Here is a 111292-nt window from a genome sequence, read left to right as displayed (position 1 = left end):
CGGCGACTCCACCCTCCTGGTGCAGGGCACGGCGGGCACCCCGGAGGAGGCCATCCGCTACGGCTGGAACTACGCGCAGCTTCTCGCCCACGGCCCCAGCCGGGACGCCCTGGTGCCCAGCCCGGTCATGCGGGCCATGGCCGAGGGCATGACGGCCCGCGTCGAGGAACTGACCCGTATCCCGGCCGACGTGCAGGACACCCTGATCACGATCCTGTCGGAGAAGACGCTGCCGATACCGGAGCTGGGGCAGGAGGTGCAGGCGGTGCGCGGGTTCAACCTCATCGCCACCGCCAACGACCGCGACCGCGGGGTCAACGACCTGTCCAGCGCCCTGCGCCGCCGATTCAACACCGTGGTGCTGCCGTTGCCGGAGAGCGCCGAAGCCGAGGTCGACATCGTCTCGCGCCGTGTCGACCAGATCGGCCGCTCCCTGGACCTGCCGGCCGTGCCCGACGGCATCGACGAGATCCACCGTGTCGTGACCGTCTTCCGTGAACTGCGCGACGGCATCACCGCCGACGGCCGTACGAAGCTGAAGTCGCCAAGCGGCACGCTGTCCACGGCCGAGGCCATCTCGGTCGTCACCAACGGTCTCGCACTGGCCGCGCACTTCGGGGACGGCGTGCTGCGGCCGGCCGACGTGGCCGCGGGCATCCTCGGCGCCGTCGTCCGCGACCCGGCGGCCGACCGTGTCATCTGGCAGGAGTACCTGGAGACGGTCGTCCGTGAGCGGGACGGCTGGAAGGACTTCTACCGGGCCTGCCGGGAGGTGAGCGCGTGAACGACACCCGATGGCCGAAGGCATCGGCCGCCGGACCGCTGCTGCTCGGTGTGCGGCACCACGGACCGGGCTCGGCGCGGGCGGTGCGGGCCGCGCTGGCTGCCGCCCGGCCGGGGGTCGTGCTGATCGAGGGGCCGCCCGAGGCCGACGCGTTGATCCCGCTGGCCGCCGACGACCGTATGCGGCCACCGGTCGCGCTCCTAGCCCACGCCGTGGACGAGCCCGGCCGCTCGGCCTTCTGGCCGCTGGCCGAGTTCTCCCCGGAGTGGGTGGCGATCCGCTGGGCGCTGGAACACGGGGTTCCGGCCCGCTTCGTCGACCTGCCCGCCGCGCACACGCTGGCGTGGGGGAGAGAAGAAGGAGAGGCGAAGGCGCCCGGGCAGGACGGCGAGGCTGGCGACGTCCGCCTCGACCCCCTCGCCGTGCTCGCAGGGGCCGGTGGTTACGACGATCCCGAGCGCTGGTGGGAGGACGTCGTCGAACACCGGGGCGTGGGCGACCGTGACCCGTTCGCGCCGTTCACCGCCCTGGAGGAGGCCATGGGCGCGCTGCGGGAGCGGTACGGCACCGGCGGGCACACCCGGGACCCCGTGCGGGAGGCGTACATGAGGCTGCAGATCCGGGCGGCCCAGCGGGAGTTCGCGGACGGGGTGGCCGTGGTGTGCGGGGCGTGGCATGTGCCCGCGCTGCGGGAGAAGACCGCCGTCGCCGCGGACCGGGCGCTGCTGAAGGGGCTGCCCAAGGTCAAGGTGGACATGACCTGGGTGCCATGGACGAACCGCAGACTGGCCCGGGCCGGTGGGTACGGCGCGGGCATCGACTCGCCGGGTTGGTACGGACACCTGTTCACCGCGCCGGACCGGCCCGTGGAGCGGTGGCTGACCAAGGTCGCGAGGCTGTTGCGCGAGGAGGACCGGATCGTCTCCTCGGCCCATGTCATCGAGGCGGTACGGCTGGCCGAGACGCTCGCCGCGATGCGCGGCCGACCGCTGGCCGGCCTGAGCGAGACCACCGACGCGGTGCGCGCGGTGATGTGCGAGGGCTCGGACGTGCCCCTCGCGCTGGTGCACGACCGGCTGGTGGTCGGGGACGTCCTGGGCGAAGTCCCCGAGGGTGCGCCCGCGGTGCCGCTGCAGCGCGACCTGGACCGGCAGCAGCGCGGGCTGCGGCTCAGACCGGAGGCGCTGGAGCGGGAGCTGGAGCTCGACCTGCGCAAGGAGACCGACGCCGGGCGCAGCCGGCTGCTGCACCGGCTGCGGCTGCTCGGCGTCGACTGGGGCGAGCCGGTGGCCTCCCGGGGCAGTACGGGCACGTTCCGGGAGACGTGGCGGCTGCGCTGGGAGCCGGAGCTGTCCGTGCGGGTGGCCGAAGCCGGGGTGTGGGGCACGACCGTCGTCGCCGCCGCGACCGGCAAGGCCGAGGCGGACGCCCTGGCCGCCCGGTCCCTCGCCGAGGTCACCGCCCTCGCGGAGCACTGCCTGCTCGCGGAACTGACGGACGCCCTGTCGGTGGTGATGCGCGCGCTCGCCGACCGCGCGGCGCTGGACACCGACGTGGGCCATCTGGCGCAGGCCTTGCCCGCCCTGGTCCGCTCCCTGCGTTACGGCGACGTGCGCGGCACCGGCACCCAGGCCCTCGCCGAGGTCGCCGCGGGCATCGCCGAGCGGGTCTTCGTCGGCCTGCCCCCGGCCTGCGTCGCGCTGGACGCGGACGCGGCCGACGAGATGCGCGGCCATGTGGACGCCATGCACGGGGCGGTCGGAATGCTCGCGGAGGCGGCCGTCCCCGGTCACGGCGATCTGCGTCCGCGGTGGCGCGCGGTGTTGCGGACCCTGTCCGCGCGGGAAGCCGTGCCCGGGGTCATACGGGGGCGTGCCGTGCGGCTCCTGCTGGACGACGGGGAGCTGGGACAGGACGCGGCGGCCCGGCTGATGGGGCTGGCGCTGTCGCCGGGGACGCCGCCCGCCGACGCCGCGGCGTGGATCGAGGGCTTCGTCGGCGGTGGGGGCGGGATGCTGCTCGTGCACGACGAGCGGCTGCTCGGACTGGTCGACGCCTGGCTGACCGCGGTGCCGGCGGAGGCCTTCACGGATGTACTGCCGCTGCTGCGGCGCACGTTCTCGGCGTACGAGGCGGGGGTGCGCAGAACCCTCGGGGAGCTGGTGCGGCGCGGGCCGGGGGAGCGGGGGAGCGCGGCGAGCACCGGTTCCGGCACACCCGGCTTCGCGGCCGGCCTCGACCCGGCGCGCGCGGACGCCGTGCTGCCGGTGCTGCGGCTGCTGCTGGGCCTGGACTCAGAGGGTGCGCTCGCCGACGACAACGACCTGGTGGGGGTGGGCACATGACGGCCGAGGCGGTGTACCCGCGTACGGATGACGACGCGGGCCGGGAGCGGCTGCGGCGCTGGCGGCTGGTCCTCGGGGGAGACGCGGCCGACGGCACCGGATGCTCCCTGTCCGGGCGGGACGCGGCGATGGACGGCGCGCTGACCGCGCTCTACGGCAAGGGAGACCGGCCGCAGACGGGCCGGGACCGGGCTGCCGGGCTCGGGGCTTCCGCGCCGTCCGTGGCGCGCTGGCTCGGGGACATCCGCACGTACTTCCCGTCCTCCGTCGTCCAGGTCATGCAACGGGACGCCATCGACCGGCTCGGACTGGCCACCCTGCTGCTGGAGCCGGAGATGCTGGAGGCGGTCGAGGCCGACGTGCACCTCGTCGGCACGCTGCTGTCGCTGAACAAGGCGATGCCGGAGACGACGAAGGAGACGGCACGGGCGGTCGTGCGCAAGGTCGTCGAGGACCTGGAGAAACGGCTGGCCACCCGCACCCGGGCCACCCTCACCGGCGCTCTCGACCGCAGCGCGCGCGTCACCCGCCCGCGCCACCACGACATCGACTGGAACCGCACGATCGCGGCCAACCTCAAGCACTACCTGCCGGAGTACCGGACGGTCGTGCCGGAACGGCTCATCGGCTACGGGCGGGCGTCGCAGTCGGTGAAGAAGGAGGTCGTCCTCTGCATCGACCAGTCCGGTTCGATGGCCGCGTCCGTCGTCTACGCGTCCGTGTTCGGGGCGGTGCTCGCCTCCATGCGGTCGATCAGCACGCGGCTCGTCGTCTTCGACACGGCCGTCGTCGACCTCACCGACCAGCTCGACGACCCGGTCGACGTCCTCTTCGGCACCCAGCTGGGTGGCGGCACGGACATCAACCGCGCGCTCGCCTACTGCCAGTCGCAGATCACCCGGCCCGCGGAGACGGTGGTCGTGCTGATCAGCGACCTCTACGAGGGCGGTATACGCGACGAGATGCTCAAGCGGGTCGCGGCGATGAAGGCGTCGGGAGTGCAGTTCGTGACGCTGCTCGCGCTGTCGGACGAAGGGGCGCCCGCCTACGACCGGGAGCACGCGGCCGCGCTCGCCGCGCTGGGCGCACCGGCGTTCGCCTGCACACCCGACCTGTTCCCGGAGGTGATGGCGGCGGCGATCGAGAAGCGTCCACTTCCCGTACCGGACACAGACCAACCGGACATGAGTACCCATCGGTAAGGGGGGCTTGCGCAAGCTCGGGCGGGGCGTGCGAGGATCGACCGCACATCCGTCGGCCCGTCAGCCGTTCCCCCGTACGACAGGACCCTCCGCCCTTGACCTGGCCAGCCGCCCTGCTGCCCGGTGCCGCTGTACGCGTGTTGCGTACGGCGGCCGGACGGCGTGCGCTGCAACTGGCCCTGCTGGTGGGTGGCTTGGTCGTGCTCGGTTTGTTCTGCGGCGAACAGGCGCAGGCGGCCGAGGGGGCAACGCCGGTGGTTTCAGCGCCACCGGTGACCCCTGTGCCGTCGGTGGGCTCGGCGACTTCGGTGACTTCGGTGACCGCCGGGCAGGTCGTACGAGTCGTACGATCCGTCGGCGCCGAGGTGCCGCGCCCGGTCGGTGACCTCGCCGGCACGGTGACCCGGGACCTGGACGAGGCCCGGGCGAAGGCCCCGTCGTTGCCGGCGCTGCCCACCGTGCCCGCCCCGCCGAAGCCGCCGGCGCAGCCCTCGCTGCCTTCGCTGCCCTCGCCGGTCGTCGACCCGCCGGTGCCGCAGCAGCCGGGCGGCCTGGAGGTGTCGTCGCCGGGAACCGCGTCCGGCGGCCACGAGGGTGCGAAGACCCGTGCGGTTCCCCGTGTCGGAGTCCGGACCGGACACCGTGCGACGGTGACCGCGTCCTTCGGTCCGCGGATCACGACCGGCGTCGGCGTGCCGTTCACGCGGGTGCCCGTCGACGGCCACCGCGCCGTGGACCGGGCCGGAACTCCCTCGCGTCCCGCGCCCGGCGGGGACCCGGGCGGGGTGCTCGCCAACCGGGCGGCGGTCGACAGCGGCACGCCACGCCATGCCGACGCGCACGCCGTCACCCCGGACCACCTGGCACCACCGCGACTGACACCCGGCGTCACGTCGCGCGTCGACGCGTCCGGGACCCGGGACAGGTACCGGGACGTTCCCGTCTTCCCCGGCTAGGGCTCTCCTCCCCGAGGCAGAAACGGCCATTTCTCCGGCCGTGGACCTGCCGCGCGGGGGCGGAACAGGTCTGCCCGCCCGTCCGGACATCCCTGCGTTCTCCGGACGGCAAGCCGCTCAAGACGTCCCGGAATTCTGAAGGAACTGACGCACGCATGAACAAGAACATCCGCCGCTCCATCGTCATAGCCGCCGGTGTCACCGGCGCATGGGCACTCGGCTCTGCTGTCGCCAGCGCCGACGAACTGCCCGCCTCGCCCCTCTCGGCACCCGACACAGCGCCCGACACTGCGGGCACCGCGGCCGGGGCGCAGACGAAGCTCACCACGACCGCCGAAGTCCCGGCAGCGACGGCCGCGAAGGTCAGGGGCGCCCAGGCCGTCCAGGGCGCCCGCGCGGCCCGCGCGGCGAAGGCGGCCACCACCACCGCCCGCATCACGGACCGGACGGCCGAGAAGGCCGCCGCGAACACCTCTCCGCAGGGAGAGATCGACTACCTCTTCGGCCCCCTCTCCACCTTCGCCCCCGAGCTGGAGAACGCGCTGACCGCCTCCCGGGCCACGCTCACCCCGGTCGTCGACGAGACGGCCACCGCCGTCGCGCCGCCGGTGGCCGGTACGGCCCTGGACGGGGCGTTGCCGGTCGCCGGGCACGCCGTGACGGGGGCGGGGCCCGTCGCCGGGCACGCGGTCGCCGGGGCCGTGCCGACCGCAACGGGCACGGTGGACGGCGTCAGGCCGCTGGCCGGCGGTGCGGTGGCCGGGGTGACGCCCCTCGCCGACCACGCCGTGGCCGCCGCGACAGGGGCGGCGTACGGCGTCGTGGCGGACGTCCAGCCGGTCGCGGGCGGCGTCGCCGGGGGTGTCCGGCCCGTCGCCGCAGACACCGTCACCAGGGTGCGGGGGGTCGCCTCCGACGCCGCTGTGGACGTGCCGTCGTACGCCACCGGGGTCGTCGCCGACGTACCGCCGTACGCGACCGGGCTCGTCGGGCGGACCGCCCACGGGACCACGGACGCGGTGCTGCCGCCCGTCGCGAACACCGCCGTGCGCGGGGTCGTGCCGGTCGCCGGGCAGGCCGTCGCGGACGCGGGGGCTCTCGCGTACGGGGTCACGGGTGACGTCCAGCCCTTCGCGGGCGGGGTCGCCGGGGCCGTGCCGCCGCTCGCGCAGGGCGTCGTGGATGAGGTGCCGCCGTTCGCCGACGGGGTGACCGGGGCGGTCCGGCCGGTCGTCGACACCGTCGCGCGGACCGTCCGGCCGGTCACCGGCAGCACCGCGACGCTGGCGTACGGAGTGACGGGCGAGGCCGGCTCCTTCGGCCGGCAGGTCGCCGGGCAGGTGCCGCCGTTCGCGCAGGACCTCACCGGCACCGCCCGCACCGCCGCCGGCCCGCTCGCCTGGCACGCGGTCCATGGCGTGACGGGTGTGGCCGAGTCGGCCACACCTGCGTATGTCCATGACACGGGGTACACGCACAACGTGCAGAACCCGCACACCGTTCACGACGGGCACACGTACGGCGTCTGAGCCGGCCCGTCCCGACCGACTCCGTGAGGCTGAACGGCCTGGACGGCCGAATGCCGTCGGCCCGTCCGACCGACAGTTCACGGACCCGGGGCGGTTGGTCCCCATTGGGGTGGGGATCAGCCGCCCGCGGCCCTCGAGGGCCATTTCAGAGGCCTCACCGGGTCAACCCCAGCCCGGTGAGGCCCCGCCCCGCGGCACGCCGTGCCGCACAACCCGGCATCATGTGACAGGTATCACCGCTCAGGTGTGACCGCCGATTTAGAGGCCCCCCGCAAGCAGAGATAACCTGCGAGACGGACATGCCGCGCGCTCGGACACCGTGTGCGCTTCCCTTGTGACTCAGGCGGACGTCACGTTGCCCTTCGCGGCACGCCCACGCATCCAACGAACCGCGAGATCACTGATAGGGACGGAAGCGCGTGGACCTGTTCGAGTACCAGGCGAGGGACCTCTTCGCCAAGCACGATGTACCGGTGCTGGCCGGTGAAGTCATCGACACGCCTGAGGCGGCGCGCGCGATCACCGAGCGTCTGGGCGGCAAGTCCGTCGTCAAGGCGCAGGTGAAGGTCGGTGGCCGCGGCAAGGCCGGTGGCGTCAAGCTGGCCGCCTCCGCGGACGAGGCCGTCGCCCGCGCGACGGACATCCTCGGCATGGACATCAAGGGCCACACGGTCCACAAGGTCATGATCGCCGAGACCGCCCCGGAGATCGTCGAGGAGTACTACGTCTCCTTCCTCCTCGACCGTGCCAACCGCACCTTCCTCTCCATCGCCTCCGTCGAGGGCGGCATGGAGATCGAGGAGGTGGCGGCCACCCGTCCGGAGGCCGTCGCGAAGATCGCGATCGACGCCATCGACGGTGTGGACGAGGCCAAGGCCCGCGAGATCGTCGAGGCCGCCAAGTTCCCGGCCGAGGTCGCGGACAAGGTCGTCAACGTCCTGATCAAGCTGTGGGACACCTTCATCAAGTCGGACGCCCTCCTCGTCGAGGTCAACCCGCTGGCGAAGGTCGCCTCCGGCGAGGTCATCGCCCTCGACGGCAAGGTGTCGCTGGACGAGAACGCCGAGTTCCGTCACCCCGAGTACGAGGAGCTCCACGACAAGGACGCGGCCAACCCACTCGAGGCCGCCGCCAAGGAGAAGAACCTCAACTACGTCAAGCTCGACGGCGAGGTCGGCATCATCGGCAACGGCGCGGGACTCGTGATGAGCACCCTGGACGTCGTCGCGTACGCCGGTGAGAAGCACGGCAACGTCAAGCCGGCCAACTTCCTGGACATCGGCGGTGGCGCCTCCGCCCAGGTCATGGCCAACGGCCTGGAGATCATCCTCGGCGACCCGGACGTCAAGTCCGTCTTCGTCAACGTCTTCGGCGGCATCACCGCCTGCGACGAGGTCGCCAACGGCATCGTCCAGGCCCTGAAGCTCCTCGAGGACCGCGGCGAGAACGTCTCCAAGCCGCTCGTCGTCCGCCTCGACGGCAACAACGCCGAGCTGGGCCGGCAGATCCTCACGGACGCCAACCACCCGCTGGTGCAGCGCGTCGACACCATGGACGGCGCGGCGGACAAGGCCGCCGAGCTGGCCCACGCCGCCAAGTAAGCACTCAGGACGAGGACACCAACACACCATGGCTATCTGGCTCAACAAGGACAGCAAGGTCATCGTCCAGGGCATGACCGGCGCCACGGGCATGAAGCACACCAAGCTCATGCTCGGTGACGGCACCCAGGTCGTGGGCGGCGTGAACCCGCGCAAGGCGGGGCAGACCGTGGACTTCGACGGCACCGAGGTACCCGTCTTCGGCACCGTCAAGGAGGCCATCGACAAGACCGGCGCCAACGTCTCCGTCATCTTCGTGCCGGAGAAGTTCACCAAGGACGCGGTCGTCGAGGCCATCGACGCCGAGATCCCGCTGGCCGTCGTGATCACCGAGGGCATCGCCGTGCACGACACGGCGTCCTTCTGGGCGTACGCCGGCAAGAAGGGCAACAAGACCCGGATCATCGGCCCGAACTGCCCCGGCATCATCACCCCGGGCCAGTCGAACGTCGGCATCATCCCGGGCGACATCACCAAGCCGGGCCGCATCGGTCTGGTCTCGAAGTCCGGCACGCTGACGTACCAGATGATGTACGAGCTGCGGGACATCGGCTTCTCGACGGCCGTCGGCATCGGTGGTGACCCGATCATCGGCACCACGCACATCGACGCCCTCGCCGCGTTCCAGGCCGACCCCGACACCGACCTGATCGTGATGATCGGTGAGATCGGTGGCGACGCCGAGGAGCGTGCCGCGGCCTTCATCAAGGAGAACGTGACCAAGCCGGTCGTCGGCTACGTCGCGGGCTTCACCGCGCCCGAGGGCAAGACCATGGGCCACGCCGGCGCCATCGTCTCCGGTTCGTCCGGCACCGCCCAGGCGAAGAAGGAGGCCCTGGAGGCCGCGGGCGTCAAGGTCGGCAAGACCCCGACCGAGACGGCGAAGCTGGCCCGGGAGATCCTGGCCGGCTGAGGTATGTGAGCTGAGCGTCGGTGGGCCCGTTCCCCGGGTGGGGCGGGCCCACCGGCATTTCGCTCACCGGCGCCGGCCGGGTGCCTCCCCCACTCTCGGCTTCGCTCGACCGGGGGGACCCCCACCGCCCACCCGTGCCGCCCCGGGGGTTCCCCCAGGTCCTTAAGACACTGGGGGAGGCACGACCGCCCGCAGCGAGGTCGCTCACCGCGGCAACGGGACCACCCGTTCCGGGCCCCTCGCCGCCTCCTGGTGGAGCTTGGTCCGTAGGGCCAGTTCCTGGTCGGACAGCGGGCCGAGGGCCGCCCGTGGTGGTACGCCCCGTACCGCCTGGGCGGGGCCCGGGGGTTTCTCGTAGTGGGTCGGGGCCGTCCGCAGGGTGAGGGTCGTGGCGCCGACGACCGAGGCCGTGAGGGCGATCGCGGCCCGGGTCCAGCGGCGGGCCCGGAGCTCGCCGACCGACCGCACCGCCTTCGGTCCGGCCGCCTCCAGCCGGTCGGTCGAGGCGAGTTCGGCCAGGCGCCGGTGCAGCAGATCGCAGTCCGCCAGCTCGGGGACCCGCGCGGCCACCGCGGCCCGTGCGTGCATCAGCCGGCGGGCCGCCGCCGGTGTGCTGGCCTCCGTCTCCGCCGCGGTCTCCGGCAGGTCGAGGCCCACACCGTCGTACAGCAGGAGTGTGCGGCGGTAGGCCGGAGGAAGCGTCAGCAGGGCGTGCAGCAGGGCCTGGTCGGCGGAGTCGGCCGGGGGCGGATCGGGACGGCGGAGCAGCCGGAAGCGGTGCCAGGGGGAGAGCGCGCACTCGTACGCGACGGCCCGCACCCAGCCCGCCGGGTCCCGGTCCCGGGCCACCTCCGGCCAGCGCTGCCAGGCGAGCTCGAAGGCACGCTCCACAGCGGCACGGGCCGACTCGCGCCGCCCGGTGAGCAGGTAGGTCTGCCGTACGAGGGCCGGGGCGCAGAACTCGTACAGCGCGTCGAAAGCCTGAGCGGGCGTCAGGGAGGCCTCGGCCTGACGGGGCGTCACCGGGCAGTCCTCCGGTAGAAAAAACACATAAACATATATTGAGCGACACTTCGGTGGTTCGCCTGTTACGCCGGGAAAGCGCGTGTCGTTGGGAGCATGGCGATGTGACGCAGATGACCGCTCGCCGACCGTCGTTGTCGCTTTTGTTCACCCGCTTGCTCACCGGCCTGCTCACCCGGCTGCGTGACCGCTCGCCAGGACTGGCCGGGAGCCTTCTGGGCGGCGCGGTCGCGGCCGGGCTCGGTCTCGGCTGCTTCGCCGTGCTGGTCATGGTGCTGTGGGTCAGCTCCCCCTACCCCGACAGCGGGCCGGGCGGAGCTCTGCACGTCGCCGCCGCGCTCTGGCTGCTGGCGCACGGCGTCCAACTGGTCCGCACCGAGACGCTCACCGGCGTTCCCGCGCCCGTCGGCGTCACCCCGTTGCTGCTCCTGGCGCTGCCGCTCTGGCTGCTGTACCGGGCGGCACGGGACGCCACCGACGCGCCGGACGACCCCGACGGCCCGCCGCCGGTCGACGCGTGCACGGCGTGGACGGGCGTCGTCATCGGCTACCTCGGTGTCGGCGCCGGCGCGGCGCTGTACGCCTCCGGCGGTGCGCTGCGGCCCGAGTGGGGGCGGGTGGCGGTGTGTCTGCCGCTCGTTGCGCTGGTCGGGGCCGGGGTGGGGGTGTGGACGGCGTACGGCCGTCCGCGCGAGCCGGTGCTGGGTGTGCTGGCGCTGCTGCCGGGGTTCCTGCGCCGCCGGGCCCTGGCGCCGGGCGGGCGGGCCGCGCTCGGGGCGGCCGTGCGGGCGGCGCTGGCCGGGACGGCGGCGCTCCTCGGCGGCGGGGCGCTGCTGCTCGGGGTGTCACTGGTGGAGCACGGGGCGGCGGCCCGCGCCTCCTTCCTGCAGTTGACGGAGGGCTGGACGGGACGGTTCGCCGTGCTGCTGCTGTGCGCCGCGCTGATCCCGAACGCGGCGGTGTGGACGGTGGCGTACGCCCTCGGCACCGGATTCGCGCTCGGCGCCGGGCACCAGGTCGATCCGTTCGCCGCCGATCCGGCACCGCTGCTGCCGCCGTTCCCGCTGCTGGCGGCGGTGCCGCACGCGGCCCTCGCGACGCCGTGGCGGTGGGCCGCCCTGGTGGTCCCGGTCACGGCCGGGGTGACGGTCGCCTGCTGCGCGGCGCGGCCCGGACGGCGAGGGGCGCGCTGGTCGCCCTGGCGGGCGGCCGGGACGGCACTGCTGGCGGCCCTGCTGTGCGGGGGGGCCTTCGCCCTGCTGGCGGAGCTCGCGGGCGGCCCGCTCGGGGTGGCGGCGCTGTCCCGGTTCGGGCCGGTGTGGTGGCAGGTCGGCAGTGTGGTGCCCGCCTGGGTCGGGGCGGTGGCGGTGCCGGTCTCGGTGGTGGTGCGGTGGTGGGGCGGGCGGTCCTCGCGGGCCAGGACGGAACGAGCCACCGAGCCCCGGGAGCAGGCACCGCGGAAGCGGGACGAGGCACCGCGGCTCAGGGAGCGGGCATCGGCGCCGACGCCCGGGACGTCCGTGTACGACAGCGCCCTGGACGCCTACGACGTACTGCCGGCCGTGCCGGGCGAGGCACCGGCCGCGACCGCCCTGCCGGCATCCTCCGCCCCGCCGACCGAGCCGGCGGCTCCCCCGGAAGAGCTCATGCGACCGGACGAGGAGTGACCTTGGGAGATCCGGCCCTCAGCCGCTTTCCCCCAGCAGCCCCCGCAGCTCCTGCGGCAGCAACTGCTTGCACGACTGCTGGGCCTCGCTGGTGAGGGAGTCGTTCACACACGTGTAGTAGTCGCTGTAGACGAGCTGGGCGGTGAAGGTGGCCGCCACGAGCGCCAGGGCCAGCGAGCCGGTGACCAGGCCGCTGACCGCCGCGGTGGTCTGGGGACGGCCGGTGGGCTCCGGCGCCGGGGTGTTCGGGTCGGGCCTGCGGGGCTTGGCCCGCAGTGCGCTGATGCCCCAGTGGAGCGCGAGGGCGCCGAGCAGCAGGGCCACGTACGGCCAGCTGAAGAGGGCGAAGAAGAAGGCCCACATGCCGCACAGCAGCGCGTAGCGCGCATGGCGCTGGGCCGGGTCGGTGGGGTCCCAGCGGAGATTGGGGGGCGGGCCGCCGCCCGGGCCCTCGGGGCCGCCGCCCGGCCGCTCACCGAAACCGCCGGAGGAGCGGCCGGGCTGGCGGTCGCTCCACTGACTGCCCCACGGGGAGTGGCCCTCGCCGCCGGAGTCCTGGCCGCCCTGAGAGCCCCCGGAACCCGAGGGGCGGCGGGGCTGCCACGGCCGGTCCGGTGTGCCCTCCGGCGGTGGGGCGAAGGGGTTGTCGTCGGCCGGCGTGCCCTCCTGGCCGTCGCCGTCCGGCCGGCCCGAGGGCGCGTCGGGCGGTGAGGCGGGCCGCTCCCGCAGCACGGCACCCCGCTCCCTGCCCTGCTCCGGCTGCGGGGGGAACGTGAGGAGTCGCAGACTGCGGTCCGGCATCAAATGAGCGTCTTCCCCTAGGTGAGATACGGCTGTCCGAATGGGCTGTCATGGGCTGTCTGTGAAGGCAACGCGTCGCGCGACGGCCGCGTTCCCGACCAGTTCCCCCCAGACGCTACCTTCCGGCCACGCCCCCGTCCCGTGGGGGCCGTCCCAGGTGCCGGTATCGTTGCTGGCGGTCGGCTGCTTCGTAGACTTCCCCGTATCGGGGGGCGTGAAGCATTCGTAGGAATACACAGGCCGCCCGCACGAACCCGCTTCCCCGAGAAAGGGCCCCACCGTGGCCGCCAAGCCCGTGGCCAAGCGCCTCGTCGTGCTGGTCTCCGGATCCGGCACCAATCTCCAGGCGCTCCTTGACGAGATCGACCGCGTCGGCCCCGAGGCCTACGGCGCCGAGGTCGTGGCCGTCGGTGCGGACCGGGAGGGCGTCGAAGGGCTCGCCCGCGCCGAACGCGCCGGGCTCCCCACCTTCGTCTGCAAGGTCAAGGACCACGCGGACCGGGCGCAGTGGGACCTGGCCCTCACCGAGGCCGTCGCCGCGCACCGGCCCGACCTCGTCGTCTCCGCAGGGTTCATGAAGATCGTGGGGAAGGAGTTCCTCGCGCGGTACGGCGGGCGGTTCGTGAACACCCATCCCGCCCTGCTGCCCAGCTTTCCGGGAGCCCACGGCGTGCGCGACGCGCTCGCGTACGGCGCCAAGGTCACCGGCTGCACCGTCCACTTCGTCGACGACGGCGTCGACACCGGACCGATCATCGCGCAGGGCGTGGTGGAGGTCCGCGACGAGGACGACGAGAGCGCTCTGCACGAGCGCATCAAAGAAGTCGAGCGAAGACTGCTCGTCGAGGTCGTGGGGCGGATCGCCCGCAACGGCTATCGGATCGAGGGACGAAAGGTAGTTATCCAGTGACCGCCGAGAGCAACAAGCGGCCCCTGCGCAGGGCGCTCGTCAGCGTCTACGACAAGACCGGTCTGGAGGAGCTCGCCCGCGGGCTGCACGAGGCCGGTGTCGAGCTGGTCTCGACCGGTTCCACCGCCGCCCGCATCGCCGGCGCCGGCGTCCCCGTCACCAAGGTCGAGGAGCTCACCGGCTTCCCCGAGTGCCTGGACGGCCGGGTCAAGACGCTGCACCCCAGGGTGCACGCGGGCATCCTCGCCGACCTGCGCCTCGACAGCCACCGCGAGCAGCTCGCCGAGCTGGGGGTGGAGCCGTTCGACCTCGTCGTCGTCAACCTCTACCCGTTCCGCGAGACCGTCGCCTCGGGCGCCGCGCCCGACGAGTGCGTGGAGCAGATCGACATCGGCGGCCCCTCCATGGTCCGTGCCGCCGCGAAGAACCACCCGTCGGTCGCCGTGGTCACCAGCCCCGCCCGGTACGGGGACGTCCTCGCCGCGGCCACGGACGGCGGCTTCGACCTGGCCACCCGCAAGCGGCTGGCCGCCGAGGCCTTCCAGCACACGGCCGCCTACGACGTGGCGGTGGCGAGTTGGTTCGCCTCCTCGTACGCCCCGGTGGACGCCGCGGCCGACAGCGGCTCCGCCGCGGGGCAGTTCCCGGACTTCCTCGGTGCCACCTGGGAGCGCGCGCACACCCTGCGCTACGGCGAGAACCCGCACCAGCCCGCCGCCCTGTACGTCGACGCCGGCGGCACCGGCCTCGCGGTCGCCGAGCAGCTGCACGGCAAGGAGATGTCGTACAACAACTACACGGACACGGACGCCGCCCGCCGTGCCGCGTACGACCACGACGAGCCCTGCGTGGCCATCATCAAGCACGCCAACCCCTGCGGCATCGCGATCGGTGCCGACGTCGCCGAGGCGCACCGCAAGGCGCACGCCTGCGACCCGCTGTCCGCGTTCGGCGGCGTCATCGCCGTCAACCGGCCGGTCAGCAAGGAGATGGCCGAGCAGGTCGCGGAGATCTTCACCGAGGTCATCGTCGCCCCCGACTACGAGGAGGGCGCCCTGGAGGCGCTCACCAAGAAGAAGAACATCCGGGTGCTCAAGGCCCCCGGCGCACCGGCCAACCCCGTCGAGGTCAAGGCCATCGACGGCGGCGTGCTGCTCCAGGAGACGGACCGTCTCCAGGCCGACGGCGACGACCCGGCCAACTGGACGCTGGCGACGGGCGAGGCGCTCGACGCCGAGGAGCTGAGGGAGCTCGCCTTCGCCTGGAAGGCGTGCCGGGCCGTGAAGTCCAACGCCATCCTGCTCGCCAAGGACGGCGCCTCGGTCGGCGTCGGCATGGGACAGGTCAACCGGGTCGACTCCGCGAAGCTGGCCGTCGAGCGGGCCGGCGCCGAGCGCGCCCAGGGCTCGTACGCCGCCTCCGACGCGTTCTTCCCCTTCCCGGACGGCCTGGAGATCCTGACGGCGGCCGGCGTCAAGGCTGTGGTCCAGCCCGGCGGTTCGGTCCGCGACGAGCTGGTCGTGGAGGCCGCGCGGAAGGCGGGCGTGACGATGTACTTCACGGGCACGCGCCACTTCTTCCACTGACCTGCCCCTGACGCACCAGGGCCGTGTCCCCCCTCACCGGGTGGGACACGGCCCTTGGTGTGTGCCGGCGGGTTGCCGCGCTCAGAACTTCGGGCGGTTGAACCACGCCGAGGCCGCGCTGTTCACCATCGAGGCGAGGATGACGGCGCCGAACGCGAGGGAGACGACCCCGCCGAAGGTGCCCGAACCACCCGCGCCCTTCACGATGTTGACCAGGCTGCCGAGCAGCATCAGCGACGCGTACACGATCGTCGTGATGCGGATCCCGCTGCCGCCCTTCTTGAACTTCACGCCCAGGAAGATCGACAGAGTGCCCAGTGCCAGCATCAGCAGGGCGAACACGATGAGCAGACCGGTCGCCGTGCCGGTGTCGTCGCCCGTGCCGATGCCGTTGGAGCCGTCCTGGACGGCACCGGCCAGGATGCCGATGACGAGGCCGGCCAGGAACTGCAGGCCGGCCATGATGAACAGCAGCACCCGGGCGGTCTTGATCAGGCCCGGCATCTCCATCGGCGCGCCGTAGCCGTAGCCCTGGGGGACCGGCGGGGCGGTGGGGTAGCCGTAGCCGGGCTGGACGGGGGGAGCGGTCGGGTAGCCGTAGCCGGGCTGGCCCTGCGGCTGCTGCGGCGGGTAACCGGGCTGCTGACCCTGCGGCGGCGGGCCGTAGGGGTTGTTCGGGTCGCCGAAACTCATGGCGCTGTTTCCTCCGTTGCTCAAGTGCGGGGACGACGCGCGGCACGGTTCGGAGGAGAGTTTCTACAGATGCGGTCCGTCCCCCCGGTACTGCCCGCGGCACTGTGTACTCATCGTTCTTTAGCGGACTCTTACTTGTCCAGCCGCATTCGCGATGTGTTGTGCAAGTGCAACATCGTCGATCAAGGTCGGACATGGGCGGAGGTGACCGGAGCCGTACCCGGGGCCCCCGGATTGGAACAGGGTGGCGGTCATCCGCGAGGATGGGGTCATGACCGCCCAGATTCTCGATGGCAAGGCCACCGCAGCCGAGATCAAGTCCGAGCTGACCGCCCGCGTGGCGGCGCTGAAGGAGAAGGGCGTCACGCCCGGCCTCGGCACGATCCTGGTCGGGGACGACCCCGGCAGCCAGAAGTACGTCGCCGGCAAGCACCGGGACTGCGCCCAGGTCGGCATCGCCTCGATCCAGCGCGAACTGCCGGGCACGGCAACGCAGTCGGAGATCGAGGCGGTCGTCCGGGAGCTGAACGAGGACCCGGCGTGCACCGGCTACATCGTCCAGCTGCCGCTGCCCAAGGGCATCGACGAGAACCGCATCCTGGAGCTGATGGACCCGGGCAAGGACGCGGACGGACTGCACCCGATGAACCTCGGGCGTCTCGTACTCAACGAGCCGGCCCCGCTGCCCTGCACCCCCAACGGCATCCTCACCCTGCTGCGCCGCCACGGCGTGGAGATCAAGGGCGCCGAGGTCGTGGTCGTCGGCCGCGGTGTGACCATCGGCCGCCCGATGCCGCTGCTGCTCACCCGGCGCAGCGAGAACGCCACGGTGACCCAGTGCCACACGGGCACCCGTGACCTGTCGGCGCACCTGAGGCGGGCGGACATCGTCATCGCGGCCGCCGGAGTGGGCCATCTGATCCGGCCGGAGGACGTCAAGCCGGGCGCGGCCGTCCTCGACGTCGGCGTCTCCCGCAACGCCGAGGGGAAGATCGTCGGCGATGTGCACCCCGGGGTCGCCGAGGTGGCCGCCTGGATCTCCCCGAACCCGGGCGGCGTCGGCCCGATGACCCGTGCCCAGCTGCTCGTCAACGTGGTCGAGGCGGCGGAGCGCAGTGCCGGCTGAGGACACCCACGACACGCAGGACACGCAGGACACCCAGGACACGCAGGACACCCACGGCGCACCCGACAGCGTCGATGGCGCGGAGCCGACCGTCCGGGACGCGATCAGCGCGCCCGACGCCGAGGGGCACCCCAAACGGGTCACGCGCCGATTCCCCCTGTTCACCCGGGACACCGCGCGACCCGAGGGCGGCGGCCGGGCCGCCCCCCGGGACGCCCCGGCGCCCGCCCGGCAGTGGCCGATGCTCCTCGTGCTCTCGGTGGTCGCCGTCGGACTGCTGGTGACCGCGTTCGACGCGTTCCGGCTCGGCATGCTGCTGGCCGGCTCGGCCCTGCTCGTGGGCGCCGTACTGCGCTGGGTCCTGCCCGGCGTCGGCATGCTGGCGGTCCGCTCCCGCTTCACCGACATAGTCACCTACGGCGTGCTCGGCCTGGCGATCGTCCTCCTGGCGCTGATGGCCCAGCCCAAGCCGTTGCTGGAGATCCCCTTCCTGAAGGACACGCTGCACTTCACCCTCACCAACTAGGACGCCGACCAGGACACCGACCAGGGTGCAGCCCGGGCGTACGACGGTGCGCCGTGACGGACCGATGCATCCGTGCGCCCCCGGCCCGGGGACCGGGTTCCGGGGGCTTCGCATTCCCGTGGGTAGCCAGAACGGGGACTGGAGGGGGCCCGCGTCCGTGGGGCGACGCGGGACGAACGGCACCGACCGGGGAAGAGGGGGAACCGCGATGCCTCGTTGGAAAGCCTTGCCGGACGAGCTCGATCCGCAGGTGAAGGAGTTCGCCGGGCAGTTGCGGCGGCTCGTGGACCGCAGCGGACTGAGCATCGCGGCGCTGGCCGACCGCACGGGCTACAGCAAGACGTCCTGGGAGCGTTACCTGGGCGGCCGGCTCCTCGCGCCGAAGGGCGCGATCGTCGCCCTCGCCGAGGTCACCGGCGCCGATCCCGATCATCTGACCACCATGTGGGAGCTGGCCGAGCGCGCCTGGAGCCGTGCGGAGATGCGCCACGACATGACCATGGAGACGGCCCTGATCTCCCGGGCGCGAGCCGCGCTCGGCGACCTGGGCACGACCGTGGCGCATACGAGCGCGGGCGGCGACGGCACCGCGGCCCGTGTCCGTGGCGCGACCGTGCTCCCGGGCATCGCGGGCCCCGCGGGAGTGTCGCCCACGATCCCGCCGCAGCCGACGGCGCCGGACGCGGACGCGAGGGAAGCGGCCGGGAGCGGGCGCCCCTCCACCGGCAGGGCGGCACCGGGCCCGTACGGGGTGGACAACGGTGACCGTCCACGGCGACCCGACGGCCACGGCCCCGCGGAGGCCAGGCGGCGGCTGACGACGTTCCTCGCGGGCGCCGGCACCGTACTCGTCGTCATCGCGGCCGTCGTCCTCCTCGCCGGCACCGGCGCCCACGTGGAGGCCGGGGACGCGGCCGGCCCTTCCGCCCCGTCCGCCCCGTCGGTCACCGCCGAACGCCACCAGCCGGCGGATGTGCGGTGCGCCGGCGCCGACTGCGCCGGCAAGGACGCGGAGAGCATGGGCTGCAGCGGCGAGCACGTCACCACCGTCAGGACCGCCACCGTCGGCGGCACCGTCGTCGAGGTCCGCTACAGCGGGACCTGCCGGACGGCGTGGGGGCGGATCACCGGGGCCGCGCAGGGGGACGCGGTGCGGGTGAGCGCCGGGGCGCGGAAGGAGACCGGGGCCGTCACACGGGACGGGGACACGATCGCCTACACGCCGATGCTGGCCGTGCGGGACGCGGCCGGGGTGAAGGCCTGCGTGACGCTCGCCTCGGGGCGGCGAGCGTGCACGAAGTAGGGGGCGTCGGCAGCGGCGCGAAATCATTCGGGGCCGGCACGCATGGACGCCGGAATCCTGGGCAGGCGGACGGTACCCCCACGGGAGTTCGGACACGGTCCCCCGATCGGCGGCCGTCTCTGTTCCTCCTCTCCCGGACAGGCGGCCGCCTTTTCGGTTGCACCCGACGGCGGCCCGAACGCGGCACGGTGACCTGTGGGGTGGGCCACACGAGCCCCGGACGTTCGCCGTCCCGGATGCGCGATAGCCTGACCGCTGATCTCTCTTGATACCAAGAGATCGATCATTTGCACGTCCCACCCGGGGCAGGGACGCCCCACCGCCAGCTGTCATACGGAGAACGCCATGACCCGCACTCCCGTGAACGTCACCGTCACCGGCGCGGCCGGCCAGATCGGTTACGCCCTGCTCTTCCGCATCGCCTCCGGCCAGCTGCTCGGCGCGGACGTGCCGGTCCGCCTGCGTCTGCTGGAGATCACCCCGGCGCTGAAGGCCGCCGAGGGCACGGCGATGGAGCTGGACGACTGCGCGTTCCCGCTCCTGCAGGGCATCGACATCACGGACGACCCGAACGTGGCCTTCGACGGCACCAACGTGGCTCTGCTCGTCGGCGCCCGGCCCCGCACCAAGGGCATGGAGCGCGGTGACCTCCTCGAGGCCAACGGCGGCATCTTCAAGCCGCAGGGCAAGGCCATCAACGACCACGCCGCCGACGACATCAAGGTCCTGGTCGTCGGCAACCCCGCCAACACCAACGCGCTGATCGCGCAGGCCGCCGCCCCGGACGTACCGGCGGAGCGTTTCACCGCGATGACCCGCCTCGACCACAACCGCGCGCTGACCCAGCTCGCGAAGAAGACGGGCACCACGGTCGCCGACATCAGGCGCCTGACCATCTGGGGCAACCACTCCGCCACCCAGTACCCGGACATCTTCCACGCCACGGTCGCCGGCAAGAACGCCGCCGAGGTCGTGAACGACGAGAAGTGGCTGGCCGAGGACTTCATCCCGACCGTCGCCAAGCGCGGTGCCGCGATCATCGAGGCCCGTGGCGCCTCGTCGGCCGCCTCCGCCGCCAACGCCGCCATCGACCACGTCCACACCTGGGTCAACGGCACCGCGGAGGGCGACTGGACCTCCATGGGCATCCCGTCGGACGGCTCCTACGGCGTCCCCGAGGGCCTGATCTCCTCCTTCCCCGTCACCACCAAGGACGGCAAGTACGAGATCGTCCAGGGCCTGGACATCAACGAGTTCTCCCGCGCCCGTATCGACGCCTCCGTCAAGGAGCTCGAGGAGGAGCGCGAGGCGGTCCGCGGCCTCGGCCTCATCTGAGCCACGCGCCTTCCCGTACGGGCCCTCTTCCGGTTCCTCCGGAAGAGGGCCCGCGCCCGTTCCAGCCTGCATCCGGGAGAGCCGGAAAAAAATCTTGGACGGCGATGTCGAGAACCCGTGACCGGCTCCGTCCCCGGGGTGAACGCGACCACAATGGGTCGTACCGGCACCGAGGAGAACCACATGGCCAAGTACCTCCTGCTCAAGCACTACCGCGGCGCTCCGGCAGCGGTCAACGACGTGCCCATGGACCAGTGGACGCCGGAGGAGATCTCGGCGCACGTGCAGTACATGAACGACTTCGCGGCCCGGCTGGAGAAGACCGGCGAGTTCGTCGGCGGTCAGGCGCTCGCGCCCGAGGGGGCGTGGGTCAGGTACGACGGTGAGGGGCGCCCGCCGGTCACCGACGGCCCGTTCGCCGAGACCAAGGACCTCATCGCCGGCTGGATGGTGATCGACGTCGACAGCTACGAGCGCGCCGTAGAGCTGGCCGGGGAACTGTCGGCCGCCCCCGGGGCGGGGGGGAAGCCGATCCACGAGTGGCTGGAGGTGCGCCCGTTCCTGACCGCGACGCCCGCCGTCACGGAGTGCCCTCATTGATGAACGAGGCCCTGCTGCGCAGCCTCACCCCGAGCGTGCTCGCCGTTCTCGTCCGCCGCGGAGCCGACTTCGCGGCGGCCGAGGACGCCGTGCAGGACGCGCTGGCCGAGGCGGTCCGCGTCTGGCCCGCCGACCCGCCGCGGGACGCGAAGGGCTGGCTGGTCACCGTGGCCTGGCGCAGGTTCCTCGACCAGGCCCGGGCGGACGCCGCCCGCCGCCGGCGCGAGGACCTCGTCTACCGGGAACCGGCGCCCGGGCCCGGGACCGCGGTGGACGACACGCTCCAGCTCTACTTCCTGTGCGCCCACCCGTCGCTGACGCCGTCGTCCGCGGTCGCGCTCACCCTGCGCGCCGTCGGCGGGCTCACCACCCGCCAGATCGCCCAGGCCTACCTGGTGCCCGAGGCGACCATGGCGCAGCGGATCAGCCGGGCCAAGCGCACGGTCTCCGGTGTGCGGTTCGACCGGCCCGGCGACGTCGCCACCGCTCTCCGTGTCCTCTACCTGGTCTTCAACGAGGGCTACTCCGGCGACGTCGACCTCGCCGCCGAGGCCATCCGGCTCACCCGGCAGCTCGCGGCCGCCATCGACCACCCCGAGGTGGCGGGGCTGCTCGCCCTCATGCTGCTCCACCATGCCCGGCGTGCCACCCGGACCGCGCCCGACGGCAGCCTGGTACCGCTCGCCGAGCAGGACCGCGGCCGGTGGGACACCGACGCCATCTCCGAGGGCGTCGCGATCCTGCAGGCGGCCCTCGCCCGCGACCGGCTGGGCGAGTTCCAGGCCCAGGCCGCCATCGCGGCCCTCCACGCCGACGCGCCCACCGCCGAGGAGACCGACTGGGTGCAGATCGTCGAGTGGTACGACGAGCTCTCGCGGCTGACCGACAACCCCGTCGTCCGGCTCAACCGCGCGGTGGCCGTCGGCGAGGCCGACGGGCCGCGGGCCGGGCTGGCGGCACTCGCGGCGCTGGACGAGTCACTGCCCCGCCACGCAGCGGTGGCGGCCTACCTCCACGAGCGCGACGGTGACCTGGTGACGGCGGCACGGCTGTACGCCGAGGCGGCCCACAAGGCGTCCAACCTCGCCGAGCGCCGGCACCTGACGCGCCAGGCCGCCCGGCTCAACGCCCGCCGACGTCGCTGACGGACCATGCCCGGACCTCCCCACGGCCCCGGGGCCCCTGTGACGGCTCCGGCAGGTCACCCGCCCCGGTTCCCCGCGGCGTCGAGCAGCCGCTGCCCGAACTCGCGGGCCGCTTCCCGCAGTTCCCGCGATCCGATGACACGGAACGGTGCCCGCAGTGCGGTCAACTGCCGGACGTACCAGTCGGGTTCGTCGGTCGTGGCCAGCAGCCGGGTGGTGTGCGCGTCGAGCGGCTCCAGACGGCCGAGGCTGCGCGGCAGCCAGCGGGAGACCTGGTCGGCGGGGGCCTCGACGACCACCTCCACCTCGTGCTTCCAGCCCTGGGACAGGTGCTCCTCCAGTGCCCGCAGCGGGTCCAGACCGTCCGGCGGGGTGAAGAGGGCGTCCAGGGGGGTGACTTCGGTGATCCGGTCCACTCGCAGGACCCGCCGGGCGTCCAATGCGTGGAGCCGGCACAGCAGGTACCAGCGGCCGTGGTGGACCACCACCGCCCACGGGTCCACCTCCATCTCCCGCACCCCGTCCGTGCCCCGGCGGTACCCGAGCCGCAGACGGCGCCGGTCCGCGCAGGACTGGACGAGGGCGGCCGTGGTGGCGGGGTCGGGGGCCGTGGTGTGGGGGGCGCCGCCCCGGGTGGCCACCGTGCGGACCGCAGCGACGGGCCGGGCGACCGGTTCCGGGAGCACCCGCAGGATCTTGCCCAGTGCGGCGCCCGCCGGCGCGGCCGGGTCCGCCGCGTCGTGGTGCCCGTCGAGCACCGCCATGACCAGGCCGAGCGCCTCGTCCGCGGTGAACATCAGTGGCGGCAGTCTGAGCCCCCGGCCCACCCGGTAGCCGCCGTGCGGGCCCCGCACCGACTCCACCGGGATCCCGGCCTCCCGCAAGATGCCGACGTACCGGCGGGCGGCCCGCTCGGAGACCCGGAGGCGTTCGGCGAGACGGATGGCGGTGATGCCGGGGCTGCTCTGGAGGAGCTCCAGGGCGAGGAGCGCGCGGGCGGTGGGGCTCTCGTCGTGCGCCATCGAAGACCCCTCGTACCCGGGCCGTATTCCGGCAGCCGATCGTCCGGAACCGACCGTAGCGTGACCGCCATGGACAACGCATCGGTTCCGCACGAGCCCAACGCATCGGTTCCGCACGAGCCCCCGGTCGCGGGCAACGAGATCGACACCCTGACCGGCGCACTGGAGCGCCAGCGCAGGACGTTCGCCTGGAAGTGCGAAGGCCTGGACGCGGCCGGCCTCGCCACGAGACTCCCGCCCTCCTCGATGACCCTCGGGGGGCTGCTCAAGCACCTGGCCCTGGTCGAGGACGAGTACCTCACCCGGCGGCTGCTGGGGCGGGAGCTGCCGGCGCCGTGGGACACGGTGGACTGGGACGCCGACCCGGACTGGGAGTGGCGCTCCGCCGCCTCCGACACCCCCGAGCAGTTGTACGGGCTCTGGCGGGACGCGGTGGGGCGGTCCCGGGCGCACGTCCGGGAGGCGGTCGCCGAGGGCGGCGCCGGTCATGTGGCCGCGTACACCACCCGTAGCGGTGAGTCGCCCCTGCTGCGCCGTCTGCTGACCGACATGATCGAGGAGTACGCCCGCCACCTCGGTCACGCCGACCTGATCCGCGAGTCGGTCGACGGACGGGTGGGGGAGGACCCGCCGGCCGGCTTCTGACACCCGCCAACACTCTTCCTGACACCTCCCAACACCCTTCCCGATCTTCCTTTTTTCCCGTTTTGCCCACAACTCAAGTGACGCGGCGCACTTTCGGCCACCGATTGCGCATGCAATCCGGAGGTCCGGGCAGGCGGACACGGTCCCCGAGAGTGACACCTGTGTGACACACGGGAGCTGAACAGGAACGGAAGGCAACAGCGAACATGGCGAAGAGAGCCGTACAACAGGCGCGGGCGACCATCCACGCCGGCGGCGAATGGCTGGAAGCGGTCTCCGGCGCGACCCGCGAGATCCTCGACCCCGCGGACGCGCAGCCCTTCGCCGTGGTCGCGGAGGGTGACGAGAAGGACGCGGAAGCGGCGGTGGCCGCGGCCCGCCGCGCCTTCGACGAGGGGGAGTGGCCGCGTACACCGGTCACCGAACGCGCGGCCCTGCTGCGCCGGGTGGCCGACCTGCTCGTGCGCGACCGCGAGGAACTCGGCCTGCTGGAGAGCCGGGACGCGGGCAAGACCGTCGAGGAGGGCCGCGTCGACATCGACTGCGTCGCCGACGCCTTCCGCTACTTCGCCGACCTGGTGGCCGGCGAGGCCCCCGGCCGGGTCGTCGACGCCGGCTCGCCCGACATCCACAGCGTCGTCGTGCACGAGCCCGTCGGGGTCTGCGCGCTGATCACCCCCTGGAACTACCCCCTCCTGCAGGCGAGCTGGAAGGTCGCCCCGGCGCTCGCGGCCGGCAACACCTTCGTGATCAAGCCCAGCGAGATAACCCCGCTGACCACCATCGCCCTGATCGAACTGCTGGTGGAGGCCGGGCTCCCGGCCGGTGTGGCCAACATCGTCACCGGCCCCGGCCACACCGTCGGCGCCCGCCTCGCCGAGCACCCCGACGTCGACCTGGTCTCCTTCACCGGCGGTCTGGTCAGCGGCACCAAGGTCGCCCAGGCCGCCGCCCCCACCGTCAAGAAGGTCGCCCTCGAACTCGGCGGCAAGAACCCCAACGTCGTCTTCGCCGACGCCTGCGCCACCGACGAGGGCTTCGACACGGCCGTCGACCAGGCCCTCAACGCCGCCTTCATCCACAGCGGCCAGGTCTGCTCGGCGGGCGGCCGGCTCATCGTCGAGGAGTCCGTCCGCGACCGCTTCGTCGCCGAACTCGCCCGCCGCGCCGAGAAGATCCGCCTCGGCCGGGGCACCGAGGACGGCGTGGAGTGCGGCCCCCTTGTCTCCGAGCAGCAGCGCGCCAAGGTCGAGGCGTACGTCGAATCCGCCCTCTCCGAGGGCGCGGTGCTGCGCTCCGGCGGCAAGCGGCCCCGGCCCGACGACATCCGGCCCGAGTCCGGGTACTTCTACGAGCCGACCGTCCTCGACCGCTGTCACCGCGAGATGAAGGTCGTCCGGGAGGAGGTCTTCGGCCCGGTCCTCACCGTCGAGACCTTCCGCACCGAGGACGAGGCCGTCTACCTCGCCAACGACACCGAGTACGGCCTCGCGGGCGCCGTCTGGACCGCCGACGCGGGCCGCGCCCGGCGCGTCGCCGGACGGCTGCGGCACGGCACCGTCTGGATCAACGACTTCCACCCCTATCTGCCGCAGGCGGAGTGGGGCGGCTTCGGCAAGAGCGGCGTGGGACGCGAACTGGGCCCCGCCGGACTCGCCGAGTACCGCGAGACCAAGCACATCTACCAGAACCTGGCACCCCGGCCGGTGCGCTGGTTCGCGGGCTGACCTCCCGCTTTCCCCCCGCCGGGCCCCCGCGACCCCGACCGCACGCAGACCCACGGCACCCGCGCACCCCCAGATCCCCCCGTCCCCGACTCCCCCCGAGCGTCCCACCAGGAGTGAGCACCCCCATGTCCGACAGTCCCCACGTCTACGACTACGTCGTGATCGGCGGCGGCACGGCAGGCTCCGTCATAGCCTCACGCCTCACCGAGAACCCGGACGTCACCGTCGCCGTCATCGAGGGCGGCCCCAGCGACGTAGGCCGCGACGACGTCCTCACCCTGCGCCGCTGGATGGGCCTGCTCGGCGGCGAACTCGACTACGACTACCCCACCACCGAGCAGCCACGCGGCAATTCCCACATCCGGCACAGCCGCGCCCGCGTCCTCGGCGGCTGCTCCTCCCACAACACCCTCATCGCCTTCAAGCCCCTGCCCTCCGACTGGGACGAGTGGGAGGCCGCCGGCGCCAAGGGCTGGGGCGCCGTCCCCATGGAGGCCTACTACGCACGTCTCCTCAACAACATCGTCCCGGTCGACGAGAAGGACCGGAACGCCATCGCCCGCGACTTCGTCGACGCCGCCCAGTCCGCACTCGGAGTACCCAGGGTCGAAGGGTTCAACCGCAGGCCTTTCACCGAGGGCGTCGGATTCTTCGACCTCGCCTACCACCCCGAGGACAACAAGCGTTCCAGCGCCTCGGTGGCCTACCTGCACCCGGTGATGGACGAGCGCCCCAACCTGACGATCCTGCTGGAGACCTGGGCGTACAAGCTGGAGCTGAACGGCACCCGCGCCGAGGGCGTGCACGTGCGCACCAAGGACGGCGAGGAGATCCTCGTACGCGCCCGCACCGAGGTCCTGCTGTGCGCCGGCGCGGTCGACTCGCCCCGTCTGCTGCTGCACTCCGGCATCGGCCCCAAGGCCGACCTGGAGCGGCTCGGCATACCGGTCGTCCACGACCTGCCGGGCGTCGGCGAGAACCTGCTCGACCACCCCGAGTCGGTGATCGTCTGGGAGACGAACGGACCCATCCCCGAGAACTCCGCGATGGACTCCGACGCGGGCCTGTTCGTGCGCCGCGATCCCGAACACGCGGGCCCGGACCTGATGTTCCACTTCTACCAGGTCCCCTTCACGGACAATCCGGAACGGCTGGGCTACGAACGTCCGCAGTACGGCGTCTCGATGACCCCGAACATCCCCAAGCCGAAGAGCCGCGGCCGGCTCTACCTGACCAGCGCCGACCCGTCGGTCAAACCCGCCCTGGACTTCCGCTACTTCACCGACGAGGACGACTACGACGCCCGCACCCTCGTCGACGGCATCCGCATCGCCCGTGAGATCGCGAAGACCGAACCGCTCGCGGGCTGGCTGAAGCGCGAGGTGTGCCCGGGCCCGGACGTCACCGGTGACGCCGAGATCAGCGAGTACGCGCGCAAGGTCGCGCACACCGTCTACCACCCGGCGGGCACCTGCCGGATGGGTGCCGTCGACGACGAACACGCAGTCGTCGACCCCGAGTTGAAGATTCGCGGCCTCGACGGCATCCGTGTCGCCGACGCGTCCGTGTTCCCGACCATGACCGCCGTCAACCCCATGATCGGGGTGCTGATGGTCGGTGAGAAAGCCGTCGACCTGATCGGAGGTGGTCTGCGATGACCATCACGCCCGCCACCCGCAAGCCGCCCACCGCCGACACCGAGGACACCGCCCCCGTCTTCGCCGTGGACGGCCTGTGGAAGGTGTTCGGCCCGAAGGCCGACCGCGTCCCCGCCGACCCCGAACTGACCGATCTCCAGCCCGCCGAACTGCGCTCCCGCACCGGCTGCACCGCGGCCGTCCGCGACGTCTCCTTCGACGTCCGCAAGGGCGAGGTCTTCGTCGTCATGGGCCTGTCCGGCTCCGGCAAGTCCACGCTGGTGCGCTGTCTGACCCGGCTGATCGAACCCACCGCGGGCACCATCGCCATCGACGGCGAGGACGTCCGCGCCATGGACCGCGGCCGGCTGCGCGAACTGCGCCGCCACCGCGCCGCCATGGTCTTCCAGCACTTCGGTCTGCTCCCGCACCGCACCGTCCTCGACAACGTCGCCTACGGCCTGGAGATCCAGGGCGTAGGCCGCTCCGAGCGCCGCGCACGGGCCAAGGAGGTCGTCGACAAGGTCGGCCTGAAGGGCATGGAGAAGCGCCGCCCCGCCGAGCTCTCCGGCGGTCAGCGCCAGCGCGTCGGACTCGCCCGCGCGCTCGCCGTGGACCCCGAGGTGCTGCTCTTCGACGAGCCGTTCAGCGCCCTCGACCCGCTGATCCGCCGCGACATGCAGGAAGAGGTGATCCGGCTGCACCACGAGGAGGGCCGCACGATGGTCTTCATCACCCACGACCTCAGCGAGGCTCTCAAGCTCGGCGACCGCATCGCCCTCATGCGCGACGGCCGCGTGGTGCAGCTCGGCACCCCGGAGGAGATCGTCGGCTCCCCGGCCGACGACTACGTCCGCGAGTTCGTCCGGGACGTCCCGCGCGAACAGGTCCTGACCGTCCGCAAGGCCATGCGCCCCGGCGACTGCGGCGGCCCGGACCACCCGGGCGCGCTCCGGCCGGACACGGTCGTCGCCGACGCGATCAAGGTCGTCGCGGCGGACGGCAGGCCCGTGTGCGTGGTGGACAAGGGCCGGTGCATCGGCGTGGTGGACTCGGACGCACTGCTCGGGATCGTGGCCGGCAACGGCACGGCCCCGGACAGCAGCGCCGCCGCGCAGGCGGCGACCGTCCGGCGGGCCCTGCCCCAGCGCCGCCGGGAAGCGCCCCCGGCCGGCGCCGGCGCGGAGGTCGTGTGATGGCAACCGTCACCGCGAGCGCCCCCCGACTCGCGCTCCCCGGCATCCTCAAGCACCGCGCCACCCGCAAACTCCTCCTGCTCGCCCTGGCCGCGGTGGTCCTCGTGCCCCTCGCCGCCGCCCGCTGGCCGCACGCCGCATGGCCGCACGCGCTGACCGTCGACGTGTCCAAGCCGCTCGCCGACGCCAGCGACTGGGTCATCAACAACCGGGACAGCCACCCGCTGTTCCTGTACTTCTTCGGCTACATCAGCAACGCGGTCGTGATCTCCGTACGCGCCGTGTACCTCACCCTGCTCGCCGCGGGCTGGGCCGGAGTCACGGCGTTCGGCGCGCTCGTCGCCTGGCGGGTCGCGGGCGTCCGGCTCGCACTCGGCACGGCCGTCGCGTTCCTCGCCTGCGGTGTGCTGGGCATGTGGGAGCCGACCATGCAGACCCTCGCGCTGATGGTGGTCGCCGTCCTGGTCTCCGTGGCCGTCGGCTTCCTGCTGGGCCTCGGCGCCGGGCTCTCCGACCGGCTGGACCGCGCCCTGCGCCCGGTCCTGGACACCATGCAGGTGCTGCCGGCCTTCGCCTACCTGCTCCCCGTCGTCCTGGTCTTCGGCATCGGCGTCCCGGCGGCCGTCCTCGCCACCGTCGTCTACGCGGCCCCGCCCATGGCCCGGCTCACCTCCCTCGGCCTGCGCGGCGCCGACCCCGAGGTGCTGGAGGCGGTGGAGTCACTCGGCGCCACGTCCCGCCAGCGGCTGATGACCGCCCGTATCCCGCTGGCCCGCAAGGAACTCCTCCTCGGCCTCAACCAGACGATCATGATGGCGCTGTCCATGGCGGTCATCGCCTCCGTCATCGGCGCCGGCGGCCTCGGTGACCGCGTCTACCAGGCGCTCGCCTCCGTCGACGTGGGCGCGGCCCTGGCGGCCGGCATCCCGATCGTGCTGCTGGCCGTCATCCTGGACCGGGTCACCTGCGCTGCCGGTGACGGCACCACCCGCTCGCGCTCGATCGCATGGCTCTACGCGCTGGCCGCCACCGTGGCCGTCGCGCTGGCCGCCCGGTTCCTGGGCCGCCTCGACTGGCCCGACGCCTGGACCTTCGACATCGCCGCACCGGTCAACCGCGCCGTCGACTGGATGACCGCCCACCTCTACTCCGGCGTGCCCTACGTCGGCGGCACCGCCGACTGGGCCGGACACTTCACCACCTGGGTCCTCGACCCCCTCCGCAGCGGCCTGCAGTGGCTGCCCTGGTGGTCGGTGCTGCTGATCGTGGCCGCGCTGGCCTGGGTGATCGGCACCTGGCGCACCGCGCTGACCGCCGTCCTCGCGATGGCCGCGATCGGCGTGCTCGGCGTGTGGGAGCCGTCCCTGGACACCCTCTCGCAGGTCCTCGCGGCCGTCGCCGTCACCCTCGTGCTCGGTTTCGCCACCGGTATCGCCGCCGCCCGCAGCGACCGCTTCGAGCAGGCCCTGCGCCCCGTCCTGGACGTGTTCCAGACGATGCCGCAGTTCGTGTACCTGATCCCGGTCGTCGCCCTGTTCGGCGTCGGCCGCGCCCCGGCCGTCGCCGCGGCCGTCGTCTACGCCCTGCCGGCCGTCGTCCGGATCACCACGCAGGGCCTGCGCCAGGTCGACCCGGCCGCGCTGGAGTCGGCCCGCTCGCTCGGCGCCACCGGCCGCCAGCAGCTCTGGCAGGTGCAGCTCCCGCTCGCCCGCCGGTCACTGCTGCTCGCCGTCAACCAGGGCGTGGTCCTGGTCCTCGCCGTCGTCATCATCGGCGGCCTGGTCGGCGGCGGCGCCCTCGGCTACAACGTGGCCTTCGGCCTCGCCCAGGGCGACCTGGCGACCGGTCTGGTGGCCGGCGCGGCGATCGTCTGCCTCGGCCTGGTCCTGGACCGGGTGACCCAGCCCACCGAACGCCGCACGAAGGGAGCGTGACATGAGGATCCACCGCAGAACGGCCCTGGTCGCCTCCTCGGCCGCGGCCCTGTCCCTGCTGACCGGCTGCGGCGCCGCCGACATGACCAAGCAGGCCTCGCCGTTCGCCAACGCGCAGGGGTCGAAGACGGTCACGCTCTCCGTGCAGTCCTGGGTCGGCGCCCAGTCCAACGTGGCCGTCGCCCAGTACCTGCTGGAGCACAAGCTCGGCTACCGCGTCGACACCGTCCAGGTCGACGAGGTGCCCGCCTGGGACGCGCTCAGCCAGGGCCGGGTCGACGCCATCCTGGAGGACTGGGGCCACCCCGACCAGGAGAAGCGGTACGTCGACGACAAGAAGACGATCGCCCGCGGCGGCGGCCTCGGGGTGACCGGGCACATCGGCTGGTTCGTGCCGACCTACCTGGCCAAGCAGCACCCGGACATCACCAACTGGAAGAACCTGAACAAGTACGCCTCCCTCTTCCGCACCCCGGAGAGCGGCGGCAAGGGCCAGCTCATGGACGGCTCACCGTCCTACGTCACCAACGACAAGGCGCTGGTGCAGAACCTGAAGCTGGACTACCAGGTGGTCTTCGCCGGTTCCGAGGCCGCCCAGATCACCCAGATGCGGCAGTTCGCCAAGGAGAAGAAGCCCTTCCTCACCTACTGGTACTCACCCCAGTGGCTGTTCAAGAAGGTCCCGATGACCGAGGTGAAGCTGCCGCCGTACAAGGAGGGCTGCGACGCGGTCCCGGCGAAGGTCGCCTGCGCCTACCCGCACACCCCGCTGCAGAAGTACCTCAACGCGGACTTCGCGAAGTCCGGCGGCAAGGCGGCCGCCTTCCTGAAGAAGTTCAAGTGGACCACGGAGGACCAGAACGAGGTCTCCCTGATGATCGCCGACCAGAAGCTGACCCCTGAGGACGCGGCGAAGAAGTGGGTGGACAGCCACCCGTCCACCTGGAAGGCGTGGCTGTCCTGAGCCCTACCGCAACTCGTCCGCGATCTCCCGCAGCGCCTGCATGGACCGCCGCTGGAGTCCGGGCCCGAACGTGACGCGGGTGGCCCCGAGTTCGCCGAGTTCGGCGGGCGAGGGGCCCTCGCCGTCCAGCCGGGCCATCATGTTGATCGGCCCCTGGATCCCGGACCGCAGCAGCGGCAGCACGGACGCCGGGGCGAAGATCGGGTACACGCATTCGGCGCCCGCGGCGACGTAGAGCGCGGCCCGCTGGATTGCCTGGGCGGGGTCCGTGACCCCGCGCGCGAACGTGTCGACACGGGCGTTGACGAAGAGCTGGTCGGCCGCGGCCGAACGCACCTCGGCGAGCCGGTCGGCGTGCTCGTGGGGGGCCTTGAGGACGCCCGCGTGGGAGTCCTCGAGGTTGCACCCGGCGGCGCCCGCCTCCAGCAGCCGCTCCACCAGCTCCTTCGGCGGCAGCCCGTACCCGTCCTCGACGTCCGCCGACACCGGCACGTCCACCGCCCGCGTGATGCGCGCCACCGCAGCGAACATCTCGTCGGCCGGGACGGCCCCGTCCGCGTACCCGAGGGAGGCGGCGATCCCGGCGCTCGGTGTGGCCAGCGCAGGGAACCCGGCCTCGGCGAAGACCCGCGCCCCGGCCGCGTCCCAGGGGCCAGGAAGCACGAGCGGGTCGCCGTGGGCGCGCCGCCGGTGCAGGGACCGTAAGACGTCCACTTTCCTCATGGCCGGTAACCCCCCGGCGGGACGCGGCGGCTCACCATGAGCCGGTTCCAGCCGTTGATGGCGGTGATCAGGGCGATGAGGTGAGCCAGTTCGGCCTCGTCGAAGTGCTTGGCCGCCCCCTCGTACACCTCGTCCGGTACGAAACCCTCTGTCAGCACGGTCACCGCCTCCGTCAGCGCCAGCGCCGCCCGCTCCCGCTCGCTGTAGAGGTCCTCGGCCTCCTCCCAGGCGTTCAGCAACTGGATGCGGTCCTCCGACTCCCCGTTCTTCCGGGCCACTTGGAGGTGCATGTCGAGGCAGAACGCGCAGTGGTTGAGCTGCGAGGCGCGGATCATGACCAGTTCGGCGAGGACCGGGTCGCCGAGCCCCTGCTTCGCGGCCGCGCTCAGCGCCGACATGGCCGCCCCGACCCCGCGGTCCAGTAGCTGCGTACGGCTCACTCGAACTGTCCCGGCTCGTAGTGGCCCGGGGGCATGCGGGTGGTGACCCCGAACCGGTTCCACGCGTTGATCACTGTGATCGCGGCGATGAGCTGCGCCAGCTCGGCCTCCTCGAACTGTTTGGCTGCCCGCTCGTACACCTCGTCCGGCACGAACCCTTCCGTCAGGACCGTGACCGCCTCGGTCAGCTCGATCGCCGCCAGCTCCTTCTCCGTGTAGAAGTGCCGCGACTCCTGCCAGGCGCTGAGCTGCACGATCCGCTGGACGCTCTCGCCGGCCGCGAGGGCGTCCTTGGTGTGCATGTCGAGGCAGAACGCGCAGTGGTTGAGCTGCGAGGCCCGGATCTTGACCAGCTCGTACAGCTTCGGGTCCAGACCCTTCCGGGCGGCGGTCTCCAGCCGGACCATCGCCTTGTAGACCTCGGGGGCGTGCTGGGCCCAGCGCAGGCGGGGCGGGTGTTCGGGGGCGTACCCGACGGTTTCCTCTGTGGTCATGTCCTCGACCCTAGGAGTGAGGCAGCCCAGGAGTATGGTCCATTTCCATGGCGAAAACATGGGCCACTCTGGGCGTCGACCTGCACCTGGAACCGGCCCGCTCACGCGGTCTGCGCCGGGGCCTCACCGACGCCCTGCGGGACGCCGTCCGCACCGGCCGCCTCGCCCCCGGCACCCGGCTGCCCTCCTCGCGCACCCTCGCCGCCGACCTGGGCATCGCCCGCAACACCGTCGCCGACGCCTACGGCGATCTGGTCGCCGAGGGCTGGCTCACCGCCCGGCAGGGTTCGGGCACGCGGGTCGCCGACCGTGCGGTGGTCCCGTCGGCCGGGGGCACGGCACCCCGCCGCCGGGAACGCGCCCGGCCGGCCTACAGCCTCGTCCCCGGCACCCCCGACGTCGCCGCCTTCCCCCGCGCCGAGTGGCTCAGGGCCGCCCGCCGCGCCGTGACCGCGGCACCCAGCGACGCCCTCGACTACGGCGACCCGCGGGGCCGCCCCGAACTGCGCACCGCCCTCGCCGGCTACCTCGCCCGCTCCCGGGGCGTACGCGCCGACCCGGACGCCGTCCTGGTCTGCGCCGGCTTCTCGCACGGGCTGCGGATCCTCGGCACGGTACTGCGGGCCCGCGGCGTACGGACCGTGGCGGTCGAGTCGTACGGCCTCGACGCCCACTGGAAGCTGCTGACCGACGCGGGACTGGTCACACGGCCGCAGCCGTACGACGAACTGGGCACCGACACCCGCGGACTGGAGTCCGCCGAGGCCGTACTGCTGACCCCCGCCCACCAGTTCCCGATGGGCGGGGCCCTGCACCCCGAACGGCGGGCGGCCGTCGTGGAGTGGGCGCGGCGCACCGGCGGGCTGGTCCTGGAGGACGACTACGACGGGGAGTTCCGCTACGACCGCCAGCCGGTCGGCGCCCTGCAGGGGCTCGACCCCGACCACGTCGTCTACGTGGGCACCGCCAGCAAGTCCCTGGCCCCCGGCCTCCGGCTGGCCTGGATGGTGCTGCCGCCGGCGCTGGCGGACCGGGCCGCGGCGGCCAAGGGCCGTATCGACACCTGCGGCGTGCTGGACCAGCTGACCCTCGCCGAGTTCCTCGACTCCGGCGCCTACGACCGCCATGTCCGCGCCTCCCGGCTGCGCTACCGGCGGCGCCGCGACGCCCTGGTGGCCGAACTAGCCCGGCGGGCCCCCGCGGTCCGCGCCACCGGCATCGCGGCGGGCCTGCATGTGGTGCTGCGGCTCCCGCCCGGCACCGAACAGGCGGCACTGCGGGCGGCGGCCTGGCACTCGCTCGCGGTGCACGGCCTGCGCCGCTACCGGCACCCGGAGGCGACCGCCGAGCAGCCGGACGCGCTCGTCGTGGGCTACGGGACACCTCCGGACCACGCGTGGTCCGGGGCGCTGGACGCGTTGTGCGCGGCGCTGCCCGAATAATCGGGCGCGTTTTCCGGTCCGGAATTCATTTCGGTGCGCGGAAGTATTAGAGTCACCCCATGAGCACTAGCGATTCCGTATCCCGCGTGGCCCTGAAGAAAATCACCCCCGACGTGTCCGCGGCCATGGGTGCGCTGCACGGCGCCGCCGTTTCCGCCGCCCAGGACGCCAAGGTCGAACCGGAAATCCTGGAACTGGTCCGGATCCGCGCCTCCCAGATCAACGGCTGCGCCTTCTGCCTCGACATGCACACCAAGGACGCCCGCGCCAAGGGCGAGACCGAGCAGCGGATCTACGCCCTGAACGCGTGGCGGGAGACGCCCTTCTTCAACGCGCGTGAGCGCGCCGCACTGGCGTTGACCGAGGCCGTGACCCTGGTGCACGACGGGCACGTGCCCGACGCGGTCTACGCCGAGGCGGCCGAGGTCTTCGACGAGAACCAGATCGCGGCACTGATCTGGGCGGCCACCGTCATCAACGCCTACAACCGGATCGCGATCGCGACGCGGATGGTTCCGGGGGCTTATCAGCCCGTTCCGCAGAAGCACTGAACAGAACGACTGAACAATAACTGAATTCGGGCAGTGAAAAACGCGCCGGGTCGAATCAGTTTCGATCCGGCGCCGTTTTTCCGGTGTGCGGGACAAAGTAAAGTCAGTCGCCCGGCAGTGGCTCCATGATGCCGTCCAGCCATTCCCGCCATTCCGGCGCGCGCACCGGCTCGGCCGCCCGCATCGGCACCTCGTTCCCGTCGGTCCCGCCCGTCCACCCGGTCACGGGCCGGATGCCGTGCAGCGCGTTGACCAGCCACACCTCACGGCCGTCCAGTTCCGCCACGGTCCGCTCGCGGTGGGCGACGCGGATACCGGAGCGCAGGGCCCGTTCCTGGATGAGGCCGACGGTCACGCCGGGCAGGACGGGCAGCCGCGGCGCGGGCAGGCACAGGGTGTCGTCCTCCCACCACAGCACGCTGGCGGTGGCCGACTCCAGGACCACACCGGACGGCGTGACCAGCACCGCCTCCTCGGCGCCCGCGGTGGTCGCCCGCCGCCGGACGCGGGCCAGGACGTCCAGGTCCGGGCCCTTGCGGCGGGGGAGCGTCCGCGGGTCGCACTGCCCCGCCGCCCACACCCGTATCTCCGTGCCGAGCGGCGGGGCGTGCCGCAGCAGCAGCCGCGACTCTCCTGATTCCGCGGCGAGTTCCACCCTGGGGAACCACTCGCCCGTGCGTGGCAGCGCGGCCGTCATGTCCTGCCAGAACTCCAGCAGCCGGCGCAGTGGCGGCCCGTCGCACTCGCCGCAGGCCCGCAGGAAGCGCTCCCGGTGCCGGCCGAGACCGCGTACCCGGCCGTCACGCACCAGCCAGGAGTCCGCGACGAGCAGCCGCCCGCCGTCCACCGGGCCGGGCGTCAGCCCACGACGCGGCGTCCACGTCAACAGCCCTTCCAGAGTCGCCGGTCGTATCACAGACGCTCGCCTCCTCAGTACTTGCCGCCGGCGACCGCCGGTGCTCCGTGCCGCGGCCCGTACGGCGCGTGCTCCAGCCACGATCCGCACCAGGGCAGCACCGGCGCGAGGGCCGCCGCCGCCCGCTGCTTGACCCGGACGATCCGCCGGTGCGGCCGCAGGTGCTCCAGTGCCGCACCGGCGGCGGCGCTGTTGAACAGGCCCGCCGCCCGCCGGACCTCGGCGAAACCGGCCACCGCCGCCGCGCCTGCCGCGACGGCATCCGCCGCCGCTGCCGCGACGGCATCCGCCGCCGCTGCCGCGTCGGCGATCCCGCTGTTCATGCCCCGTGCCCCGAACGGCGGGAAGAGGTGCGCCGCCTCGCCGACGAGCAGCACGCGCCCGTGCGGATCGGTGAAGGACGCCGCGACCTTGCGCAGGAAGCGGTACGTGGACACCCACAGGATCCGCTCGGAGTACCCGTCCCCGATGACCGCGGGCAACCACCGCCGCACCGCCTCCTCGGTGCCGTACTCCTCCCACTCGTCGTCGTCCCGGCACTGCAGGTCGACCTGGAAGCCGCCGGTGAACGGCACCCGCATCACGCTGCGCCCGCCGAGCCCCGGATGCTCGTAGTGGAAGACCCGCTCCAGCGGCAGTTCGGCGCCCGGCTCGTCGGCCACGTCCACGACGACGTGGAAACCGTCCCCGTGCGTGCCCTCCATGCGGATGCCCAGCGCCGCCCGGACCGCCGAGCGGGCGCCGTCCGCCGCGATGACGTGACGGGCGCTGAAGACCCGCCCGTCCTGCGTGGTCAGCACGGCCTCCTCGGGACCGGTCCGTACGCCCGTCACCTCCGTGTCCCAGACGAACTCCACCCCGGCCGCCCGGCAGGCCTCCAGCAGGAAGCGTTCGGTGTCCACCTGGCGCAGGCTGGTGAAGGGCGGCAGACCGGACGGCGGCGGGAAGGTGCGGGAGTACACCTCACGGCCGCGGTACAGGGTCCGCCGGGTGTGCCAGGTGCGCCCGTACCCGGTGATCTCGGCGGCCAGCCCCGGCCGCATCCCGTCGAGCAGCCGCAGCGTCTCCCGGTGCACGAACAGCGCGCGGCTCCCGGGGCGCCGGCGGCCCTCCGGGTCGGCTTCCAGCAGGACTACCGGCAGATCGTGGGCGCGCAGGGCGAGTGCCGCCGACAGGCCCACGGGACCGGCGCCCACCACGACGGCCGGGATCACGCCGCGGCTCTCTCGGCCAGCATGCGGCTGATCTCCACCCGTTTCACCTTCCACGTGGCGGTCATCGGCAGCTCCTCGAACCGCCACTGCCGGGGCTCGGCCATCGCCGGCAGGTCGGCCGTGGCCTCCCGCCATCGCTCCGGGTCCAGCGGCCGCTCGCCCCGGACGCACACCACCGGTACCGGCTCCCGGTCCGCGCCCGGCACGATGACCACCTCACGCAGCTCCTCCAGCCGGTCCATCAGCGTGTCCTCGACCTCCAGATTGCTGTGCACGGAGTCGATCTGGTCCACCTCACGGTCCATCAGGTGCAGGGCGCCCAGCCGGGTCCGGTAGCCCATGTCGCCCATCTGCCACCACTCGCCGTCCAGTTGGCGCTCGTACTGCTCCCGGGCGCCGAGGTAGGTGAGGATGCGGCCCCGGGTGCGGGCCTCGATCCGGCCGGGCGTCCCGGGTCTGGCCCGGCTGCCGTCGGGGGCGGTGACGCGGACCCGGGTGAAGCCGGGTATCCCGGTGCCGACCCGGCGGCCGTCCGCGCGGGCCGCGCTGCGCCGGGTGAACCACTGGAAGGCGACGGGTCCCGTCTCGCTCTGCCCGTAGAGCTGGATCATCCAGGGCGTACGGCGTCTGGAGGCGTCCAGCAGCCGCCGTACGGTCCGCGGATGGATGGCGTCGAACGTCGAGCCGTACGACAGGACCCTGGACAGCGGTGCCCCGGGGGCGTCGGCCAGCTCCTCCCACAGCACGAACGTGTTGGGGTGGGTCTCGACGATCCCGGGCCGGTGCCGGGCCAGCAGCGGTCCCACCGCGGCCGGGTCCGGGTCGGTGATCAGTACCAGCGGGCTGCCGAAGTGCAGCAGCACGCCGAGCAGGTGGTAGAAGCGCGAGTGCACGAACGACATGTGCAGCGCGGCGGTCTCACCGCGCGTGGGCCAGCCCATCGCCTTCTGCGGGACCAGCCGGTTCCACATCGTGTTCGCGCAGTGCACGGCGAGCTTGGGGACGCCGGTGGTGCCGGAGCTGTGGGTGATGAGGGAGGCCTCGCGGGGGTGCAGCCGCACCGGCGCGGGCGGCCGGGCACCGGCGTACTTCCGCAGCGGTTCGGCGCCGGGCGCGTCGTCCACGGACAGCGTCCGCCGCACCAGCGGGGCGAGGTCGACCTCCCGCAGCGGGCCCTGAAGCTTCGCCCGGTCGGTGACCAGCCAGGGCCGGTTCAGCCGCTGGAGGAGCTGTCCGGCGACCGGGCCGGCCAGCCCCGGCGACAGCAGCACGGGAACGGCGCCGATGCGAGAGACCGCGCAGGTCAGCAGCACGATGTCGACGTTGTCCGTCTTGTGGAGGGCCACCTGCTCCGAGGGCCGTACCCCGGCCTCCCACAACCGGGCGGACAGCTCCTCGACGACGTCGGCCAGCACCCGGTAGGTGAGGTCGACGCCGAGTTCGGGGCTGACGTCCAGCGGCCGGTCCAGGGTGACGAAGACGGCGCCGTGGCGGTCGGCGGCGTCCCGGAAGACGGGGCCCAGATAGAACGCGCGGTCGGCGAGGAGGGGCTGTCGGGCCATCGGGCCGTTCCTTTCTGCCATGGTCACCACTGCCACGGTCACCACGCGCCCCGGCGGACCAGGTGGCGGCGGAGCTTTCCGGAGGACGTGCGCGGGAGCGACGGGACGAAGCTGACGCTTCTGGGGACCTTGAAGGCGGCCAGGTGCTCCCGGGCCAGCCGGATCAGGTCCTCCTGCAGGCGCGGCTGCGGTGGCGTCGCGGACACCACGAAGGCCCGCAGCCGGCTGGCGCCGGATCCGTCGCTCACGGCCACCACCGCGACCTCCCGCACCGCCGGGTGGGTGCGCAGCACGGCCTCCACCTCCAGCGGGGAGACGGTGATGCCGCCGACCATCTCCATGTCGTCGGTGCGGCCGAGGTGCCGGTAGGTGCCGTCCGGTTCGCGCCGCGCCCGGTCGTGGGTGGCCAGCCAGCCGCCGGTCAGGGTGCGCGCCGTCTCCTCGGGCCGGTTCAGGTAGCCGGGCGTGACCGTCGGCCCGCGCACCCACAGTTCGCCCTCCGCGCCGTCCGGCACCGGCCGCCCGGCGCCGTCGCGCAGCTCCACCTCGAAGCCGGGCACCGGACGGCCCACGGTGCCCGGGTGGTTGTGGTCGAAGCCGTTGGCGCAGAACGCGTGCCCGGCCTCGGTGGAGCCGATCTGCTCCAGCACCGGGGCGCCGAGCAGCTCGGTCACCTGCCGGCCGAGGCCCTCGGGCATGCCCTCACCGGCCGAGACCGCGGCCCGTACCGAGGCGAAGCAGGCCTCGTGCCCGTTGCCCCGGTCGGCGACCAGCGCGGCGAACGCGGACGGCACGGAGTACAGCAGGGTCACCCGGTGCCGGGCCACGAGCCCGTCCACGGCGGCCGGGGTCGGACGTCCGTCCACCAGCACGGCGGACGAGCCGGAGAACAGCGGGAAGACGAAGGCGTTGCCGAACCCGTAGGCGAAGTACAGCTTGGACACCGACAGGGTGACGTCGTCCTCGGTGATCCGCAGCAGCCGCCGGCCGATGAGGTCGTGGTACGTCTTCGGGTCGGCGTGCACGTGCACCACCCCCTTGGGGCGGCCCGTCGTGCCGGAGGTGTACTGCACGTACAGCGGGGTGTGCGCGTCGACCGGGTGGGCGGTGGCGGGCTCCGCGGTGGGGGCGAGCGCCAGGAGCTGGTCGGCGCCGAGCCGGGCCCGGTCGCCGAACCGGTCCTCGAGGCCGGGCCCGGTCACGGACAGCACGGCTGCCGTGTCCTCGGCCATGAACGCGTGCTCGGCCGCCGGGAGTTCGGGGTTGACCAGTACGGCCACGGCCCCCAGGCGCGCGACGGCCAGGAACGCCGTCACCCAGGCGATGCCGTCGGGCAGCGCCAGCAGCACCCGGTCGCCGGTCCGCACCCCCTCACCGGCGAGGACGCTCGCCGCACCGGCCGCGAGGGCGTGCACCTCGCCGTGGGTCCAGATCCGGTGCCCCTGGTGGAAGGCGGTCCGTCCGTTCCACCCGCGCCGCTCGGCCAGCGCGGCGAGATGCGTCGCGAGGTTGCCGGGCGCGTCGGCGTCGGGCGCGCCGGGGACGGTGGCGGGGACGGGGCCGGGCCGCAGGGTGGGGGCGGTCATCGGGCGGGCTCCTCTACGACGGCCGGGAGGGCGGCGGGCTCACGGCGGGGGCGCACGCGCGGGGCTGCGTCCCGGCGGCCGTCCGCCGGTGCGGTGGCCGCTCCCATGTCCTGGAGGGTCGTCACCCGTACCGGCTCCCGGGGCGCCCCCGCCGCCGGCTGCTCGCGCAGGGCCTGCAGGGCCCGCATCTGGGCCGCCGTCTTCAGCAGCATCTCGTCGTACTCGGCGACCGGGTCGGAGTCGAGGACGATCGCCCCGCCGGCGCCCAGGTGCAGCAGACCGTCCGCGAGGACGGCGGTACGGATCACGATGCTGAGGTCCGCGCCGCCGCTGCACCCGAGGTAGCCGAGGGCGCCGGAGTAGACGCCGCGGGCCTCGGTCTCCAGGGAGTCGATGATCTCCATCGTCCGCAGCTTCGGCGCACCGGTCATCGACCCGCCGGGGAAGCAGGCGCGGACGCAGTCCACGGCGTGCGTGCCCGCGCGCAGCCGCCCCTCGACGGTGGAGACGAGCTGGTGGACGGTCGCGTACGTCTCGGTGGCCATGAGCCGGGAGACCCGGACCGTCCCGGTGCGGCAGACCTGGCCCAGGTCGTTGCGGAGCAGGTCGACGATCATCAGGTTCTCGGCGCGGGTCTTGGCGTCGGCCGCGAGCGCGTCCCGCAGCCGGGCGTCCTCCGCCGGGTTACCGCCGCGGGGCGCGGTGCCCTTGATGGGCTTGGCCTCGGCGGTGCCGTCCCGCGTGATGCGCAGGAACCGCTCAGGCGAGGAGCCGGCCACGTCGAGGTCGCCGAACTTGAGGAAGGCCGCGTACGGCGCCGGGTTGACGCGGCGCAGCACCCGGTAGAAGTCGTAGGCGTCGGACGGGGCGGGCAGCCGGGCGGCATTGGTCAGGCAGACCTCGTAACTGGTGCCCTTGCGCAGTTCGTCCTGGCAGACCTCGATGTCCGCGAGGTACGTCGCCCGGTCGCGGACCAGCCAGGGTTCGGCGGCGGCGAGGTCGGGGGCGGTGGGCGCGGGCAGCGTCTGCGGGTCGGAGCCCGGGGCGACGAAGGTGAGCTGGGCGACCGCGCTCTGAAGCCAGTCGGCGGCCTCCAGGGTGGCCTGCGGGGTGTCCTCCGCCAGGCAGACCGCGTAGGTGAACCCCTCCTCGTGGTCGACCACGACCAGCCGGTCGGCGAACAGCCAGCAGGCGTCCGGCGTCGCCGCCCGGTGCCGGTTCGGCGAGCCGCAGTCGGCCTTCGTCTCGTAGCCGAAGTAGCCGACGTAGCCGCAGGTGAAGTCGAAGGGCAGACCGGTGGCGTCCACCTTCCGGTTCGTCAGCTGGCGCTTGAGGTAGTCGAAGACGCTCGCCGTGACCTTGCGCGGCGGCCGTCCGGCCCGCTCGATCTCGCAGCGGCCGGACGCGACGTCGTACCGCACGAACTCGGAGAGCGGGCCGCTGTCGTCGCCGAAGAACGAGAAGCGGGACAGCCCCGGCTCGACCCGCGAACTGTCCAGCCAGAACGCCCGCGGGGAGTCGGCGTACATCCGGGTGAAGGCGGCCTCGGCGTCCACGGCGGTGGCGATGCGCCGGGTGTGCAGACGGTAGACGGTGCGGCCGACGCGCCGGGGCTGCGGGATGGTCGCGGTCGGCGCGGCCGACGAGGTGCGGGAGATCGGGGTGACCGCGGTGTTCTTCGTACGGGGCTTGCGGGCGAGCTCGGCGGTGAGGTTGCGGAAGTTCACCAGTATGCGGTGGCCGTAGTCGGTGAGGACGGACTCCGGGTGGAACTGCACCCCCCACAGGGGCCGGCTGCGGTGCCGCAGCCCCATCAGCACGCCGTCCTCCGCCCAGGCCGTGGCCTCGAGGGTCTCGGGCAGCGGCTCGTGCACGGACAGCGAGTGGTAGCGGACCGCGGTGAAGTTCTGCGGCAGACCCCGGAACAGGTCCTGGCCGTCGTGCCGGACCGCGGTCAGATGCCCGTGCCGGGGCTCCGGGGCGGGCAGCACCCGGCCGCTCTCCCCGAGGGCTATGCCCTGGTGGCCCAGGCAGACGCCGAGCACGGGAAGTGACGACTCCGCGATCACCCGTGAGCTGATGCCGAAGTCGCGGGGCTCGGCCGGGTGTCCCGGACCCGGTGACACCACCACGTTGTCGAACCCCGCGAGGTCCGGTACCGAGTCGGCCGGGGCGTCGTTGCGGACCACCACCGGCTCCTCGCCGTTCACCTCGGCGATCAGCTGGAACAGGTTGTACGTGTACGAGTCGTAATTGTCGATGAGCAGGGTCTTCACCCGCCCACCTCCCTTGGGTCGTTCCCGGGTCTACGCGGTCCGTCGTTTGTGCCGCCCACGGAGCGCCTGCAGCGGTGGATACAGCCACTTCTTGAAGAAACGCTGAAGGCGCGGCATGAGAATCCAGGTGACGAGTGCCGTCACGCACAAGCACAACAGCAGCGTACGAACGATCGGATTGAGGCCGCCGAGATAGGGGATCACGATGAGATTGAACAAAAGCACCGGTGGAAACACCGCGCTCATGTTTATGAACCAGAGCTTCCATTTCGCCGGTGGGGCCGGGGCCGTCGGTGCGGCGGGCGTGGTGGGCCGGGCGGCCTGGGCGTCGAACCACGCCCTGGCGCCCCGCACGCTCTGTCGGCCCGTTTCCTGCCCGAACCCCGCCACCCGGGTGTCCCACTGCCACCGGTCCGGCGAGTTCTCCCAGGCCCGGGCCGTGCTCTCGCTGGCGAAGCGGTATACGACATGCCACTCCGATCCCTCGTCGACAAGAACACCACCCCCCAGAAAGCCCGGCTGGCGCGCGCCGGCGCCCAGCAAGGCCCACCCCCAGGAATGGAAGTCGGCCTCGTGGCCCGGCACCACGTGATACGCCACGGTGATGGTGACGGGATTACTGGTCACGTCATCGAGTACGCACAGGAACGCAGGAGCGTTCAAGATTCAACCGGCTTTTTCTGGTGTCCGGATCGTAACCTTATGCAAGCGCTTGCCTGAAAAGCTGGGAAAAAGATCGGAATAAAAATCATCCGGAAACAAATTGAAAAGGAACTGTAAAGGGTGGAGGTGGGCGGCCGTCAGGCCGCCTCGGCCGGTGTCCCGGCGGGTGCCTCGGCCGGTGCCTCCCCGAACCGGGCCAGCGCCAGCGCGCCCGCCACCGCGACGAGGAAACCGAGCACGGCCAGCCACGCCAGCCCCTCCCGGGTCCGGTCGCCGAGCCACACCACGCCCACGGCCGCCGGGCCGAGCGTCTCCCCGACGACCATCCCGGCGGTGGCCACCGTCACCGAGCCCCGCTGCAGCGCCGAGGTCAGCAACAGGAACGCGGCGCCCCCGCCCAGCAGCAGGGCGTACGCCGCCGGATCGGTGAGCAGGCCGGCCGGCCGCAGGGAGCCGACCAGTCGCACCGCCACCTCCACCACCCCGAACCCGAACCCGGCCCCCAGTCCGAGCAGCAGCGCCCGCCCCCGCTCCGGCAGCCGCCCGCCGGCCAGACCCAGCAGCAGCACCCCCATGGCGGTCCCGAGCAGCACCCACTTCAGCGCAGCCGGCCCGTCCCGGTCGCCCTCCGTCCCCGAGGCCAGCCCCAGCATCGCCAGCCCCGCGCACACCACCGCGACCGCCGCCCACTCGACCCCGCTCAGCCGTACCCGCAGCAGCCGCGCCGCGACCACCGCGGTCACCGCCAGGCTGGCGGCGAGCGCCGCGCCCACCGCGTAGATCGGCACCGACCGCAGCGCCACGACCTGCAGCACGAACCCGAGCCCGTCCAGCGCCAGCCCGGCCGCGTACCGCCACTGCCGCAGCGCCCGCAGCAGCAGCGCCGCGTCCCCGCCACGTCCACCGGTGGCCGCCGCCCGCGCGGCCGCCGTCCGCGTGGCCATCGCCTGCCACACCGTCGCCGTACCGAAGCAGACCGCCGCGCCGAGCGCGCACACCATTCCGAAGAGCACAGAGTGACTGTAGGGGAGTGGCGAAAACCGGCCCCCCGGCTCGAACGAGCTCTCACCGCTCTCTAGGCTGGCTGCCGTATCGGACATCGACGGGGGGAAGTACGAAACATGACGAACGCGCGAAGCCAACTCCGCTCCACCACGGTCGTGCTCGGCGGCGTGGGCGTCCTGGCCGCGGCCCTCACCGCCTGCTCCTCCGACCCCGACAAGCGCTGCGTGGACCGCGACAGCTACAACGCGGCCAGGGGCTACAAGGTCGTGTCCGACAAGAACTGCAAGTCCAGCAGTCCCAAGACCTCCGTCCACGGCGGCTGGTACTACGGCGGCAAGAAGAAGAGCGGCTGGGTCGACGGCGGCTCCTTCACCAAGGGCGGCGGCAAGGGCTCGGACGACGACAACCACCGCTCCGGAGTGCACCGCGGCGGCTTCGGCGGCGGCAAGGGCGGCTCCGGCGGCTGAGGCCGAGCCGGACCCGGACCCCGCATGGAACGCCACACCACCACCCCCCGCCCCGGCTGGCAGCGGACCGTCGAGGAGCAGGGCCTGATCTACCCCCTCACCCGGTACCCCGACGGCTCCTTGCGCCCGTACTGGGACGAGAGCGCCTACTACGCCTTCACGCTGGAGGAGGTCGAGGCCCTGGAGGAGGTCGTCGAGGAACTGCACGGCATGTGCCTGGCGGCGGCCGCCCACATCGTCACGGCAGACCGCTTCGCCGACCTCGGCATCACCGACCCCCGGGTGGCGCAAGCGGTCGCCGAGGCCTGGCACCGCCGCGCCGAACTGCCCTCCGTCTACGGCCGCTTCGACCTGCGCTACGACGGCACCGGCCCCGCGAAACTCCTGGAGTACAACGCCGACACCCCCACGTCCCTGGTGGAGGCCGCCTCGGCGCAGTGGTTCTGGATGGAGGACCGCTTCCCCGGCGCCGACCAGTGGAACTCCCTCCACGAACGCCTCGTCGCCGCCTGGAAGAAGCAGGCCGGGCTCCTCCCGCCCGGCAGCCCCCTGTACTTCGCGCACTCCTCGGCCGACGAGCTGGGCGAGGACCTGATGACGGTCGCCTACCTCAAGGAGACCGCGGAACAGGCCGGCCTGGACACCGACTGGATCTCCATGGAGGAGATCGGCTGGGACACCCTCTCCGGCCGCTTCGTCGACAACGACCTCCGGTTCATCCGCGGCGTCTTCAAGCTGTACCCCTGGGAGTGGCTCACCACCGACGCCTTCGCCGGCCACGTCCTGGACACCCTCGACAACGGCGGCGGCACCGGCAGCACCCTGTGGATCGAGCCCGCCTGGAAGATGCTGCTGAGCAACAAGGCCCTCCTGGCGATCCTCTGGGAGCTCTACCCCGGCCACCCGAACCTCCTCCCCGCCTACCTGGACGGCCCGCGCGACCTGGCGGTCACCACCGGCTACGTCGCCAAGCCGCTCCTCGGCCGCGAGGGCGAGGGGGTGACGGTCCACGGACCGGGCGCCGAGGCCGCGGTGCGCGAGGAGGCCTGCTGCTACCAGCAGCTGGCGCCCCTGCCGGACTTCGACGGCAACCGCGTCGTCCTCGGCGCCTGGGTGGTCGAGAACGAGTCGGCGGGGCTGGGCATCCGGGAGTCCTCCGGCCTGATCACGGACGAGTACGCACGCTTCGTGCCCCATGTGATCCTGTAGGGGCGCCCGTGGTCCGGATGCGCTGGCCCAGGAAGAGGGCCGCCCGGTCCAAGGCCTCGTCCGCCTCCTCGAGAACGCCGGCGAACGCCTGGAACACGTGGGGCACGTCGGCGGTGACGTCGAGGACGGCGTCCACGCCGGCGGCCCTCGCCCGCGCGGCCGTACGAGTGGAGTCGTCCAGGAGCACTTCGTTGGTGCCCGCCTGCAGGAGCATCGGCGGGAGGCCGGTCAGGTCGGCGAGGACGGCGGGGCTCAGCATCGGATGGTGCGGGTCCTGCCCCGCGAGGTACATGGCCCCGGTGCGTCCCAGGCTCTCGCGCGTGAAGTACGGGTCGAGGCCTGCCTTGGTGTCCATGCTCTCCCCGGTCCGGGTGGCGTCGAGCCCGGGGGAGAACGCCACGATCGCCGCGGGCATCGGCAGGCCCGCGTCCCGGGCGGCGAGGCAGGTGGTGACGGTGAGACCACCTCCGGCGGAGTCGCCGGCGAACGCGATGGCCGAAGGGTCCTCGCCGCTGTCGAGCAGTGCGCGGTAGGCGCTCAGCGCGTCCTCGATCGCGGCCGGGTACGGGTGCTCGGGGGCGAGCCGGTAGTCCAGCGACAAGGCCCTGAACCCGGTCCTGGCCACCAGATTGCCCGTCAGCGACAGCGCCGTGTGGGGCGAGCCGAAGACGTAGGCGCCGCCGTGGAAGTACAGGATCGTTCCCGCGCGGGGGTCGCCGACCGGCTCGACGAGCAGCGCGGGGCGGGGGCCCAGCGTCGTCGCCGTGGTGCGTATCCCTTCGGGCACGATCATCTCGGACATCATCGCCCTGAACCAGGCCCGCATCTCCTCGACCGACCGGGGCTCGTCGGACCGGGACTCCTCGGACCGGGGCTGCCGCAGCATCGCGTCGATCGCCGCGCGCTGTTCCCTGCTCATCCCATGCTCCCATCGTAAGTAGCTGCCGCTACACTATATGCCGTGGCATATAAATCAACCGGCGGCAGCACCGACCTCCCCGACTTCTTCTCCGACCTCGTCCGCTGCGAGACACGGCTCTACAACGCCCTCAACGACAGCCTTCGCGAGCGGCACTGCATCGTCACGTCGCAGTTCGAGTTCCTGCGTCACCTCCGAGACCACCCCGGGTCCCGGGTGGCGGACCTCGCCGCCGCGTTCGCCGTCGGCATCGGGGCGACCAGCAAGGGTGTCGACCGTCTGGAGAAGCACGGATGGGTCGCGCGGCACCCCAATCCGTCGGACCGCCGGTCATCGCTGCTGGCGCTGACCGACGACGGCCGGGAACTCGTCGACGCGGCGGAGGGCACCTTCACCGAGCGGCTGGCCGAACTGCTCACGGACACCCTCGACGACCCCTCGATGCCGGTCGTGGCCCGGACCCTGGCGAAGCTCCGCTCCGCACTGGAACGCGCCCAGATCGGCATGCCCACCGGCTGACGCCACGCTCGCATGGTGGACGCCGGACCGGCACCGCCGGACCCGCCCGGTACGCTGATCGTCGGGCCGTGACTGGCGCGCTGGGATGGGACGGACCATCGGGGAGCGGCCCGAGCCGACAAATCAGTGCCGTGCGCCTGGGCCGAACCGTGAACGCGAACGCCGTACGAAAACGCCGTCCGGAGGCCGACATGCCAGAGCAGCAGCCCCTCTCCACCGAGTCCACCGCCTTCCGCGCCGCCCTCGACGTGGTCCGCGCCGTCGAGCCGCGGGTCGCCGACGCCATCGGCCAGGAGGTCGCCGACCAGCGCGAGATGCTCAAGCTGATCGCCTCCGAGAACTACGCCTCCCCGGCCACGCTGCTGGCCATGGGCAACTGGTTCAGCGACAAGTACGCCGAGGGCACCGTCGGCCGCCGCTTCTACGCCGGCTGCCGCAACGTCGACACGGTGGAGTCGCTGGCCGCCGAGCACGCCCGTGAGCTCTTCGGCGCCCGCCACGCCTACGTCCAGCCGCACTCCGGCATCGACGCCAACCTCGTCGCCTTCTGGGCCGTCCTCGCCGACCGCGTCGAGGTGCCCTTCCTGGAGAAGACCGGCGCCCGCCAGGTCAACGACCTCACCGAGGCCGACTGGGCCGAGCTGCGCCAGGCCTTCGGCAACCAGCGCATGCTCGGCATGTCCCTGGACGCCGGCGGCCATCTCACCCACGGCTTCCGCCCGAACATCTCCGGCAAGATGTTCGACCAGCGCTCCTACGGCACGGACCCGGCGACCGGCCTGATCGACTACGACGCCCTGCGCACCCAGGCCCGCGAGTTCAAGCCCCTGATCATCGTCGCGGGCTACTCGGCCTACCCCCGCCTGGTGAACTTCCGGATCATGCGTGAGATCGCCGACGAGGTCGGCGCCACGCTCATGGTCGACATGGCCCACTTCGCGGGCCTGGTCGCGGGCAAGGTCCTCACCGGCGACTTCGACCCGGTGCCGCACGCCCAGATCGTCACCACGACCACCCACAAGTCCCTGCGCGGCCCGCGCGGCGGCATGGTCCTGTGCGACGACTCCCTCAAGGACCAGGTCGACCGAGGCTGCCCGATGGTGCTGGGCGGCCCGCTCCCGCACGTCATGGCCGCGAAGGCCGTCGCCCTCGCCGAGGCCCGGCAGCCCGCCTTCCAGGACTACGCCCAGCGCATCGTCGACAACTCCCGCGCGCTCGCCGAGGGCCTGATCCGCCGCGGCGCCACCCTCGTCACCGGCGGCACCGACAACCACCTCAACCTGATCGACGTCGCCGGCTCCTACGGGCTCACCGGCCGTCAGGCCGAGGCGGCCCTCCTCGACTCGGGCATCGTCACCAACCGCAACGCCATCCCCGCCGACCCCAACGGCGCCTGGTACACCTCCGGCATCCGCATCGGCACCCCCGCGCTCACCACCCGCGGACTGGGCACCGCCGAGATGGACGAGGTCGCGGGCCTCATCGACCGAGTCCTGACCACCACCGAGCCGGGCACCACCAAGTCCGGCGCCCCCTCCAAGGCCTCCCACGTCCTGGACCCGAAGGTGGCGGACGAGATCTCCCAGCGGGCGACGGACCTGGTGGCGGGCTTCCCGCTGTACCCGGAGATCGACCTGGGCTGACACCCCCTCGCGGAGCTCAGAGATCGATCAGCTCCTGCCGTGGCTCCTCCCGCGGCGGTCCGGCCTCCCGCCGGGCCGCCGCGCGGCGGGTCAGGAAGCCGCCCGCGAACCCGGCTGCGAGCCCTCCGGCCGCCCACCACAGCGGATCACCGGACCGGCGCCCGCCACCGCCGGACGCCTCGCGGCTCTCGTCCATGAGCCCCTCCCGGGCCAGCCGGTCGTAGAGCACCCGTGACGCCCGGTGCCACCGGACGTCGTCGTCCTGCACCTGGGGTGCCGGATCCGTCCGCACCCAGGGCGTGCCGTCCTGCGCCAGGAACAGCTGGTCCTGCCGCTCGACGGCCACGTCCCCGCCCGGCGCCCGGTGGGTCTGCGGCCATCCGCCCACTCCCGTCAGCCCCCACACCACGGTGAGCCGCACGGCCGGATACCGCCCCTGTGACCAGGCCGTGGGCACCGGCTCGGTCCCCGTGTAGGCGGGCCGCAGCAACTGCCAGAGCCGGGCGAAGCCGGGATCCCCGGAGCGCAGGGTCGTCGTCGTGCTGCCCGTACCGTCCGGGACGATCATCGCCACGTCGGGGCGGTCCGCCGCCCGCGCCCCGGGCGCCCCGGCCAGGGCGAGGGCGCACGCCGTCGCCGCCACCCATGCCGCCCGCGCCCGCCGGCGCCCACCGCGCCCGTGCCCGTGTCCGTGCCCTGCCATCGTCCCCCCGGTGCGTCGTCCATGTCCCCGCGTGCCTCGCCCCTTGTTACACCGCCGAACACAGGTCGAGTCCCTTCTGTTTCGGACCAGTTCCGGATCGCGTCCCGGGACCTGAGAGAATGGTGAGCATGGCCACTGACCGCCCGCCCGTCGCCCACCCCCACCCTCAGGGGAATGGCTCCGCCGTGCAGCATCGTCTGCGCGTGCTCTCCGGAATCCAGCCCACCGCAGGCTCGTTCCACCTCGGCAACTACCTCGGCGCCGTGCGCCAGTGGGTGTCCCTGCAGGAGAGCCACGACGCGTTCTACATGGTCGTCGACCTGCACGCGATCACGGTCCCGCAGGACCCCGCGGACCTGCGTGCGAACACCCGGCTGGCCGCCGCCCAGCTGCTGGCGGCCGGGCTCGACCCGGACCGCTGCACCCTGTTCGTGCAGAGCCATGTCCCCGAGCACGCCCAGCTCGCCTGGGTCATGAACTGCCTCACCGGCTTCGGCGAGGCGTCCCGCATGACCCAGTTCAAGGACAAGGCCGCCCGGCAGGGCGCCGACCGCGCCTCCGTCGGCCTGTTCACGTACCCGGTCCTGCAGGTCGCCGACATCCTGCTGTACCAGGCCAACGAGGTCCCCGTCGGCGAGGACCAGCGCCAGCACGTCGAGCTCACCCGCGACCTCGCCGAGCGCTTCAACGGCCGGTTCGGCGAGACCTTCGTCGTTCCGAGGCCGTACATCCTCAAGGAGACGGCGAAGATCTACGACCTCCAGGACCCGACCGTCAAGATGAGCAAGTCGGCGGCCACGCCGAAGGGCGTCGTCAACCTCCTGGACGAGCCGAAGGCCAGCGCGAAGAAGGTCAAGAGCGCCGTCACCGACACGGACACGGTGATCCGGTACGACGTGGAGAACAAGCCGGGGGTGTCGAACCTCCTCACCATCTACTCCACGCTCACCGGCAGGTCGATCGCCGAGCTGGAGCGGGACTACGAGGGCAAGATGTACGGCGCGCTGAAGACGGACCTCGCCGACGTGATGGTCGAGTTCGTGACGCCGTTCCGGGAGCGCACCCAGCAGTACCTGGACGATCCGGAGACCCTCGACTCGATCCTGGCCAAGGGCGCGGAGAAGGCGCGTGTCGTGGCCGCGGAGACGCTGGCGCAGGCGTACGACCGGGTGGGTTTCCTGCCCGCGAAGCACTGAGGCGCACGACCGCACACACGTACCGTGGGCGGAGCGCTGCACATCACTTCCACCGCGCCTGCCCACGGGACACTCGTGGCCGTACAGTCGATAGCCGGACGGCTGTGCACGTACCGGACGAGAACGAAACAAAGAGCGACGACAGGAGACGACGTGGGGACCGTAACGATCGGCGTGTCGATCGCGGTCCCGGAGCCTCACGGCAGCCTGCTCCAGGAGCGGCGCGCGGGCTTCGGCGACGCCGCTGCGCACGGCATCCCCACGCATGTCACGCTGCTGCCGCCGACGGAGGTCGAGGACACCGACCTGCCGGCCGTCGAGGCGCATCTGACCGAGGTGGCCGCGGCCGTCCGGCCGTTCGCGATGCGGCTGTCCGGCACCGACACCTTCCGGCCGCTGTCCCCGGTGGTCTACGTGCGGGTCGTGGAGGGCGTCGAGGCCTGCGCCCGGCTGCAGCAGCGGATCCGCGACGCCTCCGGGCCGGTCGCCCGTGAGCTGCAGTTCCCGTACCACCCGCATGTCACGGTCGCCCACGGCATCGACGAGGCGGCGATGGACCGGGCCTTCGAGGAGCTCGCCGACTACGAGGCCGCCTGGCACTGCACCGGCTTCGGGCTCCACGAGCAGGGCGCCGACGGGGTGTGGCGCAAGCTGCGGGACTTCACCTTCGGCGGCGGCACCGTGGTGCCCCAGCAGGCGGCCCCCGTGGACCGGGGTACGATCCGCAGCCGCCGGTAGGCACGCCGCGGGGGCACTAGGGTCTGTCCGGCGGATCATGCCGCAGACGCGGGGCTTGGCACGCCCATCTGCGGCGTTGTCGTCGGTTGCCGACGCTCCGCGTCGACGCCCTCCTCCGCCTTGCAGCTGGACGCGCCAAGCCCCGCTCACCAGCGCCGATGAGGCACCGCCGGTTTCCTGCGACCTGATCCGCCGGACAGACCCTAGACCGGCAGCCGCCGGAACACCGCCCGCGGCACGTGCCGCAGCGCCGACATCACCACTCTGAGCGCCCCCGGCACCCACACGGTCTCCGAGCGGCGTCTGAGGCCCAGCTCGATGGCCGTGGCGACCGCCTCCGGCGTGGTGGCGAGAGGGGCCTCGTCGAGGCCGGCCGTCATCCGTGTCCGTACGAAGCCGGGGCGTACGACCATGACGTGCACGCCGGTGCCGTGCAGCGCGTCGCCGAGACCCTGGGCGAAGGCGTCCAGGCCGGCCTTGCTGGAGCCGTAGATGAAGTTCGAGCGGCGGGCCCGCTCGCCGGCGACCGAGGAGAGCACCACCAGGGAGCCGTGCCCCTGGGTCTGCAGGGCCCGCGCGGCGACCAGGCCCGCCGAGACCGCGCCCGTGTAGTTGGTCTGCGCGACCCGCACCGCGCCCGCCGGGTCCCGCTCGTCCACCGCCTGGTCACCGAGGATGCCGAAGGCGACCAGCACCATGTCGATGTCGCCCTCGGCGAACACCTTCCCGAGCACGTCCTCGTGGGAGTCGGGGTCGAGGGCGTCGAAGGCGACGGTGCGCGCGTCGGCCCCCAGGGCGCGCAACTCCCCGGCCGCCTGCTCCAGGGCGGGTGAGGGGCGGCCGGCCAGCCACACGGTGCGGGTGCGGCGGGAGACCAGCCGGCGTGCGGTGGCCAGCGCGATCTCGGACGTACCGCCGAGGACGAGCAGCGACTGGGGGGTTCCGAAAGCGTCCTTCACGGCAACTCCTAGAGGTTGAGCCGACGGGAGAGGTCCGACGTGAAGACCCCGGCCGGGTCCAGTTCCGCGCGCAGCGCCCGGAACTCGTCGAGCCGGGGGTACATCGCGGTGAGCAGCTCCGGACGCAGCCGGGAGTCCTTGGCCAGGTAGACGCGCCCGCCGGCGGCGGCCACCTCCTCGTCCAGCTCGTCGAGGAGGGCCCCGAGGCCCGGCAGCCCGGACGGGACGTCGAGTGCGAGGGTCCAGCCGGGTCTGGGGAAGGACAGCCAGCCCGGGTCGGCTTCGCCGAAGCGCTTGAGGACGGCGAGGAAGGACGGGCACCGGTGGGCGGACACGCGGTGCACGATGCGGCGCAGGGGTTCCTCCTGGCCGTGTCCGACGACGAACTGGTACTGGAGGAAGCCGGCGCGGCCGTAGACCCGGTTCCAGTGGGGGACGCCGTCCAGGGGATGGAAGAAGGCCGGGATGCGCTGGAGTTCGCCGGTCCGCGCGCGCGGTGCCTTGCGGTACCAGAGCTCGTTGAAGAGCCCGACCGCGGTGCGGCCGATGAGGCCCTCGGGGAGGAGGGAAGGGGCTGCGGGCAGCCGCCGGGGGCGGAAGGACAGCGGGCGCCGCCGCGCGCGCGTGCCCTCGAGCGCCTCCAGGGGTGCGTGGTCGCCTCGGGTGAGCACCGCGCGGCCGGTCGCGGCGCCGCGGGCGAGGAGGTCGATCCAGGCGACCGAGTAGCCGTAGCGGTGGTCGCCGGTGCTCAGCCGGGCCATCAGGTCGTCGAGGTCGGCGGCGCGTTCGGTGTCGACGGACATGTACGCCGTCTCGACCGGCAGCAGCCGCAGGGTGGCCGTCAGGATCACCCCGGTCAGGCCCATGCCGCCGGCGGTCGCGTCGAACAGGGGGGTGCCCGGGCGCACGGTGCGCACCTCGCCGTCGGCGGTGAGCAGCTCCAGCGACAGCACGTGGCGGGAGAAGGAGCCGGCGACGTGGTGGTTCTTGCCGTGGATGTCGGCGCCGATCGCCCCGCCGACGGTCACCTGGCGGGTGCCGGGGGTCACCGGCACGAACCAGCCGAGCGGCAGCAGCACCTCCATCAGCCGGTGCAGGGAGGTGCCCGCGCCGCACAGGACGGTCCCGTCGTCGGCGTCGATCGCGTGCACGTGGTCGAGACCGGTCATGTCGAGCACGGTCCCGCCGGCGTTCTGCGCCGCGTCCCCGTACGCCCGTCCGAGACCTCGGGCGATGCCGCCGCGGTTCCCGCAGCCGCGGACCGCCGCCGCGGCCTCCGCGTAGGTCCGGGGTCGGACCAGCCGGGCGGCGGTGGGTGCGGTGCGGCCCCAACCGGTGACGGAAACGGTGTCTCCAGGCATGCCGGTGACCGTATCGCCCATGTGTGAGCGATCAGTTGTGGAACATGACTGCGCTCCCCGAAATGGGTGATTAATGGGATGTCGTCCAATATTGCCGTAATTCAAGCGGTTCGGACGTGGACAGTGGATCCACATGGACGACCTGGATCACGACCTGGACCACCGGATCCTTTCCGCACTCCACGCGCGCGGCGCCGATCCATGGGTGGCGTCCGCCGCCCGCGGACTCTCCCTGACCGGAGAGCACGGCGCGCTGTGGCTCACGACGGGCCTCGTCGGAGCCGCCGTGGACGGCGCGCGGCGCAGCGCCTGGTTGCGCGGCACGGCGCTCGTCGCGGGCGCGCATCTCGCCAGCATGGCCGTGAAGCGCCTCGTACGCCGCGCGCGCCCCGCGCATGTCGAACCCCGGGTGCGTACCGCCGGTCGGCACTCCTTCCCCAGCTCCCACGCCGCCTCCGCCGCGGCCGCCGCCGTCGCCTTCGGGGCGCTCGGCGCCCACCCGGTGCCGCCGCTCGCCACCGCCATGTGCCTGTCCCGGCTGGTCCTCGGCGTCCACCACCCCTCGGACGTGGCGGCGGGCGCGGCCCTGGGCGTACTGACGGCACGCGCGGGAACCCGCTGGATGAGGGGGAGCACCGATGGCTGACCTCGCGCTCCTCCAGCGCCGGCCGCCCGGCGAGCCCCCGCCCCCACCCCGGCGCCGGGGCACCCTCCTGGGCGGTCTGCTGAGGGCCACCCGCCCGAAGCAGTGGGTCAAGAACATCCTGGTCCTCGCCGCCCCGGCCGCCGCCGGCCGGCTCTTCTCGCGGCACGCGCTCACCCAGGTCGCCCTGGTCTTCGTCCTGTTCACCGCCTGCGCCGCCGCCGTCTACCTGATCAACGACGCCCGGGACGCCGAGGCCGACCGCGCCCACCCCGCCAAGTGCCGCCGCCCGGTCGCCGCCGGGCAGGTCCCCGTGCCCGTCGCCTACGCCGCCGGCGGCGCGCTGGCCGTGCTCGGGCCGGCCACCGCCCTCTGGCTGGCCTCCCCGGCCGTCGCCGCCCTGCTGACGGCCTACCTCGGCCTGCAACTGGCCTACTGCGTCACCCTCAAACACCTGCTGGTCGTCGACCTCGCCGTCGTGACCACGGGATTCCTGATGCGGGCGGTGATCGGCGGGGTCGCGCTCGGCATCCCGCTGTCCCGCTGGTTCCTGATCACCACCGGCTTCGGGGCGCTGTTCATGGTGTCGGCGAAGCGCTACTCCGAGGCCGTCCAGATGGCCGGACAGGCGGGCGCGACACGCGCGCTGCTCACCGAGTACACCGCCGGCTACCTGCGCTTCGTCTGGCAGCTCGCGGCCGGCGTCGCCGTCCTCGCCTACTGCATGTGGGCCCTGGAGGCGGGCGGTGTGCCGCACGCCAGCGTGCTGCCCTGGCGGCAGCTCTCCATGGTCGCCTTCATCCTCGCGGTCCTCAGGTACGCCGTCTTCGCCGACCGCGGCACCGCCGGAGAGCCCGAGGACGTCGTCCTGCGCGACCGCGCCCTGGCCCTGATCGGCGCCGCCTGGCTGGCCATGTACGCCCTGGCGGTGGCCAATTGGTGACACCGCGGCGGGGCGAACTGCTCGGCTTCGCCACCGCGGGCCTCCTCGCCTACGCCACCGACCTGGCGCTCTTCAGCTACCTGCGCGGCCCCGCCGCCTGTGACCCGATCACCGCCAAGTCCCTGTCGTTCGCGGCCGGCTGCACGGTCGCGTACGCCGGCAACGCCCTCGGCCCCTACCGCCACACCCGGCCCAGAGGCCTGCGTCCGTACACCGTCTTCGTCGCCGTGAACCTCGCCGGAGCCCTCGTCCAGCTGTTCTGCCTCACCGTCAGCCACTACGGTCTGGGCCTGACTTCGCAGCGGGCCGACACGGTCTCCGGCGCGGGAATCGGCATGGCACTGGCCACAGTCCTGCGGTTCTGGGGTATCCGGACATTGGTCTTCCGAGACGAGGGCAGAGTCGGATCATGGACTGGCTGAAAACACTCCCCGGCGTCGGACCGCTGTTCGCGCGCCTGATGACCACGCACGCGTGGCGCTCGTACGAGCGTCTGGACCGGGTGAAGTGGACACGGCTGGCCGCCGCCATGACGTTCGTCAGCTTCATCGCGCTGTTCCCGCTGCTGACCGTGTCCGCCGCGATCGGCGCCGCCACGCTCAGCCCGGCCGGACAGCGGCACGTGGAGAAGCAGATCGCCGAGCAGTTCCCCGGCATCTCCGACCAGCTCGACATCACGTCCCTGGTCCAGAACGCGGGCACCGTCGGCTCCATCGCGGGCGCCCTGCTGCTGCTCACCGGCATCGGCTGGGTCGGGCAGATACGCGACTGCCTGCGCGCGGTGTGGGAGCTGCCCGACACCGACGAGAACCCCATACTGCACAAGGCCAAGGACGCCGGGATCCTGATCGGGCTCGGCGGCGCGCTGCTCGTCACGCTCCTCACCTCCGCCGTCGCCTCCGCGGCGGTCGGCTGGGCGGCCGGCGGTCTGGGGCTCGCCGAGCACGGCTGGGGCACCGTGCTGCTCAGCGTCGTCGCGTTCGCCGTCGCCGTCCTCGCCGACTTGCTGGTCCTGCTGTACGTGCTGACCCTGCTGCCCGGCGTCGAACCGCACCGCCACCGCCTGTTCGTCGCGGCGCTGACCGGCGCGGTCGGCTTCGAACTGCTGAAACTGCTGATCAGCGGCTATATCCAGGGCGTCGCCTCGAAGAGCATGTACGGCGCGTTCGGCGTCCCCGTCGCCCTGCTGCTGTGGATCAACTTCACCGCGAAACTGGTCCTCTTCTGCGCCGCCTGGACGGCGACGCCGAGCAAGGAGGCCGAGCTCAGGAACGAGTCCGGCGACGTACGAGATCGGGCAGCGGCCACCGGCGGTTGACCAGGAACGCCCCGCCGCCCAGCAGCACCAGCAGCCCCCCGGCGACCGCCAGGGCGATGCCGGCGCCGCGCGCGCGGTCCCCGGAAGGCTCGGCGGCCACCGGCTTCGACGACGGCCCGCCGCTCCCCGTACCGCCCGCCTGCCCGGCCGGCGACGTCGCGCCGGGCCGCGCGCCGGCCCGGACGGCGCTCTTCGGCGGCACCAGCTCGCCCACCGGCTTGACCTTGCCGACCGCCCCGAAGCCCCAGTCGAAGAGCCGGGCGGCCTCCTTGTAGACCTCGTTGTGCTCGTGCTTCTCGGGGTTCATGACGGTGACCAGCAGAACGTGCCCGCCCCGTTCGGCGACCCCGGTGAACGTGGCGCCCGCCTGGCTGGTGTTGCCGTTCTTCACACCGGCGATGCCCTGGTAGACGGGGACGTCCGTGTCGCCGCTCAGCAGCCGGTTGGTGTTGCGGATCTCGTCGGAGCCGAACTTCGCCGTCACGGTCGAGCAGTACTCGCGGAAGTCCTTCTTCTGCAGTCCCGAGCGGGCGACCAGCGTCAGGTCGTACGCCGACGACACCTGTCCCGGCCGGTCGTAGCCGTCGGGGCTGAGCACGCGGGTGTCCAGGGCCTGCAGCTCGTCGGCGTGCGCCTGCATGTCCTCGACGGTCTGCTTGATGCCGCCGTTCATCTGCGACAGCACGTGCACGGCGTCGTTGCCGGACTTGAGGAACACGCCGAGCCACAGGTCGTGGACGGTGTAGGTGTGGTTCTCCTTGACCCCGACCAGGCTGGAGCCGGCGCCCATGCCCGCCAGGTCGGACGCCGCCACCTTGTGCTCGTTGGTCCTCGGGAAGCGGGGCAGGACCGTGTCGGCGAACAGCATCTTCAGCGTGCTCGCCGGGGGCAGCCGCCAGTGCGCGTTGTGCGCGGCCAGCACCTCGCCGGACTCGGCGTCGGCGATGATCCAGGAGCGCGCGGTGACGTCCTTGGGCAGCACGGGTACACCGCTGCCGAGGTCGGCCTGGGTGCCCGGCTCGCCCAGCCGGGCACCGCCGACCGTCGACATGTGCGCCGGGGGAGTGGCCGTCGGGCTCGTCGAGGGGGACGGCGCGGCGACGGCGGCGGGCGCGGCAGCGGCGGCGGGCGCCGCGAGGGACGCGGACAGCAGGGCGGCGGACATGACCAGCAGAGATCGCCTGGCGGGCGTGGGTGGTGTGAGCACGAGCGGAAACGTACCTTGCCGGCTGCCGCGACCCCGGGCGCGGACCCGGACGGCCCTTGGCGATACTGAAGGCATGAAGCTCAGCCGCCCGGTGTCCTGGTTCCTGCTCGCCTTCGGGGTGTGGAGCTGGGTCATCTGGGTCACTTTCGTCAAGAATCTCGTCAAGGACAGCAGCGGTCTCGCCTTCGACGACGGTCACCCGACGGCGTACTTCTGGGTGCACCTGACGCTGGCGGTCGTTTCCTTCGTATTGGGGACGGTCATCGGGGTCATCGGGTTGCGCGGACTTCGCGCACTGCGCCGGACGTCATAACGGCACTACCGGAACAACGGGGGACACGGCAGCGTGGTCATCCTTCTCGCCATCGCCGGTCTGGCGGTCCTCGCCGTGGTGGCGGCCCTGCACTGGTACGTCTGGCGCCGCCTGGTCCGCGACACCACGGCGGGGCCCGGCCCGGCACGACGCGCGGGCACGGCCGTCTTCGTCGCCGGGCCCGTGCTGATGATCGCCGCCCTGGTCACCGAACGCGCCGGCGCCCCCTTCTGGCTCCAGCGCGCGCTGGCCTGGCCCGGTTTCCTGTGGATGCCGCTGGCCCTCTACCTGCTGCTGGCGGTGCTGGCGGGAGAGGCCGTACGGCCCGTGCTGCGCCGGCTGACGGCGGGGAGGACGCGGCCCGCCCCGTCCCCGGCGGCCGTACCGGCGCGTGCGGCGGCCCCGGCGGCCGTACCGGCATCGGAGCGGGCGGCCCCGGCGGAGCCGACCGGCCCCAAGGAGCCGGAGGAGCCCACCGAACCCGGGATGCCCGCCGAGCCCGAGGCGCCCGCCGAGCCCGCCCAGGCATCACCGCCCGCGCCCTCCCGCCGCCTCTTCGTCTCCCGGGTCGTCGGCGGCGCCGCCGCCACCGCGGCCGTGGCGACCGTCGGCTACGGCACCTACGGCGTCCTGCGCGGCCCGAAGGTGAAGCGGGTCACCGTCCCCCTGGCCAAACTCCCGCGCGCCGCCAGCGGATTCCGGATCGCCGTGGTCAGCGACATCCACCTGGGTCCGGTCCTCGGCCGGGACTTCGCGCGGAAGGTGGTCGACACCGTCAACGGCACGCAGCCCGACCTGATCGCGGTCGTCGGGGACCTGGTGGACGGCAGCGTCAAGGACCTGGGGCCGGCGGCGGCACCGCTGGCGGGACTGCGCGCCCGGCACGGCGCGTACTTCGTCACCGGCAACCACGAGTACTTCTCCGGTGCTGAGCAGTGGGTCGAGGAGGTACGGGGGCTGGGCATCCATCCGCTGGAGAACGCCCGGACCGAACTGCCGTACTTCGACCTCGCCGGGGTCAACGACCTGCAGGGGGAGAGCGAAGGGCAGGGGCCCGACTTCGCCAGGGCACTCGGCGACCGGGACAAGGCCCGCACCTGCGTGCTGCTCGCCCATCAGCCGGTGCAGATCCACGAGGCCGTCCGGCACGGCGTCGACCTGCAGCTCTCCGGTCACACCCACGGCGGGCAGCTCTGGCCAGGCAACCTCGTCGCGGCGGCCGCCAATCCCACCGTGGCGGGACTGGAACGCTACGGCGACACCCAGCTGTACGTCAGCAGGGGCGCGGGCGCCTGGGGCCCGCCCACGCGCGTGGGCGCCCCCTCGGACGTCACCGTGATCGAGCTGGCGACGCTGTGACGCTTCCTCAGCGAGCTCTGAACACCCGTAAACAACCCCCGGGTAAGTTCTTTCTCATCTAGCCGGATTGCTCTTCCCCCACCTTAAACACGTGTGATTAGGTGAGCCGCGCCACTAGGGGGTGGCGTTTGTGTGCAGGGCCTGGGTAGGGCTCGGGTAGGGCCTGGGGAGGGCACCACCATGCGATCGGTTCGCATGCGGATTCTCGCGATATTTCTGGTCGTCGCAGCCGTGGGAGTCGGCGGCTGGGAGCTGTTGCCGTCACAGGGGGACGAGAACAGGACCATCACGGTCGGCACGACGGACGCCGTCACGTCACTGGACCCGGCCGGCGCCTACGACGCCGGCTCCTGGGCGCTGTTCAGCAACGTCTTCCAGTCACTGCTGTCCTACGAGCCGGGCGGCGCCACGCCGGTGCCGGACGCGGCCAAGAGCTGCGCCTTCGTGGGCAGCGGGCTGAGGACCTACACGTGCGAGCTCCGGGCCGGGATCACCTTCCCGAGCGGGCGGGCGATGACCGCGCAGGACGTGAAGTACTCCTTCGACCGGGTCAAGAAGATCAACTCGGACGTCGGCCCGGCGTCCCTATTCTCCACCCTGGCCTCGGTGACCGCCGACGGCGACACCGTCACCTTCCACCTGTCGTCCCCGGACGCCACCTTCCCGTTCAAGGTGGCGTCAGGGGCGGGTTCGATCGTCGACCGGGAGAAGTACCCCGCGGGCAGCCTGCGCTCCGGCAACGATGTCGACGGCACCGGCCCGTACCGGCTGACCGCGTACACCAAGGACAAGCAGGCCACCCTGGAGCCGAACTCCTCCTACAAGGGCGAACTGGACGGCACCGGCCGCCCCGTGAAGCTGCGTTACTACGGTGACTCCGCGAAGCTGGACGCCGCCTGGAAGGACAAGCGGATCGACGTCGCCACCCGCAACCTGCCGCCGAAGGTGCTGTCCCGCCTGTCCGCGAGCGACCCGGACCAGCGCGTCACGGAGTCCGACAGCTCGGACACCCGCAACCTGTACCTGAACACCCGCCAGAGCTCCCCGCTGCACGACGTACGCGTCCGGCGGGCCCTGGCCTGGCTGGTCGACCGCGAGCAGCTGGCCGCGACCGTGTACGACGGCACCGTCGACCCGCTGTACTCGCTGGTCCCGGCCGGCCTCAACGGCCACACCACGTCGTTCGCCGACGCCTACCCCGATCCGAGCGTCAAGAAGGCGAGGCAGCTGCTCACCGAAGCCGGTGTCTCCCTTCCGGTGCACTTCACCTTCGGCTACGGCGACCGTGACGCGGGCGCCCAGGAGGCCGCGGAGCTGAAGCACCAGCTGGAGGCGGGCGGCCTGTTCAAGGTCGACGTCAAGGGCTACGAATGGACCGACTTCCAGAAGCACTGGGCCACCGGCAAGCTGGACGCGTGGGCGGTCGGCTGGGCCGCCGACTACCCCGACCCGGACACCTTCGGCGCCCAGCTCGTCGGCACCGACTCGACGATGAACACCGGCTACAGCAACAAGCTCGTCGACAACCTGATCATCGACAGCCAGCAGTACGCCGACCGCAGCCGGGTCACGCAGGACTTCCGTTCCCTGCAGGACGACGTGGCGCGCGACGTGCCGCTGATCCCGCTGTGGCAGCGCAAGGAGTACGTCGTCAGCAGCGAGGCCGTCGGCGGCGGCCAGTACCTCGACGACGGCACCGGTGTGTACCGGCTGTGGCGTCTGGAGTGGATCTGACGGACCCGCCGGACAGGCCCTACTCCGTGGGGCAGTCCACGACCGCACGGGCGCGTTCCGGCAGGGTCACCGTCACCGCCAGACCCTCGCCGGGCGCCGTCCGCACGGTGACCTCGCCCCCGTGCGCGTGCACCACGCCCTGCACGATGGCCAGGCCCAGCCCGCTGCCCGCGCCGCCGCCCGCCCGGAAGAACCGGTCGAAGACCCGGGCCGCGTCCTCCTCGGCCAGCCCGGGACCCTCGTCGGCGACGCACAGCCGCACCACCTGGTCCCCGCCGGCCACCCCGTCCACGCGCTCCGCGTCCACGCGCTCCGCGTCCACGCGCTCCGCGTCCACGCGCTCCGCGTCCACGCGTTCCGCGCCGAGCCGCACCGGCACGTCGGCCGGCGTGTGCGTGCGGACGTTGGCCAGCAGGTTGCCCAGCACCTGCCGCAGGCCCGACTCGTCGGCGCGCACCAGCAGTGCGCCGTCGGCGGCCACCGTGACCGGCCGGTCCGGCTGCTGCACCCTGAGATCCTCGGCAGCCTCCCGCACCAGCCGGCTCACGTCCACGTTCCTCAGCCGCAGTTCGGGCCGCTGGTCCAGACGGGCCAGAGTGAGCAGTTCGTCGACGAGCCGGCCCATCCGGTCGGCCTCGGCGTTCATCCGGTCCCAGGCCCGTTTCCGCTCGCCCGGCTCGTTCAGCATGCCCTTGTCGTACAGCTGGAGGTAACCGCGTATCGCCGCGAGCGGGGTGCGCAGCTCGTGCGAGGCGTCGGCGACGAAACGGCGCAGCTGCGCCGCGCTGCGCTCCCGGGTGCGGTACGCCGACTCCACCTGGTGCAGCATGGAGTTGAGGGCCAGCCGCAACTGCTCGACCTCCTGGGTCGGATGGCAGTTGGAGGGCACGCGCCGGGCGAGGTCGCCCTCGGCGATGGCGGTGGAGGTCTCCACCATGTCCTCCAGCGGCCGCAGCCGGCGCCGTACGGAGAACATGGTCAGACAGCACAGCAGGGCGAGCAGCAGCGTGCCGACGGTGAGATCGAGCTTGAGGGCTTTCGCTATGCCCTCGTGCAGGGCCTCGGTGGACTCGGCGAGCAGGATGTAGGAGCCGTCGGCCAGGCGGGTGGCGGTGACGTGGTAGGCGGCGCCGTGCACGGTGACCTCGTGCGGGGCGGCATCCGCCACGAGGCCGCGGGGAGCGTCCACGGCGGCGGCGAGGGAGCGCTGGGCGTCGGTGGGCTCGACGCCGAAGAGCGCGAGAGCCTTCCCCCGGCCGTCGACCGCGGCGAAGATCGAGTCAGGCGTGGGCTGTTCCTGCACGTACCTGGGAGTCATGCGGTCGCGCACCACGCTCAGCACGCCGAGCGAGTCGACCTGGTGCAGGGTGAGTTGCGAACTGCCCAGCGAGTCCCGCATCTTCGTCAGCTCGGTGTCGACCTGGCCGAGCAGGTAGTGCCGCATCCCCATCAGGCTGACCGTGGTGGCCACCACGATGCCGACGGCGAGCAGCCCGACGTTGGCCAGGGTCAGCTTTCCGCGCAGGGAGTGCACCCCGTGCCTGCGGTGGTGCCTCACGCCAGCCCGTATCCGACACCGCGGCGTGTGGTGATGACGGGCGGCCCCAGGGGTTCGAGCTTGCGCCGCAGATAACTTATGTAGGTCTCCACGACGGTGGATTCGGACGGGGCGTGCTCGTACTGCCAGACGTGGCGCAGCAGTTGCTCCTTCGGCACGATCCGGCCGCCGTTGCGCACCAGGAACCGCAGCAGCGCGTACTCGGTCGGGGTCAGCTCGACCGTGCGGCCCGCGCGGCGCACGCAGTACGTCGTCTCGTCCAGCTCCAGGTCGCCGTATCTGAGCGGCGGCCGCTCGGGGATCACGTCGGAAGGGCGGGTGCGGCGCAGCACCGCCCCGATCCGGGCGACGACCACGTCGATGTCGAACGGCTTGGTGATGTAGTCGTCGCCGAAGCCGAGGGCGCCGACGATCTCGGCGGGCGCGTCGCGCGCGGTGAGGAACACCAGCGCCAGGTCCGGCTGCCGAACGCGCAGTTCACGGCCGAGGGCACGGCCGTCCCCGTCCGGCAGCATGACGTCGAGCAGGGCGGCGTCCGGCCGGGTGCGCTCGGTGAGCGCGAGGGCCTCGCGGACGGTACCCGCCGTCATCACCTCGAAGCGGTGGTAGCGCAGGGCGATGGCGAGGACGTCCGCGATGCTCTCCTCGTCCTCCACGACCAGCACGGTGCCTGGAGCCGTCATGCCCTCAGTATCGGGCGGGGGCGTCGATCACGGGGCCGGATCGCGCTTTGGAGTTCCTTGAGAGTCGACCGCGCCGCGTGTCCCGCGCGTGCGGGGTTGCCGATGCTGGTTGCCAGGACCTGGGGGACCGACCGGTGAAGTACGGACGAATCAAGGAGCGTTGAGCGTGACGGCATGGGCACGATGGTGCTACCGGCATCGGCTGGTGGTCCTGTTGTTGTGGGTGGGGGCGCTGGTCGGCCTGGGCTTCGCGGCCTCGACGGCGGGCACGGACTACGCGAACGTCTTCTCCCTCCCGAACACGGACTCCAAGCGCGCGTACGACCTGATGGAGAAGGCCTTCCCGGACAGTGCGGGCGACACCGACACGGTGGTGTGGAAGACCGACGGCGGATCGGTGCGCGACGCGTCCGTGAAGTCCCGGATCCAGCCGGCGCTGGAAAGAATCGCGAAGATGAAGGGCGTCGGCGAGGTCGCCGGCCCCTACGGCGGCGACCGGGGGGCGGCGCAGATCAGCCGGGACGGGCGGATCGCCTACGCCCGGATCACGTTCACCGAGCAGGCGAACGCGGTACCGAAAGACCTCGTCCAGGACGTCGTCGACACGGCGCAGGCCGCCGAACGGGGCGGTCTCGAGGTCGAGTTGGGCGGTCAGGCCATCCAGCGGGTGCAGGAGCCGCCGCAGGGCCTCGCGGAGTCGGTGGGGCTCCTCGCCGCGGCCGTCGTGCTGTTCCTGGCCTTCGGCTCGTTCCTCGCCATGCTGCTGCCGATCGGCATCGCGATCTTCGGCGTCGGCATGGGCCTGTTCGGCGTCCAGTTGCTCAGCCACACCACCGACATCCCCGATCTGGCGCCGCTGCTGTCCTCCCTGATCGGCCTCGGCGTCGGCATCGACTACGCCCTGTTCATCGTCACCCGGCACCGGCGGGGCATCCTGCGGGGCGTGGACCCGGAGGAGTCGGCGGTCACCGCCCTCAACACCTCCGGCCGCGCGGTGCTGTTCGCGGGCGGCACGGTGTGCATCGCCCTCGCCGGCATGCTGGTGACGAACCTGCGCTTCCTGGACGGCGTGGTCATCGGCACCTCGCTGACGGTCGTGCTGAGCGTCCTCGCCGCCACCACCCTGCTCCCCGCCCTGCTGGGCTTCCTCGGCCCGCGCGTGCTCAGCCGCCGCCAGCGGCGTCGACTGGCCGAGCAGGGCCCGGAGCGGGAGCGGGCGAGCAGCCTCTCGGCCCGCTGGTCGGCGGGCGTCCAGAAGCGCCCCCGCAGGATCGCCGCGCTCGCCCTCGTCGTCATGGCCGTCCTCGCCCTGCCGGTGCTGTCGCTGCGTCTCGGGGCGACGGACCAGGGCAACGACGACGCGTCCACCACGACCCGCAAGGCCTACGACCTGCTCGCCGAGGGCTTCGGCCCCGGCTTCAACGGCCCGCTGCAGGTGGTCGTCTCCAGCGGTGACACAGCCGCCCTGGTCAAGGACATCCAGGCGACCAAGGGGGTCGCCCAGGCCGGCGCGGTGCCCGCCCGCGGCGGCGTGACGGTCGTCCAGGTGGTCCCGACGACGTCACCGCAGTCGAAGGAGACCGACGACCTCATCGATCACCTGCGGGACGAGGTGATCCCCCAGGCGAAGGTGCAGGCCCACGTCGGCGGGGTCACCGCGGTCTCCAAGGACTTCGCGTCCGTCACCGGCGACCGGCTGCCCTGGTTCATCGCCACGATCATCGGCCTCGGCTTCCTGCTTCTGCTGGTCGCCTTCCGCTCCCTGGTGGTGCCGCTGACGGCCGCGGTGATGAACCTGATCGCGGCGGCGGCCTCCTTCGGCGTCCTCGTCGCGATCTTCCAGTGGGGTTGGGGCCTGGACCTGCTCGGCCTCGGCAAGGAGGGCCCGATCAACGCCTTCCTGCCGGTGATCATGCTGTCCTTGCTGTTCGGCCTGTCCATGGACTACCAGGTGTTCCTGGTCAGCCGGATGCACGAGGAATGGGTGCACACCAAGGACAACGCGCGCGCGGTCCGGGTCGGCCTGGCGGAGACCAGCCGTGTGATCAACTCCGCGGCACTGATCATGGTCTGCGTCTTCATGGCCTTCGTCCTCAGCGGCGACTCCGGCGCGGCGATGGCGGGCGTGGGCCTGGCGGCGGCGGTCGCGCTGGACGCGTTCATCCTGCGTACGGCACTGGTGCCGGCCGCGATGCATCTGCTGGGCAAGTCCAACTGGTGGCTGCCCCCGTGGCTGGAGCGGCGGCTGCCGCATCTGGCGGTGGAGCCGCAGGAGGAGCCGGAGCCGGCTCCGGACGCGGGGGAGGGTCCCGCCTCGGTGGTCCACGGGTACGTCCGCACGGCCGACGGCGAGCCGGTGGGGGATGCTTCCGTGACACTGCTGACGAAGGGCGGGCGCCGGCTGGACGGGGTGACGTCGCTGGCGGACGGCTCGTACATCGTGTCGGTGCCGGAGCCGGGTGCCTATCTGCTGGCGGTGACGGCGGGCTCGTACGGCTCGAAGGCGCGGCAGGTGGTCGTGGGGGACGGGCCGCTGGTGTACGACGTTGAGGTGGCTGAGGGGGAGGTGGACGCGGTCAATTAGCCTTCGGGGATCCGGCTTCGAGGATCTCGCTCACGTCGAGGCTGACCTTGGCGCCGATGGAGTCCGGCAGGGTGGCGATCTCGCCGGGGGCGTACGGGCGGTGGTGCTCGTACTTGTCCCCGGTGGGGCTGGTGAGGACGTGAAGGCGTTGGTGCTTGCGGTCGACGATCACATAGACCGGGATGTGGGCGCGGGCGTAGGCCCTTACCTTGGCGCGCAGATCGGCCTGCCAGTTGCTGGACGTCACTTCCAGGACCAGGCGGAACGCAGCCGGGTCGAAGCAGTTGTTCTCGATGAGGTGTTCGTCGATGTCGGCGTCGACGAGGCAGAGATCAGGAATCGCATAGTCCTCGGGGCCATCCGGCAGCCAGACACCGACGCCTTGATGCACCTCGGTCCCGTCCTCATCGAGACCGGCGGCTTCGAAGGGGCGAATCAGCTTCTTCAGCGCCCGCGAATGAGCGATGTCCGGGGGTGGCGTCACGCAGATCTGCCCTTCGATGATCTCGACGCGGTGGCCGGGGAGGCGCTCCATGACGCGATTCGCCTGCGCGATCAGCGCTCGATCGCCGTGCGGCGGCTCGACAGGTGCTGCGGACATCACGTGCCTCCCATGGGCTGGTGTCGAGAGCATCATCGTAGGCAGGCGGGACGCCAGACGTCCCGTTCGAACCGCTTCACCCGAAAGCGATCACTCCCCCTGCCGCCCCCGCCCCGCCGGATGCGGCAGCGCCTTCGTCATCCCCGGCAGGAAGTCCGTGAACAGCTCGTGCACCTCGCGCACGAGCGGTCGCAGCACCCGGAACCGCGCCAGGTACACGCCCCGGGCGGTGAGCCGCGCCCCCCGTTCGGCCAGCCGGTAGCTCCGCTCGCGCCCCTCGGTCCGGTCGAAGACCCAGTACAGGACGAGCCCCATCTGGGAGAGCCACATCAGCTCGGGCAGGATGTCCCGCAGCTCCTGAGGGACCTTGGTCTTCGTGCCCGCCAGCACCTCCCGGTGGACGCTGATGGCCTCAAGCCGGGCGTGCTCGGACTCGGGGGAGAAGGGGCTGAGCGGGCTGTCGGGGTCGGCGGCGTTCTTGAAGAACTGCACGGCGAACTCGTGGTACGGCGTGGCGATGTCCAGCCAGGCCCGCAGCACCCCCGCGAGCCGCGCCTCCAGGTCGGTCTCCCGCTCCAGGACCTCCCGGACCGCCACCCGGTGCTCGGCGGCGATCCGGTCGTAGAAGCCCTGGATCAGGTGCTCCTTGCCCTCGAAGTAGTAGTACGCGTTGCCGACGGAGACCCCGGCCTCCTTGGCGATGGCCCGCATGGTCGTCTTGTCGTAGCCGCGCTCCTGGAACAGCCGCATCGCCGTCTCCAGGATCAGCGCGCGGGTCTGCTCGGACTTGCTGACTTCGTTCTTCGCGGACACGGACAAGAGCCTAACGACTGCCGCAGGCGCCCCCCGCCCGCGGATCAGGCCCGCCGGCCGAGCTCCGGACGCTTGGTGTAGTCCGTGAACCCGAGGACGTTCCCCCAGGGGTCGGCGATCTCGACCGTCCACCCCGTGGCCACGGAGAAGGGCTCGTCGAGCGGCTTGATCCCGGCGTCGGCGAGCTTCCGCACCGCCGTACGCGTGTCCGGCACCTCCAGCCACAGCCGGGGCGAGGGCCAGGACGGCGGCCGGTGCCCCAGCCCGTGCTCCACCCGCAACAGGATCCCGGGCGTCTCGCCCCCCACCTTGAGCAGGGCGATCCCGGCCTCGTCGAACCGGAACCCCACGACGAACCCGGCCCGCTCGTAGAACTCCACGGCCTCGCCGAGGTCCCCGACGGGCAACAGCACGTTGTCGAACCCGAGCAGCTCGTACGACTGTTCATCTGACATGCCATCAGATTAAGTTGGCGCAGCCGTGGACCGGGGAGGCCGGACCGCCCGGGTCACCCACCCGGACCAGGCGATGTCACAGCGGGGCGAGTTCCGTGCGCCCGTCGAACCGCCCCCCGACCCGCTCGGCGAGCCAGTGGACGCGGTCCAGGTCGTGTTCCCCGCGCACATGCACGTGAACGGTGTGGTCCGCGGAGGGCTCGTACTGGTAGAGGTCCCGCGAGTGCACGGACAGCGTGAGGTACGCGTACTTCTGGGAGATCGACTCGAGCCCCGCCTCCGGAACCTCGGGCCATTCGTCCAGGTCCCAGCGCACGGCGGCGGCGTCCTGGGGGCGCAGCGCGCGGATGAACGGCTCGGCGAGTTCCAGTGGGTGGCACCAGTCGTGCACGGAGACGGGCAGACACTCCGACGGGTCGTCACCGTTCTCCGCCGACCGCGCCTCCGTCCCCTCCCGCGCCCACCAGTGCAGGCCGGGCAGCACCCGCAACACCTCCGCGAGTCCCTCGCGGGACCGGATCCTCGCCTCGAAGTCCACCTCGGCGCGGGTGAGGTCCGTGACCCCCAGCAGCGTGCGCACCACGCGCAGGGCCTCGTCCAGGTCGGGGGTGGTGAGGACGGCGGCGGCGGTGGAGTTGCTCATGGGGTGACCCTAGACGCCACCGACTGGTGCGCGGGTGGGATGACGGGACTCTACGCGTGCGGGATGTTCAGGGCCTGCGCCCGTGGAAGGTGCGGCGCAGGTCGCTCACCCAGGCGTCGGGGTTCTCCCAGGGGATGAAGTGGCCGCCCCGGTCATGGGCGTTGACGTTGACGTGGTTGAACCAAGCGGCCTGCGGACCGGTCTCGAACGCCCGGACGCGCTCCTCGGCGGTGTGGATGCCGGGCGGGTTCTCGTACGCGACGAAGGTGAGGCCGACCGGGGCCTGCACGACCGGGGTGCGGTCGTGGGCGGGGGCCCACGGATAGCGGTTGGCGTTGGCGTAGTAACGCATCGACGTGGCGATGGAGTTGTTCACCCAGAAGATCGTGGCGTGGGTGAGCAGATCGTCCTTGGTGAAGACCGACTCGACGTCGCCGCCGTTGTCGCTCCAGGCGTTCCAGCGCTTCACCAGCCAGGCGAGCAGTCCGGCGGGCGAGTCGCTCAGCCCGTGGGCCAGGGTGGCGCCGTCGAGCATGTGCACGGCGAGGTGGGGCGCCCAGCGGTGGTCCAGCTCGGTGATCCGGGCGCGTACGTCGGCCGGCTGGTCGTCGGTGAGAGGACGGTTCCGGGCGAAGTCCCAGGCGCGGGGGCCGTTGAAGAAGTCGAGCGGCAGCCCGGAGCCGATGTGGATGCCGTACAGCTCGTCGGCGTACTTGTGGCCGAGCTGGCTGGAGACGATCCCACCGATGTCGCAGCCCCCGGCGGCGTACTTCTCGTATCCCAGAGTCTCGGTCATCAGGGTGTGCCAGAGGTCGGCGACCTTCCAGAAGTTGACGTCCGGAAAGCCGGTGAGCGGGCCGGGGAAACCGAAGCCGGGCAGGGACGGCACGATGACGTCGAACGCGTCGGCGGGGTCACCGCCGAACGCCGCCGGGTCGGCGAGCGGGTCGATCACCTTCGACCAGTGCCAGAACGTCCACGGCCAGCCGTGCGTGAGGATCAACGGGACCGGGCGGGACCCGCGCCCGGCCTTGCGCATGAAGTGCACCGGCACGCCGGCGACGCTCACCTCGTAGTGCTCGTAGGCGTTGATGGCGGCCTCGGCCTTGCGCCAGTCGAAGTCGTCCCGCCAGTAGGCGACCAGCTCACGCAGATAGCTCTCCGGGACGCCGTAGGACCCGTCCTCGTTCCCCTCGTCCAGCGGCGGCCGGGTCAACGCGAGCCGCGCACGCAGGTCGTCGAGGGCCTCGTCGGGCACGTGGAGGGGGGTGGGCTCCAGGGGGAAGGGGGGCGGGGTGGTCATGGCGTGGTTCCTTCCCTTAATACGAGCGGTCCGAGTGCAGGGCGGCTATCAGGGCGGCGAGTTGGCGAGGGCCGGTGGTGAGGATGGTTTCCGGGGAGTCGCTTTCGCGGAGGAGGATCGATCCGGTGGGGGTGGTGGCGAGGTAGACGCAGGAGGAAGCCTCCTCGCTGTACGTGGACTTCTGCCAGTTGAGTTCGGTCACGGCTCGGCCTTCAGGTGTCTTGGGCGATGCGGTGGATGAGGTCACGCGAGGCGTCGGGTCCCAGGGCGGCCTCCTCCATGCGGTCCAGGACGAGACGGTACTTGGTCAACTGTGCGACCGAGTCGATGAGTTCGCTGCCGTGCGCGGCATCGAGCTGTGCCGTGTCGAGTGCGGGGACCGGTCCGTAGGCGTAGTCGAGGCCGTGTCCGACGGTGGGGAAGACGGTGCCGTCGAAGGGAATCACCCGGAGGGTTACGTGGGGCTGCCCGCTCATCTTGATGAGGTGGTCCAACTGGGCGCGGGCGACCTCCCGGCCGCCGAACCGCATACGGAAAGCTGCCTCGTGGACGATCGCTGTGTACTGGGGCGGTCGTTCCCGGTGCAGGACAGCCTGGCGCTTGATGCGGTGGGAGATGCGGTACTCGATCTCGTGCGGGCGTAGCTCCGGGACCACCTGGCGGAAAAGGGTGCGGGCGTGCTCCGGGGTCTGCAGCAGGCCGGGGATGTTGATGACCTGGGCCACGCGCAGGGCGACCGCGTGGTGTTCCATCTCCGCGACGTCCAGGAAGCGGGGCGGCAGCGTCTCTCGATATTCCTCCCACCAGCCCCTTTCGCGGTGCGCCGCCATGGCCACGAGTGCGTCGATCAGGCACGTGTCGGTGCAGTCGTAGTTGTGGGCCAGCGTACGGATGCGCTGCTCACTGAGGCCGAATCGCCCGGTCTCGATGTTGCTGATGCGTGCCTGGTTGGCGCCGATCATCTCACCGGCCTCACGAGCGGTGAGTCCCGCACTCTCGCGAAGCTTGCGCAGTTCCGCCCCCAGGCGGACCTGGCGTGCCGTGGGCGTCTGCCGTGGCGGCATGTGCGTCCGCTCCTTTGTCGTACACAGTCACCCACAGGGGTGGATCGTCGGATGCATCTGCAGACTTAGTAGGAACCATTCTACTGGCGCCGCTACGGTGAGACCCAAGCTGCTCCAAGTACCCCCACCGCAGGAGGCGTCCAGCCATGGCCACCGTATCCCCGCCCGAGTGCGAAGCACCCCCAACTTGGGCGTACGCCCTCCAACTGCCCCACGACGCCCGCGCCGCCCGTATCGCCCGGGTCACCCTCCGGGCCGTACTCGCCGGGCACGGCATGGCGCAACTCCAGGAGCCCGCAGAGCTCTTGGCTTCGGAGCTGGTCACCAACGCCTACCGGCATTCCACCGGCCCCGCGACCCTGCGCCTGCGTGGGTTCGGCGGCAGCCGTCTGCGAGTGAGCGTCTGGGACACGAACCCCCACATCCCTCCCCCCTTCGACAGGCGCCCGGACCGCCGGGTCCACCCCGTTCCGGCGGACGCCACCGGCGGGCGCGGGCTGCTTCTTGTGCGTCACTACGCGGACACGTGGGGCGGATATCCCCTCGGAGACGATCTCTTCGGGCGGGGCGGGAAGCTGCTGTGGTGCGAGGTCGCGTAACGCCGTCGTCGGGAATGCAGGAGCCTGTCCGGTCGTGGCAGCGGTGATGAGTGGTTTGGGAACGGCTTTGGCGAAGGCATCGCCCCGTGGTCGGCCTGTTCGATGTTCACGAGAACCGGCTGCACCTCGGGTCGGGCATGAGTTCCGCCGCCCGCAGACTCATGCCCGACCCGGGCCTAGTCGCCGGCGCGCTCGGCGAGGGTGTGGGCGATAAGGGCGTTGGCGTGCCCGTGACCGAGGCCGTGCTCGGCCTTGAGCCATGCGACGAGTTCCATGTGTTTGGTCAGGGGTGAGGTGCGGATCAACTCCTTCCACTCCTCGATCGGGCGGCCGTACTTCTTCTCGATCGACGGGAAGTAGCTGGCGGGGCCTTTCGCCGGTGCGGTCATGACGAACCATCCTGTTTGTCTGAGTGCGGCGATCTCGGGTTGGTGCCGTGCGAGCGGGAGCTGGAGCCGCTACCGCTGTGAGGTGGGCGCGGGGCTGGCCAGCCGGGTGATGGCTGCGGTGAGCGCGAGCAGGCCGAGGTCGGCTGCGGCGGTGAAGGCCGCCACGGTGGTGGCGGAGGCGGCAAACCCGACGATGACCGCTAGCGGCAGCAGGCGGTAGGCCAGGGCCCAGCCGCGCCGGCCGTGGGCAGCGAAGTGTCGGGCCAGCACGAGGAACGCGGCGCACAGGGCGAGGTAGCCCACCGTGCCGCTGAGCATGTGGACCGTTCCGTGCCCGCTCAGCGCGGCCGGACCGTCGGGCGTGCCGGCCGGGAAGCCCGCACCGGGGTCCGCCTTGAAGACTCCGGCGAGCAGGAAGGACGCACCGAAGACGCCGACCAGGCGCGGCCCCCAGGTGTCGCCGGTGGTGGGGCCGATCGTCCGCCGCAATCCCACCGCGCCGGCAGTGACCAGCGTGCCGGTGACCAGGAAGCTGGCGACCTGGATCCAGCCCAGCGAACCGAGGCTGAGTTGACTGATGGCGTTTCGGCTGAAGTCGAAGCCGGTACGCGTCAGGCCCTCGATCACCCCCGCCGACAGGAACAGCGGTCCTGCCGCCGCCCCGCAGGCGAGCAGCGCACGGGTGGTGAACAGAACCGAGGTGCCACGGCTGGTAGCCGGTGTGCGAATTGCCTGAGCCATACAAAATCCCCCTAAACCGAGGTCGCGGCCAGTACTGGACTGTCCAGTACTGGCGAACTGGACGGTACAGTACTGGCGGAAGAACTGGACTGTCCAGTACTCTCGCTCCGAGGAGGTGACATGCAAGCGAACGAACCCGGCGGACGCTCGGCGCACAAGCACCAGGCGATCATGGAGGCTGCGACAGCGGTGTTCATGGAGAAGGGCTACGCCGGCACGAGCATGGACGACATCGCCAAGCTGGCCGCCGTGTCCAAGCAGACGGTCTACAAGCACTTCTCTGACAAGGAGAAGCTGTTCGCCGAGATCGTCCTGGCCACCACCGACCGGATCGAGGCCGTGATCGACCTGGTGGCCGGCATCCCCGTCGACGCGGACGCACTGGAGGAGAACCTACTTAGGCTGGCCCGCCAGTTCCTGACCACCCTCACCCAGCCCCAGGTGATCCAACTGCGGCGTCTCATCATCGCCAACGCCGACGCCTTCCCCGACCTGGGCGCCACCTGGTACGAGCAGGGCTTCGAGAGGGTACTGGCCACCCTGGCCGACACCTTCCACCGCCTGGCCGACCGCGGCCTACTGCGGATCGACGACCCTCTCCTGGCCGCCAACCACTTCTCCGGCCTGCTGCTGTGGATCCCGGTGAACAAGGCCATGTTCCACGGCAGCCCACAACACACCCAGCCCGAACTCGACCACTACGCCGACGCGGGCGTCCAGATCTTCCTCGCCGCATACCGCTGAACCGGACTCCCCCCGGCGACGTGCACGCCCCAGACCACCAGGCCCGATCGCCGGTGCTGTCCAGCCCGTGGACATTTCGATTCTCAGCGAAAGCCAGCTGACTCCCAAACCCGCGAAGAAATGCTGCCCGTTATCGGGCTCTGGTCCACTTCTTGTGGTGGCGTACGCAGCGTGACTATTGATCTCTGGGCGATACGGGTCGAGGTCGCCCGAAAATCGCCCAGCCGACAGGCGGCAGGGTCGACAGTGCTACGCCGTGAACAAGGTACGGCCGCAGCTGGATGAGCTGCTGTTCTCCTCGATGGAGGGCGTGTTCGTGGAATCCGTCGAGGTGTCCGACACGGTCGTCCGTGTCGCGGCCCGCACGACTGCCAGCCGGGCGGCATGCCCGCGGTGCGGGTGCTGGTCGGACCGAATACACGGCTCCTACCTGCGGTTCCCTCGTGATCTGCCAGCGGTCGGCAAGTTCGTTGTGGTGTCGTTACGGGTGCGTCGCTTCGTCTGCGTGGAGGAGTCTTGCTCGCGGAGGACATTTGCCGAGCAGGTGCCCGGGCCGACCCGCCGGTTCGGTCGTCGGACCGAGCGGCTGCGATCAATGTTGCTCTCGGTCGGCCTTGCCCTTGCCGGCAGGGCCGGCGCCCGTATGACGGACGTCTTGGGGGCACCGGTCAGCCGGAACACTCTGCTGCGGCTGATCGTCTCGCTGCCCGATCCTCCGGTCACGGTGCCCCGCGTGGTCGGCGTGGATGAATACGCCCAGCGCAAGGGCCGTATCTACGGGACTGTGCTCGTCGACGTCGAGACACGTCGCCCGATCGGTCTCCTGCCGGACCGGGAGGCGGACACGCTTGCTGCCTGGTTGGCCAAACGGCCCGGCATCGAGATCGTCTGCCGCGACCGTGCCCCTTTCTTCGCCGAGGCGGCGACCCGTGGCGCCCCACAGGCCATTCAAATTGCGGACCGGTGGCACCTCTGGCACAACCTGGGCGAAGCCGCCGAGAAGTGCGTCTACCGGCACCGCGGTTGCCTGCGCCCCGCGCCAGAACTGCCTGAGGAGCAAGCGGAGGAGGCGGAGTCGGCCGCGACGTCGCCCTGGCCCACAGGCCACCGGTTCGCCGAACGCACCCGGGCCAAGCACGCCACCATCCACGCGCTGCTGGACGCCGGCCACAGCAAGCGGTCCGTCGCCCGGCAGCTCGGCATGACGCTCAACACGATCCTGCGCTTCTCGCGCGCCACCACGCCGGAAGAGTTGTTCACCGGGCAGTGGCAAAGCCGCGCGACCAAGCTCGACGCCTACAAGCCCTACCTAGCCCAGCGCTGGCAGGAAGGCTGCACCAACGCCTGGAAACTGTGGGAGGAGATCAGAGAGCAGGGCTACCCGGACGGCTACGGAAACGTCCGGAACTACGTGAGCAGGACTCTGCGCCGCAAACCCCAGCCCGTCGGGCCCCGGCCGCCCTCGGCCCGCGCCGTGACCCGCTGGATCCTGACCCACCCGGACGCACTGGTCGAAAGCGACCGGATCCAGCTCAAGGTTGTGCTGGTCAACTGCCCCGAGCTGGATGTCCTCGCCAAGCACGTGCGGGCCTTCGCCCACATGGTCACCGACCTTCGAGGCGACCAACTGCCAGAGTGGATCGAATCAGCCAGAGCCTCTGCCGACTTGCCCAGTCTCAGCCGGTTCGCTCACCACCTCGAACGCGACCTTGACGCCGTCGTCGCAGGGCTCTCCCAACCGTGGAACTCCGGCGTCGTGGAAGGTCATGTCAACCGGATCAAGATGCTCAAGCGCCAGATGTTCGGCCGCGCAGGATTCGAGCTCCTCCGCAAGCGCGTCCTGCTGGCGTGAGCGAGAGCCTTCAGAGCTCGTCTGCGGAGACTCTGCCTTAGCCTGCGATCGGCGCATAGGATGCTGCCGTGAGCAGCGCGAACGTGCACGCAGACCGATTCCTCGGGGAATTCCGGGAGTTGGAGCATGGCCGCACCGACGGGCCCTCGCTGAGGGACTGCATGCAAAGAAAGGGTGCGGCCTATGAAACGGACCTCATTCGCTACCTGCGTGCTGGCTCGGTGCTGGCCGCGACCACCTCACGGGTCCATGACGTCCTCAGCGCTAGGAACGAGCTGATCGGCGGCCTGCATCTCCTCACTGACGGTGAGTGGTTCTGGTACACGGATCTGGCGTACTACGTCGAGCACTACCATGTGCCCCTCGACGCACAATTCGTTGATCACGCACGCGGGCGCGGGTGGACACCACCTCAGCTGAGCGACGCCGAGCTCGTCCGGATTGCCGACACTTTCTTCCCGGACGACGGCACTGCACCCGTCGTTGTTGACGGTGGGCAATAGAGAGGGTTGAGGACGCTCAGTACCGGGGCCGCTCGACCCTTCATGGGGTTGTGATTTCAGCCGACGGGCTTCTACCGCTGTCACACTAAAGGCGGCCCTCACGCTGCGTACACGTCCACAAGAAGTGGACCAGAGCCCGTTATCGTGAACAGAGCCAGCCCTTCCCGGTCAGAGCAGTAGCCGGACCTGACCTGAGTGACCGGAGCCGCTGGAAGGTAAATGCCTCGACAGCGCCCCTCGCGCCCGGCAGAGTAGCCGCCCGTGACGAGCAGTGAACTGTGGACCCGTGCGATGGCCGACCGTTACGACGCCGAGGAGACCGAGCTGTCCTCGGCCGCCGTGCTGGGGCCGACCCTCGCGTTCCTCGCCGAGCTCGCCGGAGACGGCCGGGCGCTGGAGTTCGCCATCGGAACCGGGCGCGTGGGCGTCCCACTCCGGGAGCGCGGCGTGCCCGTAGTGGGCATCGAACTGTCCGAGCACATGGCGGCGGTCCTGCGGCGCAAGGTCGACGAGGACACGCTCCCGGTGGTCATCGGGGACATGGCCACGACTGTCGTGCCCGGTGAGTTCACCCTGGTCTATCTCGTCTACAACACCATCTCGAACCTGCTCACGCAGGACGAGCAGGTCGAGTGCTTCCGCAACGCCGCACGCCACCTAAGGCCCGGAGGGCGGTTCGTCATCGAGTTGGGCATGCCGCCGCTGCGGCTGCTGTCGCCCGGCCAGGTCGCGGTGCCGTTCGACGTCTCCGAGCGGCATCTCGGCTTCGACACCTTCGACCTGGTCGAGCAGGTCCTCGTCTCGCACCACCTCACCCGGGACGGCGACGACGGCCGCTACCGCCGCGACAGCTCCCGGCACCGGTACGCCTGGCCGGCGGAGCTCGACCTGATGGCGCGGATCGCCGGGCTCGAGCTCGAGCGTCGCGTCGCGGACTGGAACGGGGCGCCGTTCACCGAGGAGTCCGCGAAGCACATCTCCGTGTGGCGCAAGCCCGTCTGAGGTAGGCAGCCAGCGAGCGGCGAAGGCCCCGCCCCCCCGGTGAGTGACCGGTGAGCGGGGCCTTCGGAGGGCCTGCGGGCAGGCCTCAGTAGCGGCGCGTGATCAGCGCGCGCTTGACCTCGGCGATCGCCTTCGTGACCTCGATGCCGCGCGGGCAGGCGTCCGTGCAGTTGAAGGTCGTGCGGCAGCGCCAGACGCCGTCGCGGTCGTTGAGGATCTCCAGGCGCTGCTCGCCGGCCTCGTCACGCGAGTCGAAGATGAAGCGGTGCGCGTTGACGATGGCCGCCGGGCCGAAGTACTGGCCGTCGTTCCAGAAGACCGGGCAGGACGACGTGCAGGCGGCGCAGAGGATGCACTTCGTGGTGTCGTCGAAGCGCTCGCGGTCCTCGGCCGACTGCAGCCGCTCGCGCGTGGGCTCGTTCGTGTCCTTCGTGATGAGGAAGGGCATGACGTCCCGGTACGCCTGGAAGAACGGCTCCATGTCCACGACCAGGTCCTTCAGGACCGTCAGGCCCTTGATGGGCTCGATCGTGATCGGCTTCTCGGGGTTGATGTCCTTGATCAGCGTCTTGCACGCCAGGCGGTTCTTGCCGTTGATCCGCATGGCGTCGGAGCCGCAGATGCCGTGGGCGCAGGAACGGCGGAAGGTCAGCGTGCCGTCGATGTCCCACTTGATCTTGTGGAGACCGTCGAGGACGCGCTCCTTCGGGTCGATCTCCAGCTGGAAGTCTTCCCAGGTCGCCTCGGCCGAGACCTCGGAGTTGAAGCGACGGACGCGGAAGGTGACCGTGATGTACGGGGAGTCGGCGAAGCCGGGCTCGGGGGCCGCGTCCGCCTTGTCCAGGGTGGGGGTTGCCATCAGTACTTACGCTCCATCGGCTGGTAGCGGGTCTGGACGACCGGCTTGTAGTCCAGGCGGACGGTCTCGCTGCCGTCGTCGCCCACCTCGCGGTACGCCATGGTGTGGCGCATGAAGTTGACGTCGTCGCGGTTGGGGTAGTCCTCGCGGTAGTGACCGCCGCGCGACTCCTTGCGGGCCAGGGCGGACACCGCCATGACCTCGGCCAGGTCCAGCAGGTTGCCCAGCTCGATGGCCTCCAGCAGGTCGGTGTTGAACCGCTTGCCCTTGTCCTGGATCGCCACGTTCTTGTAGCGCTCGCGCAGTTCGGCGATCTTCTCGACGGCCGTCTTGATCGTCTGCTCGGTGCGGAACACCATGACGTTGGCGTCCATGGTCTCCTGCAGTTCACGGCGCAGGACCGAGACCCGCTCGCTGCCCGTGGAGCTGCGCAGACGCTCGATCTGCTCGACGACGAGGGACTCCGGGTTCTCCGGCAGCTCGACGAAGTCGGCCTTCTGGCTGTACTCCGCCGCCGCGATACCGGCCCGCTTGCCGAACACGTTGATGTCCAGCAGCGAGTTGGTGCCGAGGCGGTTGGCACCGTGCACCGAGACGCAGGCGACCTCGCCGGCCGCGTACAGGCCCGGGACGACGGTGGTGTTGTCGCTGAGGACCTCACCCTCGACGTTCGTCGGGATGCCGCCCATCGCGTAGTGCGCGGTGGGCTGGATCGGGATCGGGTCCGTGTACGGCTCGATGCCCAGGTAGGTGCGCGCGAACTCGGTGATGTCCGGGAGCTTGGCGTCGAGCTGCTCCGGCGGGAGGTGCGTGAGGTCCAGGTAGACGTGGTCGCCCTCGGGACCGCAGCCCCGGCCCTCGCGGATCTCCGTGTAGATGGAGCGGGACACGACGTCACGGGACGCCAGGTCCTTCATCACCGGCGCGTACTTCTCCATGAAGCGCTCGCCGTCCTTGTTGCGGAGGATGCCGCCCTCACCGCGGGCGCCCTCCGTCAGCAGGATGCCCATGCGCCAGATGCCGGTCGGGTGGAACTGGAAGAACTCCATGTCCTCCAGCGGCAGGCCACGGCGGTAGACCGCCGCCTGGCCGTCACCGGTCAGCGTGTGGGCGTTGGACGTCACCTTGAAGAACTTGCCGCAGCCGCCGGACGCGTAGATCACGGCCTTCGCCTGGAAGACGTGGATCTCGCCGGTGGCCAGCTCGTACGCGACCACACCCGCCGACTTCTTGACGCCGTCGACCTCGGTGATCAGCTGGTCCAGGACGTAGAACTCGTTGAAGAACTCCACGCCCTCCTTGACGCAGTTCTGGTACAGCGTCTGGAGGATCATGTGGCCGGTGCGGTCGGCCGCGTAGCAGGACCGGCGGACCGGAGCCTCGCCGTGGTTGCGGCTGTGACCGCCGAAGCGGCGCTGGTCGATCGTGCCGTTCGGGGTGCGGTTGAACGGCAGGCCCATCTTCTCCAGGTCGAGGACGGAGTCGATGGCCTCCTTCGCCAGGATCTCGGCGGCGTCCTGGTCGACCAGGTAGTCACCGCCCTTGACCGTGTCGAAGGTGTGCCACTCCCAGTTGTCCTCCTCCACGTTGGCCAGCGCGGCGGCCATGCCGCCCTGCGCGGCGCCCGTGTGGGAGCGGGTGGGGTAGAGCTTGGTCAGCACGGCGGTGCGGCTGCGCTTCGTCGACTCGATGGCGGCGCGCATACCGGCGCCACCGGCGCCGACGATGACGGTGTCGTACTTGTGGATCTTCATGATTCTCGCAGCCCCGTGCCTAGCGGATGTTCGGGTCGAAGGTGAAGATCACCAGCGTGCCCAGCAGGATGGTGAACACCGTGGCGGTGTAGAGCAGGCCCTTCAGCCACAGCCGGGTGTTCGCGCGCTCCGCGTAGTCGTTGATGACCGTGCGCAGGCCGTTGGCGCCGTGCAGCATGGCGAGCCACAGCATGAGGAGGTCCCACACCTGCCAGAACGGGGACGCCCAGCGGCCGGCCACGAAGGCGAAGCCGATCTTGGAGACGCCGCCGTCCAGCACGAGCTGGATCAGCAGGTGGCCGATGACCAGGACGACCAGCACGATGCCGGACAGGCGCATGAACAGCCAGGCGGCCAGCTCGAAGTTGCCCCGGGTGGACTTGGGGCTCTTCTTGGTGCGCTTGCGCGGGGCCTCGATGAAGGGGGCCGGGTTGTCGACGTTGTAGAGCGAGCCGCCCTCGACGGGGCCGATCCCGGACGCGGTCTTTTCAGTGGTGGACATGCGGCGTCAGCTCCCGAAGAGGACTCGAGCGGCGTGGCCGAGGACCGGGTAGACGGCACCGGCCATCAGGACGACCCAGACGCCGACGACGGTCCACAGCATCTGCTTCTGGTAGCGCGGACCCTTCGACCAGAAGTCGACGGCGATGACGCGCAGGCCGTTGAGCGCGTGGAAGAGGATGGCGGCGACGAGGCCGTACTCCAGCACGGCGACGATCGGCGTCTTGTACGTGGCTACGACCTTGTCGTAGTCCTCGGGGGAGACACGCACGAGAGCGGTGTCCAGCACGTGAACGAACAGGAAGAAGAAGATGAGGACGCCGGTGACTCGGTGAGCCACCCAGGACCACATTCCTTCCCGGCCGCGGTACAGCGTTCCAGCCGGCACGGAAGAACCCTCCGGGAGCGGGGACTAGGGCCGCGCCGGCTTCGGTGTCGGTCGGGCCCGGCCGGGTACGGTCCACCGGCCCCCAGCATCGTAGCGAGACGCTTGCGCTGGGCTTAGCGGGGGGTTGCCTGTGTGATCAAACTGGCATCTAAAGGTGCACGTACGGGCTATTTAGGCGGCTACGGGGGTGGGGTGTCCTGTCAATTGCCGGGTGCGGCGCCGTTTGGGCTGGTCGCGCAGTTCCCCGCGCCCCTTAGGTGAGTCATCAGCCTGCCCCTTGCAAGGCGTCGCAGCTGCTCTGCCGCCACCACGCGTTCCTCGTCCGGATCGTTCGCCAAACGTGACCGGATGCCTTCGAGGATGCGGTCAAGGGCTTCCTCCGGTGCGGCGTCACCCAGATAGATGACGAACACATGTCCGAAACGGGCCTCGTAGGCGGCGTGGGCGGCGCTCAGGGCGGTGTGGGCTGCCGAGTACGTACCCTCCGGCAGGGTGGGAAGCGATTCACCCGCCAAGGCCTCCGAGACCTCGGCCGGTGTCAGGTCGTACGCCGCCTCGTCCGCCGCGGCCAGGAGGGAGTCGAGGTCCGGGTAGGGGCGGTGGGCGGTGATGCGGTGGGCCCAGCGGGTGCTGTGCAGGCAGGTCGTGAGGGTGCTGTGGACCTCGTCCGCGGGTGCGGTGTTGAACCCCTCGACCGCGGTGGCGGGCGGCGGGGTGCGGGTCTGCTCCGGGAGCGCCGGTATGGCCACTCGGGCGGAGGGGTACGGGTGCGCAGGCAGCGTGGGTCCTCGCGTCACATGTGGTGTGTCTGGGGATCTTGTGAAGAGCTGTGTCGTCACGTTATCGAGAGTGGTCATGCTATGTCCGATGGATGCCCGAATTTCACTCGGACGGGAGAGTTTCGGAGCGTGTGGGTGACGTGTGGTCGGCACGTCGGCCGTAGGTTGGAGCGGTGAGTCAGCACAGGCGCCGGGCGTCGGCGCAGAACGTGAGGAGGAAGCGGGCGGTGGCCGTCGCGGCCTTCGTCGGCACGGTCGGGCTCGGTGTGGGGGTGGGGGTCTGGGCCTGGGCTGACGACGGCGGGCCGGCGGCGTCGGCGCAGCGGTCCGCGGATCCCAGGGAGCACCCCGCGGGCTCCGCCTCGCCGAAGCCGAACCGCACGCCCAGCCGCTCCTACCCGCTGTCCCAGGCGCCCCGCACGATCCCCGCCGTACGGTCCCACACCCCCGCCCGCGGCCCCGGCTGGCGCCCGGCGCACGGCGAGCGCGTGGTGGTGAGCGACGCCGACCTGGCCGACGAGGGCAAGCTGATCGCCGGTGAGCTGGGCCTGTCGTACGCGGGCGAGCGGAACGACGTGCGCGCCGGGGACGTGCGGCTGGCGCTGAACGACGACGAGGGCGCGAACCCGGAGTCGTACACCATGACCGTGCGTGGTGGCCGCGTGAACATAAGCGGACCCGCCGACGCGGGAGTCTTCTACGGCACACGCACCCTCAAGCAGGAGGTCCACGGCGGCGGCACCGCCCCGGAGGGCGTGGTGCGCGACCAGCCGGCCAAGCCGCGGCGCGGGTTCAACCTGGACATCGCCCGCAAGCCCTACACCGCCTCCTGGATCGAGGACCGGGTCAAGGAGCTCGGCGACCTGAAGTACAACGAGCTGGGGCTGCACTTCTCCGACGACCAGGGCTTCCGCATCGAGTCCACGAGCCACCCCGAGGTCGTCTCCAAGGACCATCTGACCAAGGCCCAGGTCAAGCGGATCGTCGACCTCGCGGCCGACCGGCACATCACGGTCGTGCCCGAGATCGACTCGCCCGGACACCTCGGCGCCGTCATCGCCGCCCACCCCGACCTGCAGCTGCGCAACGCGCAGGGCGTCCCCACGCGCGGCGCCGTCGACATCTCCAAGGACAGCGCCGCCACGATCGTGGACGACCTCCTCGACGAGTACGCCGGTCTGTTCCCCGGCTCCCAGTGGAACCTCGGCGGCGACGAGTACCAGGCCCTGACCGTGGCCGACCCGCAGGCCTCCTACCCGCAGCTGGCGTCCGCCGCCCGGCAGGCCTACGGCGCCGACGGAACCGTCTCCGACCTCGCCACCGGCTGGCTGAACGACCGCGCCGACACGGTCCGCGCCCACGACCGCACGATGCGGGCGTGGAACGACGGGTTCTTCCGGCGCACGTCCGTACCGGCCGCGAAGGACCTCCAGGTCGCCTACTGGACCGGCAAGGAGATCGGCGCCCGGCAGCCGTTGGAGTACCTGAGCGCGGGTCGGAAGGTCATCAACTACAACGACGAGTTCCTCTACTACGTCCTCGGGGAGCCGCAGACCTTCGTCTACCCGACCGGCAAGCGGATCTACGAGCAGTGGAACCCGCGGGTCCTGCGCGGGACCACCGCCGTCCCGGCGCGCTACGACGGACAGATCCTCGGCGGCTCCTTCGCCGTGTGGTCCGACATCGCGAACGCGCAGACCCAGGACCAGGTCGCCGCGGGCATCCGGATGCCGCTGCGGGCGACCGTGCAGAAACTGTGGGATCCCGGCAAACCGGCGCTGACCTGGGCCGAGTTCCAGAAGCTGGCGAACCGCCTCGGCTGAGCACGGTCATATCAGGTGGACGTGCGGCACCCGCGGACCGTATCTTCCGCGTGCCGCACGGGTGCCTCAGGGGAGAGCCGCGCCCGGCGTCTCGTCACACCTCGGGGGACCACCGTGATCTGCTCGCGCTGCCATCACTTCGCCGCCATGCCCGGCGGCACCCTGTGCACCCGCTGCGCGGCCACGCCGGAGCCGCCCGCCCCGCCGTTCGCCGGGGCGCCCGGCGCCTGGCTGCGCTCGCCGGTCGGGCTCGGCCGGGCCGCGGCGGCGGTACTCGGGCTCGTCATCGCCGCCGACCTGTTCGCGATCTACGCGGACCTGCTGCAGTACGGCGTCGCGGGCGACCTCCTGGACGGCGCCCACGGCACGGAGATCATCCGGCGCGCGGACCGGGCCGACACCCTCTACGGCACCGCCGGCATCGTCCAGACGGCCGCGATGCTGACCAGCATCGTCGTCTACCTGTGCTGGTTCCACCGGGTCCGGGTCAACGCCGAGGTCTTCAGCCCCTTCGGGCACAGCAGGAAGCGCGGCTGGGCGATCGGCGCCTGGTTCACCCCGGTCGTGAACCTCTGGATGCCGCGCCGGATCACCCTCGACATCTGGGACGCCAGCAGCCCGTGGGGCGCCCCCCGTTCGCACGCGCCGGTCAACGCCTGGTGGACGCTGTGGATCATCTCGCTCCTCGCCGACCGGGCCGCGTTCACCTCCTACCGGCGGGCCGACGGCGCGCAGGAGCTGCATGACGCCGCCCGTCTGATGCTCTTCTCCGACGCCGTCGACATCGCGGCCGCCGCCCTCGCGGTCTTCGTCGTGCTGAGGCTGACCGGCATGCAGCGGCAGAAGGCCCTGGGCGGACCCGCCCCGGTGGCCGAAACCATGCCTCTGTGACACTCCCGGGCCGTCGCACGCAGTAAGGGGAAATGCGGGCTCCGTAAAGATCGGCGCCCTGGCGAGGGAGGATTCCATGAGCCTGGTGGAACTGATCGCTCAGGCCGACGAACGGGCGCTGGCCGCCAGTGGGCTGGCTTGTCTCGATCGGTGCGTGCCCCTGCTGGGCGGCGACGACGAGGTCCTGCGGCCTTTGTGGGGGAGCCTCGCGGACACCGGTGACTGGACGGAGGGCCTGGAGAAGGCGCGCGCCGCGCTCGCCTGTGCCGACCCGGGGGCCGCGGTCGAGGACCAGGCCGCGGAGCTCGCCCGCCGGATGCTCGACGCCGCCCCGGCCGAGTGCACCGGTGCCGGGGTGCGGGTCTGGGCCGACGCCTGCTCCGTGGCCTCCCTGCAGATCCACCGGCTCCTCGACCCCGCCGCCGACGCCTCCTCGGTCGACTCCCGCCGCGAGGGCAGCACGGAAGGCATGCCCCCGCTGGTCGCCGCCGAACTGCGCCGCCAGGTGGCGGTCCTGGAACTGCTCACCGCCCACGGCGCCGCCGGCCTCCGCGGCGCCCTGGAGACCTCGACCGAGGGCCGCCGTGTCCTGCGCGCGGTGGTCTCCAGGCGTGCCCGGGGGCGGGGGTGAGGCAGAGGTCTGCCCGGCCGCGCTCAGAGCAGCAGCCACTTCACCACGGCCTCGCCGGAGGCCGAGGCGTGGGCGTAGAACTCCTTCAGGTCCCGGTGTGCCGCCGCGAAGGCGCCGCGGGTCTGCGGCTCGGCGGCGGGGCCGCCGTACCGGGGGAGCAGGTCCGCGCGGGAGTCGTGCCACAGGGCCGCGAAGTCGGCCGAGGCGAGGAAGCCGGCGACGGCCGCCGTCTCGGCGGGCGTCAGCAGCAGGAACGGAGGCATCCCGAGCTCCGAGTGGAACACCGGGCGGCCGCCGAGGACCACCTGGGCGTGCGGGCCGTCCTCCGCGAGGTGCGGGGGCGAGCCCGCGTACAGCAGCTCGTGGTCCAGGTAGCGCTGGTCCAGCACCTCCTCCCGGCGCCGGTTGATCCGTCCGCGGACGGTGTCCCAGTCGTCCTGGAACAGCCGCTCCAGTGAACGCACGTCGTCTCGTAACTCCCCGGGCGGCACCGCGCGGAGGTGGAAGCACATAGCCATCGCAGATGACAGCGCACAGGAGGAGCCGAACGTCACTCCCGGCGTAAACCTCGGTCGCGCGCAGGTCCTGTGACCGTCCTGCGGTGGAGGCGGGGCGGTGTTGGGCGCGTTGCGGGAACGGCCCGGATCCGTGTGACGAAAGGCCCGCCGACTCCGCTTTCCCCTATGTGACTACCCAGTACGTGACTGAACGGCAGCAGACCAGGCCGCAGGCCGCGACGAAGCCCGTGCGCTGGGCGGCGGACACGGTGGCGACGATGCGCGAGGGCGCACGGGTGCGGCTCGACTACTCGGCACAGAGCCTGTGGCGCGTCGACCGGTTGATCGAGGAGATCCGGCGCGAGGGGCCTCCCGTCGAGGCGGTACGGGACGTGCTGCGCGGCTTCGGGGCGTACGCCGGTGAGGTGATGGCACGGCAGACCGGCGCCGAGTGGTGGGCGACCGGCGGCGACCACTGGATCCGTACGCCCGACGGACGTCTGTGGGACCCGATCGACGAGGCCCGGCGCTGCTACGGCGGCCACGGGTCGCTGCGGCTGCTGTGCCGGGACGCGACGGCGGGGACCGGACGGCGGCACTGATCCGCCGCCAGGGCAACGGCCGGAGCCGCCACCCCCCACAGGAGAGGCCCCGGCCGTCGCGCGGCACGGGCCGCGCGGCGACCCGTATCTCCTACAGCGCCTTGAGTGCGTTTTCTGTCACACCTCGCCATGATCCGCCGCGTCACGAGTCAGTTGCATCCTGGACGGACGTGGACGAGGAGCGGTTTCAGGTCGTAACGTGCCTTTCGCGTCGTAGCGCGAATGCATGATCACTGCAACGATCGGCGGCCTCGGGGCCGCGACCATCTACTGAGGAACCAACCAGGTGCTGGGGGACGACGCGGAGCTGACCGCCGCGGTACGTGCGGCACAGGCCGGGGACGAGACCGCTTTCCGTACGGTCTACCGGGCGGTGCATCCGCGGCTGCTGGGGTACGTGCGGACACTGGTCGGCGACCCGGACGCCGAGGACGTCGCGTCCGAGGCCTGGCTGCAGATCGCCCGAGACCTCGAGCGGTTCAGCGGGGACGCGGACCGCTTCCGCGGCTGGGCCGCCCGTATCGCCCGCAACCGGGCCCTGGACCACATACGGATGCGCGGCCGCCGCCCCGCGATCGGCGGCGACGAGACCGAACTGACCGGCCGGCCCGCCGAGTCCGACACCGCGGGCGAGGCCATGGAGGCCCTGTCCACGGACAGCACCCTCTCCCTCATCGCGCGGCTCCCGCAGGACCAGGCCGAGGCGGTCGTCCTGCGCGTGGTCGTGGGCCTCGACGCCAAGACCGCCGCCGAGACCCTCGGCAAGCGTGCCGGCGCCGTCCGCACGGCCGCGCACCGCGGTCTGAAGCGGCTCGCGGAGCTGATCGGCGCGGATCCGGAATCGGCGGGCGGACTCCAAGCGCTGCCCCCCCAGCGAGAACCGCGCGGACGCGCGGTGACGTCCGGCACTGTGACGCATACGCGTGCGCGGACGCAGAAGGACATGTGATGGCCGACGAGCACTACAGGTGGCTGAACCGCCGAACGGCGGAGCGTCTACTGCGCGGTGAGTCGCTCGAAGCCGTCGACCCCTCCGCCCGCGAGCAGGCCGGACGGCTCGCCGAGGCACTCGGCGCCCTGTCCGCCGAGGCGACGCGGGCCGAAACGGAACTCCCCGGCGAGGAAGCCGCGCTGGCCGCCTTCCGCAAGGCACGCGAGGCCCGTGCGGACGCCGCCGCGCAGCTCGGCGCCGGTCACGCGGCCGACGGGCCCGCCGACGTCGGGCTGATCCGCATCGGTGCCCGGTCCCACGCCGTACGCCGACCCGGCTGGATCCGCCCCGCGCGCCTGGCGGTCACCGCCGCGCTGGCCGCGGGTGCCCTCGGGGGGGTCGCCATGGCCGCGGGCAGCGGGGTGCTGCCGACGCCGTTCGGCGACCACACCCCCGGCCCCGGACCCGGCGCCTCGGTGTCGGCGGACCCGACCCCGCGGCGCCCGGCGGCCTCGCGCTCCGCGGGAGAAACCGGGAACGGAACGTCCGGGCTGCTGCCGCCGGGCGGCGGCGCGAGCGGCACCCCCGGTGGCACCTCCTCGCCCGGGGCGGAACCCGGGAAGCCCGCGGGCGGTGCCACCGGCTCACCGAACGCGTCCCACGGCGCCGGCACCGCGTGGAGCGGAGCCCCCTCGGCCTGCCGCGACATCCGGGCCGGCAAGGAACTGACGCCCGACCGCAAACATGCCCTGGACGGGGTGGCGGGCGGCTCCGCGCTCGTGTGGAAGTACTGCAAGGGCGTCCTCGGGGCGGCCGGGAACACGACCGGTGACGAGGACGGCCACGGCAGGGACGACCACGGCACCCGCAACGACGGGGACGGGAAGAAGGGCAACGGCGGTCAGGGCGGTGGCGACGACGGCCACGGAGGCCGGGGCGGCGACCACCACCACCGCGACGGAGACCTCGGCACGCCCACCCCGCCGACCTTCGCCCCGCTGGTGCCGCAGCACACGGCGGTCACTCCCGTCGCGTCGCCGAGCCCGACGTACACCGCGCTCTGACTCCCTCCGACGGTCGCACGCGCCTGACCTGCGCTTTCATCGGTGAAGAAACTTTTTTGCGGTGGGGCGTAACGTTTTCGGCCCCGGGTACGCAGAAGAGAGTGAGCCGACTGGTCATCGGCCGTCGCACTGAGCCGGGGTTCCCCCCGTACCCACGGCTCGTGCACCTGGCGCGGGCGGGACACGTTCCCCCGGTCCCGCCCGCGCCGCGCACTCCTCACCCCTCGCGCTCACCAGTAGACGACAACCTTGTCGCCGTTCCTCACCTGCGCGAACAGATCCGCGATCGCCGCCTCGTCCCGCACGTTGACGCAGCCGTGGGAGCCGCCGGCGTAGCCGCGCGCGGCGAAGTCGTACGAGTAGTGCACCGCCTGGCCCCCGCTGAAGAACATCGCGTAGGGCATGGGGGAGTCGTAGAGCGTCGACACGTGGTGCCGTGACTTCCAGTAGACCTGGTACACCCCCTCCCTCGTGGGGGTGCGCTGCGAGCCGAACCGCACCGCCATCGTGGACACCGTCCGCCCGTCGATCATCCAGCGCAGCGTCCGGCTGGTCTTGCTGATGCACAGCACCCGCCCGGTCAGACAGCGCGGATCGGGTGCGGCGGCCGGCTGACCTCCCATCAGGTACAGCTCCCACTTGCCCGGTTCGCGCGTCATGCCGAGCAGCCGCCGCCAGGTGACGGCGTCGGTCGCGCCGGTCTGCGGCAGCCCGCGCTTGCGCTGGAAGCCCCTGACCGCCTGCTCCGTCAGGTCGTCGTACGTCCCCGTGGGTCCGTCGAAGAGCCAGTCGATCTGCCGCAGCCGGGCCTGCAGCTCGCGGACCCCCGTACCGCTGTCGCCGCGGGACCACAGGGCCTGGGGCCGCACCGCGGGGGCGGGGCTCGACTCCGGGGGGCGCGGGGTGTCCGAGGCGGGCGTCCGGCTGCCGGGCAGTTCGACGTGCACCGGCGAGCGCCGCTTGCCGTCCCCGTCCGGGGGCTGCACCGTGCAGCCGCTCAGGAGGGCGAGCGCGACGGCGGGGACGAGTGCGGCGGTGACGCGTCCGATGCGACTCATGCCGGAGATGCTTCCCCGCGTTTCCCCGCGTGACCCCCGCCGGACAACGGGGCATGGTGAGGAGTACCGAACGCAACTCGAAAGGCACACACCATGGCGCGTGAGTCGGAGTCGGGACTGCCGATCGAGCCGGTCTACGGGCCGGGTGACCTGGCCGGCTGGGACCCCGCCCGGAAGCTGGGCGACCCCGGCGCGTACCCCTTCACCAGGGGCGTGTACCCCAGCATGTACACCGGCCGGCCCTGGACGATGCGCCAGTACGCGGGTTTCGGCACGGCGGCCGAGTCCAACGCCCGCTACCGCCAGTTGATCGAACACGGCACCACGGGCCTGTCCGTCGCCTTCGACCTGCCCACCCAGATGGGCCACGACTCCGACGCGCCCCTCGCCCACGGCGAGGTCGGCAAGGTGGGCGTGGCCGTCGACTCGATCGACGACATGCGGGTGCTGTTCGGCGGGATCCCGCTGGACCAGGTCTCGACCTCGATGACGATCAACGCGCCGGCGGCGCTGCTGCTGCTCCTCTACCAGCTGGTGGCGGAGGAACAGGGCGTGTCCCCCGAGCAGCTCACCGGCACGATCCAGAACGACGTGCTGAAGGAGTACATCGCGCGGGGGACGTACATCTTCCCGCCGAAGCCCTCCCTGCGTCTGACCGCGGACATCTTCCGGTACTGCAAGGCCGAGATGCCCAGGTGGAACACCATCTCGATCTCCGGCTACCACATGGCCGAGGCGGGTGCCTCACCCGCGCAGGAGATCGCCTTCACCCTCGCCGACGGCATCGAGTACGTCCGTACGGCGGTCGCGGCCGGCATGGACGTCGACGACTTCGCGCCCCGGCTGTCCTTCTTCTTCGTCGCCCGTACGACGATCCTGGAGGAGGTCGCCAAGTTCCGTTCCGCGCGCCGGATCTGGGCGCGGGTGATGCGGGAGGAGTTCGGCGCGCGGGACCCCAAGTCGCTGATGCTGCGCTTCCACACCCAGACGGCGGGGGTCCAGCTGACGGCCCAGCAGCCCGAGGTGAACCTGGTCCGGGTCGCCGTCCAGGCCCTGGCGGCGGTGCTCGGCGGCACGCAGTCCCTGCACACCAACTCCTTCGACGAGGCGATCGCCCTGCCCACGGACAAGTCCGCCCGGCTCGCCCTGCGCACCCAGCAGGTGCTCGCCCACGAGACGGACGTGACCGCGACCGTCGACCCCTTCGCCGGCTCGTACGCCGTGGAGCGGATGACGGACGACGTGGAGACGGCGGCCCTGGACCTGATGCGGAGGGTCGAGGACCTCGGCGGCGCGGTCGCGGCGATCGAGCGGGGCTTCCAGAAGGAGGAGATCGAGCGCAACGCGTACCGCATCGCCCAGGAGACCGACGCGGGCGATCGGGTCGTCGTCGGCGTCAACCGCTTCCAGCTCGACGAGGAGGAACCGTACGAGCCGCTCCGCGTGGACCCGGCGATCGAGACCCGGCAGGCGGAACGGCTGGCCCGGCTGCGGGCCGAACGGGACCAGGGGGCGGTGGACTCGGCGCTGGCCGCGCTGAAGAAGGCGGCCGAGGGGGAGGACAACGTGCTGTACCCGATGAAGGAGGCGCTGCGGGGGCGGGCGACGGTGGGGGAGGTGTGCGGTGCCCTCCGGGAGGTTTGGGGGAGTTATGTGCCGAGCGATGTGTTCTGAGCTGGGCGGTTACCTCGTATGAGTGATCGAGGGCGGAAATCGCCCGCCCCCGGTTACGCTCGTGAAGGGTGTTCCCGAAAGGAGGGTGCCGTGGCTGTGATGATGCACGAGTCGTCGCTCAGCGATGCTGCCGACCGGCTCTGGGAGGAGCTGCCCGGGCACCGGGTGGAGATCCTCAACGGGAGCATTGTTGTGACACCGCCGCCGGATGGCTCGCATCAGGAGACGCTGACCTGGCTTATCGAGGAGTTCCTGAGGATCAAGGCGAGGGAGGCCGGGCTCAGGTACGTGGGCGGGATCGGGCTGTGGCTGCCGACCGGGCCGGATGACTATGCGGTGCCGGACTTCTCAGTTGTGGACGCCGACTACAAGGACGCCCTCGTCGAGAAGAACTGCTATGCGCCGCACGTCTTCCGCTTGGTCCTGGAAGTGACCTCTTCCAACTGGACCAACGACACCGCCACCAAGGTCGATGTCTACGCCCGGGCCAACATCCCCGTCTACCTCGTCGCCGACCGCACGCACGGCGAGGTGCTCCTCTACACCGATCCGGTCGACGGCAAGTACCCCGACCCCACCCGCTACAAGCGAGGCCAGACCGTCCCCGTCCCGGAGTCCGTAGGCGTCACCCTCGACCTCTCCGTCGACATCCTCCTCGACGGCGACGACTAGCTACCGGCACCCCACCCCCGCCAGGTACTCCCCGACCCCCGCCTCAGAATCCCCCGCCCACCCCACGTAACCGTCCGGCCGGATCAGGAACACCCCCGGGCCGTACGACTCCGGGGCCGCCGGGAGCGCCCGCACCCCCGCCACAGGTGCCGCCTCCGCGCCGAGCAGGGTCCAGTGCGGCCCCCGGAACACGTCGAACAGCCGCACCGCGCCCACCGTGCCGTCCGACGCCCGGTCACCCGCCCGTACACCGGACGGATTGGCACGCCGGTCCTCGCTCAGGGACGACTCCGGGTAACCCAGCCCGAGCTGGACCGTCGCCTTCCCCCGCCGCACCTCGCCGCGGTGCACCCCCGTCGTCAGGCCCAGCATCGCCGCGGCGTTCGGGCGCCGCTCCTCCTCGTAGGTGTCGAGCAGTGCGTCCGGCGCCCCGTCCCGCAGCACCGCGCCCAGCTTCCAGCCCAGGTTGTACGCGTCCTGGACGCTGGTGTTCAGCCCCTGCCCGCCCGCCGGCGAGTGCACGTGCGCCGCGTCGCCCGCGAGGAACACGCGGCCCACCCGGAAACGGTCCGCGAGCCCCGTCCGGGGCCGGAAGTTCGAGGCCCAGCGCAGCTCGGTGACGTCCTCGGCGTCCAGGTGGGTGTACGCGGCGACCAGCTTCCGGACGCCGTCCAGTGACAGGTCGGGCTCGGTGTCCTCCGGCAACCTCGCCGCCAGCTGGAAGTCGTCCGTGCCGGCCAGCGGGCACAGCGCGAGGCCGGTGCCGTCGGGCCCGGGGAACGTGTGCCAGTAGTCCCTGCCGAGCCCCTTCAGCCGCACGTCCGCCACCAGGAACGGATTCGGGTTGACGGTCTCACCGGCCATCCCCACACCCACCGCCCGCCGTACCGCCGAACGCCCGCCGTCGGCCGCGACGACGTACCGCGCACGGACGGTCCTACCGTCGGCGAACCGCACGCCCACGCCCTCGGTGTCCTGCTCCAGCCCCGTCACCTCGTGCCCGAAGGCCACCTGCCCGCCCAGCTCCACCAGCCGTGCGTACAGGACCTCCTGCGTGCGCCACTGCGGAACCATCCACGGCTCGGTGTACGGCGCACCCTCCTCCGCCTCCAGCGCCTCGAACATCGGCTGCTCGCCGACCCGCGCGCCGTCCTTCCAGACCGTCCGCACCGGGTACGGGCCGCCCGCCGCACGGATCGCGTCGAGGACGCCGAGGTCCTCGAAGACCTCCTGGGTGCGCGGCTGGATCCCCTTCCCGCGCGATCCCGGGAACAGCCGGTCCCCCCGCTCCACGACCAGTGCGTCCACCCCGCGCCGGACCAGGTCGATGCCCAGCGTCAGTCCGGTGGGGCCCGCCCCCACGATCAGAACATCCATCACATGTCTCCTTAACGTCGTTAAGTGCCGTCGCCGACGAGAGTGCCCTTAACGCTGTTAAGCTGTCAAGCGTGAGTACGGATCGACGCGCACCCCTGGACCGCGAACGGGTCGCGGACACGGCGCTGCGGCTGCTGAACGAGGTCGGCCTCGACGGCCTGACCCTGCGAGCCATCGCCAAGGAGCTGGACGTCAAGGCGCCCGCTCTCTACTGGCACTTCAAGGACAAGCAGGCGCTGCTGGACGAGATGGCGACGGAGATGTACCGCCGGATGGTCGCCGGCACCGCGCTCGATCCCGCCGACACCTGGCAGGAGCGGCTGCTCAAGGGGAACCGGGGGCTGCGCACCGCCCTGCTCGGCTACCGCGACGGCGCGAAGGTCTTCAGCGGCTCACGTTTCACGGGCGCCGACCACGGGCGCGAGATGGAGGCGGCCCTGCGCGTCTTCACGTCCGCCGGCTTCACCCTGGCGCAGGCGGTGCGGGCGGCGCGGACCGCGAACGCGTACACCATCGGCTTCGTCACCGAGGAGCAGGGCGTGCGGCCCCTCCCGGGCGAACGCCGGGAGGGCTACGACATCGAGGAACGCGCCCGCCGCCTGGCCGACCACCCGCTGGCGGCCGAGGCCGGGAAGCTGCTCTTCGACGACTACGACGAGCAGTTCGAGGAAGGCCTGGCCCTGGTCGTGGCGGGCATCGAGGCCCGCTACGGCATCACGTGAGGCCTTACCGGGCACTCCGGGCCTGGCGCAGGGCCCGGGTGAGGACCGGCGGCAGCAGGTCCACGGCGATGCGGCGGGCGTGGCGTCCGCGCGGCGGGGCGGCGGGGGCGGCCGGCCGGGGCTGCGCGGGGACCGCGGCCGCGGCCGGGGCGGGCTCCTCGACGTGGTGCCGGGAGGGCGGCAGTACCGGGGCCCGCATGCCCTTGGACTTGAGGCGGACGATGCGGTGCCCGGCGGCCTCCTGCACACTGAGGTGGCAGTCCGTGCGGGCCCGGACCATGGCCAGCAGCTCCTCCTGCACCGGGCCGGGGTCGCCCCAGGTGCCGTACAGCTTCTGGGTGCTGAGGCAGATCGGCCGCAGTCCCCTGTTGAGCACGGCCTCCCAGGCGGCTACGGAGACGCCCGGCGTGTGCTCGGAGCGGAAGTCGTCCAGGACCACCAGCCCGCCGTCCACCAGCAGGTCGCGGGCGGCGCCGATGTCGCCGTACACGTGCTCGTACAGGTGCGAGGCGTCCACGTGCACGAACCGGCAGGAGCGCGGCGCCACCTCGGCCGGCACCAGGGAGCTCGGACCGTGCAGGACGCGGGGCAGCTCGTCGTGGAAGGCGAGGTAGTTCTCCTCGAAGGCCCGCCGGGTCAGGGTGCTGTACGACTTCGTCGACTCCGCCCGGTTGGCGTCGTCCGGCGCGTCGCCCTCGAAGAGGTCGCACACGGTGAACCGCTCGCCCTCGCGCAGCCGGCGTCCGGTGAAGATCGCACTCTTGCCAAGGTACACCCCGATCTCCAGCAGGTCGCCCCCCAACCCGGTGCGCTCCTGCCGGTCGAGGAACCAGTCGAAGAGCGTCTGGTCGAGAACGGGGAACCAGCCGGGGACGTCATCGAACGTACGGGGCGGTCGGACCGGTCGTGAGGTGGCGGGCATGGGCACTCCCTGGTTGAGCCGTGAACTGCCACACGCCTGCCCAAGGAGGGATTTCCATGCCCGGCCCCGGGTGAATTCGGGGCCAATTCCAGCGGTGCCCGAGGTTACCGCGGGACCGACGGACGGGACAGCGCCGCACGTATGCGCGGGGTCAGCGGCTTCTCCACGTACCGGTTCAGCAGCCAGGCGAGGCCCAGCATGAAGAGAACCGTCAGCAGGAAGGTCCCGTAGGACGGGATGTGCAGGTTCCGGTGCAGGACCTTGATGACCACCCAGCCCAGGTGCTCGTGCACCAGGTAGAAGGGGTAGGTCAGCGCCCCGGCCACGGTCAGCCAGCGCCAGTTCGCCCAGTGCAGCCAGCCGAGCGCTATCACCGCCACCGCGACGAAGCCCAGCGTCACCACCAGGATGATGCCGAACGAGGTGCGGTGGGCGAAGGCGTGCGGGTTCGCGGCGTTCCACAGGCTCTTCACCGCGTAGTGCTGCCCGATCAGCCAGCTGACCACCACGATGCCCCACGCGTAGACGTCACGCCGGTCGCGGTGGACCAGGTAGAGCCCGACGCCGCCCACGAAGAACGGCGCGTACTCCGGCATCAGCACGGTGTCCAGCAGCGGCTGGTGCGCGCCCTGCGCGATCGCCGTTGCCAGCGTCCAGCCCGCGCAGAAGAGGATGACGCGCCGGCGGCTCGCGCCGGGCAGCACGACCAGCAGCGCGAACAGCGCGTAGAAGCGGACCTCCGCCCACAGCGTCCAGCACACGCCCAGCACCCGCTCCGCGCCCAGCGGCTGCTGGAGCATGGTCAGGTTCACCAGGAAGTCGCTCGGCGACACCGTCTTGTAGGCGACCGCGGGCAGTGCGAACACGCCCGTGACGAGGATGATCGCCACCCAGTAGGCGGGCAGCAGCCGGGACGCGCGGGAGGCGAAGAACGACTTCAGGGGCCGCCCCCAGCCGCTCATGCAGATCACGAATCCGCTGATCACGAAAAAGACCTGGACCCCGAGGCAGCCGTACGCGAAATACGTGTGCAGGACGGGGAACTGGTGCTGCGCGGAACTGCCCCATGCCTTTGTGACGTCGCCGCCCCGGCCGCCGTAGTGGTACGCGGCCACCATCAGCGCCGCGACCAGCCGCAGCCCGTCCAGGGCCCGTAGCCGGCCCCCGCTGGCCGGCACCACCGGGGGCGGTCCGGGCGGAGTGCCTTCCTGAACGGGTGCTGCCGAGGCGGGTTGTGACCTCGCCGTCGTCACGACCGTTTCGGTCATGCTGGTATCCCTCGCAATGCACTGAGGATCGTCAATCAAGACCATATGAGTTCACCCTGTGGGCTTCTGTTCGACAGCCGCACACTTCGCTGAGCGGTCGCCAGTGGTTCACCTGCGCGTCGCATTGGTTTCCTTCCGTTCGCCCGCGAGGCTGTCGCCGTCCGGCGGAGCTGCGGATGACAAAAAGCTCCGCGTCGTTGTGTGGTGCCGAGCACTTCACACAACGGCGCGGAGCTTCTCTGCCGGGGTTCGGTGGCTGTGCGCTCTCCCCGCTCTCAGCGGCGTACCGCCTTCTGCAGGGCCTTCGCCCGGCGTACCACCCGCCGGGCCGCGGCGTTGCGGGGGATGAAGGCCAGCCGGTCGGGGATGCCGCCGGGCAGGCCGAGGGCGGTGAGGCGCCTGCGCTTGAAGTAACGCCGGGTGCGCGGGCCGAAGTGCGTCGACAGGTAGCGTTCGGCCGCCCGTCGCAGCCCCGGGTAGATCTGCGGCTGCATGGCGAAGGAGACCGCGGTGACCAGGGCGCCCAGGGTGTCGGCGGTGAGCGGTTCCTCGCCCTTGCCGCCCGACAGGTCCGGCACCAGCGCGTCGGCGAGGACCGCGGGCACCCGGTTGCTGTTCTGGTAGGGCGCGAGGCGGTCCAGCAGCCGCTCGGTGCCGAGGCGGGCCACGGGCAGGCCGTAGAACGCGGACGCGGTGAACAGCGCGGTGGAGAAGCAGCCGACGACCAGTGCGGGCGGGGTCCGCTCGAACAGCACCTCGGCGAGCACGGGCACGTCCAGCACGGTGAGGTCCACGCCCAGCTTCGCGGCCTCGTCCTCCAGGGCGCGGCTGTAACGGGCCGGCGCGGTCGGGTGCGGCTTGAAGACGATGCTGCGGTGACCGCGCTCGACCGCCCCGCGCATCATCCGCACATGCAGGTCCTCCTCCTCGTCGGGGGAGAGGATGTCCAGCGCGGACAGGTACTGGCCGAGCAGCAGCGCCGCGCCCTCGGGCAGCGCGGGCAGGTCCGTGACCGTCGCCGTGAGCTCGCCCATCACCTTCAGGAACGCGGCCGTCGGCACGATCTGCGCGGGCACGTCGAACTCGGTGAGCAGCATGGGCGTCAGCCCCGGCACCAGGTCCAGGTGCAGCAGGCGGCGCACCCGCGTGCCGACCAGCGGGTCGATCTTGTTGCGGGTGGGGCCGTAGCTCATCAGGCCGTCGGCGTAGACGTCGACGACGGCTTCGGTGAACAGCTGGGCCACGGTCAGCGCCGGGGTGACCTGGATGGACTCCAGGACCAGCTCCACGTCGTCGTCGCCGAGGTCCCACAGCAGCCGCAGATAGCGCTCGAACAGCGGGATGTCGTCCTGGCGCGGCGTCCAGGCGCCGGGGTGGAAGGGGCGGATGGCCTCGTTCCACGACAGGACGGCGTCGAAGTGGTCGCGCAGCGGCTCGAAGCCCGGCATGGCGTCGACCGGCGGGGTGATCTCCGGGGTCGTGGAGTTGTTGAAGACCAGCAGGAGGCTACGGTCCACCTCCTCGAAGCAGCCGGAGTCGAGCGCGGCGGCCAGGGTGGCGGCGCCGTACAGGGTGGAGACGCAGAAGATGCGGGTGGTACGGGGCATCAGGCAGCCGCCTTCGCTGTGGTGATCCGGCGCCGCAGCCGCCGCAGCTTGGAGGAGCGGTCGAAGTCCATGGTGTCGAGCACGTCGCCGAGCGCGTCCTGGGGCATGCGCTGGATGGCCGCCGCGCTCATCGACCGCAGCTGCCTGGCCACGGCCGGCTCCCACTTGCTCTGGTCCGAGAGGTGGTGGGCGATGATCGCGCAGTAGGTGCGGACCGCCTTCGGCAGCAGCCGGTCGGCGTCCGGGTCCGCGGCCGTCTCCTCGATGACCTGGTCGAACGCGCGGATGAAGTCCAGTTGCCGGACGTCACCGATCTGGGTGAGGGAGGAGGCGACGCCCCGCCGGTAGAACACGCCCAGCAGGCTCACCACCGCGAACGACTCCGCCTCGCGGTGCAGCTTCCAGATCCACGGCCGGTCCTCGGCCGTGCGCAGCCCGTCGGTGAAGTGCAGCAGGCGCTTGTCCAGCAGCCGGCGGTGGTAGATCCCGGCCCAGGCGTAGGCGTAGTCCACCGAGGTCGACCGGTCGGCGGGCAGTATCGCGTCGCGTGGGTTCATGACATGGCGGCGCCGGCCGTGCGGCACCCGGTGCACCGTCCGTGCGCGGGCCGTGGCCTGGACATGGTCGGTGCGGAGGAAGTCGCACCCCAGGTCCTCGATGGCGGCCACCAGCTGGGCGTAGTAGCCCGGGGCCAGCCAGTCGTCGCCGTCCAGGAACGTCAGGTACTCGCCCTGCGCCGCGTCCAGGCCGGTGTTGCGCGCGGTGGCGAGTCCTCCGTTCTTCTCATGGCGGATGTAACGCACCTGCGCCACGTCGGAAAGCTCTTCGGCAGCGCGTTCGAGAATCGCCGGCGTCTCATCCTTCGAATGGTCGTCCACCAGGACGAACTCGAAATCGGAACGGGCGTTCAGGCGAAGGCTTCGGAGGGTGTCGAGGGCGTATTGCTGCACGTTGTAGAACGGCACGATCACGGAAAGCTTTGGCACCCGCGAAAGACTAGAAGGCCGCCCGGCTGAGCAACTTTCGGGTATTCGTACAGAGGGTGAACTCCATGTGTCGGATCGGTGCATCCCGTGTACTTCTCGGGCTCCAGCAGGCCAGTTGGGCTCACGGCGATGTGTTGTTAACTTTTTGTTGAGATGCGGTTGGGCCTTACCTAGGAATTGCTTCCTAGCGTCTTCGTCGTGCCACCAAGTACACCGAAGCCCACGCGAATCGCGGTACTCGCGGACTCCGACACCCGATGGAAATGGGGTGCGCTGACCGCGGCTCGTATCGTGCCGGGCCCGTCCATGGAAGCCGCAGCGCACGAGGCCGCGCAAGGGGGCCCCGAGCTCAGCGGATTCCTGCTGCGCGGCCGGGCGACGCCGACCCCGCGCCAGCTGACCGAGGTGGGCGTCACCGCCGACTCCCTGCGCGAGGTCACGGCCGTCGAGTTCCTGCGCGCCATGGCCGAGGAGTCGTACGACATCGTCGTGCTCGCCCTCGTCGGCGGCGGTGTGCAGGCGGTGCTGCACGGCCTCAAGCGGGTCTGGGAGGGCCGTACCAAGCGTCCCGTCGTCGTCACCGGCTACGTCGGTGTCGTCTACGAGAAGCTCGCCGACGGCCTGCTGCTCAGGCACGGCGCGGACCTCGTCCTCGCCAACTCCCGCCAGGACGCGGACCGTTTCCGGGACGTGTACGAGGGCGTGGGCGCCGACGCATCGGCGGTCACGGAGGTGGCACTGCCGTTCCTCGGCGGCAGCCCGTACGAGGGCGAACACGACCCCTACACCGTGGTGTTCGCGGCCCAGCCCTCCGTGCCGGACAGCCGCAGGGACCGTACGTACCTGCTGGAGCGCCTGGTCAAGCACGCGCGCCTGCACCCCAACCGCGAAGTGCTGCTCAAACTGCGCTCCAAGCCGGGCGAGCACACCACGCACATCGAGGAGCTGCCCTACCAGAAGCTGGCGCAGCGGCTGGAACCGCCCGCCAACTTCCGCCTCGTGTACGGGAACATGGGCGAGGTCCTCGACCGCACCGACCTGCTGGTGACGATCAGCTCCACCGCCGCGCTGGAGTCCCTGCACCGCCGCATCCCGACCGTCGTCCTCACCGACCTCGGCGTCCGCGAGACCCTCGGCAACCACCACTTCGTCGGCTCCGGCTGCCTGGCCTCCTGGGACCAGCTCGACGCCGGGCACCGGCCGGCACCCGAGCCCGCATGGGTGGCCCGGCAGGGCGTCGCCGCGGACGGCGACTACGCCACCGCCTTCGACGCGGCGCGCGAGCGGATCGCCAAGCTGCTCGCCCAGCCCGGCGGCCTGGCGCCGCTGACCCCGTACTACACACCCGCGACCGCGCCCGGCTACCTGCCCGGCATCCTCGCCCGCCACCACCTCGGCCCGGACGGCAGCCCGCTGCCCGGCGCGCCCGCCGCCGACAAGGAGCCCGGACCCGTCCGGCAGATCGTCCGCCGGGCGGCGCGCGGCGCCTACCGGCACGGAGTGCAGCGGGTGGCGCCCGTCATCCGGCGGATGGGGGAGCTGTGAGTCCTCAAGGAGAAACACCCATGTCCGACACGTCAGCCGGGGTGCGCCGCGTCCTCGCGGTGATCCCCGCGCGGGGCGGCTCCAAGGGAGTGCCCGCCAAGAACCTGGCCCCCGTCGGCGGCGTCCCGCTCGTCGCCCGGGCCGTCCGCGAGTGCCTGGCCACCCGCCTCGTCACGGACGTGGTCGTCTCCACCGACGACCAGGCCATCGCCGCCGTGGCGCGCGAGGCGGGCGCCGAGGTCGTGCTGCGCCCGGCCGCCATCGCCGGGGACACCGCCACCTCCGAAGCGGCCGTCCTGCACGCGGTGGACGCCCACGAGGCCCTGCACGGTTCCCCCGTCGACGTGGTCCTCCTGGTGCAGTGCACCAGCCCGTTCATCGTCCGCGAGGACATCGACGGGGTGGCGGGCGCGGTCGTGGAGAACGGCGCGGACACCGCGGTGACCGTGGCCCCGTTCCACGGTTTCGTCTGGCGTGAGGCGGCTGACGAACCCGCCGCGGACGGCGGGACCGGGACCGCCTCAGGCCACGGCGTCAACCACGACAAGTCCTTCCGCCCGCGCCGCCAGGACCGCCCCCAGGACTTCCTGGAGACCGGCGCCGCCTACGCCATGGACGCGGCCGGCTTCCGCAAGCACCAGCACCGCTTCTTCGGCCGCACCGAACTCGTGCGCACCGACCCCGCGCGCGTGCTGGAGATCGACGACCCGCACGACCTGGCCCGCGCCCGCGCGCTGGCCCCCCTCTTCGACGCGGACCGCCCCGGCTCGCTGCCGACCGCCGACGACATCGACGCGGTCGTACTGGACTTCGACGGCACCCAGACCGACGACCGGGTGCTGGTCGACTCCGACGGACGGGAGTTCGTCTCCGTGCACCGCGGCGACGGCCTCGGCATCGCCGCCCTGCGCCGGAGCGGACTGAAGATGCTGATCCTGTCCACGGAACAGAACCCGGTCGTCGCCGCCCGCGCCCGGAAGCTCAAGCTCCCGGTGCTGCACGGCATCGACCGCAAGGACCTCGCCCTCAAGCAGTGGTGCGAGGAGCAGGGCATCGCGCCGGAGCGCGTGCTCTACGTCGGCAACGACGTCAATGACCTCCCGTGCTTCGCCCTCGTCGGCTGGCCCGTGGCGGTCGCGAGCGCCCACGACGTCGTACGCGGCGCCGCACGCGCGGTCACCACCGTCCCCGGTGGCGACGGCGCCATCCGAGAGATCGCCAGCTGGATCCTCGGCCCCTCTCTCGATTCCCTCACCAAGTAAGGACATCTCCACCATGAGCACCAACTCCCGTATCCGTAACCTCGGTCCGCGCCAGGCCGGCCCCGGCCGCCCCGTCTACATCTGCGGCGAGATCGGCATCAACCACAACGGTGAGCTGGAGAACGCCTTCAAGCTGATCGACGTGGCCGCCGAGGCCGGCTGTGACGCCGTCAAGTTCCAGAAGCGCACCCCGGAGATCTGCACCCCGCGCGACCAGTGGGACATCGAGCGCGACACCCCCTGGGGCCGGATGACCTACATCGACTACCGCCACCGCGTGGAGTTCGGCGAGGACGAGTACCGCAAGATCGACGCGTACTGCAAGGAGAAGGGCATCGCCTGGTTCGCCTCCCCGTGGGACACCGAGGCCGTCGCCTTCCTGGAGAAGTTCGACGTCCCGGCCCACAAGGTGGCTTCCGCCTCCCTGACGGACGACGAGCTGCTGCGCACCCTGCGCGCCACCGGCCGCACGATCATCCTCTCCACCGGCATGTCGACCCCGAAGCAGATCCGCCACGCCGTCGAGGTCCTGGGCAGCGAGAACATCCTGCTCTGCCACGCCACCTCGACCTACCCGGCCAAGGCCGAGGAGCTCAACCTCCGCGTGATCAACACGCTGGAGAAGGAGTACCCGAACGTTCCGATCGGCTACTCCGGCCACGAGACCGGCCTGCAGACCACGCTGGCCGCCGTCGCCCTCGGCGCCGCCTTCGTCGAGCGCCACATCACCCTCGACCGCGCGATGTGGGGCTCCGACCAGGCCGCCTCCGTCGAGCCCCAGGGCCTCACGCGCCTGGTCCGCGACATCCGCACCATCGAGGCCTCCCTCGGCGACGGCGTCAAGAAGGTCTACGACTCCGAGCTCGGCCCCATGAAGAAGCTGCGCCGTGTCACCGGCGTCGTCGCCGAGGCGGAGATCGCGGCGGCGGCGGGCGAGCCGGTCGCGGTGTGAGAACGGGCCCCACTAGCCCCTTACGACGGGACGGTCGTACGTCGATGAGCCCCCGCGCCGGGAACGCCGGCCCCCGCACTCTCGCCTTCGTGGAGAGTCCGGTGCAGTTGCTGAACGTGCTGGAGTGGGCGCATGTCCACGGCCTGCGCGGGACGGACACGTCCGGCGCGGGCCGGGTGGTGCCCCTGCCCGCGCAGGTGCGGCGCCCGGTGGACGGCGACCGGCCGGCGGAAACACGGTCCGGCGCGGAGCTCACCGTCGTCGTCCTGTCCCCGACCGACCCCATGACCCGGGGCCAGTTGCGCCGCATGGCCGACCTGGCCCGGGACGAGGGGTACCGGGTCCGCTGGGAGGAGGCCCGGGGCGGCCCGGCCGCACCCTTCCAGACGATCGGCGGGCTCACCGGGCGGCTGCGCCGGGCGGACCGGATCGTCATGGGAGACCCCTTCTCCCGCTACGTCCAGCTACTGCTGACGATCACCCGGGCCAAGGACCTCGTGGTGGTCGACGACGGCACGGCGACGATGGAGTTCGTCGCCCAGCTCGCCCGCGGTGAGCGCCTGGTGCGCTGGCACCGCAAGGGCGGCCGTCCCGGCGCGCGCGACCTGCTGTTCGCGCCGGTGTCCTCCTCGGCGCGGCGCCGGCTGACCCCCAACGCCGGCCGCCGGGTGGAGGTCTTCTCCTCCATGCCGGTGAAGGAGAGACCCGACGGGGTGACGGTCACCGCCAACGACTTCGGTTGGACCCGCGCCCGCTTCGGCCCGCCCCGCATCACCGGCGGCGCGGACATGGTCGGCACCTCGCTGGTCGAGACCGGCGTCGTCGACGGGGACCGGTACCTGGAGGCGGTCCGCAACCTGGCCAAGGCCCACGGGGCCACCCGCTACTTCGCCCACCGCCGGGAGAGCGCCGAGAAGCTCCACCGGCTCGCCGCGGAGACCGGACTGGAGATCGTCCGCCCCGACCTGCCGCTGGAGCTGATCGCCCGGCGCGGTCCGATCGGGCGGACGATCCTGAGCTTCCCCTCGACGGTCGTCCACACCCTGCCCCTGGCCCTGGCGGGAACGGGCGTACGGGTCGCCGTGTGCGACATCGACCCCGGCTGGCTGACGGAACACGCCTCCCCCCGGGCCCAGGGCTTCCTGTCCGGGGTCACGGGCACCGCGCGCGACGTCCACCGGCTGGCGGCGGTGAGCCCGGCCTAGGCACTCACGTCCGCATGCCCCGCGCTGCCGATGCTGCTCGGCTTGCGGGCCAGCAGGAAGGCCCGGGGGCGCTTCTCGTCGTCGACGGGTTCGCGGACGGTCGTGGCCACGGGCTCCAGGCCCGCCTCGGCGAGCAGGGCGGAGACGGTGTCCGGGGTGCGCCAGTAGTAGTACAGGTCGATCTCGTGCCCGAACCGCTCCGTGAGGCGCATCCGGCCGGCGTCGTCACCCGACTGGAAGCACAGCAGCACGTGCCCGCCCGGGACGAGGGTGCGGTGGAACTCCGCGAACACCGTCGGCAGGTGGTCGTCCGGGACATGGATGACCGAATACAGCGCCATGATCCCGCCCAGCGTCCCGTCCGGCAGGTCCAGCGAGGTCATCGAGCCCACGTGGAACCGCAGGTGCGGATGCGCCTCGCGGGCCAGCGTGACCATCCGGGGGGAGAGGTCGACCCCGAAGACCGGCACCCCGAGGCCGCGCAGATGGGCGGTGACATGACCGGGCCCGCTGCCGAGGTCGGCTACCGGCGCCGAGCCGCCCGCCTTGACCAGCTCGGCGAAGGCCGCGATCAGGGCCAGGTCCACGGGGCTGATGTCCAGGTCGGCGGGGAAGCGCTCCGCGTACTCCTTGGCGATCGCGTCGTAGGACGAGCGGGTGGCGTCTATGAAGTCCGCGTTGAGGTCAGCGTTCGGTTCACTCACGGGGGCGCAGATTACCCCGCTCCGCTCGCACCGCTCCGACCTGCGCTTTTCCTTCCGGCGATTCCGGTACGTGGACCGCACCAGCGTGGCTTTGGCGCTGCGTGGTATCCGTGGAGGAAAGGATGGATGGGTGATCCAGGGCGGCGAAACCGCGAAAGTTTACCCATCCGATACATCGGCTATGCGTCGGGCGGTCGGATTTTCTTCCCCTAACAGGTTGAAGTTTTGTTGATCGAGGGTCAGTTGACCGGTCCGGCGTCCTACCCTTCAGAGGGTGAACCAATTGATGTCCCCAGAGTCCGAGGCCGACCTTCCTGGCGATGCCGTGCTGCCCGGCCTGCTGAGCGAGTCGCTGTACGCGGAGCTCGTCGCGTTCCGGCGTGACTTGCACATGCACCCCGAGCTGGGCAACCAGGAGTTCCGTACCACCGCCGCGATCAAGGGGCGGCTCGAGAAGGCGGGGCTCAGGCCCCAGGTACTCCCCGCCGGGACCGGGCTCGTCTGCGACATCGGGGCGGAGCCCGATCAGGGGACCGGCCGGACGCCCATACTGGCGCTGCGGGCCGACATCGACGGACTGCCCATCCCGGACACGAAGACCGAGTCCCCGTACCGGTCGACCGTGCCGGACCGCGCGCACGCCTGCGGCCACGACGTGCACACGACCGTGGTGCTGGGCGCCGGACTGGTCCTCGCCGCACTGCACGAGAAGGGGCTGCTGCCCCGTCCCGTGCGGCTGATCTTCCAGCCCGCCGAGGAGGTGCTGCCCGGAGGCGCCGCCGACGTCATCGCGTACGGGGCGCTGGACGGAGTGGGGCGGATCATCGCCGTGCACTGCGACCCCCGGGTGGACGCCGGGAAGGTCGGACTGCGGCACGGTGCCATCACCAGTGCCTGCGACCGGCTGGAGATCGCCCTGGACGGGCCCGGTGGGCACACCGCCCGGCCCCATCTGACCACCGACCTGGTGACCGCCGCGGCCAGGATCGCCACCGACGTGCCGGCCATCGTCGCCCGGCGGGTGGACAGCCGCAGCGGCCTCGCGGTGACCTGGGGGCGGATCGAGTCGGGGCACGCGCCGAACGTGATCCCGCAGCACGCCGAGCTCTCGGGGACCGTGCGGTGCCTCGACATCGACGCCTGGCGGCTGGCGCCCGACGTGCTGCACGCCGCGATCGACGAGGTCGCCACCCTGCACCGGGCCAAGTCCGAGATCAACTACGTGCGCGGGGTGCCGCCGGTCGTCAACGACCCCGAGGTGACCGAACTGCTGCGGGAGGCCATGGTCGCGCGGCGCGGCATCGAGTCCGTCGAGGGCACCGAGCAGAGCCTCGGTGGGGAGGACTTCTCCTGGTACCTGGAGCGCGTGCCGGGGGCCATGGCCCGGCTCGGGGTGCGCACCCCCGGCGAACGCACGGTGCGCGATCTGCACCAGGGCGACTTCGACGCCGACGAGCGGGCCATCACGGTCGGCGTGGAGCTGTTCACCGCCGCGGCGCTGCTGGACACGGTGCAGTAGGGCACGGGTGGGGGAGGGGTGTCCGGTCGGCGCCCCTTCGTCCCCTTGCGTCATCCGGGTGTAACCGCCGGTAGGCCGTTGTAACCGGGAGGCGGCACGAATCGGTAACGGCCCGGGAAAACCCCGTTCCCCTCCTCTTCTACGCGCGTTACTGTGCGCCGGAATCGCCACCACCGGAGGCACCCTCGCCACCGGCGGCACATTGGGGAAGAGCGGACCGCGTGACGGGGCCGTGGGGACGAAGGGGTGCTTGCTGTGCGTCTGATCTCTCGGAGGACGAGATTCTCCCAAGCTGCGGTGACCGTCGCGGTCGTCGCCCTCGCGGCCGCCGGGTGCGGCAAGTCCAGCACGGAGTCGAGCACCACCAGCTCCAAGGACGGCAAGTACTCCGGCAAGGGCATCGGCCTGGCCTATGACATCGGCGGCAAGGGCGACCAGTCCTTCAACGACGCCGCCTACGCCGGCTTCAAGAAGGCCGAGGCCGACTTCAAGATCGGCGGGCGGGACATCGAGCCGCAGGCCGACGAGTCCGACGCGGACAAGATCCAGCGTCTGGAGACCCTGGCCAAGGCCGGCTACAACCCGGTCATCGGCGTCGGCTTCGCCTACGCGCCGGCCGTGAAGCAGGTCGCCGCGAAGTACCCGAAGGTCACCTTCGGCATCATCGACGACAACACCATCAAGGCGAAGAACGTCGCCGACATGGTCTTCCACGAGGAGGAGTCCTCGTACCTGGCGGGCGTGGCCGCGGCCAAGGCGACCAAGAAGAACCACATCGGCTTCATCGGCGGTGTGGACATCCCGCTCATCCACAAGTTCGAGGCCGGGTTCGACCAGGGCGCCAAGTCCGTCAACCCGAAGATCAAGATCGAGTCGCAGTACCTGACCCAGACGCCCGCCGAGGGCGGCTTCGCCAGCCCGGACAAGGGTGAGAACGCGGCCGACGGCCAGATCGACGCCGGCGCCGACGTCATCTACCACGCGGCCGGCCTCTCCGGCCAGGGCGTGATCAAGGCCGCCGCCGAGCACAAGGTGTGGGCCATCGGCGTCGACTCCGACCAGTACCAGCAGGCCGCGCTGGCCAAGTACAAGGACTACATCCTCGGCTCGGCCCTGAAGAACGTCGGCGGCGCGGTCTACGACCTCGCCAAGTCCGTGTACGACGGCAAGCCGCTCAGCGGTGAGGTCCGCGGTGACCTGAAGTCCGGCGGCGTGGGCTTCGCCGACTCCAACCCCAAGTACAAGGCGCTGACCGCCGTGGCCTCGGCCGTGGACAAGGCCAAGCAGGACATCATCGCCGGCAAGATCACGGTCAACACCAAGTGATATGACCGGTCGGTAACCTCGCCGATACGCCCCGTAGAACCACGTTTCAACCGTGCGCCCCTTGCCACCCGCAAGGGGCGCACTGCTGTCCGTAACCTGGAGCCGTGACTGTGGCCACAGCTAGATAACGGACCGGACATTGGGGGTTTTCCGCCAGGTCTACGCGCGTTACGCTGCCGCGGAACCAGCGCCTGGGTTGGGCGCTTGCACAAAGGAGTCACGTTCCATGCGCCGGGTGTCCCGTATCACGATTGCAGGCGTTGCGACCGCAGCGCTCGCCGTCACCGTTTCTGCCTGTGGTACCTCGTCATCGTCCTCCACCGGTGGAGGCAAGTCCAAGGGCATCGGCCTGGCGTACGACGTCGGCGGCAAGGGTGACCAGTCCTTCAACGACGCCGCCTACGCCGGCTTCGAGAAGGCCCAGAAGGACTTCGGCGTCGGCGGCCGGGACGTGGAGCCGACGGACAACGAGTCGGACGCGGACAAGACCCAGCGCCTGGTGACCCTGGCGAAGGCGGGCTACAACCCGGTCATCGGCGTCGGCTTCGCCTACGCGGGCGCCGTGAAGGAGGCCGCGGCGAAGTTCCCGAAGGTCACCTTCGGCATCATCGACGACAACCAGACCCAGGCGAAGAACGTCGCCGACATGGTCTTCCACGAGGAGCAGTCCTCGTACCTGGCCGGCGTCGCGGCCGCCAAGGCGACCAAGAAGAACCACATCGGCTTCATCGGCGGCGTGGACGTCCCGCTGATCCACAAGTTCCAGGCGGGTTACGTCCAGGGCGCCAAGTCGGTCAACCCGAAGATCAAGGTCGAGTCGCAGTACCTGACCCAGACGGCCCAGGAGGGCGGCTTCTCCAGCCCCGACAAGGGTGAGAACGCGGCCAACGGTCAGATCGACGCGGGTGCCGACGTCCTCTACGCCGCCGCCGGCCTCTCCGGTCAGGGCGTGATCAAGTCCGCCGCCGAGCACAAGGTGTGGGCCATCGGCGTCGACTCCGACCAGTACAAGCAGGCCGCGCTGGCCAAGTACAAGAACTACATCCTGACCTCGGCCCTGAAGAACGTCGAGGGCGCGGTCTACGACCTGGCCAAGTCCGTCATCAAGGACAAGAAGCCGCTCTCGGGGGACATCCGCGGCTCGCTGGACAACGGTGGCGTGGGCCTCGCCGACTCCAACCCGACCTTCAAGAACAACGCCGCCATGCAGGCCGCGATCAAGAAGGCCGAAGAGGGCATCAAGAACGGCACCATCAAGGTGAAGACCTCCTGAGGACCCAGGTCCCAGGCCTTGGCCAACAGGGCGCTGTAATGGCAGCGTTACGGCCACGGAACGGGGCACGGGCAGCATGTCTGTCCGCGCCCCGTTCGCGCGGCAGAATGCTCGGAACGGATCGGGTACTTGAACAACTTGGACAAGGCCGATCAGGTCCGGGCACTATTTAAAGCAGGGGCGCTACGCGCGTAGAGAGGCCCCTTTCCCGAGGAGAGTGCGCCATCGACGCGTCCAGCAGCCCTCCGCTCACCGCCCCGTCGACAGTCGCGGTAGAGCTCGCGGGCATCACCAAGCGATTCCCCGGTGTCGTGGCCAACCACGACATCCACCTCACGGTCCGCAAGGGCACCGTGCACGCCCTGGTCGGCGAGAACGGCGCCGGCAAGTCGACCCTGATGAAGATCCTCTACGGCATGCAGAAGCCGGACGAGGGCACCATCGCGATCGACGGCGAGCAGGTGAGCTTCGCCAGCCCCGCGGACGCCATCGCCCGCGGCATCGGCATGGTCCACCAGCACTTCATGCTGGCCGACAACCTGACCGTGCTGGAGAACGTGGTGCTCGGCAGCGAGAAGCTGCACGGCATCGGCGGCGGCGCCCGCAAGAAGATCAAGGAGATCTCCGACCGCTACGGCCTGGGCATCCGCCCGGACGCCCTGGTCGAGGACCTCGGCGTCGCCGACCGCCAGCGCGTGGAGATCCTGAAGGTCCTCTTCCGCGGCGCGCGCACCCTGATCCTCGACGAGCCGACCGCCGTCCTCGTCCCGCAGGAGGTCGACGCGCTCTTCGCCAACCTGCGCGAGCTGAAGTCCGAGGGCCTCTCCGTCATCTTCATCTCCCACAAGCTGGGCGAGGTGCTCTCCGTCGCCGACGACATCACCGTCATCCGGCGCGGTACGACGGTCGGGACCGCGATCCCGTCCGAGACCACCCCGCGCCAGCTCGCCGAACTGATGGTGGGCAGCGAGCTGCCGACGCCGGAGACCGCCGAGTCCACGGTCACCGACCGGGCCGTGCTGGAGGTCAGGAACCTCACCGTCCACGCCCGCGGCGCCGTCTCCATGGGTACGGAGGAGGAGCCCTCCGCCGGGGGCCTCACCGAGTTCGCGCCCGCCGGCGAGGTCAAGAAGGTCCTCGACGACGTCACCTTCACCATCCACGCCGGTGAGGTCATGGGCATCGCCGGTGTCGAGGGCAACGGCCAGACCGAGCTCATCGACGCGCTGATCGGCACCAAGCACGCCGACTCCGGCTCGATCCGCTTCCTCGGCGAGGACATCACACCCTGGCCTACCCGCAAGCGCCGCGAGTCCGGCGTCGGCTACATCCCCGAGGACCGCCACCGTCAGGGCCTGCTGCTGGAGTCCCCCCTCTGGGAGAACCGCATCCTCGGTCACGTCACCGAGAAGCCCAACGCCAAGGGCTTCTGGCTCGACCCCAAGGGCGCCCAGGCCGACACCCGCCGGATCGTCGAGGAGTACGACGTCCGCACCCCGGGCATCGACGTCACGGCGGCCTCCCTCTCCGGCGGCAACCAGCAGAAGCTGATCGTCGGCCGCGAGATGAGCCACGACCCCAAGTTCCTGATCGCCGCCCACCCCACCCGCGGTGTGGACGTCGGCGCCCAGGCGCAGATCTGGGACCGCATCCGGGAGGCCCGCCGCGAGGGCCTGGCCGTGCTGCTGATCTCCGCCGACCTGGACGAGCTGATCGGTCTGTCGGACACCCTGCGCGTCATCTACGACGGCAGGCTGGTCGCCGACGCCGACCCGGCCACCATCACGCCGGAGGAGCTGGGCTCGGCCATGACGGGTGCCGCGTCCGGCCACCTGGAGCACGAAGAGACCGCCCCCCAGGGCGACGACAACGCCGGTCCGGAGGACGAGGCCCGATGAAGAAGTTCGACAAGGAGCGGGTGCTCGTCGCGGTGGCCGGACCGGTCATCGCGCTGGTCCTGGCGATCGTGCTGACCTCCGTGGTCCTGCTCGCCTCGGGCAAGAACCCGATCGAGCCGTACACCCTGATGCTCCAGCAGCTGCCGTACTCGGACATCCAGGTCCTGATCATCAACCAGGCCTCGCTGTACTACATCGCCGCCATCGCGGTCGCCCTCGGCTTCCGTATGAACCTGTTCAACATCGGCGTCGACGGCCAGTACCGCCTGGCCGCGGTGATGACCGCCGTCGTCGGCGCGCACGTGGGGCTGCCCAGCTTCCTGCAGGTCCCGCTGCTGCTGATCGTGGCCATGGCCACCGGCGCCTTCTGGGCCGGCATCGCCGGTGTCCTGAAGGTCACCCGCGGTGTCAGCGAGGTCGTCGCGACGATCATGCTGAACTCGATCGCCACCGCCGTCATCGGCTACGTCACCCTCACCGACGTGTGGGGCGTGCAGGTCGGCGACAACGTGACGACCGGCGTGATGAAGAAGTCCGGCTGGTTCCCTGGCATCGACCTGGGCCCGGACGTCGGCTCGATCTACGGCCTGGTCTTCCTCGCCGTCCTGCTCGGTGTCGGCTACTGGGTCGTCCTCAACCGCACCCGCTTCGGCTTCGACCTGCGCGCCACCGGCGCCTCGGAGACCGCCGCAGCGGCCTCCGGTGTCGACGCCAGGCGCATGGTGCTGGTCTCCATGCTGATCTCCGGCGCCATCGCGGGCCTGGCTGGCCTTCCGCTGCTGCTCGGCGACACCCACACCTACAGCCTGAGCTTCCCCGCGGGCCTCGGTTTCACCGCCATCGGCATCGCCCTGCTCGGCCGCAACAACCCGGGCGGCATCGCCCTCGCCGCCTTGCTGTGGGCCTTCCTCGACAAGGCCTCGCCCGCCCTCGACTACGCGACCCCCGTGGCGTACGACAAGGAGATCGCCACGATCATGCAGGGCCTGATCGTCTTCGCGGTCGTCATCTCGTACGCGGCCGTCCAGCAGTGGGCCCTGCGCCGCCAGCAGCGCCGGGTCGGCGCCGAGCTGGCCGCGGCCGCCGCCCAGAACACCAAGAAGGAGGTGGCTGCCTGATGTCCACCGCGACCATCGCCAAGCCGCAGGCGAAGCAGCCCCGCAGGGGCGGCCGCCGAATGTCGCTCCCGGTACTCCTGCTGGTCATCGCGGGTGTGCTGGTGCTGACCTCGATCGTCCGGCTGATCACCGGCGCGGACGGCATCACCTCGGTCGGGCAGATGTCGACCGCCCTGCAACTCGCCGTGCCGATCGGTCTCGCGGGCCTCGGCGGCCTGTGGGCCGAGCGCGCGGGCGTCGTCAACATCGGCCTCGAGGGCATGATGATCCTCGGCACCTGGTTCGGCGCCTGGGCCGGCTACCAGTGGGGCCCATGGACGGGTGTCGTCTTCGGCATCATCGGCGGCGCGCTCGGCGCCGTCCTGCACGCCATCGCCACGGTCACCTTCAACGTCAACCACATCGTCTCCGGTGTGGCCCTGAACATCCTGGCCCTCGGCGTGACCCGCTACCTGTCGAAGTTCACCTTCGCCGACGCCCCGCAGGGCTCCACCAAGCAGTCCCCGCCGATCGACTCCCTCGGCGACTTCAGCGTCCCGGGCCTGTCGGACGGGCTGAACACGCTCAACGGGAAGCACTGGTTCCTGGTCTCGGACATCGCCGGCCTGCTCGGCGGCCTGGTCACCGACCTGTCGCCGCTGACCGTCGTCGCGATCGCCCTCGTCCCGGCGACCTGG

Annotated in this window: 105 protein-coding genes and 1 riboswitch (2 of these 106 only partly in view); of the genes, 62 read left to right on the top strand and 43 right to left on the bottom strand. The window is 71.6% G+C overall.

The annotated features are described in order from the left end of the window. The 7 genes from ACFYZQ_RS21645 to sucD all read left to right on the top strand — a co-directional run. Positions 1–784 carry the 3' portion of an AAA family ATPase gene (locus ACFYZQ_RS21645; RefSeq protein ID WP_389150033.1) on the top strand. Its footprint begins 347 nt before the window's first position, so only the last 784 of its 1131 coding nucleotides appear in the window; the start codon falls outside the window, past its left edge; it ends in the stop codon at positions 782–784. Next, a complete protein-coding gene (locus tag ACFYZQ_RS21640; protein ID WP_389150030.1) occupies positions 781–3129 on the top strand; it encodes a DUF5682 family protein in 2349 nt (782 codons plus the stop codon). Before ACFYZQ_RS21645 ends, ACFYZQ_RS21640 begins: the two co-directional genes overlap by 4 nt. After that, positions 3126–4331, top strand: a complete 1206-nt coding sequence (locus ACFYZQ_RS21635) for a VWA domain-containing protein (protein ID WP_389150028.1) — start codon at positions 3126–3128, stop codon at positions 4329–4331. The genes ACFYZQ_RS21640 and ACFYZQ_RS21635 overlap by 4 nt, the downstream gene beginning before the upstream one ends. 95 nt (positions 4332–4426) lie before the next feature. Then, positions 4427–5287 carry a hypothetical protein gene (locus ACFYZQ_RS21630; protein WP_389150026.1) on the top strand — a complete coding sequence of 287 codons (861 nt, stop codon included), beginning with the start codon at positions 4427–4429 and terminating at the stop codon, positions 5285–5287. Positions 5288–5442: 155 nt separating this feature from the next. Next, entirely contained in the window at positions 5443–6816 is a 1374-nt protein-coding gene (locus tag ACFYZQ_RS21625; protein WP_389150023.1) for a hypothetical protein, read from the top strand. 419 nt (positions 6817–7235) lie between these two features. Next, a complete protein-coding gene (gene sucC / locus ACFYZQ_RS21620; RefSeq protein WP_389150020.1) occupies positions 7236–8417 on the top strand; it encodes an ADP-forming succinate--CoA ligase subunit beta in 1182 nt (393 codons plus the stop codon). Positions 8418–8445: 28 nt separating this feature from the next. After that, positions 8446–9330, top strand: coding sequence for a succinate--CoA ligase subunit alpha (sucD, locus tag ACFYZQ_RS21615; RefSeq protein ID WP_388791736.1), 885 nt, complete (start codon positions 8446–8448; stop codon positions 9328–9330). Positions 9331–9534: 204 nt separating this feature from the next. On the opposite strand, the gene ACFYZQ_RS21610 is transcribed toward sucD, so the two are convergent. After that, a complete protein-coding gene (locus ACFYZQ_RS21610) occupies positions 9535–10380 on the bottom strand; it encodes an RNA polymerase sigma factor (protein WP_389150017.1) in 846 nt (281 codons plus the stop codon). Positions 10381–10466: 86 nt separating this feature from the next. Here ACFYZQ_RS21610 and ACFYZQ_RS21605 point away from each other — a divergent pair, with 86 nt between their 5' ends. Further along, the gene (locus tag ACFYZQ_RS21605; RefSeq protein WP_389150014.1) at positions 10467–12020 is read left to right on the top strand and encodes a DUF6350 family protein; all 1554 of its coding nucleotides are present in this window, start codon (positions 10467–10469) and stop codon (positions 12018–12020) included. An 18-nt stretch (positions 12021–12038) separates the two neighbouring features. Here ACFYZQ_RS21605 and ACFYZQ_RS21600 read toward each other — a convergent pair whose 3' ends face one another. After that, positions 12039–12821 carry a hypothetical protein gene (locus tag ACFYZQ_RS21600; RefSeq protein WP_389150011.1) on the bottom strand — a complete coding sequence of 261 codons (783 nt, stop codon included), beginning with the start codon at positions 12819–12821 and terminating at the stop codon, positions 12039–12041. 280 nt (positions 12822–13101) lie between these two features. On the opposite strand from ACFYZQ_RS21600, the gene purN reads away from it, so the two are divergent. Both purN and purH read left to right on the top strand, forming a co-directional pair. Continuing rightward, positions 13102–13731, top strand: coding sequence for a phosphoribosylglycinamide formyltransferase (gene purN / locus ACFYZQ_RS21595; RefSeq protein WP_389150008.1), 630 nt, complete (start codon positions 13102–13104; stop codon positions 13729–13731). Continuing rightward, positions 13728–15317 (top strand): bifunctional phosphoribosylaminoimidazolecarboxamide formyltransferase/IMP cyclohydrolase, encoded by a 1590-nt coding sequence (purH, locus tag ACFYZQ_RS21590; RefSeq protein ID WP_389150005.1) that lies wholly within the window; start codon positions 13728–13730, stop codon positions 15315–15317. Before purN ends, purH begins: the two co-directional genes overlap by 4 nt. A gap of 81 nt (positions 15318–15398) precedes the next feature. On the opposite strand, the gene ACFYZQ_RS21585 is transcribed toward purH, so the two are convergent. Next, on the bottom strand, positions 15399–16010 hold the full coding sequence (locus ACFYZQ_RS21585) for a hypothetical protein (RefSeq protein WP_389150002.1): 612 nt from the start codon (positions 16008–16010) through the stop codon (positions 15399–15401). 271 nt (positions 16011–16281) lie between these two features. On the opposite strand from ACFYZQ_RS21585, the gene ACFYZQ_RS21580 reads away from it, so the two are divergent. The 6 genes from ACFYZQ_RS21580 (at position 16282) to ACFYZQ_RS21555 (ending at position 22045) form a co-directional block, all read left to right on the top strand. Continuing rightward, positions 16282–17136: a bifunctional methylenetetrahydrofolate dehydrogenase/methenyltetrahydrofolate cyclohydrolase gene (locus ACFYZQ_RS21580; RefSeq protein ID WP_388791748.1), complete on the top strand. Its 855-nt coding sequence runs from the start codon at positions 16282–16284 to the stop codon at positions 17134–17136. 103 nt (positions 17137–17239) lie between these two features. Further along, positions 17240–17662 carry a DUF3017 domain-containing protein gene (locus ACFYZQ_RS21575; protein WP_389150417.1) on the top strand — a complete coding sequence of 141 codons (423 nt, stop codon included), beginning with the start codon at positions 17240–17242 and terminating at the stop codon, positions 17660–17662. A 208-nt stretch (positions 17663–17870) separates the two neighbouring features. Further along, the gene (locus ACFYZQ_RS21570) at positions 17871–18965 is read left to right on the top strand and encodes a helix-turn-helix domain-containing protein (RefSeq protein WP_389150000.1); all 1095 of its coding nucleotides are present in this window, start codon (positions 17871–17873) and stop codon (positions 18963–18965) included. A gap of 345 nt (positions 18966–19310) precedes the next feature. After that, on the top strand, positions 19311–20300 hold the full coding sequence (locus tag ACFYZQ_RS21565) for a malate dehydrogenase (protein ID WP_389149997.1): 990 nt from the start codon (positions 19311–19313) through the stop codon (positions 20298–20300). 183 nt (positions 20301–20483) lie between these two features. Next, a complete protein-coding gene (locus ACFYZQ_RS21560; RefSeq protein ID WP_389149994.1) occupies positions 20484–20900 on the top strand; it encodes a YciI family protein in 417 nt (138 codons plus the stop codon). Continuing rightward, the gene (locus ACFYZQ_RS21555) at positions 20900–22045 is read left to right on the top strand and encodes an RNA polymerase sigma factor (RefSeq protein ID WP_389149991.1); all 1146 of its coding nucleotides are present in this window, start codon (positions 20900–20902) and stop codon (positions 22043–22045) included. Before ACFYZQ_RS21560 ends, ACFYZQ_RS21555 begins: the two co-directional genes overlap by 1 nt. Positions 22046–22101: 56 nt before the next feature. Here ACFYZQ_RS21555 and ACFYZQ_RS21550 read toward each other — a convergent pair whose 3' ends face one another. Further along, positions 22102–23067 (bottom strand): helix-turn-helix transcriptional regulator, encoded by a 966-nt coding sequence (locus ACFYZQ_RS21550; RefSeq protein WP_389149988.1) that lies wholly within the window; start codon positions 23065–23067, stop codon positions 22102–22104. Between the two features lie 69 nt (positions 23068–23136). Between ACFYZQ_RS21550 and ACFYZQ_RS21545 the strand changes: the two genes are divergently transcribed. From ACFYZQ_RS21545 to ACFYZQ_RS21520, 6 genes are all read left to right on the top strand, one after another. After that, the gene (locus tag ACFYZQ_RS21545) at positions 23137–23712 is read left to right on the top strand and encodes a DinB family protein (RefSeq protein ID WP_389149986.1); all 576 of its coding nucleotides are present in this window, start codon (positions 23137–23139) and stop codon (positions 23710–23712) included. Between the two features lie 206 nt (positions 23713–23918). Beyond that, on the top strand, positions 23919–25439 hold the full coding sequence (locus tag ACFYZQ_RS21540; RefSeq protein WP_389149983.1) for an aldehyde dehydrogenase family protein: 1521 nt from the start codon (positions 23919–23921) through the stop codon (positions 25437–25439). 125 nt (positions 25440–25564) lie between these two features. Next, positions 25565–27097 carry a GMC family oxidoreductase gene (locus ACFYZQ_RS21535; protein WP_389149980.1) on the top strand — a complete coding sequence of 511 codons (1533 nt, stop codon included), beginning with the start codon at positions 25565–25567 and terminating at the stop codon, positions 27095–27097. Next, positions 27094–28272: a glycine betaine/L-proline ABC transporter ATP-binding protein gene (locus ACFYZQ_RS21530; protein WP_389149977.1), complete on the top strand. Its 1179-nt coding sequence runs from the start codon at positions 27094–27096 to the stop codon at positions 28270–28272. Before ACFYZQ_RS21535 ends, ACFYZQ_RS21530 begins: the two co-directional genes overlap by 4 nt. After that, complete coding sequence (locus ACFYZQ_RS21525) at positions 28272–30206, top strand: ABC transporter permease (RefSeq protein ID WP_389149974.1); 1935 nt, start codon at positions 28272–28274, stop codon at positions 30204–30206. Before ACFYZQ_RS21530 ends, ACFYZQ_RS21525 begins: the two co-directional genes overlap by 1 nt. 1 nt (position 30207) lies before the next feature. After that, positions 30208–31170 carry an ABC transporter substrate-binding protein gene (locus ACFYZQ_RS21520; protein ID WP_389149971.1) on the top strand — a complete coding sequence of 321 codons (963 nt, stop codon included), beginning with the start codon at positions 30208–30210 and terminating at the stop codon, positions 31168–31170. Positions 31171–31173: 3 nt separating this feature from the next. Here the strand turns inward: ACFYZQ_RS21520 and ACFYZQ_RS21515 are convergent, their stop codons facing one another. From ACFYZQ_RS21515 to ACFYZQ_RS21505, 3 genes are read right to left on the bottom strand one after another with little or no spacing between them, the layout of a single operon-like run. Continuing rightward, positions 31174–31893 (bottom strand): isocitrate lyase/phosphoenolpyruvate mutase family protein, encoded by a 720-nt coding sequence (locus ACFYZQ_RS21515; RefSeq protein WP_389149968.1) that lies wholly within the window; start codon positions 31891–31893, stop codon positions 31174–31176. Then, positions 31890–32291, bottom strand: a complete 402-nt coding sequence (locus ACFYZQ_RS21510; protein WP_389150414.1) for a carboxymuconolactone decarboxylase family protein — start codon at positions 32289–32291, stop codon at positions 31890–31892. The genes ACFYZQ_RS21515 and ACFYZQ_RS21510 overlap by 4 nt, the downstream gene beginning before the upstream one ends. A 38-nt stretch (positions 32292–32329) precedes the next feature. Next, positions 32330–32827 (bottom strand): carboxymuconolactone decarboxylase family protein, encoded by a 498-nt coding sequence (locus tag ACFYZQ_RS21505; protein WP_389149966.1) that lies wholly within the window; start codon positions 32825–32827, stop codon positions 32330–32332. A 47-nt stretch (positions 32828–32874) separates the two neighbouring features. On the opposite strand from ACFYZQ_RS21505, the gene ACFYZQ_RS21500 reads away from it, so the two are divergent. Continuing rightward, a complete protein-coding gene (locus tag ACFYZQ_RS21500) occupies positions 32875–34269 on the top strand; it encodes a PLP-dependent aminotransferase family protein (protein ID WP_389149963.1) in 1395 nt (464 codons plus the stop codon). Between the two features lie 59 nt (positions 34270–34328). Next, complete coding sequence (locus tag ACFYZQ_RS21495) at positions 34329–34820, top strand: carboxymuconolactone decarboxylase family protein (RefSeq protein ID WP_389149960.1); 492 nt, start codon at positions 34329–34331, stop codon at positions 34818–34820. Between the two features lie 103 nt (positions 34821–34923). Here the strand turns inward: ACFYZQ_RS21495 and ACFYZQ_RS21490 are convergent, their stop codons facing one another. From ACFYZQ_RS21490 to ACFYZQ_RS21460, 7 genes are all read right to left on the bottom strand, one after another. Further along, positions 34924–35706 (bottom strand): aminotransferase class IV, encoded by a 783-nt coding sequence (locus ACFYZQ_RS21490; protein WP_389149957.1) that lies wholly within the window; start codon positions 35704–35706, stop codon positions 34924–34926. A gap of 44 nt (positions 35707–35750) precedes the next feature. Further along, positions 35751–36950 (bottom strand): FAD-dependent oxidoreductase, encoded by a 1200-nt coding sequence (locus ACFYZQ_RS21485; protein ID WP_389149954.1) that lies wholly within the window; start codon positions 36948–36950, stop codon positions 35751–35753. Beyond that, complete coding sequence (locus tag ACFYZQ_RS21480) at positions 36947–38512, bottom strand: class I adenylate-forming enzyme family protein (protein ID WP_389149951.1); 1566 nt, start codon at positions 38510–38512, stop codon at positions 36947–36949. The genes ACFYZQ_RS21485 and ACFYZQ_RS21480 overlap by 4 nt, the downstream gene beginning before the upstream one ends. A 38-nt stretch (positions 38513–38550) precedes the next feature. Beyond that, the gene (locus tag ACFYZQ_RS21475; RefSeq protein ID WP_389149949.1) at positions 38551–40098 is read right to left on the bottom strand and encodes a benzoate-CoA ligase family protein; all 1548 of its coding nucleotides are present in this window, start codon (positions 40096–40098) and stop codon (positions 38551–38553) included. After that, positions 40095–42374 (bottom strand): aminodeoxychorismate synthase component I, encoded by a 2280-nt coding sequence (pabB, locus tag ACFYZQ_RS21470; protein WP_389149946.1) that lies wholly within the window; start codon positions 42372–42374, stop codon positions 40095–40097. Before pabB ends, ACFYZQ_RS21475 begins: the two co-directional genes overlap by 4 nt. 30 nt (positions 42375–42404) lie before the next feature. Continuing rightward, on the bottom strand, positions 42405–43001 hold the full coding sequence (locus ACFYZQ_RS21465; protein WP_389149943.1) for a hypothetical protein: 597 nt from the start codon (positions 42999–43001) through the stop codon (positions 42405–42407). A gap of 173 nt (positions 43002–43174) precedes the next feature. Further along, a complete protein-coding gene (locus ACFYZQ_RS21460) occupies positions 43175–44038 on the bottom strand; it encodes a hypothetical protein (RefSeq protein ID WP_389150411.1) in 864 nt (287 codons plus the stop codon). Between the two features lie 120 nt (positions 44039–44158). On the opposite strand from ACFYZQ_RS21460, the gene ACFYZQ_RS21455 reads away from it, so the two are divergent. Beyond that, positions 44159–44509 carry a hypothetical protein gene (locus ACFYZQ_RS21455; protein ID WP_389149940.1) on the top strand — a complete coding sequence of 117 codons (351 nt, stop codon included), beginning with the start codon at positions 44159–44161 and terminating at the stop codon, positions 44507–44509. 24 nt (positions 44510–44533) lie between these two features. Next, a complete protein-coding gene (locus ACFYZQ_RS21450) occupies positions 44534–45718 on the top strand; it encodes a glutathionylspermidine synthase family protein (RefSeq protein WP_389149937.1) in 1185 nt (394 codons plus the stop codon). Here ACFYZQ_RS21450 and ACFYZQ_RS21445 read toward each other — a convergent pair. Then, the gene (locus ACFYZQ_RS21445) at positions 45675–46637 is read right to left on the bottom strand and encodes an alpha/beta hydrolase (protein WP_389149934.1); all 963 of its coding nucleotides are present in this window, start codon (positions 46635–46637) and stop codon (positions 45675–45677) included. The two genes, ACFYZQ_RS21450 and ACFYZQ_RS21445, sit on opposite strands and share 44 nt — an antisense overlap. 42 nt (positions 46638–46679) lie before the next feature. On the opposite strand from ACFYZQ_RS21445, the gene ACFYZQ_RS21440 reads away from it, so the two are divergent. After that, positions 46680–47156: a MarR family winged helix-turn-helix transcriptional regulator gene (locus ACFYZQ_RS21440; protein WP_389149931.1), complete on the top strand. Its 477-nt coding sequence runs from the start codon at positions 46680–46682 to the stop codon at positions 47154–47156. A 58-nt stretch (positions 47157–47214) separates the two neighbouring features. Further along, positions 47215–47306, top strand: a riboswitch (ZMP/ZTP riboswitch). A 41-nt stretch (positions 47307–47347) separates the two neighbouring features. Further along, entirely contained in the window at positions 47348–48799 is a 1452-nt protein-coding gene (locus tag ACFYZQ_RS21435) for a glycine hydroxymethyltransferase (RefSeq protein ID WP_389149928.1), read from the top strand. A gap of 16 nt (positions 48800–48815) precedes the next feature. On the opposite strand, the gene ACFYZQ_RS21430 is transcribed toward ACFYZQ_RS21435, so the two are convergent. Continuing rightward, the gene (locus ACFYZQ_RS21430) at positions 48816–49502 is read right to left on the bottom strand and encodes a hypothetical protein (RefSeq protein ID WP_389149925.1); all 687 of its coding nucleotides are present in this window, start codon (positions 49500–49502) and stop codon (positions 48816–48818) included. A 128-nt stretch (positions 49503–49630) separates the two neighbouring features. Here ACFYZQ_RS21430 and trpS point away from each other — a divergent pair, with 128 nt between their 5' ends. Both trpS and ACFYZQ_RS21420 read left to right on the top strand, forming a co-directional pair. After that, positions 49631–50698 (top strand): tryptophan--tRNA ligase, encoded by a 1068-nt coding sequence (gene trpS, locus ACFYZQ_RS21425; protein WP_389149922.1) that lies wholly within the window; start codon positions 49631–49633, stop codon positions 50696–50698. A 153-nt stretch (positions 50699–50851) separates the two neighbouring features. Next, positions 50852–51436, top strand: coding sequence for a 2'-5' RNA ligase family protein (locus tag ACFYZQ_RS21420; protein WP_388791790.1), 585 nt, complete (start codon positions 50852–50854; stop codon positions 51434–51436). Between the two features lie 203 nt (positions 51437–51639). Here the strand turns inward: ACFYZQ_RS21420 and ACFYZQ_RS21415 are convergent, their stop codons facing one another. Both ACFYZQ_RS21415 and ACFYZQ_RS21410 read right to left on the bottom strand, forming a co-directional pair. Then, complete coding sequence (locus ACFYZQ_RS21415; RefSeq protein ID WP_389149919.1) at positions 51640–52395, bottom strand: decaprenylphospho-beta-D-erythro-pentofuranosid-2-ulose 2-reductase; 756 nt, start codon at positions 52393–52395, stop codon at positions 51640–51642. An 8-nt stretch (positions 52396–52403) separates the two neighbouring features. Next, on the bottom strand, positions 52404–53756 hold the full coding sequence (locus ACFYZQ_RS21410; protein ID WP_389149916.1) for an FAD-binding protein: 1353 nt from the start codon (positions 53754–53756) through the stop codon (positions 52404–52406). A gap of 133 nt (positions 53757–53889) precedes the next feature. Between ACFYZQ_RS21410 and ACFYZQ_RS21405 the strand changes: the two genes are divergently transcribed. The 4 genes from ACFYZQ_RS21405 to ACFYZQ_RS21390 are packed head-to-tail and all read left to right on the top strand — an operon-like array spanning position 53890 to position 56660. Next, complete coding sequence (locus ACFYZQ_RS21405; protein ID WP_389149914.1) at positions 53890–54402, top strand: phosphatase PAP2 family protein; 513 nt, start codon at positions 53890–53892, stop codon at positions 54400–54402. Further along, positions 54395–55342, top strand: a complete 948-nt coding sequence (locus ACFYZQ_RS21400; protein ID WP_389149912.1) for a decaprenyl-phosphate phosphoribosyltransferase — start codon at positions 54395–54397, stop codon at positions 55340–55342. Before ACFYZQ_RS21405 ends, ACFYZQ_RS21400 begins: the two co-directional genes overlap by 8 nt. Further along, positions 55336–55764, top strand: coding sequence for a GtrA family protein (locus ACFYZQ_RS21395; RefSeq protein WP_389149909.1), 429 nt, complete (start codon positions 55336–55338; stop codon positions 55762–55764). Before ACFYZQ_RS21400 ends, ACFYZQ_RS21395 begins: the two co-directional genes overlap by 7 nt. Beyond that, positions 55752–56660: a YihY/virulence factor BrkB family protein gene (locus ACFYZQ_RS21390; RefSeq protein ID WP_389149907.1), complete on the top strand. Its 909-nt coding sequence runs from the start codon at positions 55752–55754 to the stop codon at positions 56658–56660. Before ACFYZQ_RS21395 ends, ACFYZQ_RS21390 begins: the two co-directional genes overlap by 13 nt. Here the strand turns inward: ACFYZQ_RS21390 and ACFYZQ_RS21385 are convergent. Beyond that, entirely contained in the window at positions 56608–57867 is a 1260-nt protein-coding gene (locus tag ACFYZQ_RS21385; RefSeq protein WP_389149904.1) for a D-alanyl-D-alanine carboxypeptidase family protein, read from the bottom strand. The two genes, ACFYZQ_RS21390 and ACFYZQ_RS21385, sit on opposite strands and share 53 nt — an antisense overlap. 73 nt (positions 57868–57940) lie before the next feature. Between ACFYZQ_RS21385 and ACFYZQ_RS21380 the strand changes: the two genes are divergently transcribed. The 3 genes from ACFYZQ_RS21380 (at position 57941) to ACFYZQ_RS21370 (ending at position 61273) form a co-directional block, all read left to right on the top strand. Continuing rightward, positions 57941–58180 (top strand): SCO4848 family membrane protein, encoded by a 240-nt coding sequence (locus ACFYZQ_RS21380; protein WP_132856212.1) that lies wholly within the window; start codon positions 57941–57943, stop codon positions 58178–58180. Positions 58181–58213: 33 nt separating this feature from the next. Continuing rightward, the gene (locus ACFYZQ_RS21375; protein WP_389149901.1) at positions 58214–59539 is read left to right on the top strand and encodes a metallophosphoesterase; all 1326 of its coding nucleotides are present in this window, start codon (positions 58214–58216) and stop codon (positions 59537–59539) included. 180 nt (positions 59540–59719) lie between these two features. Next, positions 59720–61273 carry an ABC transporter substrate-binding protein gene (locus tag ACFYZQ_RS21370; protein ID WP_389149899.1) on the top strand — a complete coding sequence of 518 codons (1554 nt, stop codon included), beginning with the start codon at positions 59720–59722 and terminating at the stop codon, positions 61271–61273. 19 nt (positions 61274–61292) lie between these two features. Here the strand turns inward: ACFYZQ_RS21370 and ACFYZQ_RS21365 are convergent, their stop codons facing one another. Both ACFYZQ_RS21365 and ACFYZQ_RS21360 read right to left on the bottom strand, forming a co-directional pair. Beyond that, positions 61293–62831 (bottom strand): ATP-binding protein, encoded by a 1539-nt coding sequence (locus tag ACFYZQ_RS21365; RefSeq protein WP_389149896.1) that lies wholly within the window; start codon positions 62829–62831, stop codon positions 61293–61295. Then, positions 62828–63514 carry a response regulator transcription factor gene (locus ACFYZQ_RS21360; RefSeq protein ID WP_389149894.1) on the bottom strand — a complete coding sequence of 229 codons (687 nt, stop codon included), beginning with the start codon at positions 63512–63514 and terminating at the stop codon, positions 62828–62830. Before ACFYZQ_RS21360 ends, ACFYZQ_RS21365 begins: the two co-directional genes overlap by 4 nt. A gap of 166 nt (positions 63515–63680) precedes the next feature. Here ACFYZQ_RS21360 and ACFYZQ_RS21355 point away from each other — a divergent pair, with 166 nt between their 5' ends. Continuing rightward, on the top strand, positions 63681–66098 hold the full coding sequence (locus ACFYZQ_RS21355; RefSeq protein WP_389149891.1) for an MMPL family transporter: 2418 nt from the start codon (positions 63681–63683) through the stop codon (positions 66096–66098). Here ACFYZQ_RS21355 and ACFYZQ_RS21350 read toward each other — a convergent pair. The 7 genes from ACFYZQ_RS21350 to ACFYZQ_RS21320 form a co-directional block, all read right to left on the bottom strand. Next, positions 66091–66699 carry a Uma2 family endonuclease gene (locus ACFYZQ_RS21350; RefSeq protein WP_389149889.1) on the bottom strand — a complete coding sequence of 203 codons (609 nt, stop codon included), beginning with the start codon at positions 66697–66699 and terminating at the stop codon, positions 66091–66093. The genes ACFYZQ_RS21355 and ACFYZQ_RS21350 overlap by 8 nt on opposite strands. 90 nt (positions 66700–66789) lie before the next feature. Then, the gene (locus ACFYZQ_RS21345) at positions 66790–67449 is read right to left on the bottom strand and encodes a TetR/AcrR family transcriptional regulator (protein ID WP_389150409.1); all 660 of its coding nucleotides are present in this window, start codon (positions 67447–67449) and stop codon (positions 66790–66792) included. A gap of 107 nt (positions 67450–67556) precedes the next feature. Beyond that, positions 67557–67967: a VOC family protein gene (locus ACFYZQ_RS21340; RefSeq protein ID WP_389149886.1), complete on the bottom strand. Its 411-nt coding sequence runs from the start codon at positions 67965–67967 to the stop codon at positions 67557–67559. Positions 67968–68043: 76 nt separating this feature from the next. Beyond that, positions 68044–68610 carry a hypothetical protein gene (locus ACFYZQ_RS21335; RefSeq protein ID WP_389149883.1) on the bottom strand — a complete coding sequence of 189 codons (567 nt, stop codon included), beginning with the start codon at positions 68608–68610 and terminating at the stop codon, positions 68044–68046. Between the two features lie 67 nt (positions 68611–68677). Then, positions 68678–69913 carry an epoxide hydrolase family protein gene (locus ACFYZQ_RS21330; protein ID WP_389149881.1) on the bottom strand — a complete coding sequence of 412 codons (1236 nt, stop codon included), beginning with the start codon at positions 69911–69913 and terminating at the stop codon, positions 68678–68680. A 16-nt stretch (positions 69914–69929) separates the two neighbouring features. Continuing rightward, positions 69930–70115 (bottom strand): DUF397 domain-containing protein, encoded by a 186-nt coding sequence (locus ACFYZQ_RS21325; RefSeq protein WP_389149879.1) that lies wholly within the window; start codon positions 70113–70115, stop codon positions 69930–69932. A 10-nt stretch (positions 70116–70125) separates the two neighbouring features. Further along, positions 70126–70977: a helix-turn-helix domain-containing protein gene (locus ACFYZQ_RS21320; RefSeq protein WP_389149876.1), complete on the bottom strand. Its 852-nt coding sequence runs from the start codon at positions 70975–70977 to the stop codon at positions 70126–70128. Between the two features lie 146 nt (positions 70978–71123). Here ACFYZQ_RS21320 and ACFYZQ_RS21315 point away from each other — a divergent pair, with 146 nt between their 5' ends. After that, on the top strand, positions 71124–71576 hold the full coding sequence (locus ACFYZQ_RS21315; RefSeq protein WP_389149874.1) for an ATP-binding protein: 453 nt from the start codon (positions 71124–71126) through the stop codon (positions 71574–71576). 176 nt (positions 71577–71752) lie between these two features. Here the strand turns inward: ACFYZQ_RS21315 and ACFYZQ_RS21310 are convergent, their stop codons facing one another. Then, positions 71753–71965, bottom strand: coding sequence for a DUF4287 domain-containing protein (locus tag ACFYZQ_RS21310; RefSeq protein WP_389149872.1), 213 nt, complete (start codon positions 71963–71965; stop codon positions 71753–71755). Between the two features lie 69 nt (positions 71966–72034). Then, positions 72035–72706: a DUF998 domain-containing protein gene (locus ACFYZQ_RS21305; protein ID WP_389149869.1), complete on the bottom strand. Its 672-nt coding sequence runs from the start codon at positions 72704–72706 to the stop codon at positions 72035–72037. A gap of 120 nt (positions 72707–72826) precedes the next feature. Here ACFYZQ_RS21305 and ACFYZQ_RS21300 point away from each other — a divergent pair, with 120 nt between their 5' ends. The 4 genes from ACFYZQ_RS21300 to ACFYZQ_RS21285 all read left to right on the top strand — a co-directional run bounded on the left by ACFYZQ_RS21300 (position 72827) and on the right by ACFYZQ_RS21285 (position 76807). Next, a complete protein-coding gene (locus ACFYZQ_RS21300; protein WP_389149866.1) occupies positions 72827–73450 on the top strand; it encodes a TetR/AcrR family transcriptional regulator in 624 nt (207 codons plus the stop codon). 256 nt (positions 73451–73706) lie between these two features. After that, positions 73707–75302 carry an ISL3 family transposase gene (locus ACFYZQ_RS21295; protein ID WP_389149863.1) on the top strand — a complete coding sequence of 532 codons (1596 nt, stop codon included), beginning with the start codon at positions 73707–73709 and terminating at the stop codon, positions 75300–75302. A 68-nt stretch (positions 75303–75370) separates the two neighbouring features. Then, positions 75371–75805, top strand: a complete 435-nt coding sequence (locus ACFYZQ_RS21290; RefSeq protein WP_389149861.1) for a hypothetical protein — start codon at positions 75371–75373, stop codon at positions 75803–75805. 261 nt (positions 75806–76066) lie between these two features. Next, complete coding sequence (locus tag ACFYZQ_RS21285; protein ID WP_389149858.1) at positions 76067–76807, top strand: class I SAM-dependent DNA methyltransferase; 741 nt, start codon at positions 76067–76069, stop codon at positions 76805–76807. 85 nt (positions 76808–76892) lie between these two features. Here ACFYZQ_RS21285 and ACFYZQ_RS21280 read toward each other — a convergent pair whose 3' ends face one another. The 5 genes from ACFYZQ_RS21280 to ACFYZQ_RS21260 form a co-directional block, all read right to left on the bottom strand. Continuing rightward, positions 76893–77666 carry a succinate dehydrogenase iron-sulfur subunit gene (locus ACFYZQ_RS21280; protein WP_389149855.1) on the bottom strand — a complete coding sequence of 258 codons (774 nt, stop codon included), beginning with the start codon at positions 77664–77666 and terminating at the stop codon, positions 76893–76895. Next, on the bottom strand, positions 77666–79420 hold the full coding sequence (sdhA, locus tag ACFYZQ_RS21275; RefSeq protein WP_389149852.1) for a succinate dehydrogenase flavoprotein subunit: 1755 nt from the start codon (positions 79418–79420) through the stop codon (positions 77666–77668). The genes ACFYZQ_RS21280 and sdhA overlap by 1 nt, the downstream gene beginning before the upstream one ends. A gap of 19 nt (positions 79421–79439) precedes the next feature. Then, entirely contained in the window at positions 79440–79922 is a 483-nt protein-coding gene (locus ACFYZQ_RS21270) for a succinate dehydrogenase hydrophobic membrane anchor subunit (protein ID WP_389149849.1), read from the bottom strand. 6 nt (positions 79923–79928) lie between these two features. After that, a complete protein-coding gene (gene sdhC, locus ACFYZQ_RS21265; protein WP_389149847.1) occupies positions 79929–80309 on the bottom strand; it encodes a succinate dehydrogenase, cytochrome b556 subunit in 381 nt (126 codons plus the stop codon). 200 nt (positions 80310–80509) lie between these two features. Next, positions 80510–81106, bottom strand: coding sequence for a 2-oxo-4-hydroxy-4-carboxy-5-ureidoimidazoline decarboxylase (locus tag ACFYZQ_RS21260; RefSeq protein ID WP_389149844.1), 597 nt, complete (start codon positions 81104–81106; stop codon positions 80510–80512). A gap of 155 nt (positions 81107–81261) precedes the next feature. On the opposite strand from ACFYZQ_RS21260, the gene ACFYZQ_RS21255 reads away from it, so the two are divergent. The 3 genes from ACFYZQ_RS21255 to ACFYZQ_RS21245 all read left to right on the top strand — a co-directional run bounded on the left by ACFYZQ_RS21255 (position 81262) and on the right by ACFYZQ_RS21245 (position 84433). Further along, positions 81262–82911 (top strand): glycoside hydrolase family 20 protein, encoded by a 1650-nt coding sequence (locus ACFYZQ_RS21255; RefSeq protein ID WP_389149841.1) that lies wholly within the window; start codon positions 81262–81264, stop codon positions 82909–82911. A gap of 147 nt (positions 82912–83058) precedes the next feature. After that, positions 83059–83802 carry a DUF4328 domain-containing protein gene (locus ACFYZQ_RS21250; RefSeq protein WP_389149838.1) on the top strand — a complete coding sequence of 248 codons (744 nt, stop codon included), beginning with the start codon at positions 83059–83061 and terminating at the stop codon, positions 83800–83802. Between the two features lie 76 nt (positions 83803–83878). After that, positions 83879–84433, top strand: coding sequence for a hypothetical protein (locus ACFYZQ_RS21245; RefSeq protein WP_389149836.1), 555 nt, complete (start codon positions 83879–83881; stop codon positions 84431–84433). Between the two features lie 23 nt (positions 84434–84456). Here the strand turns inward: ACFYZQ_RS21245 and ACFYZQ_RS21240 are convergent, their stop codons facing one another. Further along, entirely contained in the window at positions 84457–84897 is a 441-nt protein-coding gene (locus ACFYZQ_RS21240; protein WP_389149833.1) for a DUF1877 family protein, read from the bottom strand. 236 nt (positions 84898–85133) lie between these two features. Here ACFYZQ_RS21240 and ACFYZQ_RS21235 point away from each other — a divergent pair, with 236 nt between their 5' ends. The 3 genes from ACFYZQ_RS21235 (at position 85134) to ACFYZQ_RS21225 (ending at position 87527) form a co-directional block, all read left to right on the top strand. After that, on the top strand, positions 85134–85532 hold the full coding sequence (locus tag ACFYZQ_RS21235) for a hypothetical protein (protein WP_389149830.1): 399 nt from the start codon (positions 85134–85136) through the stop codon (positions 85530–85532). 286 nt (positions 85533–85818) lie between these two features. Then, complete coding sequence (locus ACFYZQ_RS21230; RefSeq protein WP_389149827.1) at positions 85819–86481, top strand: RNA polymerase sigma factor; 663 nt, start codon at positions 85819–85821, stop codon at positions 86479–86481. Continuing rightward, on the top strand, positions 86481–87527 hold the full coding sequence (locus ACFYZQ_RS21225) for a hypothetical protein (RefSeq protein WP_389149825.1): 1047 nt from the start codon (positions 86481–86483) through the stop codon (positions 87525–87527). Before ACFYZQ_RS21230 ends, ACFYZQ_RS21225 begins: the two co-directional genes overlap by 1 nt. A gap of 230 nt (positions 87528–87757) precedes the next feature. On the opposite strand, the gene ACFYZQ_RS21220 is transcribed toward ACFYZQ_RS21225, so the two are convergent. Continuing rightward, positions 87758–88585 (bottom strand): L,D-transpeptidase family protein, encoded by an 828-nt coding sequence (locus ACFYZQ_RS21220; RefSeq protein WP_389149822.1) that lies wholly within the window; start codon positions 88583–88585, stop codon positions 87758–87760. Between the two features lie 93 nt (positions 88586–88678). Here ACFYZQ_RS21220 and ACFYZQ_RS21215 point away from each other — a divergent pair, with 93 nt between their 5' ends. Beyond that, positions 88679–90259, top strand: coding sequence for a methylmalonyl-CoA mutase (locus tag ACFYZQ_RS21215; RefSeq protein ID WP_389149819.1), 1581 nt, complete (start codon positions 88679–88681; stop codon positions 90257–90259). A 99-nt stretch (positions 90260–90358) separates the two neighbouring features. Further along, positions 90359–90931, top strand: coding sequence for a Uma2 family endonuclease (locus ACFYZQ_RS21210; protein WP_389150406.1), 573 nt, complete (start codon positions 90359–90361; stop codon positions 90929–90931). On the opposite strand, the gene ACFYZQ_RS21205 is transcribed toward ACFYZQ_RS21210, so the two are convergent. Next, on the bottom strand, positions 90932–92308 hold the full coding sequence (locus ACFYZQ_RS21205; protein WP_389149817.1) for an FAD-dependent oxidoreductase: 1377 nt from the start codon (positions 92306–92308) through the stop codon (positions 90932–90934). 71 nt (positions 92309–92379) lie between these two features. Here ACFYZQ_RS21205 and ACFYZQ_RS21200 point away from each other — a divergent pair, with 71 nt between their 5' ends. Further along, positions 92380–93030 (top strand): TetR/AcrR family transcriptional regulator C-terminal domain-containing protein, encoded by a 651-nt coding sequence (locus ACFYZQ_RS21200; protein ID WP_389149814.1) that lies wholly within the window; start codon positions 92380–92382, stop codon positions 93028–93030. A 4-nt stretch (positions 93031–93034) separates the two neighbouring features. On the opposite strand, the gene ACFYZQ_RS21195 is transcribed toward ACFYZQ_RS21200, so the two are convergent. The 4 genes from ACFYZQ_RS21195 to ACFYZQ_RS21180 form a co-directional block, all read right to left on the bottom strand. Next, complete coding sequence (locus ACFYZQ_RS21195; RefSeq protein ID WP_389149812.1) at positions 93035–93952, bottom strand: class I SAM-dependent methyltransferase; 918 nt, start codon at positions 93950–93952, stop codon at positions 93035–93037. A gap of 104 nt (positions 93953–94056) precedes the next feature. Beyond that, complete coding sequence (locus tag ACFYZQ_RS21190) at positions 94057–95220, bottom strand: acyltransferase family protein (RefSeq protein ID WP_389149809.1); 1164 nt, start codon at positions 95218–95220, stop codon at positions 94057–94059. A gap of 275 nt (positions 95221–95495) precedes the next feature. Then, a complete protein-coding gene (locus ACFYZQ_RS21185) occupies positions 95496–96827 on the bottom strand; it encodes an alpha-2,8-polysialyltransferase family protein (protein ID WP_389149807.1) in 1332 nt (443 codons plus the stop codon). Then, positions 96827–97813, bottom strand: coding sequence for a glycosyltransferase family 2 protein (locus ACFYZQ_RS21180; protein WP_389149804.1), 987 nt, complete (start codon positions 97811–97813; stop codon positions 96827–96829). Before ACFYZQ_RS21180 ends, ACFYZQ_RS21185 begins: the two co-directional genes overlap by 1 nt. Before the next feature lie 198 nt (positions 97814–98011). On the opposite strand from ACFYZQ_RS21180, the gene ACFYZQ_RS21175 reads away from it, so the two are divergent. Genes ACFYZQ_RS21175 through ACFYZQ_RS21160 form a run of 4 tightly spaced genes read left to right on the top strand, consistent with a single transcriptional unit; the run spans position 98012 to position 102777 of the window. Further along, positions 98012–99358, top strand: a complete 1347-nt coding sequence (locus ACFYZQ_RS21175) for a DUF6716 putative glycosyltransferase (protein ID WP_389149801.1) — start codon at positions 98012–98014, stop codon at positions 99356–99358. A 20-nt stretch (positions 99359–99378) separates the two neighbouring features. Next, a complete protein-coding gene (locus ACFYZQ_RS21170; RefSeq protein WP_389149798.1) occupies positions 99379–100620 on the top strand; it encodes a cytidylyltransferase domain-containing protein in 1242 nt (413 codons plus the stop codon). Positions 100621–100633: 13 nt separating this feature from the next. After that, entirely contained in the window at positions 100634–101572 is a 939-nt protein-coding gene (locus ACFYZQ_RS21165; RefSeq protein WP_389149795.1) for an N-acetylneuraminate synthase family protein, read from the top strand. Positions 101573–101616: 44 nt separating this feature from the next. After that, on the top strand, positions 101617–102777 hold the full coding sequence (locus ACFYZQ_RS21160) for a hypothetical protein (RefSeq protein ID WP_389149793.1): 1161 nt from the start codon (positions 101617–101619) through the stop codon (positions 102775–102777). On the opposite strand, the gene ACFYZQ_RS21155 is transcribed toward ACFYZQ_RS21160, so the two are convergent. After that, complete coding sequence (locus ACFYZQ_RS21155) at positions 102774–103481, bottom strand: class I SAM-dependent DNA methyltransferase (protein WP_389149790.1); 708 nt, start codon at positions 103479–103481, stop codon at positions 102774–102776. The two genes, ACFYZQ_RS21160 and ACFYZQ_RS21155, sit on opposite strands and share 4 nt — an antisense overlap. Positions 103482–103767: 286 nt before the next feature. Here ACFYZQ_RS21155 and ACFYZQ_RS21150 point away from each other — a divergent pair, with 286 nt between their 5' ends. The 6 genes from ACFYZQ_RS21150 to ACFYZQ_RS21125 all read left to right on the top strand — a co-directional run. Then, positions 103768–105000, top strand: a complete 1233-nt coding sequence (locus tag ACFYZQ_RS21150) for a M20 family metallopeptidase (protein ID WP_389149787.1) — start codon at positions 103768–103770, stop codon at positions 104998–105000. Between the two features lie 297 nt (positions 105001–105297). Next, positions 105298–106326 (top strand): BMP family protein, encoded by a 1029-nt coding sequence (locus ACFYZQ_RS21145; RefSeq protein WP_389149785.1) that lies wholly within the window; start codon positions 105298–105300, stop codon positions 106324–106326. Positions 106327–106552: 226 nt separating this feature from the next. Next, positions 106553–107599, top strand: a complete 1047-nt coding sequence (locus ACFYZQ_RS21140; protein WP_389149783.1) for a BMP family protein — start codon at positions 106553–106555, stop codon at positions 107597–107599. A gap of 224 nt (positions 107600–107823) precedes the next feature. After that, entirely contained in the window at positions 107824–109497 is a 1674-nt protein-coding gene (locus ACFYZQ_RS21135; RefSeq protein WP_389150403.1) for an ABC transporter ATP-binding protein, read from the top strand. Then, on the top strand, positions 109494–110615 hold the full coding sequence (locus tag ACFYZQ_RS21130) for an ABC transporter permease (protein ID WP_389149780.1): 1122 nt from the start codon (positions 109494–109496) through the stop codon (positions 110613–110615). The genes ACFYZQ_RS21135 and ACFYZQ_RS21130 overlap by 4 nt, the downstream gene beginning before the upstream one ends. Continuing rightward, positions 110615–111292, top strand: the 5' portion of a protein-coding gene (locus tag ACFYZQ_RS21125; protein WP_389149777.1) for an ABC transporter permease. It continues 585 nt past the right edge of the window; the window shows 678 of its 1263 coding nt (coding positions 1–678); the start codon lies at positions 110615–110617; its stop codon lies off the right edge, out of view. Before ACFYZQ_RS21130 ends, ACFYZQ_RS21125 begins: the two co-directional genes overlap by 1 nt.

It is taken from the genome of Streptomyces sp. NPDC001843 (assembly GCF_042891955.1).
Classification (GTDB): domain Bacteria; phylum Actinomycetota; class Actinomycetes; order Streptomycetales; family Streptomycetaceae; genus Streptomyces.
This window is presented reverse-complemented; position numbering and strand designations above follow the sequence as displayed.

What these genes read in the sequence shown, in the direction of transcription:
- ACFYZQ_RS21635 (WP_389150028.1), top strand. Translation starts at nt 3,126, where the DNA reads ATGACGGCCGAGGCGGTGTACCCGCGTACGGATGACGACGCGGGCCGG.
- ACFYZQ_RS21625 (WP_389150023.1), top strand. Translation starts at nt 5,443, where the DNA reads ATGAACAAGAACATCCGCCGCTCCATCGTCATAGCCGCCGGTGTCACC.
- sucD (WP_388791736.1), top strand. Translation starts at nt 8,446, where the DNA reads ATGGCTATCTGGCTCAACAAGGACAGCAAGGTCATCGTCCAGGGCATG.
- ACFYZQ_RS21605 (WP_389150014.1), top strand. Translation starts at nt 10,467, where the DNA reads ATGACCGCTCGCCGACCGTCGTTGTCGCTTTTGTTCACCCGCTTGCTC.
- ACFYZQ_RS21600 (WP_389150011.1), bottom strand. Translation starts at nt 12,821, where the DNA reads ATGCCGGACCGCAGTCTGCGACTCCTCACGTTCCCCCCGCAGCCGGAG.
- ACFYZQ_RS21585 (WP_389150002.1), bottom strand. Translation starts at nt 16,010, where the DNA reads ATGAGTTTCGGCGACCCGAACAACCCCTACGGCCCGCCGCCGCAGGGT.
- ACFYZQ_RS21580 (WP_388791748.1), top strand. Translation starts at nt 16,282, where the DNA reads ATGACCGCCCAGATTCTCGATGGCAAGGCCACCGCAGCCGAGATCAAG.
- ACFYZQ_RS21570 (WP_389150000.1), top strand. Translation starts at nt 17,871, where the DNA reads ATGCCTCGTTGGAAAGCCTTGCCGGACGAGCTCGATCCGCAGGTGAAG.
- ACFYZQ_RS21565 (WP_389149997.1), top strand. Translation starts at nt 19,311, where the DNA reads ATGACCCGCACTCCCGTGAACGTCACCGTCACCGGCGCGGCCGGCCAG.
- ACFYZQ_RS21560 (WP_389149994.1), top strand. Translation starts at nt 20,484, where the DNA reads ATGGCCAAGTACCTCCTGCTCAAGCACTACCGCGGCGCTCCGGCAGCG.
- ACFYZQ_RS21555 (WP_389149991.1), top strand. Translation starts at nt 20,900, where the DNA reads ATGAACGAGGCCCTGCTGCGCAGCCTCACCCCGAGCGTGCTCGCCGTT.
- ACFYZQ_RS21550 (WP_389149988.1), bottom strand. Translation starts at nt 23,067, where the DNA reads ATGGCGCACGACGAGAGCCCCACCGCCCGCGCGCTCCTCGCCCTGGAG.
- ACFYZQ_RS21545 (WP_389149986.1), top strand. Translation starts at nt 23,137, where the DNA reads ATGGACAACGCATCGGTTCCGCACGAGCCCAACGCATCGGTTCCGCAC.
- ACFYZQ_RS21540 (WP_389149983.1), top strand. Translation starts at nt 23,919, where the DNA reads ATGGCGAAGAGAGCCGTACAACAGGCGCGGGCGACCATCCACGCCGGC.
- ACFYZQ_RS21535 (WP_389149980.1), top strand. Translation starts at nt 25,565, where the DNA reads ATGTCCGACAGTCCCCACGTCTACGACTACGTCGTGATCGGCGGCGGC.
- ACFYZQ_RS21530 (WP_389149977.1), top strand. Translation starts at nt 27,094, where the DNA reads ATGACCATCACGCCCGCCACCCGCAAGCCGCCCACCGCCGACACCGAG.
- ACFYZQ_RS21525 (WP_389149974.1), top strand. Translation starts at nt 28,272, where the DNA reads ATGGCAACCGTCACCGCGAGCGCCCCCCGACTCGCGCTCCCCGGCATC.
- ACFYZQ_RS21520 (WP_389149971.1), top strand. Translation starts at nt 30,208, where the DNA reads ATGAGGATCCACCGCAGAACGGCCCTGGTCGCCTCCTCGGCCGCGGCC.
- ACFYZQ_RS21515 (WP_389149968.1), bottom strand. Translation starts at nt 31,893, where the DNA reads ATGAGGAAAGTGGACGTCTTACGGTCCCTGCACCGGCGGCGCGCCCAC.
- ACFYZQ_RS21510 (WP_389150414.1), bottom strand. Translation starts at nt 32,291, where the DNA reads ATGTCGGCGCTGAGCGCGGCCGCGAAGCAGGGGCTCGGCGACCCGGTC.
- ACFYZQ_RS21505 (WP_389149966.1), bottom strand. Translation starts at nt 32,827, where the DNA reads ATGACCACAGAGGAAACCGTCGGGTACGCCCCCGAACACCCGCCCCGC.
- ACFYZQ_RS21500 (WP_389149963.1), top strand. Translation starts at nt 32,875, where the DNA reads ATGGCGAAAACATGGGCCACTCTGGGCGTCGACCTGCACCTGGAACCG.
- ACFYZQ_RS21495 (WP_389149960.1), top strand. Translation starts at nt 34,329, where the DNA reads ATGAGCACTAGCGATTCCGTATCCCGCGTGGCCCTGAAGAAAATCACC.
- ACFYZQ_RS21480 (WP_389149951.1), bottom strand. Translation starts at nt 38,512, where the DNA reads ATGGCCCGACAGCCCCTCCTCGCCGACCGCGCGTTCTATCTGGGCCCC.
- ACFYZQ_RS21475 (WP_389149949.1), bottom strand. Translation starts at nt 40,098, where the DNA reads ATGACCGCCCCCACCCTGCGGCCCGGCCCCGTCCCCGCCACCGTCCCC.
- ACFYZQ_RS21460 (WP_389150411.1), bottom strand. Translation starts at nt 44,038, where the DNA reads ATGGTGTGCGCGCTCGGCGCGGCGGTCTGCTTCGGTACGGCGACGGTG.
- ACFYZQ_RS21455 (WP_389149940.1), top strand. Translation starts at nt 44,159, where the DNA reads ATGACGAACGCGCGAAGCCAACTCCGCTCCACCACGGTCGTGCTCGGC.
- ACFYZQ_RS21450 (WP_389149937.1), top strand. Translation starts at nt 44,534, where the DNA reads ATGGAACGCCACACCACCACCCCCCGCCCCGGCTGGCAGCGGACCGTC.
- ACFYZQ_RS21445 (WP_389149934.1), bottom strand. Translation starts at nt 46,637, where the DNA reads ATGAGCAGGGAACAGCGCGCGGCGATCGACGCGATGCTGCGGCAGCCC.
- ACFYZQ_RS21435 (WP_389149928.1), top strand. Translation starts at nt 47,348, where the DNA reads ATGCCAGAGCAGCAGCCCCTCTCCACCGAGTCCACCGCCTTCCGCGCC.
- ACFYZQ_RS21430 (WP_389149925.1), bottom strand. Translation starts at nt 49,502, where the DNA reads ATGGCAGGGCACGGACACGGGCACGGGCGCGGTGGGCGCCGGCGGGCG.
- trpS (WP_389149922.1), top strand. Translation starts at nt 49,631, where the DNA reads ATGGCCACTGACCGCCCGCCCGTCGCCCACCCCCACCCTCAGGGGAAT.
- ACFYZQ_RS21410 (WP_389149916.1), bottom strand. Translation starts at nt 53,756, where the DNA reads ATGCCTGGAGACACCGTTTCCGTCACCGGTTGGGGCCGCACCGCACCC.
- ACFYZQ_RS21405 (WP_389149914.1), top strand. Translation starts at nt 53,890, where the DNA reads ATGGACGACCTGGATCACGACCTGGACCACCGGATCCTTTCCGCACTC.
- ACFYZQ_RS21400 (WP_389149912.1), top strand. Translation starts at nt 54,395, where the DNA reads ATGGCTGACCTCGCGCTCCTCCAGCGCCGGCCGCCCGGCGAGCCCCCG.
- ACFYZQ_RS21390 (WP_389149907.1), top strand. Translation starts at nt 55,752, where the DNA reads ATGGACTGGCTGAAAACACTCCCCGGCGTCGGACCGCTGTTCGCGCGC.
- ACFYZQ_RS21380 (WP_132856212.1), top strand. Translation starts at nt 57,941, where the DNA reads ATGAAGCTCAGCCGCCCGGTGTCCTGGTTCCTGCTCGCCTTCGGGGTG.
- ACFYZQ_RS21370 (WP_389149899.1), top strand. Translation starts at nt 59,720, where the DNA reads ATGCGATCGGTTCGCATGCGGATTCTCGCGATATTTCTGGTCGTCGCA.
- ACFYZQ_RS21360 (WP_389149894.1), bottom strand. Translation starts at nt 63,514, where the DNA reads ATGACGGCTCCAGGCACCGTGCTGGTCGTGGAGGACGAGGAGAGCATC.
- ACFYZQ_RS21350 (WP_389149889.1), bottom strand. Translation starts at nt 66,699, where the DNA reads ATGTCCGCAGCACCTGTCGAGCCGCCGCACGGCGATCGAGCGCTGATC.
- ACFYZQ_RS21345 (WP_389150409.1), bottom strand. Translation starts at nt 67,449, where the DNA reads ATGCGGCTGTTCCAGGAGCGCGGCTACGACAAGACGACCATGCGGGCC.
- ACFYZQ_RS21340 (WP_389149886.1), bottom strand. Translation starts at nt 67,967, where the DNA reads ATGTCAGATGAACAGTCGTACGAGCTGCTCGGGTTCGACAACGTGCTG.
- ACFYZQ_RS21335 (WP_389149883.1), bottom strand. Translation starts at nt 68,610, where the DNA reads ATGAGCAACTCCACCGCCGCCGCCGTCCTCACCACCCCCGACCTGGAC.
- ACFYZQ_RS21330 (WP_389149881.1), bottom strand. Translation starts at nt 69,913, where the DNA reads ATGACCACCCCGCCCCCCTTCCCCCTGGAGCCCACCCCCCTCCACGTG.
- ACFYZQ_RS21320 (WP_389149876.1), bottom strand. Translation starts at nt 70,977, where the DNA reads ATGCCGCCACGGCAGACGCCCACGGCACGCCAGGTCCGCCTGGGGGCG.
- ACFYZQ_RS21315 (WP_389149874.1), top strand. Translation starts at nt 71,124, where the DNA reads ATGGCCACCGTATCCCCGCCCGAGTGCGAAGCACCCCCAACTTGGGCG.
- ACFYZQ_RS21310 (WP_389149872.1), bottom strand. Translation starts at nt 71,965, where the DNA reads ATGACCGCACCGGCGAAAGGCCCCGCCAGCTACTTCCCGTCGATCGAG.
- ACFYZQ_RS21305 (WP_389149869.1), bottom strand. Translation starts at nt 72,706, where the DNA reads ATGGCTCAGGCAATTCGCACACCGGCTACCAGCCGTGGCACCTCGGTT.
- ACFYZQ_RS21300 (WP_389149866.1), top strand. Translation starts at nt 72,827, where the DNA reads ATGCAAGCGAACGAACCCGGCGGACGCTCGGCGCACAAGCACCAGGCG.
- ACFYZQ_RS21280 (WP_389149855.1), bottom strand. Translation starts at nt 77,666, where the DNA reads ATGGCAACCCCCACCCTGGACAAGGCGGACGCGGCCCCCGAGCCCGGC.
- sdhA (WP_389149852.1), bottom strand. Translation starts at nt 79,420, where the DNA reads ATGAAGATCCACAAGTACGACACCGTCATCGTCGGCGCCGGTGGCGCC.
- ACFYZQ_RS21270 (WP_389149849.1), bottom strand. Translation starts at nt 79,922, where the DNA reads ATGTCCACCACTGAAAAGACCGCGTCCGGGATCGGCCCCGTCGAGGGC.
- ACFYZQ_RS21250 (WP_389149838.1), top strand. Translation starts at nt 83,059, where the DNA reads ATGCCCGGCGGCACCCTGTGCACCCGCTGCGCGGCCACGCCGGAGCCG.
- ACFYZQ_RS21245 (WP_389149836.1), top strand. Translation starts at nt 83,879, where the DNA reads ATGAGCCTGGTGGAACTGATCGCTCAGGCCGACGAACGGGCGCTGGCC.
- ACFYZQ_RS21225 (WP_389149825.1), top strand. Translation starts at nt 86,481, where the DNA reads ATGGCCGACGAGCACTACAGGTGGCTGAACCGCCGAACGGCGGAGCGT.
- ACFYZQ_RS21220 (WP_389149822.1), bottom strand. Translation starts at nt 88,585, where the DNA reads ATGAGTCGCATCGGACGCGTCACCGCCGCACTCGTCCCCGCCGTCGCG.
- ACFYZQ_RS21215 (WP_389149819.1), top strand. Translation starts at nt 88,679, where the DNA reads ATGGCGCGTGAGTCGGAGTCGGGACTGCCGATCGAGCCGGTCTACGGG.
- ACFYZQ_RS21210 (WP_389150406.1), top strand. Translation starts at nt 90,359, where the DNA reads ATGATGCACGAGTCGTCGCTCAGCGATGCTGCCGACCGGCTCTGGGAG.
- ACFYZQ_RS21205 (WP_389149817.1), bottom strand. Translation starts at nt 92,308, where the DNA reads ATGGATGTTCTGATCGTGGGGGCGGGCCCCACCGGACTGACGCTGGGC.
- ACFYZQ_RS21195 (WP_389149812.1), bottom strand. Translation starts at nt 93,952, where the DNA reads ATGCCCGCCACCTCACGACCGGTCCGACCGCCCCGTACGTTCGATGAC.
- ACFYZQ_RS21190 (WP_389149809.1), bottom strand. Translation starts at nt 95,220, where the DNA reads ATGACCGAAACGGTCGTGACGACGGCGAGGTCACAACCCGCCTCGGCA.
- ACFYZQ_RS21185 (WP_389149807.1), bottom strand. Translation starts at nt 96,827, where the DNA reads ATGCCCCGTACCACCCGCATCTTCTGCGTCTCCACCCTGTACGGCGCC.
- ACFYZQ_RS21170 (WP_389149798.1), top strand. Translation starts at nt 99,379, where the DNA reads ATGTCCGACACGTCAGCCGGGGTGCGCCGCGTCCTCGCGGTGATCCCC.
- ACFYZQ_RS21165 (WP_389149795.1), top strand. Translation starts at nt 100,634, where the DNA reads ATGAGCACCAACTCCCGTATCCGTAACCTCGGTCCGCGCCAGGCCGGC.
- ACFYZQ_RS21160 (WP_389149793.1), top strand. Translation starts at nt 101,617, where the DNA reads ATGAGCCCCCGCGCCGGGAACGCCGGCCCCCGCACTCTCGCCTTCGTG.
- ACFYZQ_RS21150 (WP_389149787.1), top strand. Translation starts at nt 103,768, where the DNA reads ATGTCCCCAGAGTCCGAGGCCGACCTTCCTGGCGATGCCGTGCTGCCC.
- ACFYZQ_RS21140 (WP_389149783.1), top strand. Translation starts at nt 106,553, where the DNA reads ATGCGCCGGGTGTCCCGTATCACGATTGCAGGCGTTGCGACCGCAGCG.
- ACFYZQ_RS21130 (WP_389149780.1), top strand. Translation starts at nt 109,494, where the DNA reads ATGAAGAAGTTCGACAAGGAGCGGGTGCTCGTCGCGGTGGCCGGACCG.